Annotated in this window: 117 protein-coding genes and 2 pseudogenes (2 of these 119 running past the window's edge); 102 read left to right on the plus strand and 17 right to left on the minus strand. The window is 48.9% G+C overall.

From position 1 onward, the window contains the following. The 3 genes from Q9R36_RS13095 to Q9R36_RS13105 all read left to right on the plus strand — a co-directional run. Nucleotides 1-294 carry the end of a sigma-70 family RNA polymerase sigma factor gene (locus Q9R36_RS13095; protein ID WP_311225293.1) on the plus strand. It extends 387 nt beyond the left edge of the window, so 294 of the gene's 681 nt are visible here — the last part of the coding sequence; the start codon falls outside the window, past its left edge; its stop codon occupies nucleotides 292-294. Nucleotides 295-317: 23 nt separating this feature from the next. After that, complete coding sequence (gene clpP / locus Q9R36_RS13100; RefSeq protein ID WP_224901920.1) at nucleotides 318-899, plus strand: ATP-dependent Clp endopeptidase proteolytic subunit ClpP; 582 nt, start codon at nucleotides 318-320, stop codon at nucleotides 897-899. A gap of 278 nt (nucleotides 900-1177) precedes the next feature. Continuing rightward, nucleotides 1178-1759, plus strand: coding sequence for a hypothetical protein (locus Q9R36_RS13105; RefSeq protein ID WP_311225294.1), 582 nt, complete (start codon nucleotides 1178-1180; stop codon nucleotides 1757-1759). A gap of 56 nt (nucleotides 1760-1815) precedes the next feature. Here Q9R36_RS13105 and Q9R36_RS13110 read toward each other — a convergent pair whose 3' ends face one another. Further along, on the minus strand, nucleotides 1816-3333 hold the full coding sequence (locus Q9R36_RS13110) for a BCCT family transporter (RefSeq protein WP_101548842.1): 1518 nt from the start codon (nucleotides 3331-3333) through the stop codon (nucleotides 1816-1818). A 214-nt stretch (nucleotides 3334-3547) separates the two neighbouring features. Between Q9R36_RS13110 and Q9R36_RS13115 the strand changes: the two genes are divergently transcribed. From Q9R36_RS13115 to Q9R36_RS13130, 4 genes are all read left to right on the plus strand, one after another. Further along, the gene (locus tag Q9R36_RS13115) at nucleotides 3548-4210 is read left to right on the plus strand and encodes a DNA alkylation repair protein (RefSeq protein ID WP_224948782.1); all 663 of its coding nucleotides are present in this window, start codon (nucleotides 3548-3550) and stop codon (nucleotides 4208-4210) included. Nucleotides 4211-4270: 60 nt separating this feature from the next. Next, nucleotides 4271-5137 (plus strand): Cof-type HAD-IIB family hydrolase, encoded by an 867-nt coding sequence (locus Q9R36_RS13120; RefSeq protein WP_022544525.1) that lies wholly within the window; start codon nucleotides 4271-4273, stop codon nucleotides 5135-5137. A 69-nt stretch (nucleotides 5138-5206) separates the two neighbouring features. Then, complete coding sequence (locus Q9R36_RS13125) at nucleotides 5207-6292, plus strand: PQQ-dependent sugar dehydrogenase (RefSeq protein ID WP_311225295.1); 1086 nt, start codon at nucleotides 5207-5209, stop codon at nucleotides 6290-6292. A 144-nt stretch (nucleotides 6293-6436) separates the two neighbouring features. Beyond that, a complete protein-coding gene (locus Q9R36_RS13130; RefSeq protein WP_022544524.1) occupies nucleotides 6437-6880 on the plus strand; it encodes an SRPBCC family protein in 444 nt (147 codons plus the stop codon). 25 nt (nucleotides 6881-6905) lie between these two features. Here the strand turns inward: Q9R36_RS13130 and bshB2 are convergent, their stop codons facing one another. The 3 genes from bshB2 to pdxK form a co-directional block, all read right to left on the minus strand. Continuing rightward, nucleotides 6906-7574 carry a bacillithiol biosynthesis deacetylase BshB2 gene (gene bshB2 / locus Q9R36_RS13135; RefSeq protein WP_009794356.1) on the minus strand — a complete coding sequence of 223 codons (669 nt, stop codon included), beginning with the start codon at nucleotides 7572-7574 and terminating at the stop codon, nucleotides 6906-6908. Nucleotides 7575-7595: 21 nt separating this feature from the next. Then, nucleotides 7596-7943, minus strand: coding sequence for a YojF family protein (locus Q9R36_RS13140; protein ID WP_022544523.1), 348 nt, complete (start codon nucleotides 7941-7943; stop codon nucleotides 7596-7598). 128 nt (nucleotides 7944-8071) lie between these two features. Next, entirely contained in the window at nucleotides 8072-8908 is an 837-nt protein-coding gene (gene pdxK / locus Q9R36_RS13145; RefSeq protein ID WP_311225296.1) for a pyridoxine/pyridoxal/pyridoxamine kinase, read from the minus strand. Nucleotides 8909-9048: 140 nt separating this feature from the next. Here pdxK and Q9R36_RS13150 point away from each other — a divergent pair, with 140 nt between their 5' ends. From Q9R36_RS13150 to Q9R36_RS13190, 9 genes are all read left to right on the plus strand, one after another. After that, nucleotides 9049-9726 carry a response regulator transcription factor gene (locus tag Q9R36_RS13150; protein WP_009794353.1) on the plus strand — a complete coding sequence of 226 codons (678 nt, stop codon included), beginning with the start codon at nucleotides 9049-9051 and terminating at the stop codon, nucleotides 9724-9726. Further along, the gene (locus tag Q9R36_RS13155) at nucleotides 9723-11102 is read left to right on the plus strand and encodes a HAMP domain-containing sensor histidine kinase (RefSeq protein WP_311225297.1); all 1380 of its coding nucleotides are present in this window, start codon (nucleotides 9723-9725) and stop codon (nucleotides 11100-11102) included. Before Q9R36_RS13150 ends, Q9R36_RS13155 begins: the two co-directional genes overlap by 4 nt. A 572-nt stretch (nucleotides 11103-11674) precedes the next feature. Further along, nucleotides 11675-12586 carry an ABC transporter ATP-binding protein gene (locus Q9R36_RS13160; RefSeq protein WP_009794351.1) on the plus strand — a complete coding sequence of 304 codons (912 nt, stop codon included), beginning with the start codon at nucleotides 11675-11677 and terminating at the stop codon, nucleotides 12584-12586. Further along, nucleotides 12586-13293: an ABC transporter permease gene (locus Q9R36_RS13165; protein WP_224948800.1), complete on the plus strand. Its 708-nt coding sequence runs from the start codon at nucleotides 12586-12588 to the stop codon at nucleotides 13291-13293. Before Q9R36_RS13160 ends, Q9R36_RS13165 begins: the two co-directional genes overlap by 1 nt. Nucleotide 13294: 1 nt before the next feature. Next, entirely contained in the window at nucleotides 13295-14029 is a 735-nt protein-coding gene (locus Q9R36_RS13170) for an ABC transporter permease (protein WP_311225298.1), read from the plus strand. 360 nt (nucleotides 14030-14389) lie between these two features. Next, on the plus strand, nucleotides 14390-14986 hold the full coding sequence (gene mobA, locus Q9R36_RS13175) for a molybdenum cofactor guanylyltransferase (RefSeq protein WP_224948801.1): 597 nt from the start codon (nucleotides 14390-14392) through the stop codon (nucleotides 14984-14986). A 71-nt stretch (nucleotides 14987-15057) separates the two neighbouring features. Beyond that, complete coding sequence (locus Q9R36_RS13180; protein ID WP_009794347.1) at nucleotides 15058-15522, plus strand: molybdenum cofactor biosynthesis protein MoaE; 465 nt, start codon at nucleotides 15058-15060, stop codon at nucleotides 15520-15522. Next, complete coding sequence (gene moaD, locus Q9R36_RS13185) at nucleotides 15515-15745, plus strand: molybdopterin converting factor subunit 1 (RefSeq protein ID WP_009794346.1); 231 nt, start codon at nucleotides 15515-15517, stop codon at nucleotides 15743-15745. The genes Q9R36_RS13180 and moaD overlap by 8 nt, the downstream gene beginning before the upstream one ends. A gap of 13 nt (nucleotides 15746-15758) precedes the next feature. Next, complete coding sequence (locus Q9R36_RS13190; protein ID WP_009794345.1) at nucleotides 15759-16778, plus strand: ThiF family adenylyltransferase; 1020 nt, start codon at nucleotides 15759-15761, stop codon at nucleotides 16776-16778. Between the two features lie 100 nt (nucleotides 16779-16878). Here Q9R36_RS13190 and Q9R36_RS13195 read toward each other — a convergent pair whose 3' ends face one another. Continuing rightward, nucleotides 16879-17202: a YflT domain-containing protein gene (locus Q9R36_RS13195; RefSeq protein WP_009794344.1), complete on the minus strand. Its 324-nt coding sequence runs from the start codon at nucleotides 17200-17202 to the stop codon at nucleotides 16879-16881. Nucleotides 17203-17380: 178 nt separating this feature from the next. Between Q9R36_RS13195 and Q9R36_RS13200 the strand changes: the two genes are divergently transcribed. From Q9R36_RS13200 to Q9R36_RS13215, 4 genes are all read left to right on the plus strand, one after another. Next, nucleotides 17381-18157 carry a DUF4230 domain-containing protein gene (locus Q9R36_RS13200; RefSeq protein WP_311225299.1) on the plus strand — a complete coding sequence of 259 codons (777 nt, stop codon included), beginning with the start codon at nucleotides 17381-17383 and terminating at the stop codon, nucleotides 18155-18157. Then, nucleotides 18141-18815 (plus strand): uracil-DNA glycosylase, encoded by a 675-nt coding sequence (locus tag Q9R36_RS13205; RefSeq protein WP_396137115.1) that lies wholly within the window; start codon nucleotides 18141-18143, stop codon nucleotides 18813-18815. The genes Q9R36_RS13200 and Q9R36_RS13205 overlap by 17 nt, the downstream gene beginning before the upstream one ends. 476 nt (nucleotides 18816-19291) lie before the next feature. Continuing rightward, entirely contained in the window at nucleotides 19292-19573 is a 282-nt protein-coding gene (locus Q9R36_RS13210; RefSeq protein ID WP_094769431.1) for a YwdI family protein, read from the plus strand. A gap of 23 nt (nucleotides 19574-19596) precedes the next feature. Beyond that, on the plus strand, nucleotides 19597-19968 hold the full coding sequence (locus Q9R36_RS13215) for a DUF423 domain-containing protein (protein ID WP_009794339.1): 372 nt from the start codon (nucleotides 19597-19599) through the stop codon (nucleotides 19966-19968). 35 nt (nucleotides 19969-20003) lie between these two features. Here Q9R36_RS13215 and gerQ read toward each other — a convergent pair whose 3' ends face one another. The 3 genes from gerQ to hemQ all read right to left on the minus strand — a co-directional run bounded on the left by gerQ (nucleotide 20004) and on the right by hemQ (nucleotide 22141). Then, nucleotides 20004-20504: a spore coat protein GerQ gene (gerQ, locus tag Q9R36_RS13220; protein ID WP_009794338.1), complete on the minus strand. Its 501-nt coding sequence runs from the start codon at nucleotides 20502-20504 to the stop codon at nucleotides 20004-20006. A gap of 22 nt (nucleotides 20505-20526) precedes the next feature. Beyond that, nucleotides 20527-20949, minus strand: coding sequence for a cell wall hydrolase (locus Q9R36_RS13225; protein WP_009794337.1), 423 nt, complete (start codon nucleotides 20947-20949; stop codon nucleotides 20527-20529). A 448-nt stretch (nucleotides 20950-21397) separates the two neighbouring features. After that, nucleotides 21398-22141: a hydrogen peroxide-dependent heme synthase gene (hemQ, locus tag Q9R36_RS13230; protein WP_396137116.1), complete on the minus strand. Its 744-nt coding sequence runs from the start codon at nucleotides 22139-22141 to the stop codon at nucleotides 21398-21400. Nucleotides 22142-22594: 453 nt separating this feature from the next. Between hemQ and pta the strand changes: the two genes are divergently transcribed. Then, nucleotides 22595-23572, plus strand: a complete 978-nt coding sequence (gene pta / locus Q9R36_RS13235; RefSeq protein WP_009791662.1) for a phosphate acetyltransferase — start codon at nucleotides 22595-22597, stop codon at nucleotides 23570-23572. A gap of 399 nt (nucleotides 23573-23971) precedes the next feature. Then, entirely contained in the window at nucleotides 23972-24826 is an 855-nt protein-coding gene (gene lipL, locus Q9R36_RS13240; protein ID WP_022544518.1) for an octanoyl-[GcvH]:protein N-octanoyltransferase, read from the plus strand. A 105-nt stretch (nucleotides 24827-24931) separates the two neighbouring features. Here lipL and Q9R36_RS13245 read toward each other — a convergent pair whose 3' ends face one another. Beyond that, nucleotides 24932-25711 (minus strand): RsfA family transcriptional regulator, encoded by a 780-nt coding sequence (locus tag Q9R36_RS13245; RefSeq protein WP_094769433.1) that lies wholly within the window; start codon nucleotides 25709-25711, stop codon nucleotides 24932-24934. Nucleotides 25712-26027: 316 nt separating this feature from the next. On the opposite strand from Q9R36_RS13245, the gene Q9R36_RS13250 reads away from it, so the two are divergent. The 3 genes from Q9R36_RS13250 (at nucleotide 26028) to Q9R36_RS13260 (ending at nucleotide 28409) form a co-directional block, all read left to right on the plus strand. Continuing rightward, the gene (locus tag Q9R36_RS13250; protein ID WP_022544517.1) at nucleotides 26028-26252 is read left to right on the plus strand and encodes a YuzB family protein; all 225 of its coding nucleotides are present in this window, start codon (nucleotides 26028-26030) and stop codon (nucleotides 26250-26252) included. Between the two features lie 302 nt (nucleotides 26253-26554). Continuing rightward, nucleotides 26555-27853, plus strand: a complete 1299-nt coding sequence (locus Q9R36_RS13255) for an HD domain-containing protein (protein ID WP_009791657.1) — start codon at nucleotides 26555-26557, stop codon at nucleotides 27851-27853. 49 nt (nucleotides 27854-27902) lie between these two features. Further along, nucleotides 27903-28409: a YwgA family protein gene (locus Q9R36_RS13260; protein WP_311225300.1), complete on the plus strand. Its 507-nt coding sequence runs from the start codon at nucleotides 27903-27905 to the stop codon at nucleotides 28407-28409. Between the two features lie 47 nt (nucleotides 28410-28456). On the opposite strand, the pseudogene Q9R36_RS13265 reads toward Q9R36_RS13260, so the two are convergent. Beyond that, nucleotides 28457-28681 (minus strand): annotated as a pseudogene (locus Q9R36_RS13265) (2-hydroxymuconate tautomerase); the annotation flags it as partial. A 169-nt stretch (nucleotides 28682-28850) separates the two neighbouring features. On the opposite strand from Q9R36_RS13265, the gene Q9R36_RS13270 reads away from it, so the two are divergent. Together Q9R36_RS13270 and Q9R36_RS13275 are read left to right on the plus strand one after the other, a co-directional pair. Beyond that, nucleotides 28851-29513, plus strand: a complete 663-nt coding sequence (locus Q9R36_RS13270; protein WP_094769435.1) for a site-2 protease family protein — start codon at nucleotides 28851-28853, stop codon at nucleotides 29511-29513. A gap of 73 nt (nucleotides 29514-29586) precedes the next feature. Next, nucleotides 29587-30099 (plus strand): YwhD family protein, encoded by a 513-nt coding sequence (locus Q9R36_RS13275; RefSeq protein ID WP_022544515.1) that lies wholly within the window; start codon nucleotides 29587-29589, stop codon nucleotides 30097-30099. A 163-nt stretch (nucleotides 30100-30262) separates the two neighbouring features. Here the strand turns inward: Q9R36_RS13275 and Q9R36_RS13280 are convergent, their stop codons facing one another. Further along, nucleotides 30263-32335: a transglycosylase domain-containing protein gene (locus Q9R36_RS13280; RefSeq protein ID WP_311225403.1), complete on the minus strand. Its 2073-nt coding sequence runs from the start codon at nucleotides 32333-32335 to the stop codon at nucleotides 30263-30265. A gap of 264 nt (nucleotides 32336-32599) precedes the next feature. Between Q9R36_RS13280 and speE the strand changes: the two genes are divergently transcribed. From speE to Q9R36_RS13305, 5 genes are all read left to right on the plus strand, one after another. Continuing rightward, nucleotides 32600-33427 (plus strand): polyamine aminopropyltransferase, encoded by an 828-nt coding sequence (speE, locus tag Q9R36_RS13285; RefSeq protein WP_311225301.1) that lies wholly within the window; start codon nucleotides 32600-32602, stop codon nucleotides 33425-33427. Between the two features lie 42 nt (nucleotides 33428-33469). Beyond that, complete coding sequence (gene speB, locus Q9R36_RS13290; protein ID WP_094769437.1) at nucleotides 33470-34345, plus strand: agmatinase; 876 nt, start codon at nucleotides 33470-33472, stop codon at nucleotides 34343-34345. 418 nt (nucleotides 34346-34763) lie between these two features. After that, entirely contained in the window at nucleotides 34764-35216 is a 453-nt protein-coding gene (locus tag Q9R36_RS13295) for a YwiB family protein (protein ID WP_311225302.1), read from the plus strand. Then, nucleotides 35213-36883 (plus strand): arginine--tRNA ligase, encoded by a 1671-nt coding sequence (gene argS, locus Q9R36_RS13300; protein ID WP_129613019.1) that lies wholly within the window; start codon nucleotides 35213-35215, stop codon nucleotides 36881-36883. The genes Q9R36_RS13295 and argS overlap by 4 nt, the downstream gene beginning before the upstream one ends. Nucleotides 36884-37011: 128 nt before the next feature. Next, entirely contained in the window at nucleotides 37012-37191 is a 180-nt protein-coding gene (locus tag Q9R36_RS13305; RefSeq protein WP_129613044.1) for a XapX domain-containing protein, read from the plus strand. A 1149-nt stretch (nucleotides 37192-38340) separates the two neighbouring features. Here Q9R36_RS13305 and uvsE read toward each other — a convergent pair. Both uvsE and cls read right to left on the minus strand, forming a co-directional pair. Then, a complete protein-coding gene (gene uvsE / locus Q9R36_RS13310) occupies nucleotides 38341-39297 on the minus strand; it encodes a UV DNA damage repair endonuclease UvsE (protein ID WP_311225303.1) in 957 nt (318 codons plus the stop codon). A 64-nt stretch (nucleotides 39298-39361) separates the two neighbouring features. Beyond that, entirely contained in the window at nucleotides 39362-40501 is a 1140-nt protein-coding gene (gene cls, locus Q9R36_RS13315) for a cardiolipin synthase (RefSeq protein ID WP_009792579.1), read from the minus strand. Between the two features lie 275 nt (nucleotides 40502-40776). On the opposite strand from cls, the gene Q9R36_RS13320 reads away from it, so the two are divergent. The 10 genes from Q9R36_RS13320 (at nucleotide 40777) to Q9R36_RS13365 (ending at nucleotide 54826) form a co-directional block, all read left to right on the plus strand. After that, on the plus strand, nucleotides 40777-42888 hold the full coding sequence (locus tag Q9R36_RS13320) for a (Fe-S)-binding protein (RefSeq protein ID WP_009792581.1): 2112 nt from the start codon (nucleotides 40777-40779) through the stop codon (nucleotides 42886-42888). Nucleotides 42889-43241: 353 nt separating this feature from the next. Then, entirely contained in the window at nucleotides 43242-44429 is a 1188-nt protein-coding gene (locus tag Q9R36_RS13325; RefSeq protein ID WP_311225304.1) for an acetyl-CoA C-acetyltransferase, read from the plus strand. 37 nt (nucleotides 44430-44466) lie between these two features. Continuing rightward, nucleotides 44467-45318 carry a 3-hydroxybutyryl-CoA dehydrogenase gene (locus tag Q9R36_RS13330; RefSeq protein ID WP_311225305.1) on the plus strand — a complete coding sequence of 284 codons (852 nt, stop codon included), beginning with the start codon at nucleotides 44467-44469 and terminating at the stop codon, nucleotides 45316-45318. 38 nt (nucleotides 45319-45356) lie between these two features. Then, on the plus strand, nucleotides 45357-46487 hold the full coding sequence (locus Q9R36_RS13335; RefSeq protein WP_224948817.1) for an acyl-CoA dehydrogenase: 1131 nt from the start codon (nucleotides 45357-45359) through the stop codon (nucleotides 46485-46487). Between the two features lie 42 nt (nucleotides 46488-46529). Continuing rightward, the gene (locus Q9R36_RS13340; protein ID WP_094769199.1) at nucleotides 46530-47669 is read left to right on the plus strand and encodes an acyl-CoA dehydrogenase; all 1140 of its coding nucleotides are present in this window, start codon (nucleotides 46530-46532) and stop codon (nucleotides 47667-47669) included. A gap of 122 nt (nucleotides 47670-47791) precedes the next feature. Next, nucleotides 47792-48469 carry a TetR/AcrR family transcriptional regulator gene (locus Q9R36_RS13345; protein WP_311225306.1) on the plus strand — a complete coding sequence of 226 codons (678 nt, stop codon included), beginning with the start codon at nucleotides 47792-47794 and terminating at the stop codon, nucleotides 48467-48469. Next, entirely contained in the window at nucleotides 48466-51732 is a 3267-nt protein-coding gene (icmF, locus tag Q9R36_RS13350) for a fused isobutyryl-CoA mutase/GTPase IcmF (protein ID WP_311225307.1), read from the plus strand. Before Q9R36_RS13345 ends, icmF begins: the two co-directional genes overlap by 4 nt. Nucleotides 51733-51901: 169 nt before the next feature. Next, nucleotides 51902-52081: a hypothetical protein gene (locus Q9R36_RS13355; protein WP_311225308.1), complete on the plus strand. Its 180-nt coding sequence runs from the start codon at nucleotides 51902-51904 to the stop codon at nucleotides 52079-52081. A gap of 349 nt (nucleotides 52082-52430) precedes the next feature. Beyond that, nucleotides 52431-52997: a DNA-directed RNA polymerase subunit delta gene (rpoE, locus tag Q9R36_RS13360; protein WP_009792590.1), complete on the plus strand. Its 567-nt coding sequence runs from the start codon at nucleotides 52431-52433 to the stop codon at nucleotides 52995-52997. Nucleotides 52998-53218: 221 nt separating this feature from the next. Beyond that, nucleotides 53219-54826 carry a CTP synthase gene (locus Q9R36_RS13365; RefSeq protein ID WP_094769141.1) on the plus strand — a complete coding sequence of 536 codons (1608 nt, stop codon included), beginning with the start codon at nucleotides 53219-53221 and terminating at the stop codon, nucleotides 54824-54826. A gap of 264 nt (nucleotides 54827-55090) precedes the next feature. On the opposite strand, the gene Q9R36_RS13370 is transcribed toward Q9R36_RS13365, so the two are convergent. After that, a complete protein-coding gene (locus Q9R36_RS13370; RefSeq protein ID WP_094769142.1) occupies nucleotides 55091-55621 on the minus strand; it encodes a DUF2529 domain-containing protein in 531 nt (176 codons plus the stop codon). 442 nt (nucleotides 55622-56063) lie between these two features. Between Q9R36_RS13370 and Q9R36_RS13375 the strand changes: the two genes are divergently transcribed. The 20 genes and pseudogenes from Q9R36_RS13375 (at nucleotide 56064) to Q9R36_RS13465 (ending at nucleotide 74105) form a co-directional block, all read left to right on the plus strand. Further along, nucleotides 56064-56438 carry a response regulator gene (locus tag Q9R36_RS13375; protein WP_009792595.1) on the plus strand — a complete coding sequence of 125 codons (375 nt, stop codon included), beginning with the start codon at nucleotides 56064-56066 and terminating at the stop codon, nucleotides 56436-56438. 300 nt (nucleotides 56439-56738) lie between these two features. Continuing rightward, nucleotides 56739-57596, plus strand: a complete 858-nt coding sequence (locus Q9R36_RS13380; RefSeq protein ID WP_101548883.1) for a class II fructose-bisphosphate aldolase — start codon at nucleotides 56739-56741, stop codon at nucleotides 57594-57596. A gap of 110 nt (nucleotides 57597-57706) precedes the next feature. Beyond that, the gene (fsa, locus tag Q9R36_RS13385) at nucleotides 57707-58354 is read left to right on the plus strand and encodes a fructose-6-phosphate aldolase (RefSeq protein ID WP_009792597.1); all 648 of its coding nucleotides are present in this window, start codon (nucleotides 57707-57709) and stop codon (nucleotides 58352-58354) included. A gap of 319 nt (nucleotides 58355-58673) precedes the next feature. Then, nucleotides 58674-59960 (plus strand): UDP-N-acetylglucosamine 1-carboxyvinyltransferase, encoded by a 1287-nt coding sequence (locus Q9R36_RS13390; RefSeq protein ID WP_009792598.1) that lies wholly within the window; start codon nucleotides 58674-58676, stop codon nucleotides 59958-59960. Between the two features lie 37 nt (nucleotides 59961-59997). Then, complete coding sequence (gene glpX, locus Q9R36_RS13395) at nucleotides 59998-60960, plus strand: class II fructose-bisphosphatase (protein WP_009792599.1); 963 nt, start codon at nucleotides 59998-60000, stop codon at nucleotides 60958-60960. A 430-nt stretch (nucleotides 60961-61390) separates the two neighbouring features. Continuing rightward, nucleotides 61391-62665, plus strand: coding sequence for a transcription termination factor Rho (rho, locus tag Q9R36_RS13400; RefSeq protein ID WP_009792602.1), 1275 nt, complete (start codon nucleotides 61391-61393; stop codon nucleotides 62663-62665). A 156-nt stretch (nucleotides 62666-62821) separates the two neighbouring features. Continuing rightward, on the plus strand, nucleotides 62822-63034 hold the full coding sequence (rpmE, locus tag Q9R36_RS13405; protein ID WP_009792603.1) for a 50S ribosomal protein L31: 213 nt from the start codon (nucleotides 62822-62824) through the stop codon (nucleotides 63032-63034). 163 nt (nucleotides 63035-63197) lie between these two features. Next, entirely contained in the window at nucleotides 63198-63818 is a 621-nt protein-coding gene (locus Q9R36_RS13410; protein WP_094769143.1) for a thymidine kinase, read from the plus strand. A 139-nt stretch (nucleotides 63819-63957) separates the two neighbouring features. Further along, the gene (locus Q9R36_RS13415) at nucleotides 63958-64419 is read left to right on the plus strand and encodes a hypothetical protein (protein WP_142385234.1); all 462 of its coding nucleotides are present in this window, start codon (nucleotides 63958-63960) and stop codon (nucleotides 64417-64419) included. Nucleotides 64420-64771: 352 nt separating this feature from the next. Then, a complete protein-coding gene (gene prfA, locus Q9R36_RS13420; protein WP_009792606.1) occupies nucleotides 64772-65845 on the plus strand; it encodes a peptide chain release factor 1 in 1074 nt (357 codons plus the stop codon). Beyond that, on the plus strand, nucleotides 65838-66737 hold the full coding sequence (gene prmC / locus Q9R36_RS13425) for a peptide chain release factor N(5)-glutamine methyltransferase (protein WP_276519729.1): 900 nt from the start codon (nucleotides 65838-65840) through the stop codon (nucleotides 66735-66737). The genes prfA and prmC overlap by 8 nt, the downstream gene beginning before the upstream one ends. 331 nt (nucleotides 66738-67068) lie before the next feature. Then, nucleotides 67069-67767 carry a stage II sporulation protein R gene (spoIIR, locus tag Q9R36_RS13430; protein ID WP_311225309.1) on the plus strand — a complete coding sequence of 233 codons (699 nt, stop codon included), beginning with the start codon at nucleotides 67069-67071 and terminating at the stop codon, nucleotides 67765-67767. A gap of 186 nt (nucleotides 67768-67953) precedes the next feature. Further along, on the plus strand, nucleotides 67954-68340 hold the full coding sequence (gene gsiB / locus Q9R36_RS13435; protein ID WP_022544504.1) for a glucose starvation-inducible protein GsiB: 387 nt from the start codon (nucleotides 67954-67956) through the stop codon (nucleotides 68338-68340). Nucleotides 68341-68497: 157 nt separating this feature from the next. Then, nucleotides 68498-68938, plus strand: coding sequence for a GNAT family N-acetyltransferase (locus tag Q9R36_RS13440; RefSeq protein ID WP_311225310.1), 441 nt, complete (start codon nucleotides 68498-68500; stop codon nucleotides 68936-68938). A 176-nt stretch (nucleotides 68939-69114) separates the two neighbouring features. Beyond that, on the plus strand, nucleotides 69115-70155 hold the full coding sequence (locus tag Q9R36_RS13445) for an L-threonylcarbamoyladenylate synthase (protein WP_094769145.1): 1041 nt from the start codon (nucleotides 69115-69117) through the stop codon (nucleotides 70153-70155). 405 nt (nucleotides 70156-70560) lie between these two features. After that, the gene (locus Q9R36_RS13450) at nucleotides 70561-71118 is read left to right on the plus strand and encodes a manganese efflux pump MntP (protein WP_022544503.1); all 558 of its coding nucleotides are present in this window, start codon (nucleotides 70561-70563) and stop codon (nucleotides 71116-71118) included. A gap of 490 nt (nucleotides 71119-71608) precedes the next feature. Further along, complete coding sequence (locus Q9R36_RS13455; RefSeq protein WP_094769147.1) at nucleotides 71609-72046, plus strand: low molecular weight protein arginine phosphatase; 438 nt, start codon at nucleotides 71609-71611, stop codon at nucleotides 72044-72046. A 196-nt stretch (nucleotides 72047-72242) separates the two neighbouring features. After that, nucleotides 72243-72416 (plus strand): annotated as a pseudogene (locus Q9R36_RS26210) (HAMP domain-containing protein); the annotation flags it as partial. A gap of 12 nt (nucleotides 72417-72428) precedes the next feature. Further along, nucleotides 72429-73355, plus strand: coding sequence for a methyl-accepting chemotaxis protein (locus Q9R36_RS13460; RefSeq protein WP_411236147.1), 927 nt, complete (start codon nucleotides 72429-72431; stop codon nucleotides 73353-73355). Between the two features lie 117 nt (nucleotides 73356-73472). Beyond that, a complete protein-coding gene (locus tag Q9R36_RS13465) occupies nucleotides 73473-74105 on the plus strand; it encodes an NUDIX hydrolase (protein ID WP_094769149.1) in 633 nt (210 codons plus the stop codon). 27 nt (nucleotides 74106-74132) lie between these two features. Here Q9R36_RS13465 and Q9R36_RS13470 read toward each other — a convergent pair whose 3' ends face one another. Continuing rightward, nucleotides 74133-74648, minus strand: coding sequence for a C40 family peptidase (locus Q9R36_RS13470; RefSeq protein WP_311225311.1), 516 nt, complete (start codon nucleotides 74646-74648; stop codon nucleotides 74133-74135). Nucleotides 74649-74857: 209 nt separating this feature from the next. Between Q9R36_RS13470 and rpiB the strand changes: the two genes are divergently transcribed. From rpiB to nuoK, 27 genes are all read left to right on the plus strand, one after another. Continuing rightward, nucleotides 74858-75298 carry a ribose 5-phosphate isomerase B gene (gene rpiB / locus Q9R36_RS13475; RefSeq protein ID WP_094769150.1) on the plus strand — a complete coding sequence of 147 codons (441 nt, stop codon included), beginning with the start codon at nucleotides 74858-74860 and terminating at the stop codon, nucleotides 75296-75298. Nucleotides 75299-75318: 20 nt separating this feature from the next. Next, the gene (locus tag Q9R36_RS13480; RefSeq protein ID WP_009792620.1) at nucleotides 75319-75882 is read left to right on the plus strand and encodes a TIGR01440 family protein; all 564 of its coding nucleotides are present in this window, start codon (nucleotides 75319-75321) and stop codon (nucleotides 75880-75882) included. Nucleotides 75883-76515: 633 nt separating this feature from the next. Continuing rightward, a complete protein-coding gene (locus Q9R36_RS13485) occupies nucleotides 76516-77061 on the plus strand; it encodes a sigma-70 family RNA polymerase sigma factor (RefSeq protein WP_035402039.1) in 546 nt (181 codons plus the stop codon). Continuing rightward, complete coding sequence (locus Q9R36_RS13490) at nucleotides 77042-78040, plus strand: anti-sigma factor (RefSeq protein WP_311225312.1); 999 nt, start codon at nucleotides 77042-77044, stop codon at nucleotides 78038-78040. Before Q9R36_RS13485 ends, Q9R36_RS13490 begins: the two co-directional genes overlap by 20 nt. A gap of 131 nt (nucleotides 78041-78171) precedes the next feature. Then, the gene (locus tag Q9R36_RS13495; protein WP_101548897.1) at nucleotides 78172-79413 is read left to right on the plus strand and encodes a serine hydroxymethyltransferase; all 1242 of its coding nucleotides are present in this window, start codon (nucleotides 78172-78174) and stop codon (nucleotides 79411-79413) included. Between the two features lie 163 nt (nucleotides 79414-79576). Further along, on the plus strand, nucleotides 79577-80206 hold the full coding sequence (gene upp / locus Q9R36_RS13500) for a uracil phosphoribosyltransferase (RefSeq protein ID WP_009792624.1): 630 nt from the start codon (nucleotides 79577-79579) through the stop codon (nucleotides 80204-80206). Nucleotides 80207-80221: 15 nt separating this feature from the next. Further along, the gene (gene wecB / locus Q9R36_RS13505) at nucleotides 80222-81370 is read left to right on the plus strand and encodes a non-hydrolyzing UDP-N-acetylglucosamine 2-epimerase (protein ID WP_022544502.1); all 1149 of its coding nucleotides are present in this window, start codon (nucleotides 80222-80224) and stop codon (nucleotides 81368-81370) included. A 515-nt stretch (nucleotides 81371-81885) separates the two neighbouring features. Then, nucleotides 81886-82500, plus strand: a complete 615-nt coding sequence (locus Q9R36_RS13510) for a nuclease-related domain-containing protein (RefSeq protein ID WP_311225313.1) — start codon at nucleotides 81886-81888, stop codon at nucleotides 82498-82500. A gap of 427 nt (nucleotides 82501-82927) precedes the next feature. Then, entirely contained in the window at nucleotides 82928-85168 is a 2241-nt protein-coding gene (locus Q9R36_RS13515; RefSeq protein ID WP_311225314.1) for a S8 family serine peptidase, read from the plus strand. 327 nt (nucleotides 85169-85495) lie between these two features. Beyond that, complete coding sequence (locus Q9R36_RS13520) at nucleotides 85496-85717, plus strand: AtpZ/AtpI family protein (protein ID WP_022544500.1); 222 nt, start codon at nucleotides 85496-85498, stop codon at nucleotides 85715-85717. Nucleotides 85718-85723: 6 nt separating this feature from the next. Continuing rightward, complete coding sequence (locus Q9R36_RS13525) at nucleotides 85724-86098, plus strand: ATP synthase subunit I (RefSeq protein ID WP_094769156.1); 375 nt, start codon at nucleotides 85724-85726, stop codon at nucleotides 86096-86098. A 21-nt stretch (nucleotides 86099-86119) separates the two neighbouring features. Beyond that, nucleotides 86120-86830 carry a F0F1 ATP synthase subunit A gene (gene atpB / locus Q9R36_RS13530; protein WP_009792630.1) on the plus strand — a complete coding sequence of 237 codons (711 nt, stop codon included), beginning with the start codon at nucleotides 86120-86122 and terminating at the stop codon, nucleotides 86828-86830. Between the two features lie 76 nt (nucleotides 86831-86906). After that, the gene (gene atpE / locus Q9R36_RS13535; RefSeq protein WP_009792631.1) at nucleotides 86907-87119 is read left to right on the plus strand and encodes a F0F1 ATP synthase subunit C; all 213 of its coding nucleotides are present in this window, start codon (nucleotides 86907-86909) and stop codon (nucleotides 87117-87119) included. 217 nt (nucleotides 87120-87336) lie between these two features. Then, a complete protein-coding gene (gene atpF, locus Q9R36_RS13540) occupies nucleotides 87337-87870 on the plus strand; it encodes a F0F1 ATP synthase subunit B (RefSeq protein WP_311225315.1) in 534 nt (177 codons plus the stop codon). Further along, nucleotides 87867-88403, plus strand: a complete 537-nt coding sequence (locus tag Q9R36_RS13545) for a F0F1 ATP synthase subunit delta (protein WP_009792633.1) — start codon at nucleotides 87867-87869, stop codon at nucleotides 88401-88403. Before atpF ends, Q9R36_RS13545 begins: the two co-directional genes overlap by 4 nt. A 24-nt stretch (nucleotides 88404-88427) precedes the next feature. Continuing rightward, nucleotides 88428-89936: a F0F1 ATP synthase subunit alpha gene (gene atpA / locus Q9R36_RS13550; RefSeq protein ID WP_129612991.1), complete on the plus strand. Its 1509-nt coding sequence runs from the start codon at nucleotides 88428-88430 to the stop codon at nucleotides 89934-89936. Nucleotides 89937-90091: 155 nt separating this feature from the next. Further along, on the plus strand, nucleotides 90092-90952 hold the full coding sequence (locus tag Q9R36_RS13555; RefSeq protein ID WP_009792636.1) for a F0F1 ATP synthase subunit gamma: 861 nt from the start codon (nucleotides 90092-90094) through the stop codon (nucleotides 90950-90952). Nucleotides 90953-91125: 173 nt separating this feature from the next. Continuing rightward, nucleotides 91126-92547: a F0F1 ATP synthase subunit beta gene (atpD, locus tag Q9R36_RS13560; protein ID WP_129613042.1), complete on the plus strand. Its 1422-nt coding sequence runs from the start codon at nucleotides 91126-91128 to the stop codon at nucleotides 92545-92547. Between the two features lie 22 nt (nucleotides 92548-92569). Continuing rightward, a complete protein-coding gene (locus tag Q9R36_RS13565; protein ID WP_009792638.1) occupies nucleotides 92570-92977 on the plus strand; it encodes a F0F1 ATP synthase subunit epsilon in 408 nt (135 codons plus the stop codon). 1054 nt (nucleotides 92978-94031) lie between these two features. After that, nucleotides 94032-94406, plus strand: a complete 375-nt coding sequence (locus tag Q9R36_RS13570) for an NADH-quinone oxidoreductase subunit A (RefSeq protein ID WP_022544499.1) — start codon at nucleotides 94032-94034, stop codon at nucleotides 94404-94406. After that, nucleotides 94397-94909 (plus strand): NuoB/complex I 20 kDa subunit family protein, encoded by a 513-nt coding sequence (locus tag Q9R36_RS13575; protein WP_022544498.1) that lies wholly within the window; start codon nucleotides 94397-94399, stop codon nucleotides 94907-94909. The genes Q9R36_RS13570 and Q9R36_RS13575 overlap by 10 nt, the downstream gene beginning before the upstream one ends. Before the next feature lie 4 nt (nucleotides 94910-94913). Further along, nucleotides 94914-96446, plus strand: a complete 1533-nt coding sequence (locus tag Q9R36_RS13580) for an NADH-quinone oxidoreductase subunit C (protein WP_311225316.1) — start codon at nucleotides 94914-94916, stop codon at nucleotides 96444-96446. A gap of 3 nt (nucleotides 96447-96449) precedes the next feature. Further along, a complete protein-coding gene (locus tag Q9R36_RS13585; RefSeq protein ID WP_129612988.1) occupies nucleotides 96450-97550 on the plus strand; it encodes an NADH-quinone oxidoreductase subunit D in 1101 nt (366 codons plus the stop codon). Next, the gene (gene nuoH / locus Q9R36_RS13590; protein ID WP_311225317.1) at nucleotides 97550-98557 is read left to right on the plus strand and encodes an NADH-quinone oxidoreductase subunit NuoH; all 1008 of its coding nucleotides are present in this window, start codon (nucleotides 97550-97552) and stop codon (nucleotides 98555-98557) included. Before Q9R36_RS13585 ends, nuoH begins: the two co-directional genes overlap by 1 nt. Nucleotides 98558-98624: 67 nt before the next feature. After that, nucleotides 98625-99044, plus strand: coding sequence for an NADH-quinone oxidoreductase subunit NuoI (gene nuoI, locus Q9R36_RS13595; RefSeq protein WP_009792644.1), 420 nt, complete (start codon nucleotides 98625-98627; stop codon nucleotides 99042-99044). After that, nucleotides 99041-99565: an NADH-quinone oxidoreductase subunit J gene (locus tag Q9R36_RS13600; protein WP_129612986.1), complete on the plus strand. Its 525-nt coding sequence runs from the start codon at nucleotides 99041-99043 to the stop codon at nucleotides 99563-99565. The genes nuoI and Q9R36_RS13600 overlap by 4 nt, the downstream gene beginning before the upstream one ends. Further along, the gene (gene nuoK / locus Q9R36_RS13605) at nucleotides 99562-99876 is read left to right on the plus strand and encodes an NADH-quinone oxidoreductase subunit NuoK (RefSeq protein ID WP_009792646.1); all 315 of its coding nucleotides are present in this window, start codon (nucleotides 99562-99564) and stop codon (nucleotides 99874-99876) included. The genes Q9R36_RS13600 and nuoK overlap by 4 nt, the downstream gene beginning before the upstream one ends. Here the strand turns inward: nuoK and Q9R36_RS13610 are convergent. Further along, nucleotides 99873-100046, minus strand: coding sequence for a hypothetical protein (locus tag Q9R36_RS13610; protein WP_311225318.1), 174 nt, complete (start codon nucleotides 100044-100046; stop codon nucleotides 99873-99875). The genes nuoK and Q9R36_RS13610 overlap by 4 nt on opposite strands. Here Q9R36_RS13610 and nuoL point away from each other — a divergent pair. The 7 genes from nuoL (at nucleotide 100027) to spoIID (ending at nucleotide 109011) form a co-directional block, all read left to right on the plus strand. Next, on the plus strand, nucleotides 100027-101892 hold the full coding sequence (gene nuoL / locus Q9R36_RS13615) for an NADH-quinone oxidoreductase subunit L (RefSeq protein WP_253619158.1): 1866 nt from the start codon (nucleotides 100027-100029) through the stop codon (nucleotides 101890-101892). The genes Q9R36_RS13610 and nuoL overlap by 20 nt on opposite strands. Beyond that, nucleotides 101889-103403, plus strand: coding sequence for a complex I subunit 4 family protein (locus tag Q9R36_RS13620; RefSeq protein WP_311225319.1), 1515 nt, complete (start codon nucleotides 101889-101891; stop codon nucleotides 103401-103403). The genes nuoL and Q9R36_RS13620 overlap by 4 nt, the downstream gene beginning before the upstream one ends. A 6-nt stretch (nucleotides 103404-103409) precedes the next feature. Next, nucleotides 103410-104924 (plus strand): NADH-quinone oxidoreductase subunit NuoN, encoded by a 1515-nt coding sequence (gene nuoN, locus Q9R36_RS13625; protein ID WP_311225320.1) that lies wholly within the window; start codon nucleotides 103410-103412, stop codon nucleotides 104922-104924. A 204-nt stretch (nucleotides 104925-105128) separates the two neighbouring features. Then, a complete protein-coding gene (locus Q9R36_RS13630; protein WP_009792651.1) occupies nucleotides 105129-105365 on the plus strand; it encodes a DUF1146 family protein in 237 nt (78 codons plus the stop codon). A 256-nt stretch (nucleotides 105366-105621) separates the two neighbouring features. After that, nucleotides 105622-106371, plus strand: a complete 750-nt coding sequence (locus Q9R36_RS13635; RefSeq protein ID WP_009792653.1) for a YwmB family TATA-box binding protein — start codon at nucleotides 105622-105624, stop codon at nucleotides 106369-106371. A gap of 33 nt (nucleotides 106372-106404) precedes the next feature. Next, nucleotides 106405-107712 carry a UDP-N-acetylglucosamine 1-carboxyvinyltransferase gene (gene murA, locus Q9R36_RS13640; RefSeq protein WP_009792654.1) on the plus strand — a complete coding sequence of 436 codons (1308 nt, stop codon included), beginning with the start codon at nucleotides 106405-106407 and terminating at the stop codon, nucleotides 107710-107712. 270 nt (nucleotides 107713-107982) lie between these two features. Next, nucleotides 107983-109011 carry a stage II sporulation protein D gene (spoIID, locus tag Q9R36_RS13645; protein ID WP_311225321.1) on the plus strand — a complete coding sequence of 343 codons (1029 nt, stop codon included), beginning with the start codon at nucleotides 107983-107985 and terminating at the stop codon, nucleotides 109009-109011. Between the two features lie 22 nt (nucleotides 109012-109033). Here spoIID and Q9R36_RS13650 read toward each other — a convergent pair whose 3' ends face one another. Beyond that, nucleotides 109034-109453 (minus strand): VanZ family protein, encoded by a 420-nt coding sequence (locus tag Q9R36_RS13650; protein ID WP_311225322.1) that lies wholly within the window; start codon nucleotides 109451-109453, stop codon nucleotides 109034-109036. A gap of 140 nt (nucleotides 109454-109593) precedes the next feature. Between Q9R36_RS13650 and spoIIQ the strand changes: the two genes are divergently transcribed. The 6 genes from spoIIQ to Q9R36_RS13680 all read left to right on the plus strand — a co-directional run. After that, nucleotides 109594-110559, plus strand: a complete 966-nt coding sequence (gene spoIIQ / locus Q9R36_RS13655; protein ID WP_009792658.1) for a stage II sporulation protein SpoIIQ — start codon at nucleotides 109594-109596, stop codon at nucleotides 110557-110559. A gap of 472 nt (nucleotides 110560-111031) precedes the next feature. Next, nucleotides 111032-112600 carry a gamma-glutamyltransferase gene (ggt, locus tag Q9R36_RS13660; RefSeq protein ID WP_311225404.1) on the plus strand — a complete coding sequence of 523 codons (1569 nt, stop codon included), beginning with the start codon at nucleotides 111032-111034 and terminating at the stop codon, nucleotides 112598-112600. A gap of 12 nt (nucleotides 112601-112612) precedes the next feature. After that, nucleotides 112613-113215 carry a pyroglutamyl-peptidase I gene (gene pcp, locus Q9R36_RS13665; RefSeq protein ID WP_306010202.1) on the plus strand — a complete coding sequence of 201 codons (603 nt, stop codon included), beginning with the start codon at nucleotides 112613-112615 and terminating at the stop codon, nucleotides 113213-113215. 142 nt (nucleotides 113216-113357) lie between these two features. Further along, nucleotides 113358-113540, plus strand: a complete 183-nt coding sequence (locus tag Q9R36_RS13670; RefSeq protein ID WP_129612978.1) for a hypothetical protein — start codon at nucleotides 113358-113360, stop codon at nucleotides 113538-113540. A gap of 124 nt (nucleotides 113541-113664) precedes the next feature. Then, nucleotides 113665-113967, plus strand: coding sequence for a DUF4212 domain-containing protein (locus Q9R36_RS13675; RefSeq protein ID WP_101549662.1), 303 nt, complete (start codon nucleotides 113665-113667; stop codon nucleotides 113965-113967). 40 nt (nucleotides 113968-114007) lie between these two features. Further along, nucleotides 114008-115343, plus strand: the 5' portion of a protein-coding gene (locus Q9R36_RS13680) for a sodium:solute symporter family protein (protein ID WP_009792663.1). The gene runs 335 nt beyond the window's last position; the window shows 1336 of its 1671 coding nt (coding positions 1-1336); the start codon lies at nucleotides 114008-114010; its stop codon lies off the right edge, out of view.

A 115343-nucleotide genomic window follows, 5' to 3' on the forward strand; every position in this document is an offset into this window, starting at 1 on the left:
AAGGAAATCGCCGGACTGTTGCAGACAACCGAATTTGCCGTAAAGTCGGCCTTAAGCCGGGCGCGCAGACAGCTGCAGACAGATGCTGACACAGGCAGTCCTGACACGGGGAGTGAAGAAGCTGCTGCTGTTGCCAGGCTGCTGGCCAGGTCCCTCCAGGAAGAAGATCCAGGCTGTCTTCTAAGGGCGCTCCCCATGCTGCCGTCCCTGAAAAGCCTTTCTGTCCACGCTGAGCCAAATCCCTGTCAGCATAGGCAGACTCCTCCGCAATGCACACTCTCTATCGCGGCGTAGACCGCAGAAAGGGAGGAATGGATATGACGGCAATACCTTATGTAATCGAACAGTCGAGCAGGGGCGAGCGCTCCTATGATATCTATTCGCGGCTTCTGAAGGACAGGATCATCATGATCGGAGAAGAGATCAATGATCATGTGGCAAACAGCGTAATTGCCCAGCTGCTGTTTCTTGCTGCTGACGCACCTGACAAGGATATATCCCTATACATCAACAGTCCGGGCGGCTCCACTACAGCCGGCTTTGCGATCTATGACACTATGCAATACATCAAGCCTGATGTCAGGACAATCTGCACGGGGATGGCGGCCTCCTTCGGTGCCATGCTCCTGCTCGCCGGCACGAAAGGTAAGCGCTGCAGCCTGCCGAACAGCGAAATCATGATCCATCAGCCGCTCGGCGGGGCCAGGGGGCAGGCGACTGAAATTGAAATATCCGCGAAACGCATTTTGAAGCTCCGGGAGCATATCAACAAAATCATTTCCGAAAAAACCGGCCAGCCTGTTGAAAAAGTAGCCAGGGATACAGACCGCGACTATTTCATGAGTGCCGAGGAAGCAAAGGAATACGGGATTATTGATCATATCATTTTTCATAGCTGATAGCGGTAAGGCAGCCTTTTTAGGAGGGCTGCCTTTTTTGGGGAAATGAATCTTAAATCATGTTGGGAAATTCACATTAAGTTCTGGAAACGAATGAAAATATGGTAATATTTAGGGTGGTAAAGGGGGCGGATCATGACTAAGAAATCTTTGAAATGGGGGATTGGAGCGATAGCGCTATTGGCTATATTGCTATCTTTCGATAAATGGAAACTGTATAAAGAAGAAAAGCCTCCATTCCTGAAATAGTGTCAGAAGGCAAGGAAGCTCAAGCAGTTTTGTTTGATTATTCATGGAACGGGACGGACACTTCCAAAGTATTGAATAAAGCTAATCTATCAGACTCCCTGGAAAGCATTGAGGCATTGCCGGTCGGCCCATTTGCAGATCTTGCTGTCTCTTTTCCGGAGAAACCTGATCTAATATCCATTTCCGCCTGGGAGCCGCGGCTTGAAGAAGAAATCTATAAACAGGTTGGATCTGTCTTTCATTTTACAAACCGTCCCGGAACTGTGACTCTTGTGATTAAGGCTGAGTGGAATAAAGGCAAGGCAACGTATTTAACCAGAGTCAAAACCGAAAAGATTGTCTCTTACCAGGAACTTCTGGCCCCTGATAAAGAGGTTCAAACCGTCATTGGATTTGCTGTCAGCAATTCATCATCTCTTAAATTTGCCAATAAAAAACCAGGCGATCGATTTGCCTCTGGATACATATCTGGAGAATTGGATTATTTACAAAAAGCTTATCCCGAACTGGAACTGAACGAGCTTCCCTCCTATTTTGTTTTTAAGCAGGAGAAGATTGTTTATCGTACAACTGACATGCAGGAGCTGAAATCTTATATATCAAAGCACTAGGGGAAAATAATTTTGATACCAAAAAAACTCCCGCTTAAATACGGGAGTTTCGCTGTTTATTTTTTGGTCCTTGGCGCAGGCGGTTCCTTGCTCAATGATTTGAGGAGCGAAATGCACATAAAGACAAGGATGACAGTAAATGGCAGGGCTGCGACAAGCGAGGCAGTCTGCAGTCCCTCAAGCCCGCTGCTGAGCAGGAGGACGGCCGCAATCGCACCGATCAGGATGCCCCAGACGATGCGCACACCGAGGGGAGGCATCAGTGACCCCTTGGAGGTCATGCTGCCGAGAATATAGGTTGCCGAATCTGCTGAGGTAATAAGAAACGTGAAAATCAGCAGAATCGATAATAATGAGACAATAAAGGTAAACGGCAATTCACCATATGTTGTAAACAGAGCACTGGTAACATCCGCATTGACTGCTTCAGCTATGCTTGTTCCCTGGAACAGGTCAAAATGCAGGGCGGTCCCGCCAAACACGGCTGTCCATAAAAGGGCGATGAGCGGCGGTATGATCAGCACGCCGACGACAAATTCCCTGATGGTCCTCCCCCTTGATACCCGTGCAATGAACGCGCCGACAAACGGGGACCAGGCGATCGCCCATGCCCAATAGAAAATCGTCCAGTCACGCACCCATGTACCGCCTTTATAAGGTGTAAGGCGCAGGCTCCAGTTAATGAAATTGGTAATATAATCGCCGATGCCCTGTGTGAACGTATTCAGGATGAAAACAGTCGGTCCGGCAATGAATACAAAGAGCATGATGATCAGAGCAAGGGAAAGGTTAAGATTGCTCAAATACTTGATTCCTTTATCCAATCCTGTAGTAGAAGACAAGAGGAAAAGGGCTGTCAATACAACGATAATGATAATCTGCACCCAAGCACTGTTAGTGATCCCGAAGGCAGCATTCAATCCGCCGTTAATCTGCAGGATCCCAAGCCCGAGTGATGTGGCTACACCCAGGACAGTGGCAATGACAGCCAGGATATCAATGAATTTCCGGAGGCCTGTCCGCTCCTTTTTTGTACTGATGATCGGCTTGAGCGTAGTGGAAACAAGTCCGTCCTGCTTTTTGCGGAACTGGAAATAGCCGACTGCGAGTCCGACAATCGTGAAGACGGACCATTGGCTGACGCCCCAATGGAAGAAAGAGTAGCCCATGGCAGTTCTTGCTGCTTCAGGCGTGAGTCCTTCCATATCAGCGATGGGAGGCGAAAAATAATGGCTCATCGGCTCGGCGATTCCCCAGAAGACAAGGCCGATGCCAAATCCGGCGCTGAAGAGCATGCCGATCCATGTGAAAAAGGAATATTCGGGTCTTTCATCATTCCCGCCAAGCCGGATGCGGCCATATTTGCTGATGGCCAGGAATAGGCAGAAAAATACAAAGAGGAGTACCGATAGCAGGTAGAACCAGCCAAAGGCGTATGTAGTGAAATCGAAGGCTTTCTGTGCGGCCCCTGAAAAAATGTCAGGCAGGAAGACGCCTGTGAGGACAAGCAGAAGGATCACTGAAGCAGAGACCCAAAATACACTGTTTAATGACTTATCTTGCTGTTCATTCATAGAATACCCCCTGTTTTTTCTCTATATTTAACCTTAACATGTATAAAAGACTGGAGAAAACGCCATCAATAGCTGAAAATGGCAATATCCAAGAATATATGGCGGGAAAGCCGGGATTTTGCCGCCTTGAGAGTGCCTCATGTAGATATATACCCTAATAAGCAAGTTAGCAACCTATTTAGCAAAAAATCTGAATATATAGGAGCTGGATGAGATGTATCTCAAACCTTTGGAAGAAAAATTCACCCTGCACAGGAATGCTGAGCAGGCAGAGCCGATGAGAAAATATATGAAAGGCAACTTCCCGTTCCTGGGAATAAGGACGCCGGAGCGCAGGAAGCTTACGAAGGGGTTTTTTGCAGAAACTCAGATCTTGAAGGAGCCTTTTCAGCATGAGTTTGTGTCAGAGCTATGGAAGAAGGAAGAAAGGGAATATCAATATGCAGCCTGTGACTATATCCTCAGCTCCTTGAAGAAGCTTGTAAAAGACGACATGCTATTTATGGAGAGATTGATTACAGAAAAGTCCTGGTGGGATACTGTTGATACATTGGCTGCCCACCCTGTCGGCCGAATTGCCTCCGATCATCCTGAAACCATTGAGGATACAGTGAAGGATTGGGCCTATGGCAGCCATCTATGGCTGAGAAGGACAAGCATCATCTTTCAGCTCCGGTACAAGCAAAATACAAGTGAAGGCATCCTGTATGAATTCATCAGCCAGAATGCCGGCAGCAAGGAATTTTTTATCCAAAAGGCAATCGGATGGGCCTTGAGGGAGTACAGCAAGACAAACCCTGAGTCAGTCAGAAGCTTTATCAGCAGTTCTTCGCTCGCACCCTTGAGCATCCGTGAGGGTAGCAAATATTTAAAGTAAGAGGGAAAAACTGATAGAATGCTACATAGATTGAAAAAACAATTAGTAGGTGAAGAAATCATGGTGAAATGCATCGCGATTGATATGGACGGGACACTGCTGACCGCAACCCAGCAGATTACAGAAGAAAACAGAAAAGCGATCCAGAAGGCGCAGGCTGAAGGGGTGGAGGTTGTCATCGCCACAGGACGATCCTATTTTGAAGCGAACTTCGTCCTGGAAGAAGCCGGGATACACACCCCGATGATCTGCGTCAATGGGGCCGAAGTGAGGTCCATCGATAAAGAAGTAATAGCCAGCAATCCGCTTGACAAGTCGACGGCAAGGACAGCCGGCATGGCGCTCCTGCAAAATGGCGTTTATTTTGAAGTGTACACAAACAAAGGCACTTACACGATTGATGCCGATAAAGGCGTCTCTATCATCGTCGACATCTTCATGAGCGGAAACCCTGAAGCTGATGTGGATGAAGTCATGAAGGCGGCAGAGGAAAGGTTCACAAAAGGGCTTGTCCAAAAGGTGGACAGCTACGATATCCTTTTTGATGATACAGAGCATCAAATTTATAAGCTCCTTGCCTTCTCATTCGACGCTGAAAGGCTGGCAGCGGCAAAGGAAGCCCTTGTGCCGCTTGAGGACGAAGGGCTCGTCATCAGCTCTTCCGGTGAGGAAAACCTGGAGCTGACTAGCAAACAAGCGCAAAAGGGCGTTGCGCTTGAAGCCTTCCTTGAAAAAAGCGGGACAGGCATCCAGGATGCAATGGCAATAGGCGATAACTATAACGATCTTTCTATGTTCAAACGGGTGGGCAGGTCTGTCGCCATGGGCAATGCAGACGAAATCATCAAGGCACAGTGCGACTTTGTGACGCTGACTAATGAAGAAAGCGGAGTGGCAAAAGCAATCCTGGATGCCCTTAAGGCATAGGGAAATGACGGCACGAACCGGCCTGTTTTTTGGGCGTTTTGAAACCTTTAACTGAAAGGCGGAGATACTGTGAAAAAATCAGCCCTATTCATGCTGCTCGGTTTGCTGGCAACGGCGGGCTGTTCGGCAGAAGACAAATCGAATGAGACAGAGCCGAGGCCGCAGGAAAGCGAGGAGGCGGCTTCAGCCGTGCCGGAGGCAGAAGAGTTCGCGGCCGATCTGAAGACCCCGTGGTCGATTGACCAGGCAGGAAGCACTTTTTATATGACTGAAAGGACAGGGAGCATTGTAAAAGCAGAAGAAGGCAGCCGGCAGAGGCAGGAGGTCCGCCTGAAAAAGAAACTCTCACAGGCTTCAGAGGCCGGCCTGCTCGGCTTTGTCCTTTCCCCGGATTTTGAAAGCTCTGGAGAAGCCTTTGCGTATTATACGTATGAAGAAGGATCCGTACAGCAGAACCGGATCGTCGTCCTGAAGCAGACGGAGGATGCCTGGGAGGAAACAAGGCTGCTGCTGGATGGGATACCGAGCGGGCAATACCATCATGGGGGCCGCCTGAAAATCGGCCCTGACGGCAAGCTTTATGCTACCGCAGGCGACGCGGCAGCCGATCCGGAAATCGCCCAGGATCTGGATTCCCTCGGCGGAAAAATCCTCCGGATGAATCTGGATGGAACGGTTCCCGACGATAATCCATTTGCCGGATCTTATGTATACAGCTATGGCCACCGCAATCCGCAGGGCCTTGCCTGGGCTGAAGACGGCACCCTTTATGCCTCTGAGCACGGACCATCCGCCAATGATGAGATCAACCGGATCGTGGCCGGGAAAAACTACGGCTGGCCGGTCATCCAGGGCAAGCAAGAGAAGGAAGGCATGGAAACGCCGCTCTTCACCTCAGGGGAAGACAATACCTGGGCTCCATCCGGCATTGCCATCAAGGACGGCAAGCTATATGCGGCTGCGCTGAGGGGTACTGCAGTACTTGAATTCAACCTGGAGTCAGGAGAGCAAAAGGAACTCATCACCGGTGCCGGAAGGATCAGGGATGTGCTGCTCTCCGGTAATGTCCTGTATTTCGCCAGCAATAATACAGATGGCCGCGGCAACCCGGGGCCAAACGATGATAAGCTGTATAAAATCCGGCTTTCAGAATAGAAAAGAGGCAGGCTCAGAGAGCCATGCCTCTTTTTGACATAATGAGCGTTCGAGCCATATCTCTTAAATTAATACCTGACTCATATCCCTCAAAAAGGTATAATGTTCTCTGTACCAGCAAATCTTTTAAACGGGGTGCAGAATATGGCTGATTTTAAATCAACTGTCATTATAAGAAGACCAGTAGCAGAAGTTTTCCAGTACGCCACCAACCCGGACAACGCGCCTGAAATTATGCCGAATGTCGTCAAGATGGAAAAGGCAACGGACGGTCCGATCGGGCCATCCACGAAATTCATTGAAACAAGGATGATCAGGGGCAAGAAGGTCAAGGCTGAAATTGAATATACACAATTTGAACAGGACAGGTCCTATACAGCAAAAAGCAATTCCAATGGGCTGGTTGTCACGTATGATTATACATTCACGGAAATTGATGAAGGCACGCAGGTGGAGCTCGAAGCCAATATCCACACATCCGGCTTCATCATGTCCCTGACAAAGCCAATGCTCGTAAAGATTATAAAAAAAGAAGATGGCAGGCAGCTGTCCTATCTGAAGCAGATGCTGCAGGGGGATGAAGAGTAAAAAAAAGAGCCCGGGGGCTCTTTTTTTATTGGAACTTATAAGTCCAGAACCGTTCATTCTGGATCCAGGCTGTAGCCTGCGGGTCCTTATTTTTCAGCTTTTCCTCCGTTTGGGCAGCCATCAGCTGTGTCTGGGAAAGATGCGCTTTAATGGCAGCAAGCTTCTGGTCGACAACGGCGCTGACATCATTGAGAATATCCGCTTCGCCAAGTTCATCGACGCAGTTATTGGAAAATGCGACACAATGCAGCTTCGGCCGGTCCTGCTCAGGCAGGCGCTCAAGTGCCCTTACAACAGCTGCCCCTGTTGCATCATGGTCCGGGTGAACCGAATATCCCGGATAAAAGGAAATGACCAGTGACGGATTCACTTCTTCCACAATGGAAAAAAGGTGGTCGGTGAGCAATTTTTCATCCTCAAATTCAATGGTTTTGTCGCGATAGCCGAGCATCCGCAAATCCTGGATCCCCAGGACGCGGGCAGCCTCCTTCAATTCTTTGCGGCGAATCAGCGGCAGACTCTCCCTCGTTGCAAAAGGAGGGTTACCCAGATTGCGCCCCATCTGGCCAAGCGTCAGGCATGCATATGTAACAGGGGTCCCGCTGTTAACATGGGAAGCAATCGTGCCTGACACGCCAAACGCTTCATCATCCGGGTGCGGGAAAATGACGAGTACATGTCTTTCCTTATCCATTAGCTATTTCTCCTTTCACTTTTATTCAAACGGAGTCTCGCTGATCTGCAGCGCTACAGCAAGCTTTCCGCTGTTATCATGGCCAGCCATCAGCAGGCGGCCGATTTCATCCACTTCAAAGTGGGTGATGCCCTCCGCATACACCCAGCCGAATTCCATTTTCAAACCGACTCTGAACGGGCCGTCTCCGGTAATCTTTCCGAGCTCATATTTGAGGGATGCGTTTCGGATATAGGCTCCGGCAGAGAAAAAAGACTCATCAAAATGGGATGCGTATGCCCCATTTGTGGTTTCGAGGTGAACAAAAACGTTCTTTCCGGCAAGCCGGCTAATCTCTTTTTGCACATCTTCTTTTACGACAGGCTTCATAAATATATGCCTCCTTTCAGCACAATGCTGCTGTTCCTTGAATGAGATTATTTTACTAAAAAAGGAATGGAAAAGCGAAATCGGCGCTTCCACATTCCTTTTAAGCAGCGGCAGTGTTTCCTCCGCTATCAGATTTTCCGGCCCTCGGCTTTTTCGATTGAGCCATTGCTGCGATATGCACCATGCATCGTAGGACCCACATACACGTTCAGGCGGAACCCATGGCGGATTGCTTCCGTAATGAAGGATTTCGCGGTCTCGACAGCTTCTGTCACGCTATGGCCCTTCGCAAGCCCTGCAGTTACTGCAGAAGAATAGGTGCAGCCTGCCCCATGCGTATAAACAGTATCAATCAGCTCGTTTTCAAACAAAAGGAAATCTTTTCCGTCATATAGGAGGTCAGCCGCTTTTTCATGCTTCAGCTTGCTGCCGCCTTTGATCAATACATACTTCGCACCCATGTCATGAATTTTCGCAGCCGCTTCCTTCATATCATCGATGGTGCGGATCGGCCCGGTCTGTGCCAGCTGCCATGCTTCAAACAGGTTCGGCGTTACCACTGTTGCCCGCGGAAGAAGAAGCTCCCTCATCGCGTCAGTGGTCTCCGGGTTCAATACTTCATCTTCGCCCTTGCAGACCATTACAGGGTCAATGACCGTGTTGTTCAATTTATTTTCATCCATCACCATTGCCGCCAGCTCAATGATTTCCACCGTTCCGAGCATGCCGGTCTTCATGGCATCGATGCCGACAGACAGGATGGTTTCAAGCTGCGCCTTCAGCGTTTCGATTGGCAGCGGATGTACATGATGATGCCATTGGTCTTTCGGATCCATCGTTACAATCGTTGTCAGTGCAGTCATCCCGTACACACCGAGTTCCTGGAATGTTTTCAGGTCCGCCTGGATGCCCGCTCCTCCGCTCGTATCCGATCCAGCAATCGTAAGTACTTTCTTCATAGTCATGTCATGCGCCTCCCATTATTGTTCTAATTATGATTATAACAATATTATATCTCAGTACAATTGGAACGAATTGCAGGGACCCCTTTTCTTTTCGCCAAAATTTACCTATGATAAAAACAGAAATAGAAGATTGAGCGGTGATGAAGATGAAGAACATCCTATATATCGAAGATGATAAAGAAATCGGCAAATGGACGAAAGATTATCTCCTTGAAAAAGGCTACTCGGTCGACTGGCTGCAGTCAGGGGAGGGAGCAGCCCAGGCAGCTGCCAGAGCGGACCTGGTCATCCTTGATGTAATGCTGCCAGGTCTGGACGGTTTTACGGTCGGCCAGCGCCTGAAGAAGGATGCTCCGGGGATTCCTATCCTGATGCTTTCGGCCCGGACGGCTGTCGATGATAAGCTGCAGGGCCTGCAGTTTGCCGATGATTACCTGACAAAGCCATTTCATCCGGAAGAGCTGGCGGCAAGGGTCGATGTGCTGCTCCGGAGGTATGGAAAGCCGGAACAGAGCCGGCTCCTGCTTCGCCATCTCGAAGTCAGCCTTGGGGAGAATCGCATCACCGATACAAGGAGCGGCGAAGAGATCATCCTGACAGGCAAGCAGCATCAGATTTTCATGTACATGCTCCGCCATCCGAACCAGATTCTCACAAAAGAGCAGATTTTTGAGGCAGTCTGGGGGGAGCCCTATATGGACGGAGATAAAACCTTGATGGTCCACATCCGCTACCTGCGCGAAAAAATTGAAGAAAACCCAGGCTCGCCTGCCATCCTGGAAACCATCCGGGGCATCGGCTACAGGGTGAAGCAATGAAGCCAAAATCACTGCAGGGCAGATACCTGCTCATCATCCTGCTGGCGCTGGTGCTCATGCCAATCACCTTTCCGCTCGTTTCAGTTTTATTCCATATCCCATTTTCCATGCAGGAGCATGACCCGAATGTCTATGAAGACAGCAAAGGCATGGAATCAATGTGGAAGGAAGAAGGAAAGAAGCTCGGCGGCAGGACGGATGAGGAAATCAATGAGAGGCTCCGGGAGCTTAAGCAGAAGTACAATAAGGCAAGCATCTTTTGGGTCGACGGACAGGGGAGCACAAAGCTGAAGCTTCCAGAGCAAATAAAGATCCCTGCCCAGTGGGACCCGCTGTACACCATAGATTTCATGAAGACGAACAGGGGCCTTGAAGCTGATCCCTATACTGTCGTTTCATTCATCGGGTCCGGGAAATCCGAAGGGTTCATGGTCATCCAGGTGCCCCGGGGAGAAATGGACACAGAATGGGAGCAAGTAAGCAGAAGCTATGACTATTATTATCTGATTGCCACCTTTGGGGTGCTGGGATTGTTCCTTTTTGTGTCCTGGATTTTCTTTTACAGAATCCGCCAGAGACTGCTCCGTCTCCAGGAGGCAATGGACAAGCCTGCTGAAGGCGGGATCCCCCTGCCGATCGCCATTGATAAGAAGGATGAAATCGGCCAGCTGGAAGGGGCTTTTAACCGGATGATCGACCAGCTTGAAACAGGCAGGCAGCGGGAGCGGGAAGAAGAAGAGCTGAGGCGCCAGCTGATCGCCAATCTCTCCCATGACCTCAGAACCCCGCTGACAACAATCAGGGGCCATGCCTATTCTTTGAAAAAAGAAATCACTTCCGAAAAAGGCCGGGAATCTCTCGAACTCATTGACAATAAAGTCAACTATCTTGGCCAGCTGATCGAAAACCTGCTTTCCTATACACTATTAACCTCAGGCAAGTATCCATACAATCCGGAAAAAACGGATATCGTCCGGCTCGTAAAAACCTCGGCAGCCGCCTGGTATCCTGTTTTTGAAAATGAAGGCTTCGAGCTTGATATTGAGCTGCCGGACAAGAGCATCTACTGGGATATAGACGGGCAATGGATGAACCGCATCCTCGATAATCTGTTTCAGAATATCCTCCGGCACGCCGCCCAGGGCAGATATGTCGGCGTCCTGCTTGATGCAGAAAAGGAAATTCTGGCCGTAAAAGATAAAGGGCCGGGAATGACAGGAGAGTCGGCTGGAAAAGGCGCCGGCATCGGTCTCTCCATTGCAGCTCTTATGCTGAAGGAGATGGATCTTGATCTTCAGATTAACAGCAGCAGCGGCGGGACGGAGATGGTGATTGGAGGGAAGGGGGATTTGGGAAAAGGGTATAAGGATGGATAGATATTGAGCGAGGGTTCGGATTGCATATATCCGGGCCTTTTTGTCGCTGTAATGAGTTATATCTTCGAATGGGGGCTGTTGATTTCCGTTCCAGGCACTTCGCTTTCCGCGGGGCGGCGCTGAGCCTCCTCACGCTCCGCGCTGCGGGGTCTCAGCTTTGCCGCTGCAATCCCGCAGGAGTCTACGTGCCTTGCACTCCAATCAACAGGGTTTATAAAATTTGGTTTGTCGTTGATTCGCTCCAGCATTTCCAATGCTATTAGTTGGTAAATAATGTATAAGGTAGAATAACCAAAAAAGTAGGTAGAATCTTTTAATTTTTTGGTAGAATAATTGAAAATTTATGTAGAAAAACGCCGAATTTAGGTAGAATCAGCCGGAATTTATGATGTGAGCACCATCGGGTTCTTAGACAGCTAGAATTTTTCAACCCAAAATACCTCAATTCTGCCCAGAACCAGCCGAAAAACAGGCAGGCATGCTAATTTCCCCCCTTTTTTTAAACCAAATTTAAACTTCCCCCCACCCCCAGCTTAACCTTCGCGGGATAAGATGGTTCCGAGGTGAAGAAAATGAGCGAATTAATCTTGGAAACGAATGGTTTAACGAAAAAGTTCGGAAAACGGAGTGCGGTCGAAAATGTGGATCTGCGGCTGGCGAAAGGAGAAATATACGGATTCCTAGGCCCTAACGGTGCGGGCAAGACAACGACGATCCGGATGCTGCTCGGGCTGGCCAGGCCGACGGGCGGTTCCATCCATATCTTTGGCAGGGATCTGAAAAAAGAGAAGTTGCAGATCCTTCGCAAGGTTGGCTCTCTTGTTGAATATCCATCCTATTACGGACATCTGACCGCCATCGAAAATCTTGAGGCTCTCCGCAGGATTCTCGAGGTGCCAAAATCACGGATCGATGAAGTGCTGGCCATTGTCCGCCTGTCAAAGGAAGCGAAACGGCCGGTAAAAGGCTTTTCCCTTGGAATGAAGCAGCGGCTTGGAATTGCCGCCGCCCTGCTCGCGAACCCTGAGCTGCTGATCCTTGACGAGCCGACGAACGGACTGGACCCATCCGGCATTCTTGAAATCCGCGAGCTGATCAAAAGCATGCCGGCACAGCATGGAATGACCATCCTCGTCTCCAGCCATCTATTATCAGAGATCGATCAAATGGCAACACAGGTGGGCATCATCTCCAAAGGGTCGATGATTTTCCAGGATTCGATCCATGTTCTCAGGCAGAAGGCAAACAGCCAGATTGCGATTACAGTCAATGAAACAGAGAAAGCCTGGAGAGCGCTGCTGTCAAACGGCATCCAGGCAGAAAAAAAGCGGGAGCACCTGCTGCTTGACGGGACAGACACCCAGGTGGCCGCGGCTGTGGAAACACTGGTCCGCCATGATGTTTCTGTATACCGTGTCCAGGAGCAGAGAAAAACGCTCGAGGACATCTTCCTGGAGCTGACAGGAGAAGGGGGAAGCCTGTGATGATGAACATGCTTTCCGCCGACTTTCTGAAAATCAAAAGAAAGATGATCCTGTTCCTCGTTTTTCTCGGCCCCTTTGGCGTTGTCGCTCTTGAAGCGGTCAATTTCGGGCTCCGCTATGAGTATTTGACAGGAGTTTATGCAAAAGATTTATGGAAAGGCTTGATCGGTGAAGCCAGCTTCCTCAGCATCCCTGCGATCATGCTCGGGCTTGCGCTGGTCACCAGCATGATTGCCAATATTGAGCATCAGACAAATGCCTGGAAGCAGCTCCTGGCCCTTCCTGTTTCTAAAGGAAAGGTGTTTACCTCCAAGTTTCTATTGGCAGCCATCTTATTGTTTATTTCCTGTGTACTGCTATTCGTTGGGCTGATCATTCTGGGACTGATCCTCGGATTTGGCACAGACTTTCCCTTCCTTCATCTGGCGGAATCAGTGTTCTTTCCTTATTTGGCTGGGATGCCTTTCATTGCACTGCAGTTATGGATTTCCATCACCATGAAAAATCAGGCCATTCCGCTGACGGCCGGCATTCTGGCGACGGTGCTGACCCTGTTTTCCGTGAAGTTCCCGGACTGGGTCCCGCTGAAATGGCTGTTTCTTGAGAGCTGGGGCGGTCCTTTTTATTCGGCACTGGCCGGCGTCCTGCTCGGCATCGGCATCTACTTGACCGGGCTGATTGATTTTTCCAGAAAGGAAGTGAAATAGCATGATCAATCTATTAAGCTCTGAATGGCTGAAGCTTAGAAAATCTTCTGTCTGGCTGCTTATATTTATAAGCCCCCTTCTGGCATCTCTGGCTGGCTTTGCCGAAGCTGATGTGCCTGGGATGGAAGGGGAGCTTCAATGGCTCTACACCCTCAGCAGCATGGCGTTCGTCCATGCGCTGCTGTTCCTGCCGCTCTTGACCGGTGTATTTTCTGCATTTGTCTGCCGCTATGAGCATCTGGGCGGAGGCTGGAAGCAGCTGCTGTCACTGCCGGTTTCCCGGAGAAATGTATATATCGTGAAATTCAGTCTTGTTATGGGGCTGATTGCTGTCTCCCAGCTGCTCTTTTTAGGCGGCCTGCTGCTGGTGGCACAGCTGAAAGGATTCGATGCACCGATTCCGTGGAAAATCATCCTGGAAAGCATAGCCGGCGGATGGGTTGCCTGCCTTCCGGTCGCGGCCCTGCAAATGTTTGTTTCAGCCGCATGGTCCAGCTTTGCCGCTCCGCTGGCCATCAATGTGGTCTTTACACTCCCAAACATTCTGGTAGCCAACTCAGAAACCTACGGCCCGTTCTATCCCTGGGCACAGCCATTTCTGACCATGATTCCGCGGATGGGAGAAGAATTCGGGGCACTGAATGCCTCCATGGAAACCCTCCTGATTGTCATCCTCGGCGGCTTCGTACTGTTTTTCCTATCAGGAATGACGTACTTTCAGCGCAAGGAGATTTAGTATCCAGTTTGTGTGGAAAAATGGGGGCGGATATTTGTAGATTAAAACTATTTAGTCTTAACAATTTGCTGCTGTTTTCCGTTCCAGGCACTTCGCTTTCCGAGGGGCGACGCTGAGCCTCCTCCCGCTCCGCGGTGCGGGGTCTCAGCATTGCCGCTATCTCCCGCAGGAGTCTACGTGCCTTGCACTCCAAACAGCAGGTTCTAAAACTTTTTAAGCACCCTTATAATTCCGCAGTTTTTTTTCCTCTGTCACCACTAATCTCTTTTTACACCCCTCCATGGATGTTTTTCCCACTACCTATTAATCCACCATCAAGAAAGCTACAATAGATACATATACCAAAAAGGAGGCTGCTGCATGAAAGCAACAGGAATCATTCTTGCGGGCGGGCGTTCAAGCCGGATGGGCCAGAATAAGGCGCTTATGACCTTAGAGGGAATTACGGTCATTGAACGGGTGCGTGATGAGCTGAAAAAGGCAGTCCAGGATATCATCATTGTCACCAACTCCCCGGAAGACTACGATTTTCTCGGCTGCCCTATGGCTGGTGACATCTATCAGGACGGAGGGCCGCTTGCCGGACTCCATGCAGGACTGAAAAATTCGCAAACAGACTATAATCTTGCCGCAGCCTGTGATATGCCCTTTCTTTCAGCCGGGCTCGGCAGCATCCTTTTAAACGAGCTGGGCGAATGCCAGGCCGCTGTTCCGAAAATCTCCGGGCAGCTTCATCCCTTGTTCGGTGCCTATCACAAGGGGTTATACCGGAGGGCAGAGGAAATGCTTGAAGCAGGCGACCGCAAAATGAGGAATCTGCTCACAGAGGACAGCCGGATTTTATCAGAGAAAGAGCTTTTGGAAAAAGGCTGGGGTGGTGAGGAGGCCTGTTTTTTCAATATGAACCATCCTTCTGAATACGAGCAGGCTAAGCGTATGCTCGGCAGGGAATCTTAAAATTGGGAATGGGAAGCCAATCCTGCTATTCTATATAGATAAAAACTTCGAGAATCCTAAGAGGTGAGAAAATGGATTTTGAACTATCAAAAGAACCGATTGATGTTCAGGCTGTCACTGATAAAGTCATCCAGCGCAATGCTGGGGCGGTCACCGTGTTTATCGGGACGGTCAGGGAGCTGACGGGCGGCAAGAAAACCCTGTATCTCGTCTATGAAGCATATGAATCAATGGCAGTGAAGAAGCTTGAGCAGATCGGCCATGAAATAGAAGAAAAATGGGAAGGCGCGAAGGCAGCCATCACCCACCGGACAGGCAGGCTGGATATTACCGATATAGCCGTCGTCATTGCTGTATCTACCCCGCACAGGGCGGATGCCTATGAAGCGAACCGCTATGCCATCGAAAGAATCAAGGAGATAGTCCCTATCTGGAAAAAGGAACACTGGGAGGACGGGGAAGAATGGATCGGCAACCAGCTTGAAACCGTTTCTTATCCGGCTGGCCGTCCGCAAAAGGAGGATCTGGATGAATAAAATCAAACTGTTTGCCCACTTGCGTGAAAGTGCAGGCAAGGAAGAAATCGAGCTTGACGCCGCGGGCAAGACGATCAATGAACTGAAAGCCATTTTAACTGAAGCCTATCACCTTAATCTGGAAACCGTAATGACAGCAGTGAACGAAGAGTTCGCCCTGGATCACGAGCTGATCAAAGAGGGAGACGTCATCGCTTTCATCCCGCCGGTCAGCGGCGGCTGAGGAGGGGAATAGGTTGGACGAAAGATATTCGCGCCAGACGCTTTTTCCCGGAATCGGCACGGCGGGACAGGAGAAGATCGCCCGGAAGCATGTCCTGATCATCGGGGCCGGGGCGCTGGGCTCCGGCTGTGCAGAGCTCCTGATCCGTGCGGGGGTCGGGAGTATGACGATCATTGACAGAGATTATGTGGAAGAAAGCAATCTTCAGAGGCAGCAGCTTTATGCAGAGAAGGATGCCAGGGAAAAACTGCCGAAAGCAAAGGCGGCAGAAAGGCGGCTGAAGGAAATAAATTCTTCCGTCAACTTAAGCTGCATTGTCGGGGATGCAGATCCTTCACTTCTGGCTGAGCTTGCGCCTGGAACTGATCTGATGATTGATGCCACTGACAATTTTGAAACAAGGATGGTCATCAATGATCTGTCCCAGAAACTTGGAATACCATGGATTTACGGAGCCTGTGTCGGCAGCTTTGGAATGAGCTTTACCGTGATCCCGGGCAAGACCCCATGCCTGAATTGCCTTCTGAAAGCTGTTCCGCTGCAGGGGCTTACCTGTGATACAGGCGGCATCATCGGACCGGCCGTCCAGATGACCGTAGCCCATCAGGGGGCAGAGGCGCTGAAAATCCTGGCAGAAGACTGGGACGCTGTCAGGACTTCGTTTGTCAGCTTCGATCTTTGGCACAGCCAGTATACAAATATGGGGACTGCCAAAGCCAAGGATCCGGGCTGCCCTTCATGCGGGGCTGAAAGGACCTATCCTTACCTGGAGCAGGATAACCGGACCAGGACAGCCGTACTCTGCGGCCGGGATACGGTCCAGATCCGCCCGCCCGGTAAGCGGGACCTGGATCTCGAAGGGCTGGCAGGGCAGCTTGGCCGGCTCGGCTATGAAGTAAAGGGCAATCCCTATCTTCTGTCTGCCGAGCTGGGTGCCGAAAGGGCCGTCTTTTTCAGTGACGGCCGGGCCCTCATCCATGGCACGAAGGATGAGTCCCATGCAAAAGCCATCTACCAGCGTCTGCTGGGTTAAATACAGGAACCCCTCTGCCTGGCTGCAGAGGGGTTCTGTTTTTTTTCAGTAAGAAAGCCGCCCAGGGGGGTGTCCCGGAACGGCTGGAGAACCTTCTTACTTATTCGTTTGAACCTACAATGACAAGCTTGCCTTCATCAAGCACCTTTTCGTATTGCTCAGCTTCCACCTTTGAAAGGCCGAGAGCTTCGAACTTGTTGCGGAGCTCGTCGCCGCGCTTATTGAACATATTGCCGACAGAATCAAATAAGCCCTGTTCCTTCAAGCCGACGCTCCCAGTGTTCGTAGCATCAGTTAAATCTTCGGAACGGTTTTCGTCATGCGCAAAAATAAAGATATTGTCCTTTTCATAGCCTTCTGCTGTTAAAGTTTTAATAGTATCCGTTGCTTGTACGCCGTTTTCACAAACCTCAATTTTATACATGAATAATTCCTCCTCTAATTTTTTTGGACAATGTGCCTGTCCGCTTATTCTTTTATTTATCCTTTTTTTCCATACTTAAACTTCAATCTTTGTGTACAATGTTTCAGCAAAATTTTACAAAAAAGGCAGTTCTCATTTTATAATGTAAACGAACGGGTATAGAAAAGGAGCGGAGATATTGAAAAAAGAACAGGAAGTATTAGAACAGATGGAGGCGCTTATGAAGGAACTGAAAACTTCCCGCAAGCAGGCTGCAAGTGCCGCCGCTCTTGAAGGCAGCGGGGGTGCGTTCACGTTTTCACGGTTTTTGCGCTACGGATTCAGGAAGTGGAGCTGGAAAATCGGGCTGCTTTTATTGTCGCTTATTATGATCGGAATTTTGCTTACAGCAGGAATCTTTTATTTTTATACAGGGTCATCAGCTCAAGAAGAGAAAGGGAGTTTTATAGAACAGGTGCGGGGCCTGTCCACGCTGGCATCATCACAGGCGCTCGTGAAGGCCGTGATTGAAAAAGAAGACAATGAACTGTTTGGCAGGCAGATAGAAACGGATCTGCCGGGGACAAAGCGCAAGCTTCTGTTTATTGTCCCGGGAACGGTAACGGCAGGGGTCGATCTTGAGCAGGTTGGAGAAAAGGATATCAAGGTGTCGGAAGAGGATAAGAGGATTGAAGTTTCCCTTCCGAAGGCAAGCATCCTCCAGGAGCCGTCGCTCGATCTGGAGCATGTCCAGACATTTTCGGCTTCCGGGATTTTTCGGGGTGATGTGAACTGGGATGAGGCATACAGCCTTGCAGCAGAGGCAAAGGAACTGGTAGAAGCGGAAGCGATTGACCAGGGGATTCTTGAACTTGCTGAGAAGAACGCAGAAAAAACGATCAGCGAATTTTTTGGCAGGCTGGGCTATGAGGCCTCTGTCAGCTATAAGGGGGATTCTGATGCAGCTATTAAATAACCGCTGGGGCGAGCTTCTGGAAGAGGAGTTCGAAAAAGCGTATTTTCATGAACTGGAAAGATTCCTGGAAGAAGAATATGCGAGCGAGACGGTCTATCCGGCCAGGGAAGATATCTTCAACAGCCTGAAGTATACCGATTATGAGGATGTAAAAGTGGTCATCCTGGGGCAGGATCCGTACCATGGACCGGGACAGGCCCATGGTTTGAGCTTCTCGGTCAAGCCGCAGACCAGGATTCCCCCCTCCTTAAGGAATATTTTCAAGGAGCTTCATGAAGACCTTGGCTGCAAAATCCCTGATAACGGGTATCTGGTCAGCTGGGCGGAGCAGGGTGTCCTGCTGCTGAATACCGTTTTGACCGTGCGGGAGGGGGAAGCCCATTCCCATAAAAATAAGGGGTGGGAGACTTTTACCAATAGCGTTATTGCCCTGCTGAATGAAAGGGAAAAGCCGGTCGTATTCCTGCTTTGGGGAAAGCCCGCCCAGGAAAAGGCCAAGCTGATTGATAATCCGAGCCATATTATCCTAAAATCAGTCCACCCCAGCCCACTATCAGCAAGAAGAGGATTCTTTGGCAGCCATCACTTTTCAAAAACCAATCAGATTTTGAAGGATAATGGGGAAGAGGAGATAGACTGGCAGATACCAGATCTCTAATTCCGGCATGTTTCACGTGGAACGGAAATTGCATATGAAGAATGCCGTCGAAAGCTGACGGCATTTTTTAATAGACAAGTATAAAATAAGGCGGGCAAGACGCTTCCGCCTTTCTCTATTCAAAGAACTGTCAGAGTTTTAGGATGTATAATGGGTACAAGTCATGTAAAATAGAAACCGATAGCCAAATGAGTTAGAAATAAGGCTCAGCAAAGGATGACAGGATTGGACAGCAATCAGCCAAATTGCTTTAAATGCAAGCATTTCTACGTGACATGGGACCGGCAGTTTCCGAAAGGGTGCAGGGCGTTTCAATTTAAGGGAAGGCAGCTTCCGTCCAAAGCGGTTGAAAGGGCTTCAGGCCATCCTTGCCTTAAATTTGAGGGAAAGTCCAAGTAATTTCGGCTGCCTGAATAGCATGGGTGCCTGCTGCCGAAAATGGAGCTGTAGAGATTTAGGAAAAAGAGGTGAACAGTATGCAGATACCTGTTGGAAATCTGCTTGCCAAGATTGAAAAGGAGCTGCAGGGGGCCAAATCAAGCTCTTCTGAGGAAATGATCCGGGAGCGGGTGTATTCTATAAAGGCTTTATGCGAGCTGCTTCTGGAAGGTGAGAAGACAAGTTCAGAGCCGGTGCGGCCGGCTGCATCTTATATTCCTCAGCCTGTACAGGAAAGTGTGCCGCTGGCTTCAATCCAGCAGCCCAGGAAGATGAATATGGAAAATGAAGCAAATGGAGATTCAATTTTCGACTTTTAAGAAGTCGATGAAGAGGTGAAATCATGAAGATTTTTATCATAATCGGTGCAATCAATGCGTTCCTTGCTGTTGCTCTTGGTGCTTTTGGCGCCCACGGCCTGGAAGGAAAAGTTGAACCTAAGTATCTTGAAACCTGGAAAACAGGTGTAACCTATCAAATGTTCCATGCCACCGGACTTCTGATCATCGGTGTTCTGCTGGGACGACTGCCGGCAACGGCCTTACTGTCATGGTCCGGCTGGCTGATGCTGATTGGAATCATCCTCTTCTCCGGAAGCCTGTACGTTCTGACGCTGACAAAGATCAGTGTCCTCGGCGCCATCACGCCGCTCGGCGGAGTCGCCTTCCTTGCTGCATGGGTTCTCCTGATCATTGCCGCAGTTAAATATCTGTAAAAAAACGAGCCTGGCTGCATAAGCCAGGCTTTTCATTATCTTGGCGGAAAGGCTGCCAGCCCTGGAGCCGCTCCATATGGATAGTCATACTCAATCTCTTCATCAAATGTAATATAATCCAGATAAATCATCGGGATCAAATAGCGTGTGCCTGACTGCGGATCGCTCAAGATCAGGTGATCCCTTCCTGCCGCTTCAATGATTCCCTTGAAAATCTTCGCATTCCATTCCCTGTTGTTCTCAAAGGTGGCGTAAACGGTTGCCAGCTTCCCTTTGTTCAGACGGAGGATGTTTTCAATGTAGGATTGCTCAATAGGCAGCATCCCGGGAACCTGTGAAACGGGTGAACCTGAAGGCGGAGATGTGGTGAGCATGGAACCGGACGGCATCTGCGGATAGGCCTGCTGGGCGCCGTATCCCTGTGCCTGTGTGCCGGCCCCATAGTAAGGCTGCTGCTGTTGCGGCTGCTGCTGCTGATAAGGCGGATAGGTGCGGTAATCAACATATTGCTGCTGCGGTACAGATTGCTGTTTCAAAATAAATCCCTCCTAAATGTCATTAATAAACAGTGGGACAGTCTGCCCGGGCCGGCTGGAAGAAGCAATGTGCTTTGTATCTTCCGGCATTCGGCTGATTATACCATTGGGCAGGGCAGTCCCCGGTGGGGCGGAAAAACCAGAGCGAATTGCTGGCAGGATGATGGCGCTGCCCCTTGATGACTTTCCTGGCCAGGTCGAGCTCATTCTGACGGGGCCGCTGATAAAAGTAGCCCTTGATGGTGGCTTCAAATCCGCCTGGCCGCTGATAAACCATTTTCCGGATGGAAGGAATCTCTTTGAAATCCAGGCAATCGGCCCTGACCCGGTTCACCCCGACATTGCCGACCATCAGCATGCCCAGATTTCCTTCTCCTTCAGCCTCCGCACGCATCAGCCTTGCGAGAAGCTTCACATCCTCTTCGGTATAAGGAATAACGGCCATAACTTCACCTCTCTCAGCAGCTATTCAAAGGCTGTAAGTGAAAGTATCCGTATAAAACCAAACTCACTATTTCATAAATATGTGGGAAATGCTGTATTATGCCTGATGGGGGAAAGAAAAGCGGAGGCGACTGTTCAGAATAAAGGAACGCAGGCTAAAGACGCCACGTCCTGTGGCAACGCCTGCATGACCCGCATCCTGCGGGCCCAGCATAAGGCGCTTTGGAATTGAAGGCGTTCTTTGCCTTCGGTTCCAAAGTAACTTATGACTCGAGCACCTAGGAGCCGGAGCTGGACAAAAAGAAAAGCGGATGGCGCTTGCTCTATAAGCAGGAATCTATTTATTGGTAACTGTATAGATAGAAAAATTGGAAGCCCAATTGCAGTAAATGTGACGGTTTTTTTTCAATAAAAAAAGCCCCGGCAAAAGCCGAGGCCTGATTCATATATTAAACATTCAGGAAGGTGCCTACCTGGTCTTCCAGGAGCAGGTTTCCGACAAAGAAGGAGCCGAATTCGCCGTAGCGGGCGCTCACTTCATCAAAGCGCATTTCGTAGACAAGCTTCTTGAATTGAAGCACATCGTCTGCGAAGAGGGTTACTCCCCACTCGTAATCGTCAAAGCCGACAGAGCCGGTGATGACCTGCTTTACTTTGCCTGCATACTGGCGGCCGATCATGCCGTGGCTGCGCATCATATTGCGGCGGTCTTCCATAGGGAGCATATACCAGTTATCTTCACCCTGGCGGCGCTTGTCCATCGGGTAGAAGCAAACATATTTTGCTTTAGGAAGCTCCGGGTAAAGGCGTGCCAGGACATGAGGATTTTGATAAGGATCCTCTCCGGCCGGCAGATAGTTGCTGAGCTCCACAACGGAAACATAAGAATGTGCCGGAATGGTATATTCCGCAAGCTTTGATTTATTGAACTCATTCTCGATCTCATTCAGCTCTTCCATTGTAGGGCGCAGGATCATCATCATGAAATCTGCTTTTTGTCCAACAATCGTATATAAAGCATGGCTGCCATTCTTTTCGCTCTGCACGGAATTCCATTTATCCACAAGGCCCATAAACTCCTGGATTGCTGCATCGCGCTCTTCTTTCGGAGTCATTTTCCATGTCGTCCAGTCCATTGTGCGGAAATCATGGAGGCAATACCAGCCATCAAGCGTTTGTGCTGCTTCAGTCATTCTGATCACTCCTATATATGTACTCGAATTCTCATCAATACTATATCATAGTTTCACCATAACACGTCTGCCTGAAACTTGAAAATTATATGTCACTTACCAGCTTTCAAAAATTATTCTCAATCAGGTTTCCGGCCGGGAAAACAAGGGGATTCTAAAGAATAGCAGATTAGGCAACCAGAACGGGCGCGAAATCGGATATTTTCCGGCAAAAAGGACCATATTAACATCGTCCGGAGAGAATCGATTCCCAGATATAAATATAAGAATGTTAAGAAAACAAAAACTTTTCAGGTGTAACCGCTGCCACTTCTCCTTGTTCTTGAATTTTCACAGTGGAGGAGTATCCTAAGGGAGTGAGAATAGCGGACGCAGGCTCACTTCTATGGATAAAGGCAGTCTCAGCGCCGCTTAAGCCGAGTGATTTGTTACATATAAAAGGAGGATTTTCATATGAGTGATCTTTTTGAAGGATTAAGGAATAAGGTTTCCGGCAATAATCTGCGAATCGTATTTCCTGAAGGAACAGATGAAAGGATTCTGACTGCAGCAGGCCGTCTGGCAGCTGACAAAATTCTTACCCCTATTCTGATCGGGGATATTGCACAAATCGAGGATAAAGCAAAATCATTGGATGTATCCCTTGATTCTGTCGAAATCTATGACCCGAAAAACTTTGCCATGATGGACGAACTTGTTGCTGCATTTGTTGAGCGCCGCAAAGGAAAAGCGACAGAAGAAGATGCCCGCCGCATTCTTCTTGATGAAAACTATTTCGGCACCATGCTTGTTTATGCCAATAAAGCAGACGGCCTTGTCAGCGGAGCAGCTCACTCTACTGCAGATACAGTCCGACCGGCTCTTCAGATCATTAAGACAAAAGAAGGCGTCAAAAAGACTTCCGGTGTCTTCATCATGGTCCGCGAAGATGAAAAGTATGTATTTGCCGATTGTGCAATCAATATCGCACCAGACAGCGCAGATCTAGCGGAAATCGCCATCGAAAGCGCCAAGACAGCAAGAATGTTCGACATCGACCCGCGCGTTGCCATGCTGAGCTTCTCTACCAAAGGCTCTGCAAAATCGCCTGAAACGGAAAAAGTATCCCAGGCAGTTGAAGAAGCCAAGCTTCGTGAGCCATTGCTCATCGTGGATGGCGAATTCCAGTTCGACGCAGCCTTCGTTCCATCTGTTGCTGAAAAGAAAGCTCCGGATTCACCGCTGCAGGGAGATGCTAATGTATTTGTATTCCCAAGCCTGGAAGCAGGGAATATCGGCTACAAAATCGCCCAGCGCCTTGGTAACTTTGAAGCGGTCGGACCGATCCTTCAAGGCCTGAACCGTCCGGTAAATGACCTGTCCCGCGGATGTGACCAGGAAGACGTGTATAAGCTTGCTTTGATCACAGCAGCTCAGGCATTGAATCAGTAATAGAAGGGAGCCGGCACTCTGGTGTGCCGGTTCTTTTTTGCGGTGCTGCGTGTTGTGGCGCGGCGCGGTGGGGCTGTCAGCTGCCAGTTGGTAGAAAAAACACTCAATTCGGTAGATTACAGTGTGAAGTCGGTAGAATATAGCGTCAAGTTGGTAGATTCCCGGGGGGACCCGGTAGAATATGCCCCGAATTGGACAGAAAGCAGCTCCCGCGCTGTTTGCCCCCCAAAGATAGGCTTTTTTCAGGCAGAGAGATCAGTTTTAAAGCAGAAAAAAGCAGTCAAAAAGCTGAACTCAATAACCAACTGCGCACCCGATCAGCGGCTCCGCCCCTTTTCTTCTTCCCGCCGCCCGTATGCTATAATAATCCCATATTGTTTATTTAAAGGAGTACTGAAGATGAACGAAGCAAGTGAGCTGCTGCAGCAGCCGGAGTGGCGGATAATAGACCAGTCGAGTGCGGGACTGCATTTGAATGCGATGCATTCGTTCGGGATGGATGATACGCTCTGTGCTTCTGTCGGATCGGGAAAAACCCCTGCAACGGCAAGAGCATGGGTTCATGACCGGACGATCGTGCTCGGCATCCAGGATTCACGGCTTCCATACCTGGAAGACGGGGTGGACTGGCTGCAAGAGCAGGGTTACCGGGCGATTGTCCGCAACTCGGGCGGCCTGGCAGTTGTGCTGGATGAGGGTGTACTCAATCTGTCGCTCATTTTTCCGGAATCAGAAAAAGGGATTGATATCAACCGCGGCTATGATGCTATGTGGCTTTTAATAAAAGAAATGTTCAGCGACTTTCCATATGAAATAGAAGCAAGGGAAATTGTCGGTTCTTATTGCCCCGGCAGCTATGATCTGAGCATCGGCGGCAGGAAGTTCGCCGGCATTTCCCAGCGCAGACTGCGCAAGGGTGTGGCAGTCCAGATCTATTTATGCGTAAACGGCAGCGGCAGCGGGCGGGCTGCATTGGTAAGGGAGTTTTACACCAGGGCGAAAAAGGATGCGGTAACGAAGTTCCTGTACCCTGACATTACACCGCCGGTCATGGCATCGCTCAGCGAGCTGCTCCAGTCCGAGCTGACGGTCGCAGATGTGATGATGAGGTTCCTGAACGTGCTGAAAAGCAGATCAGGCAGGCTGTATGCCGGAGGACTGAATGAAGAAGAAGCCGGCCTTTATGAAAGCTATTATGAGCGGGTCGCCGAGCGGAATGAAAAAGTATTCGGCACCCTTCAGGATCCCGCCTGACCATCCAGGAATAGAAAAACCGCCCTTTAATCCGGGCGGTTTTCTGTTTAAGGGGGCAGGCTGCTGCCATTTCTTCTCTCCGAGTCTATAAAACAGCGGGGTCCTTTATTCTGCTACCTTTTCCAGGTTCCCGTTGCGGTCCATCTTGAATTTGGTGGCCGGGCGTTCTTCCTCGTCAAATAGTACCAGCTTTCTTGCCCTGTTCATAATTTTCATGAGCGTCTCGTAATCTTCCTGGATCGTGACGGTATTCTGTTCCAGCATGCCGATTTTTCCGGATAATTCCTCATTCTGGCTCCTCAGCATGGCGATTTCGCGCCTCAATCTTTCATTCTCGCTTTTTAACAGATCAGCGCTGAGGGTGGAGCCGTTCAGGCTTTGCAAATAGCTGATAACCGAATCCAGATTCAGCTGGGCCCGCGGCTGCGGCGCCGATTGATAAGCAGGATAAGAGAATACTGGTTCTGGAGCTTCGATTGTTTCTTCTTCAGCATCTCCATCGGCATCTATATCTATTTCTGTATAAGTCTCCGTATAGACTTCTGTTTCTTCCGGCATTGGCAGTGTATCAGCAGTGAGCAATTCAACTTCTTCAACAGCTGGGACCGGAGGATTGTACAGCAGCTTTTTCTTGCCGCCCTGTTCTTTCCCGAGCAGCCTGTTGCGCTGTTTGCGCTGTTTCTTGGCGAGCTGCAGCGCCTTTTCGTAGCGGTGCCTAACAACAGCGTTCCAGCGGAATCCGCAGGCGGCAGAAGTGCGGTTCAGCTTATCTCCGACTTCCTCGAAAGCGTTCAGCTGGGTGCTTCCTTCCCTGACATGCCTTAATACCGTCTCAGCAAGCAATAAATCATTTTCTTCTGACCATGCATCCTGTCTTACTTTCATTTTTTCTTCAACTCCCTGGGCAAAATTGGTTTATATAACCTTCTAGCACTAGCATGGCCACATCTTTCTTTCTTTATACAGAGGGAATAAAAGGATAGTAGTTTTTTTTTCTGATATATTCAGGGACTGGGGAGAAGGGAGAATGTGCTGGAAAAAATGCCTGCAGCCTGCCAGCGGTGCTAAAGATTGCAGCTTGCAATACAAGTTCAGAAAATGTAAAATACCCTTTAGTGCCTCCGGGCAGATTAATTGAGATAGCAACTAAAATTTTCTATAGATAATTTAAAAATGATAGACCGAGAAAGGGATGTACGAAATGGCAAACGAATTCCGTGTTTGCGACGACTGCCAGGCAGTTAATCTGAAAACACTGATCCCCATGCTGAAGGATATCGACCCTGAGGCAAAAGTGGACGTAGGCTGCCAATCCTATTGCGGGCCGGGCAGGAAGAAGACTTTTGCATTTGTCAACAACCGTCCTCTGGCAGCATTGTCAGAAGAAGAGCTAAGAGAGAAAATCGAAAAAAAGCTGAAAAAATAAATCGCCTTTGACACCTGTCTTAAGGTGATTTTTTATTCGCCAAATGCTGTGCGGCTCCGGCAGATGGGGCAATTTCTTTTCTTCCCGGTACGTTTAGCCTGCTGCCTGTTTGTGGAAAAAGAACATCATCTGAACACAGGGAAAATTTTATTTTTCCGAAAGCCTTGCTGTGTCTGGATTTTGTCGAAGAAAAGGGAATTACAGCAGATTTTGTAATGATTTAGCGGTGAAAACTGGCTATAATAGATACAAAGGAAAAAAACGGGAATAGGCCGGGCTGGTGCACAGGAAGAGGGGAAAAGATGCCATATTCAACGGAAAAATTAAGCGAAGAAAAAGTATTCAAGGACCCTGTCCATCGTTATATCCATGTTCGTGACAGAATGATCTGGGATTTGATCGGGACGAGGGAATTTCAGCGCCTGCGGCGGATCAAGCAGCTGGGGACGACTTATCTGACCTTCCACGGGGCAGAGCACAGCCGCTTCAATCATTCACTCGGAGTCTACGAGATTGTCAGGCGCATCATCGATGATGTATTTGCCGGCCGGGAAGAGTGGGATGACAATGAACGCCTTGTATCCCTCTGTGCGGCGCTCCTGCACGATTTGGGGCATGGCCCTTTTTCCCATTCATTCGAAAAGGTATTCGACCTGGATCATGAGCATTACACACAGGCAATCATTCTTGGCAATACCGAAGTAAATCTTGTCCTTTCAAGAGCCGGGAAGGATTTTCCGAAGGATGTAGCCGACGTGATTGCGAAGACTTACCGGAATAAGCAGGTCGTCAGCCTGATTTCCAGCCAGATCGATGCCGACAGGATGGACTATCTGCAGCGCGATGCGTATTTCACCGGTGTCAGCTATGGCCATTTTGATATGGAAAGGATTCTCCGGGTCATGCGCCCGAGGGAGGACCAGGTTGTCATCAAGCAGAGCGGGATGCATGCGGTCGAGGATTATATCATGAGCCGCTACCAGATGTACTGGCAGGTCTATTTCCACCCGGTAACAAGAAGTGCGGAAGTCATATTGACGAAAATCCTGCACAGGGCCAAACAGCTCCATGAAAATTATTATGCATTCAAGTACCTTCCCCTCCATTTCTATACACTGTTTGAAGGCGAAGTGACGCTGGAAGACTATCTGAAGCTTGATGAAGCCGTGATACTCTATTATTTCCAGATGTGGCAGGAAGAAGAAGATCCAATTCTGAGGGATTTGTGCAAAAGGTATATGGACCGCAATCTCTTTAAATATGTGGAATTTGACCCGGCGAAGGAATACAAGAAGCTGGCCGAGCTGTCTGTGCTGTTCAGCAAGGCAGGGCTTGATCCTGAGTATTATCTGGTTGTCGATTCCTCCTCAGATCTTCCGTATGACTTTTACAGGCCGGGAGAGGAAGAGGAGCGTCTTCCGATCCACCTGCAGATGAAAAACGGGGACCTGCGGGAACTGTCGCGCGAATCGGAAATTGTTGATGCGATATCCGGAAAAAGGCGGACGGACCACAAATTATATTATCCTGCTGATTTGATTATGGATGAGGGCAGCAAGAAGACTATTAAGAAAAAAATCCGTGAAATGCTGGAGATCTAATCGACATACATAGAAGCGGTAATTACTTTGGAGTAGGAGATGAGGGGTTTTGTTAAAAGATCATGCCAATTTGGTGCACGCTTTGGCGGCTTCCGGGGAAGTCATCGGCCGGAAAAAGCTTCAGAAGATGATTTTTATTGCAAAGAAGATTTCTTTTCCTTTTCAGGAGCGGTTCCAGTTCCACTTTTACGGACCTTATTCAGAGGAGCTGACACTGAGGGTGGAGGAGCTTTGCAATATGGGCTTCCTGAATGAAGTGAAAGAGAAGAAGGGCGGCTATTTTCAATACCGGTACACACTGACGGACAACGGCCGGGAATTTCTATCCGTCAACCAGGTTAATATGCCTTGCCTGCCGGACTGTCTGGAGGATATGAACAGCCAGAATGCAAGATTCCTGGAGCTTGTCTCAACGGTTTTATATTTTGATAATCTTCCCCGCGAAGAGGTGCAGGAGAAGGTGTTCACTTTAAAGAGCAAGCAGAAGTACACAGAAGAAGAGGTAGAAGAGGCCTATCAATATATTGAAAAGCTGAAAGAAAAAGCTAAGCACTAGGGGTGTGCTTAGCTTTTTCTTTAGTTTGCGGGCCTTACAAGGGTATTTTAGTCTTCGTCGCTTAAGCGTTTGCCTGCTACGGCATAGTGGTTCTTGCTCATTTCTTCAATAAATACGACGACTTTGTCTTTAGAAGCACCGGTCGTTTCGCTGACCGCATCGGTCACTTTTTCAACAAGAGCTTTTTTCTGGTCTTCTGTACGTCCTTCAAGCATTTTGACTGTTACATATGGCATAATAACTTCCTCCTTTTTATACTTTTTACTATAGCAGAAGGCTTGAGGGAAGTGCCAGTTCGGGGCGCGGGCTGATGCCGGGCTTTTCCCGGAAGCGGAGTTTTCCCTTCGCCCGGCATTTCATGTATACTGAAAAATAGATAAGTATGCAGGCGTGTGCCTGCTGCCTAAGGACTTTATTCATTCACATAAAGGGGTATTGCCGTTGGAACAATTCTTAGCCTTTTCTTTAAGGGAGATTCCCTATGTAGCATTGACTTTGATGATCGCTTTTACGGTCCATGAATTTGCCCATGCGTTTGTTGCTTATAAATTCGGCGACCCGACGGCACAAAAGCAGGGGCGGCTGACGCTCAATCCGATCCACCATCTGGACCCCCTTGGGACCATCCTGATTTTTATAGCGGGATTCGGCTGGGCACGGCCTGTGCCGGTGAACCGTTTCCATTTCAAAAATCCAAGGCTTGCGGGGATATCGGTTTCGCTTGCCGGACCGCTCAGCAATCTGTTGATGGCGGGCCTGGGCCTTGGCATCTGGTACGGACTGGCCGCGGCCGGAGCAGCAGCGGGCCTGCCTGATTTTGTGCCCGAGTTCCTGGATTTGTTCATTTACTTGAATCTCATGCTGTTTGTGTTTAACCTGCTGCCTTTTCCGCCTCTTGACGGATACCGGATCATTGAGGATCTCGCCCCGGCGGGGATCAGGCCTAAGCTCACCCAGTTTGAGGCATATGGTTCGATTATATTCCTGATTCTTGTCATCACACCGCTTGATCAGTATACGATCCAGCCGATCTTCGGCACTGTGCTGCCGGTCCTGATCAACGGGATGCATGACTTCTTCTCGGGACTGTTCCTGCGCGGCTGACAAATTCGGAAATCAGGCCAAAATTAACGATCAAATTATGATAACTGACCTTTTTAAAAGGAGGATAAATCAAATGGAAGAAAAGAAGAAAAAAAATATTGGCTTCAACATCATTAAGAGCGACCCGACAGACGGGCATGGCGGCTTTGGGGGAGGCTCCCTCAGCCTTGATAATGTGTCACCGGTCTTTGTGGATGTGGAAGCGGGAGATGCCCATGTTGATATCGGTGCCATGCATGCAAGAAGCACTGTAGAAAAAGGAATCAAGTTCCTGACCAACCAGGAGGACGTTCCGAACGGAAAGCCTTACTGGCTCGTATGGGTGACGATCGACCGCAAGCAGGAAGGCCCTTATTATGCCGGTGTCACTGCCTGCTTTATGACGGTGGACCGGGAAATCCGCCGCGGCTATAAACTGCTGCCTGAGCATGTCAACAGGCTTGATAAAAGCATCAAACGCCATATCATCGTCGACCATATGGATGACAAGTCTAAAGGAATCCTTGCAGACTTCCTGAAGAATCACGATATGGGCATGTGGGAAAGGGCAGAAGACCAGCTGAAAAAAGATTTGGCTTCCAGTTAAAAATTTTGACGAAATTGTGACAGATTTTCGAACTTAAATTCCAACCTACTTGCCGAGCGGCGATAAAAAAAGTAAACTTATTTACAGTGTTGATGCACTGTATAGAACTAGGACACGAAAAACCCCGGGCGGAAACCCGGGGTTTTTCCTTTTATTGACTATGCTAAGATCCCCACTGAAACAGCTTTTTATACCAGGTTTTCTTCTCCTTGGGCTTTTTCACAGGCTGTTCCGGCTCTTCTTCCATATGCTCCAGATGATCGGTGCAATATTCGGTCGGCTCGGTCCCGGCGGTGAAATAGGTCAGGCGCTGAACCGGGCAATGGTCGGTGGCGATTTTTCCGTTCTCCGGATTGATATACACGCCGACCGTTCCTTTTGGACCTTTGAACCGTTTGACGGGCAAATCTTTATGGGCATCCTCCATAAACTGTATCCAAATATTCTTTGCATAAGCTTTATCGGCCGTCAATGTGATGGGCTTGCCCTGGTCATATCCGGTCCAGACGGCGGAAACGAGCTGGGGCGTGAACCCGGCCATCCAGCTGTCTGTGTCGGTGGACCCTGATTTGCCGGCATATGGCCTTGTCATCTTGCTGATGATGGTGCTGCCCGTAACGCTGGAATAGCCGTCAAGCTTATGGTCAAACATGCCGGTCATCATTTGCGTCATAACATATGCATCCTCCGGCTTCAGCACCGGCAGAGGCTCTTTCTTTTCTTCATAAATCACTTCGCCTTTATGATTTTCAACCTTTGTCACCAGGACAGGGGAAACCTTTTTTCCTCCATTGGCAAAAAGGCTGTACGCATTGGCCAGTTCAATGACCCTAATACCCGATGTCCCAAGCGCCAGGGAAGGAACCTCAGCCATTTTGGAAGTGATGCCGAATTTTTTCGCTGTTTCTGCAAGCGTATTTTCGCCTAAAAAGAGATGGGTCTTTACAGCATACACATTGTCCGACAAAGCGAGTGCCTGTGCCATGGTGATATCACCATCCGCATATTGATTGTTGAAATTATGCGGTGTGTATTCCTGCCTGCCGTCATCAAAACGGAAGGTGGTCTGCTCGCTCCTCATCATGGTTGCCGGGGTGAATCCCTGTTCGAGGGCAGCATAGTAAAGAAGCGGCTTAATCGTCGAGCCAGGCTGGCGGACTGCCTGAACCGCCCGGTTGAACGGGCTCTCGCTATAATCTCTTCCGCCGACCATTGCCTTTACATGTCCGTTCTTCGGGTTGACTGACACAAGCCCGACCTGGATTTCCGAATCTTTGCTAATATTGCCGGTTACCGCTTTCTCAGCAGCAGCCTGGATTTTTGTATCAAGTGTTGTGTATACCTTCAGGCCGCCAAGTTCTATTGTGCGGTCATCAAGCTGAAGCTGATTCTTCAGCGCATTTTTGACCGCATCCTGAAAATACGGCGCCTTTTCGATTGCTTTATGCGGAAATTCGCCCACAAGCTTGAGCGCTGACCCAAAAGCTCTATCAGCTTCCTCCGCGGTGATTTTCCCCTGCATGGCCATTGTATCCAGAATGATGCGCTGGCGGTCCCTGGCCCTTTCGAAAGAAGCGAGAGGGGAATAGACGCCAGGGCCCTTCGGTATCCCGGCAAGCATGGAAGCCTCGGCAAGGTTAAGCTCCTCAGCATCTTTCCCAAAATAGTACTGGCTTGCTGCCTGTACGCCATAAGCGCCATAGCCATAATAAATCGTATTGATATAGCCTTCCAGGATCTCATCTTTTGAATAGTTCATCTCAAGCCTGATTGTGTAGAAGGCCTCCATCATTTTCCGTTTCCATGTCTTCTCGTGTGCGAGGAACAAGTTCCGGGCATACTGCTGGCTGATGGTGCTGGCTCCCTGGACCTTTGCCATCGCTTTTAGATCCGCAATCGCAGCCCCGGCAATCCGTTTATAATCAAAGCCATGGTGGGAATGAAAATTCTGGTCCTCGACTGAAACCGTTGCATCAATCAGATGAGGGGAAATATGGTCAAGCGCCACCCAATACCGCTTCTGGCCATTGCTGCTTTCCCCGATCACTTCACCGTCCTCAGAGTAATACAAGGTCGACTGCGGTACGGCCAGCGGAGGAGGGCCAAGGATCTTGGCATATATCAGGACGGCGCCGATGGCAAGCCCGGCAGCAATCATTCCTATTAAACTGATGACAGCGGCTGCCCGCACATATTTCTTCGCTCTCTTGTACCGCTGATCGGCCATGACTTCCATCATAATTCACCCCTTTTTATAAACGGTGTGCGCAATGGTTTCCGGCACCCGAATTTGGTCTTTATTCCTAGTATTGAAATAAGAGAAGGAATTTATTCGCGAGTTTCATTTTTTTCTTGCAATTTTGCTAGATTCATCTATACTTTTTCTCATGTTTGTAATTAAACAGTTAGGGAAGCATAAAGATAACCGCACAACTTTTAAAAAGTTTTGAGAGCGTTTTATGCGCACTATACAAATTTTTAAAATGGAAGGATGTTCAGAATGGGACTTTGGTTTACAGAGAAACAGACAGAGAACTTTGGCATCACAATAAAAGTGAAGCAGACTTTACATACAGAGCAAACTGATTTTCAAAAGCTTGATATGGTAGAGACAGAAGAATGGGGCAACATGCTCCTCTTGGATGATATGGTCATGACATCCATCAAGGATGAGTTCGTTTACCATGAAATGGTGGCCCATGTGCCGTTATTCACGCATCCGAACCCTGAGAACGTTCTTGTAGTGGGCGGCGGCGACGGCGGCGTTATCCGCGAAGTGCTGAAGCACCCAAGCGTTAAGAAAGCAACACTGGTTGAAATCGATGGGAAGGTAATCGAGTACAGCAAGAAGTATCTTCCTGAAATCGCAGGCATGCTTGACGATGAAAGAGTAGAAGTGAAGGTTGACGACGGCTTCATGCATATCGCCAACAGCGAAAATGAATATGACGTCATCATGGTAGATTCCACTGAGCCGGTCGGGCCAGCTGTGAACCTGTTCACGAAAGGCTTCTATGCCGGCATCTCCAAGGCGCTGAAGGAAGACGGCATCTTTGTTGCGCAGTCTGACAACCCTTGGTTCAAGGCAGACCTGATCCGCACCGTCCAGAAGGATGTAAAAGAAATCTTCCCGATCACAAGCTTATATGTGGCCAACATCCCGACATACCCAAGCGGACTGTGGGCATTCACAATCGGAAGCAAGAAGCACAATCCGCTTGAAGTAAGCGAAGAGCGCTTCCACGAAATCGATACAAAGTACTACACAAAAGAACTGCACAAAGCAGCGTTTGTGCTGCCTAAGTTTGTGCAGGATCTTGTAAAATAAAGATTGGTGCCAGGCACCAGCATGTAAAGCGAGGGAGTCATTTTGGTTAGATTTGATGAAGCTTATTCAGGAAATGTATTCATCGGAAGCCATCCGAATTTTATGGAAAGCCAGGCGGTCCTTTACGGAATGCCGATGGACTGGACAGTCAGCTACCGCCCGGGCTCACGCTTCGGCCCGACCCGCATCAGGGAAGTTTCAATCGGACTTGAAGAATACAGCGCGTATCTTGACCGCGAGCTTGCGGAGGTTAAATATTACGATGCCGGCGATATTCCGCTTCCTTTCGGGAATCCGCAGAAAAGCCTTGATCTGATCGAGGAGTTTGTCGATAAGCTATTGGCTGCCGGCAAGTTCCCGCTTGGCATGGGCGGGGAGCACCTTGTCTCATTGCCGGTTTTCAAGGCGATGTATAAGAAATACCCGGATCTTGCCATCATCCATATGGACGCCCATACAGATCTGCGCGAGAACTATGAAGGGGAGCCATTATCCCACTCAACACCGATCCGCAAGGCCGCAGACCTGATCGGCCCTCAGAATATCTTCTCCTTCGGCATCCGCTCAGGAATGAAGGAAGAATTCGAATGGGCAAAAAAAGTCGGAATGCATATCTCAAAATTCGATGTGCACCAGCCGCTCAAGGAAATCCTTCCTAAGCTGGCAGGCCGCCCGGTATACGTAACCATCGACATCGACGTCCTTGACCCGGCTCACGCGCCAGGCACAGGCACCGTCGACGCCGGCGGAATCACATCCAAGGAGCTCCTGGCGTCCATCCACGAAATCGCCCGCTCACAAGTAAAAGTTGTCGGAGCCGACCTCGTGGAAGTAGCACCAATCTACGACCCGTCAGAACAAACAGCTAACACAGCCAGCAAGTTGATTCGTGAGATGATATTGGGCTGGGTGAAATAGAAACGCGGAGGCTAATGCCTTTGAACAAAAGAGGTACAGGATTCTGTATCTCTTTTGTTTTGTAATGGAACTACATTCATAAAATCCTATTAGACGGGCGGGTTTGCATTAATAAATAGGCCTGTTGATTTCCGTTCCAGGCACTTCGCTTTCCGCGGGGCGACGCTGAGCCTCCTCACCGCTGCGCGTCTGCGGGGTCTCAGCATTGCCGCTGCAATCCCGCAGGAGTCTTCGTGCCTTCCACTGCAATCAACAGGGCTTACTTAACTTTTTGCAGCGTTATAACCAACCTGGAAAAAAATTCAATCAACAGCCCCCATAATTAAACCAATCCCTGTCACTGCCCAACTTCATTTGCACTTCCACCCCAAAAAAATTATAATTAAAAAGTTATACTAAAGAGTTAAACGAAAAGGAAGTGTGCCCGTTGCTCAATAGCCCAGCGGAACAGACACCTGTTAAAATAAAAGTAAAAACGGATATTCGCAGCGGAGGCAGCAAAGAAACTTTTGAACTGACTGCGTTTGGCCGATACTATAAAAAAAACGGCTCCCGCTTTCTTCAATATGATGAAGAAAATGAAGCGGGGACAGTTAAAACGATTGTAAAAATGGCAGAGGGAGAAGCCCTGATCCTCCGTTCAGGAGCCGTGAAAATGAGGCTGCCCTTCCGGATGAACAAAAAGATGAGGGGAAGCTATGAAATGCCCTTCGGCACCATGGAAATGCTGACTCTGACCAAAGGGCTCTCACAGTCCTTTGACGACGGCAGCGGAACAGGGGCCTTTGACCTTCTATATGAAATGAAAATGCAGGGATCACAGGCAGGTACATATCATTTGGCGATTACGTTTGAGGAGGAAGAAAAATGAATATAGTCGAACAAGTGCAAAGCAATCTGAAAGAGGAAATCAAGCAGGCGGTCATTAAAGCAGGCCTTGCTGCAGAAGAGCAGATCCCGGATGTAATCCTGGAAACGCCTAAAGAGAAGGCGCATGGCGATTATTCTACCAATATGGCGATGCAGCTTGCACGTGTAGCCAAAAAGGCGCCGCGCATGATTGCCGAGCAGCTGATCGAGAATTTTGACAGCAGCAAAGCATCCATTGAAAAAATTGAAATCGCAGGGCCGGGCTTCATCAATTTTTACATGAACAACAGCTACCTGACGAACTTGATCCCGACCGTCCTTAACGCCGGAGATCAGTACGGAGAAACGAATACAGGCAATGGCCAAAAGGTGCAGATTGAGTTTGTTTCTGCCAACCCGACAGGCGACCTTCACCTGGGACATGCCCGCGGTGCAGCAGTCGGCGACTCCCTGAGCAGCATCCTGGCCAAAGCAGGCTATGATGTATCCCGCGAATATTATATCAATGATGCCGGAAACCAGATCAATAATCTGGCATTGTCAGTTGAGGCCCGTTATTTCCAGGCGCTTGGCATGGAAAAAGAAATGCCTGCTGACGGCTATCATGGGGCAGACATTATCGGCATCGGCCAAAGGCTTGCCGATGAATTTGGCGACAAATATGTGAATGCCGATGAAAAGGAACGCTTCGATGCATTCCGCGAATACGGCCTTAAATACGAAATGGAAAAGCTGAAAAAGGATTTGGAAGATTTCCGCGTACCTTTTGATGTCTGGTACTCTGAAACTTCCCTTTACCAGAACGGCAAGATTGACGATGCTTTGAAAGCACTCAAAGAGAACGGACATGTATATGAAGAAGAAGGCGCAACCTGGTTCCGCTCAACCGAATTCGGCGATGATAAAGACCGCGTGCTTATCAAGAATGACGGATCTTACACGTATCTGACGCCTGATATCGCCTACCATAAAGACAAGCTTGAGCGCGGCTTCGAAAAGCTTATCAATGTCTGGGGCGCCGATCACCACGGCTATATCCCGCGTATGAAGGCTGCCATCCAGGCGCTTGGCTATGGCAAGGATGCCCTTGAAGTCGAAATCATCCAGCTCGTACACCTGTACAAGAACGGTGAAAAGATGAAGATGAGTAAACGGACAGGAAAAGCTGTTACCATGCGTGACCTTGTGGACGAGGTTGGACTCGATGCAGTCCGCTATTTCTTCGCAATGAGAAGTGCTGACACTCATATGGATTTTGACCTTGATCTGGCTGTGTCCCAATCCAATGATAATCCTGTTTATTATGCGCAGTACGCACATGCGCGCATCTCGAGCATCCTCCGCCAGGGTGAAGAGCAGGGGATGGCATTAAGTGCCGATGCTGATTTCTCCCTCATTTCTGCTGAGAAGGAAATCGACCTGCTGAAGAAGCTTGGTGAATTCCCACAGGCAGTTGCAGAGGCTGCAGAAAAGCGTATGCCGCACCGCATCACAAACTATATTTTCGAGCTCGCATCTGCCTTCCACAGCTTCTACAATGCCGAAAAAGTGCTTGATAGCGACAATCCGGAAAAAACAAAAGCCCGTCTTGGCCTGATCAAGGCTGTACAAACAGCATTAAGAAACGCACTTAAATTAATTGGTGTATCCGCACCTGAAAAAATGTAAGACTCATGCCCCGCTTCCTGGAAGTGGGGTTTTTTTCTGTTTTAGTGGCGGTAGAATGATGGAGCGTTTATTGCACATAATAAAGGATATTTATGGAACAACACGAGCCTACTTTTAGGAGGAATATGATGAAAATTGTTCTGCTGTCACTTATAACAGGCTTTGCGGTCGGCTTTATTTTTGCCCTGTTCAAACTGCCGATACCCGCCCCGCCAGCACTGGCTGGAGTAGTGGGAATCATCGGCATCTATTTGGGATTTAAGGCGTTTGAACAAGTGGGCCCTTGGTTTGAAAGCTTTTTAAAATAAAGAATTGGGATGCAGGGGGAGAGTGCGGAATCCTGTAAGCGAGGAGAGGCAGGGGGCGATGACCCGCCGGAAAAGAGTGAGCATGTGGCCACTGTAGTACATAAAATTTGTGTAAACGAGGGAGTCATGTATCCCATAAGCAGTCTGAGGTACATGACCCGGCAAAAAAAGCCCGACTCATGTATCCCAAAAGCAGCCTGGGGTACATGACTTGGCTAAAAGAGCCCGACTCATGTACCCCAAAAGCAGTCTGAGATACATGACCCGGCGAAAAAAGCGCAACTCGTGTATCCCAAAAGCAGTCTGAGATACATGACCCGGCAAAAAAAGCGCAACTCATGTATCCCAAAAGCAGCCTGGGGTACATGACTTGGCTAAAAGAGCCCGACTCATGTACCCCATAACCAGTCTGAGGTACATGACCGGACGAAAAGAGCCCGATTCATGTACCCCAAAAGCAGTCTGAGATACATGACCGGCGAAAAAATCGCAACTCATGTACCCCAAAAGCAGTCTGAGATACATGACCCGGCGAAAAAATCGCAACTCATGTATCCCAAAAGCAGCCTGAGGTACATGACTTGGCTAAAAGGGCCCGACTCATGTATCCCAAAAGCAGTCTGAGGTACATGACCGGACGAAAAGAGCCCGACTCATGTACCCCAAAAGCAGTCTGAGATACATGACCCGGCAAAAAAAAATCGCAACTCATGTATCCCAAAAGCAGACTGGGGTACATGACTTGGCTAAAAGAGCCCGACTCATGTACCCCAAAAGCAGTCTGAGATACATGACCGAGCGAAAAAATCGCAACTCATGTACCCCAAAAGCAGTCTGAGATACATGACCCGGCGAAAAAATCGCAACTCATGTATCCCAAAAGCAGCCTGAGGTACATGACTTGGCGAAAAGAGCCCGACTCATGTATCCCAAAAGCAGTCTGAGATACATGACCGGACGAAAAGAGCCCGACTCATGTACCCCAAAAGCAGTCTGAGATACATGACCCGGCAAAAAAAGCGCAAGTCATGTATCCCAAAAGCAGCCTGGGGTACATGACTTGGCGAAAAGAGCCCGACTCATGTATCCCAAAAGCAGCCACAGGTACATAACCCGGCCGAAAAACCCCACTTCGTGGATCCTAAAAAACTATTTCCACTCAACCGCCCCGCCGCTGATCCGCTTCACGCCGCGGATCCGGCTGATATCCTCAACAAGCTTCAATAAAGCTTTGTCCTTCGTCTTTGCTTCTATCATAAAATCCACATCCTCGCCGATCGCATGAAGGTGATCCAGCAGAGGCTTCAGGAATTCGGCGTCCACATAGTCAGCATGCGACCTGAAGGCTTTTTCCGATTTAGGGGAAGACACATGGATCTTCGGCTTCATGCCGAAATGATCCCAGGTCCGGAAAATATCCGGGAGCATATCCTCAAGCGGCCTTTCGCTCAAGTTCGCCATATGATGGTGATAATCGAAGATCAGCGGTATCTGCTCCCGCTGGCAGGCGGCGAGCGTTTCTTCGGCGTTATAGGTTTTATCGTCATTTTCAAGGGTCATAACCGCTTTTATATGTGCAGGAAGGGTCTTCAAGTTCTGATAAAAACGTTCAATGGATGTCTCTTTATCGCCATAGGCTCCGCCGATATGGATATTGATCAGCGCCTGGTTTTCTAGTCCCATTGCCTCGAGCATGCGGTAATGGTATTCCATATCAATTACCGCATTTGCTGTGACTTCGCTGCGGGGAGAGGTAAAAAGGGTGAACTGGTTCGGATGGAAGCTGACCCGCAGGCCATTGTCCTTTACCAGTCTGCCGAGCTCCTGCCATTCATCGCGGAAGGGGGCGACAAAATCCCACATGACCTCCGGATGGGTGGCAAGGGGGGCGATAGAGCTAGAGAACCGGTACAATTCTATATCGTGGGCGAGGTTATAATAAAGCATCCTTCTCGTGCTCCGCAGATTCTCTGCAGTTGCAGCCAGCAGCTTCTGCATGCCTTCTTCCTTTGTCATCTGCTTGTATCTCGTAAATGTCAGTGTTCTCGCAGGGGATGCCTCCCATAGGCTTACCGCCTGGGACACATAGCCGAATCGTATTTTCATAATTACTCCTTTAAAAAAAATGGCCTGGGCCCGGCACCACTGGAGGGAGGAGAGGCGTTAGCCCTCAGAGAAAGTACGAAACAGATTTCGCCACTCCTTCCCGCAGCCACCGGATTGCATTAAAGCCCGAAATATTTTTGAGCATAAGCAGTTTTGAGTCCTTCATATCCTGCTCAAGGACTTTCTCAGCTTTCTGGATGAATGCTTTGTCATATATATAACAGTTGAGTTCATGGTTTAAATACAAGCTTCTTTTATCAAAATTGGCCGTCCCGATATCGCATACTGTATCATCCGAAAGAAGGATCTTCGCATGGTAGAAGCCGTTCATGTATTGGTAGATCCGTGCCCCTTCCTTCAGCAGCACCCTGAGATAAGGATAGGAAGCTTCCTTTACAAGGGGATGGTCTGTTTTTGAAGGGACGATAATGCTCAGCCTTACGCCTCTGTCCAATGCCCGCCGCAGCTCCTGGAAAAGAGCGGGGCTCGGAATGAAGTACGGAGTGCCGATAATGATCTTCCTCCTGGAATTCCGGATAATGGCGAGGAAGGTTTCTTCCAGATAGCCGGCCTCTGATGGGATATGCTGGTGCCGGAGGCCTTCCTGTGGAAGCCTGGGAAAATAGGCCGCATCCCTGAGCAGGTCTGTTCCGGATGCATCCCGCCAATCACAAAGAAATTCGCTTTGAAGATCATTGACGCCTTCTCCTGTCATCCTAAGGTGATAATCCCGCCATGGACACAGCTTCGAATCCAGGTTGACGTATTCCTTGCCAATGTTATACCCGCCCAAATAGCCGATACTCCCATCTATGACGGTTATTTTCCGGTGGTTCCTCGATTGGGAGGAATAGAACAGGTAGGGGAGCTTCGGTACATGACAGAAAGCAAAACGGACCCCGGCTTCCTTCAGGCCGGTGATCAGCTTCCTTTTTACACGCAGGCTGCCTACCCAATCAAGCAGCAGCCGGACCTCGACGCCTTCCTCGGCCTTTTTCTTCAGAAGGGAAAGGAACTCGCCTGAGATTTTATCATTTTTTACAATATAAAATAAAATATGGATATGCTTTTTAGCATGTTTGATATCAAGGAACAGCTTCTCGAATAAGTCCGGGCCAGCGGTGATCAAATCGATCCTGCTCTGCCTGACCGGATAGTTTTTTCTCTGGACCTTTGACAGCTGCTTCCGCCGGCCGAGCGCCATATCGCATGACACCCAAAGCAGCAGCGCCAATCCTATGGCAAGTATGATAATGGCAGTTTTCAAGTCGCATGTCCCCCTCGGATCTTTTCCTGATAGCATCCCCTTTGAAGGCGGTTTCTATGAAATAGGAGAGCAGACTGGGAAAAGTGGGAAAATGCAGAAAAAGTTATTGACTGAATGCTCATTCATTATATAATGGTACTAAGAATCTTTTCAGAAAATTTGGTTGGTTGTAAATTTTCTGGTGGAAAAAGGACGAAAGGAGATTATCAGCCATGAATGGATTACTATGGATCAACTTAATTGCGTTCCTGCTTGTAACCGCTTACGCAGTCAGCCTGTTTGTCTATGTGGTTAAAACCAGAATTGAATATATTAAGCTCGGCAAGAAAGCGGAGTTTGATAAAAACGTCAAAGAACGCCTGGGGAAAATATGGGTGAATGTCTTTGGCCAGAAAAAACTCCTGAAGGACAAGAAGAGCGGGGCCATCCACGTTATGTTCTTCTATGGATTCATCCTTGTCCAATTCGGGGCGATCGATTTTATCATCAAAGGAATTAAGCCTGGGGCGCATCTGCCGCTTGGGCCGCTGTATCCCGGGTTCACTTTCTTCCAGGAAATTGTGACGCTGATGATTCTTGTCGCCGTTCTCTGGGCTTTCCACCGCCGCTATGTAGAGAAGCTTGTCCGTCTGAAGCGCAACTTCAAGGCAGGGCTTGTTCTCATCTTCATCGGCGGACTGATGCTGTCCGTTCTCCTTGGAAACGGTATGAGCATGATCTGGCACGGCCATGAGGGGACATGGACAGAGCCGGTTGCTTCACTGATAGCCGGGGCATTTTCAGGGATCGGGGAGACAGCCAGCATCGTCATCTTCTATATTTCCTGGTGGATCCACCTGCTGTTCCTCCTCGCTTTCCTGGTCTATGTACCGCAGTCCAAGCACGCTCATTTGATTGCCGGGCCTGCAAATGTGTATTTTGACCGGACCGAGAATGCCGGGAAGCTGAAGAAAATCGACTTTGAAGATGAGTCACAGGAATCATTCGGAGTCGGCAAAATCGAGGATTTCAACCAGCTGCAGATGATCGACTTCTACGCATGTGTGGAATGCGGCCGCTGTACGAATATGTGCCCTGCGACAGGTACAGGCAAGATGCTGTCGCCAATGGATTTGATCCTGAAGCTGCGCGACCATCTGACAAACCATGGGGCCGCCGTAACATCAAGGCAGCCATGGGTTCCGACCTTTGCTTTCTCTAATACGAAAGGCAACCAGCTTGCACTGGCAGCTGCAGGGAAAGGTGCCGAAGAAGCGGCAGCCGGCCTTGCATACAGCCCAAGCCTGATCGGCGATGTCATTACAGAAGAAGAAATCTGGGCCTGTACGACTTGCCGGAACTGTGAAGACCAATGTCCGGTCATGAATGAGCATGTGGACAAAATCATCGACCTGCGCCGTTATCTTGTTCTCACAGAAGGAAAAATGGATGCGGATGCACAGCGTGCGATGACCAATATTGAACGCCAGGGCAATCCATGGGGCTTGAACCGGAAAGAGCGCGAGGACTGGCGCGAGGCAAGGGAAGATGTATCCGTCCCGACTGTGAAGGAAATGAAGAAATCCGGCGAAGAATTCGAATATCTCTTCTGGGTCGGCAGTATGGGTTCATATGATAACCGGAGCCAGAAAATCGCTTTATCATTTGCAAGGCTCCTTAATGAAGCCGGTGTGAAATTTGCGATCCTTGGCAATAAGGAGAAAAACTCCGGAGATACGCCAAGGCGCCTCGGCAATGAATTCCTGTTCCAGGAGCTTGCCACAAAGAACATTGAGGAATTCGAGAAAAATGAAGTCAAAAAAATTGTAACGATCGACCCTCATGCCTATAACATTTTCAAAAACGAGTATCCGGATTTCGGGCTTGAGGCAGAGGTATATCACCATACAGAGCTGCTTGCCGAGCTGGTGAAAGAGGGCAGGCTGAAGCCGCAATTTGATGTGAATGAAACGATCACCTTCCATGATTCATGTTACCTCGGCCGCTATAACGAGGTGTATGATCCGCCGCGCGAAATCCTTAAGTCCATTCCTGGCGTGAAGCTGGTGGAGATGGAAAGAAACCGGGAGACAGGCATGTGCTGCGGAGCCGGCGGCGGACTTATGTGGATGGAAGAAGAAACAGGACACCGCGTTAACGTTGCCCGCACAGAGCAGGCACTGGCTGTCAATCCTTCAGTCATTTCTTCCGGCTGCCCGTACTGCCTGACCATGCTGTCAGATGGCACGAAGGCTAAAGAAGCGGAAGAAACAGTCCAAACCTATGATGTGGCAGAGCTGCTTGAAAAAGCCGTGATCGGCGAGCCGCAGACTCTTGTATCCTGAGCTGAAACTTGAGAAAGGCCTGGCGCACCGGGCCTTTCTTAGAAAAATAATGCCGTGATTATTAAGAATCTTCAGGAAAATATTTTTATTTTCGCTGCGGATGGAGTAAGATGGAAATATAAATAAAGCGCTTACAAAGATGGAGAACCTTTTCGAATGGTCTCCTTTTTGTCCTTATTCTGTTTAAAACATTGGAAGACAGGCTGATGTTCAGCAGGCTTTGGCATCATTTCGAGCGAGCGTTCAGTCAAAACAAAACACCAAATTCACCTGGCAATCAAAAATTGCCCACAAATTAAAATCAAATTTGCCCAGCAAATTAAAGACCAATTTGCCTTGAGGAGAGGATACAGATGGGAAGAACAGTCATTATTAGCGGAGCACGGACACCTTTTGGAAAAATGGGAGGGGCATTAAGCAGCCTGACTGCCTCTGATTTGGGAGCTGCAGCCGTCAAGGAAGCATTGAAGCGTGCCGATGTCCGTCCTGAAGAGGTTGGGGAGCTGATTCTCGGATCGGTCCTTCAGGGAGGCCAGGGCCAGATACCTTCCCGGCAGGCAGGCAATAAAGCCGGTCTTCCATGGGAAGTTAAAACAGAAACGATCAACAAAGTCTGCGCCTCAGGAATGAGGAGTGTGACGCTTGGCGACCAGATCATCAGGGCCGGTGATGAAGAAGTGATTGTGGCCGGCGGGATGGAATCGATGAGCAATGCGCCATATCTTTTGCCTAAAGCCAGATGGGGCCTGCGGATGGGCGATTCGACTGTGAAGGACCTGATGATTCATGACGGCCTCAGCTGCAGTTTTACAGGCGTCCATATGGGGACTTACGGAAATTCAACGGCAAAGGAAATGGAAATATCGCGGGAGGAACAGGACCATTGGGCATACAGAAGCCACCAGCGGGCTGTCGAAGCGATCGAAAGCGGCAGGCTGGCTGAAGAAATTGTGGCAGTAGAGGTGCCGCAGCGCAAAGGCGATCCGCTTGTCGTAAAGCAGGATGAAGCACCGCGCAAGGATACTTCCATTGAAAAGCTGGCAAAGCTTGCCCCTGTATTCAATGGGGATGGAACGATCACTGCCGGTAACGCACCGGGAGTGAATGACGGCGCAGCCGCACTTGTACTGATGAGCGAGGAGCGGGCTGAACGGGAAGGCAAGGAAGTTCAGGCTTATATACTGGCCCACACGGCAATCGCTGTTGAGGCAAAGGATTTTCCGAAAACACCAGGACTTGTCATCAACGAGCTTTTGAAAAAAACAGGCAAGTCCCTCGATGATATTGACCTGTTTGAAATAAACGAAGCATTCGCGGCAGTTGCCCTGACGAGCGGAAAGATTGCCAATCTGGATGAAAATAAAGTGAATGTGAACGGCGGGGCCGTTGCCATCGGACATCCGATCGGGGCAAGCGGCGCGAGGATTATCCTGACGCTGATCTATGAGCTGAAGCGCAGGGGCGGAGGAACCGGCATCGCGGCAATCTGCAGCGGCGGCGGCCAGGGAGATGCCATCATGATTGAAGTTCCGGCGAAATAATAGATTAGAAGACTGGAAGAGAAATGGAGGAGTAACCGTGGAAGTGAAAAAAGTAATGGTCATCGGTGCAGGGCAGATGGGCTCTGGAATCGCACAGGTATGTGCACAGGCAGGATATGAAGTGCTGCTGAATGATTTGAAGGCTGAATATATTGAGCGGGGGCTTGGTGTGATCAAGAAGAACCTGTCCCGTCAGGTATCCAAGGAGCGCATGACAGAGGCCGAGATGGAAGAGGTGCTCCGCCGCCTGCAGCCTTCTGACAATCTGGAAGACGCAGGCAGGGTGGACCTGGTAATCGAGGCTGCCGTAGAAAATATTGAAATTAAAGCCGATATCTTCAAACGGCTTGATGGGATTGCCCCGGATCATGCAATCCTGGCAAGCAATACATCTTCCCTGCCAATTACGGAAATTGCTGCCGCGACAAAGCGTCCGGAAAAGGTAATCGGGATGCATTTCATGAATCCGGTCCCGGTTATGAAACTTGTTGAAATCATCCGCGGGCTTGCTACAGCCGATGAGGTATACACAGCGATCGAGGAAATGACTCATAAGCTCGGCAAGGTGCCGGTCGAGGTAAATGATTTTCCGGGATTTGTCTCAAACCGCATCCTGATGCCGATGATCAATGAGGCCATCTATACCCTCTATGAAGGTGTTGCAGAAAAGGAAGCAATCGATGAAGTCATGAAGCTTGGCATGAACCATCCGATGGGGCCGCTCACATTGGCGGATTTCATTGGTCTAGATACGTGCCTTTACATTATGGAAACGCTTCATGAAGGGTTTGGCGATGATAAGTACCGCCCATGCCCGCTGCTCCGGAAATATGTGAAGGCCGGCTGGCTCGGGAAGAAGTCCGGCCGCGGCTTTTATCAGTACAGCTGAACTGGAAAGCCCAGAATGGACACCAGGAGGGATTAGCCATGAATTTACGGTTTACAGAAGAACAGGAAATGATGAGGAAAATGGTCCGTGACTTCGCCCAGAGCGAAATTGCGCCATTCATTGAAAAAATGGAGCAAGGGGAGTTTCCCCGTGACATATTGAAAAAGATGGGCGGACTCGGGCTGATGGGAATTCCCGTGCCCGAAAAATATGGCGGGGCAGAAATGGACTTTACCTCCTACATCATTGCCATCAATGAGCTGTCAAAGGTATCCGCAACCGTCGGGGTCATCCTGTCTGTCCATACATCGGTCGGCACCAACCCGATCCTGTATTTCGGGACGGAGGAGCAGAAGCAGAAGTATGTACCGAAACTTGCTGCGGGAGAATATCTCGGCGCATTCTGCCTGACAGAGGCCGGGGCAGGCTCTGATGCAGGCAGTTTGAAAACAAAGGCGGTCCGAAACGGGGATGAATACATCCTCAACGGCTCGAAGGTATTCATTACAAACGGCGGCGAAGCGGATGTGTATATCGTCTTCGCATCCACAAGCCCTGAGCTTGGGACAAAGGGCGTTTCTGCCTTCATTGTTGGAAAAGGGACATCCGGCCTTGTGATCGGCAAGGACGAGGAGAAGATGGGGCTTCACGGTTCCCGGACTGTTCAGCTCAACTTTGAGGATATGAGGGTTCCGGCAGAAAATCTCCTTGGTGCTGAAGGGGAAGGCTTCAAAATTGCCATGGCCAATCTGGACGCGGGGCGCATCGGCATTGCAGCCCAGGCCCTTGGCATCGCGGAGGCGGCATTGGAAGCAGCGGTTGCCTACTCGAAGGAACGAAGCCAATTCGGGAAGCCGATCAGCCATCAGCAGGGCATCGGCTTCAAGCTGGCTGATATGGCCGTAAATGTAGAAGCCTCAAGACTGCTGGTCTACCAGGCAGCGATGATGCGCCAGAATGGCGAGCGCTGCGGGATGCAGGCCAGCATGGCAAAGCTTTTTGCCTCGAAAACAGCAGTGGAAACGAGCATAGAAGCTGTCCAGGTGTTCGGCGGCTATGGATATACAGAAGATTACCCTGTCGAGCGGTATTTCCGCGACAGTAAAATAACCGAAATCTATGAAGGCACAAGCGAGATTCAGAGAATTGTCATCAGCAAAAACCTGTAAGTAAGAGGCAGGCCAATATTGAAATGGACGGGGGAAAATACGATGAATTTCCGACTGACGGAAGAACATGAAATGATCAGGAAAATGGTCCGCGATTTTGCAAAGAATGAAGTGGCGCCGAGCGCGGCAGAGCGCGATGAGGAAGAGCGCTTTGACCGTGAAATCTTCGATAAGATGGCCGAGCTCGGGCTGACAGGAATCCCTTGGCCTGAAGAGTACGGCGGAATTGGAAGCGACTATCTGGCATACTGCATTGCAGTCGAGGAGCTTTCAAGGGTTTGTGCATCCACAGGGGTGACTTTGTCTGCCCATACATCGCTTGCAGGCTGGCCAATCTATAAGTTCGGAAGTGAAGAACAGAAGCAGAAATACTTGAAGCCGATGGCGCAGGGTGAAAAGATCGGTGCATACGGCCTGACAGAGCCGGGCAGCGGCTCGGATGCAGGCGGCATGAGGACGACGGCCCGCCTTGACGGTGACCATTATGTGCTGAACGGTTCAAAGATTTTTATCACAAACGGCGGAATCGCCGACATCTATGTCGTATTTGCCCTGACAGATCCGGAGAGCAGGCAGAAAGGCACCACAGCCTTCATCATTGAAAGTGATTTTCCTGGATTCTCTGTCGGCAAAAAGGAAAAGAAACTGGGCATCAGATCTTCGCCGACAACCGAAATCATCTTTGAAGACTGCCGTGTGCCAAAGGAAAATATGCTCGGCAAAGAAGGAGAAGGCTTTAAAATCGCCATGATGACTCTTGATGGCGGAAGGAACGGCATTGCAGCCCAGGCAGTCGGCATTGCCCAGGGGGCATTGGACGCTGCTGTCGATTATGCGAAAGAGCGGGAGCAGTTCGGCAAGCCGATCGCCCTTCAGCAGGGAATCGGCTTCAAGCTGGCCGATATGGCGACAAGTGTAGAGGCAGCAAGGCTCCTGACTTATCAGGCTGCATGGCTTGAGTCGGAAGGTCTGCCGTACGGCAAGGAATCGGCCATGTCCAAACTGTTTGCAGGCGATGCGGCAATGAAAGTGACAACTGAGGCCGTACAGGTCTTCGGCGGCTATGGCTACACCAAGGACTATCCGGTCGAACGATATATGCGTGACGCCAAGATTACGCAGATCTATGAAGGCACTCAGGAAATCCAGCGCCTTGTCATTTCCAGGATGATAACCAAATAGAACATAAGAGGATAGGGCTCTTTCCTAATTTAAAATAAACAACCTCCGCGAAAACAGCCACCAGTAGGGAAAGGTCCACTTTTGCCTCATAAAGAGCGGCCAGAGGAGGGCAGTGCAAATTTATGAAAAAACGGGAAGTCCATGCTTCTGTAAAAGATGAAAAGCTGGTGAAAAAGCGGCGGGACGAAATGATCAAGGGAGCGGTGAATCTTTTTAAGCAAAAAGGCTTTCACCGCACCACGACAAGGGAGATTGCAAAGGCCTCCGGATTCAGCATCGGAACGCTCTATGAGTACATCCGCACAAAGGAGGATGTGCTGTACCTTGTCTGTGACAGCATCTATGATTCGGTCCGCGACAGGCTGCAGGAGGCCCTTGATGCCAACAGGGGGACGCTCGATAGCCTGAAGCTCGGGATCGCCTACTATTTCCGGGTTGTGGATGATATGCAGGATGAAGTCCTGGTCATGTACCAGGAAGCAAAATCCCTGTCAAAGGATGCCCTTCCATATGTGCTGAGAAAAGAAATTGAAATGGTCTCCATGTTTGAAGATGTCATTCAGCGCTGTGTGGACAACGGGGAGCTCCATTTGACGGAAAAAGAGGTTAAGATGATCGCCCACAATATTTTCGTGCAGGGCCAGATGTGGGGATTCCGCCGCTGGGCGCTGCAGAGGGCGTACAGTCTTGATGAATATATTGAACTGCAGACAGAGCTTCTGATTCAAGGGATAAAGCATGATCAGGCAAAAGTGCCTGCCGGCAGTAAAATCCAGGAACAGGGGGAGTCAGACGAATGAGTACAGCAGAAATTTACAGGCCGAAGCATCACTTGCGATTCGTTACCGCTTCAAGCCTTTTTGACGGGCATGATGCTTCCATCAATATTATGAGAAGGATCATCCAGGCGAGCGGGGCAGAGGTCATCCATCTTGGCCATAACAGGTCAGTGGAAGAGGTCGTGAATGCGGCGATCCAGGAGGATGTCCAGGGAATCGCGATTTCCTCCTATCAGGGAGGCCATGTTGAATATTTTAAATACATGTACGATTTGCTGAAGGAAAGGGGAGCTTCTCATATCCGCATCTACGGCGGAGGTGGAGGCGTCATCATCCCGCGCGAAATAAAAGAGCTTCATGAATACGGGATTGCCCGTATCTTCTCGCCGGAAGACGGCCGCCAGAAGGGTCTGCAGGGCATGATCAATGAAATGCTCGCTGAGTGCGACTATCCGACCGTTTCAGTGGAGAGTGCAGCAGAGCTTGAAAAGCTTGAAGCAGGCGAAGTGAACAGCATCGCCAGGCTGATCACGCTTGCCGAGCATGGCGTCGGGCTTGAAAAAGAAGCGGCAGCTGCGGCAGAATCGCTCATGGAAAGAATCAAGACACTGGAAAAAACGGCACCGGTTATCGGAATCACCGGGACTGGCGGAGCAGGAAAGAGCTCATTGACGGATGAGCTGATCCGCCGCTTCATCAATGAAATCCCTGAAAAGAAAGTAGCCATCCTTTCTGTCGATCCGACAAAGCAGAAAACAGGCGGAGCGCTGCTTGGCGACCGGATCCGCATGAATAGCATCTTTTCGCCGCGCGTCTATATGCGGAGCCTTGCGACACGGAAGTCCAAGAGCGAACTGTCGCTGGCCATCAAGGATGCCATCTCTGTCGTAAAGGCTGCCGGCTTTGACCTGGTTGTCGTCGAAACGAGCGGGATTGGGCAGGGTGATGCTGAAATCGCGGAAATCTGCGATCTGTCCATGTATGTGATGACAAGTGAATTCGGGGCGCCTTCCCAGCTTGAAAAAATTGATATGCTCGATTACGCTGACCTGATCGTCATCAATAAATTCGAGCGCAAGGGCTCAGAGGATGCCCGCCGCCAGGTGCAGAAGCAATATCAGCGCAACCATATGCTGTTTGAGAAAGAGCTGGAAGAGATGCCGGTCTACGGCACGATCGCCAGCCAGTTCAATGATCCGGGCACCAATGCTTTATTTGCCGCGCTGGTCGAAAAAATGAATGAAAAAGCGGGCCTCGGCTGGAGCACTTCTTTTTCCAAAAATGAAGTGGTCGAAAAGCAGAATGTCATCATTCCGAATGAACAGCGCTATTATTTGCGCGAAGTATCTGAAACGGTCCGCAATTACCATAAAAAAGCGGAAGACCAGGCAGCCCTTGCCAGGAAGCTGTTCCAGCTTGAAGGAGCAATCCAGGCCGTAAAAGAGTCAGGCGGAAGCGAAGAGACTCTGGTTTCCTTAGAGGACCTGGCTGCGGAAACAAAAGAAAAGCTGACAGCCGAATCAAAAAAGATCCTGGAAGGCTGGGAAAACCTCAAGGAGAAATACTCCGGGGAGCAGTTCACAACAAGGATCCGCGATAAAGAAATCATTACCATCCTGAAGACAAAGAGCCTTTCAGGCCTGCAGATCCCTAAGGTCGCGCTCCCGAAATACAGGGACTACGGCGAAATCATCCGCTGGATCTACAGAGAGAATGTGCCGGGTGCCTTCCCGTATACCGCAGGCGTCTTCCCGTTCAAGCGGGAGGGAGAGGATCCGAAGCGCCAGTTCGCCGGGGAAGGGACACCGGAACGGACGAACCGCCGCTTCCATTACCTATCAAAGGACGATGCGGCAAAGCGCCTGAGCACAGCGTTTGATTCCGTCACCTTATACGGCGAGGATCCGGACTACCGCCCGGATATTTACGGCAAGGTTGGGGAGAGCGGTGTCAGCATCTGTACGCTTGATGATATGAAAAAATTATATGCCGGCTTTGACCTTTGTCATCCGTCCACATCTGTTTCAATGACCATTAACGGACCGGCACCGATCATTCTGGCCATGTTCATGAACACGGCGGTCGAGCAGCAGGTGGAAAAGAAAGAAGGAGAGCTTGGCAGAAAGCTTAACGAAGCGGAGCATGAAGAAGTAAGGGCGGCGACTCTGCAGACGGTGCGCGGTACCGTCCAGGCGGATATCCTGAAGGAAGACCAGGGACAGAATACTTGCATCTTCTCAACAGAATTTGCCCTCAGGATGATGGGTGATATCCAGCAGTATTTTATTGATAAAAAGGTCCGCAATTATTATTCTGTCTCCATTTCCGGCTACCATATCGCCGAGGCAGGGGCAAACCCGCTGTCACAGCTGGCCTTTACGCTGGCGAACGGCTTCACTTATGTTGAGTACTATTTGAGCAGAGGCATGAAAATCGATGATTTTGCACCGAATCTTTCCTTCTTTTTCTCAAATGGGCTCGATCCGGAATACACCGTCATCGGCAGGGTGGCCCGCCGCATCTGGGCAACTGTAATGAGGGATAAATACGGAGCCAATGAGCGGAGCCAGAAGCTGAAGTACCATATCCAGACTTCAGGGCGCTCACTCCATGCCCAGGAAATTGATTTCAATGACATCCGGACAACACTGCAGGCATTAATGGCTCTCCATGATAACTGCAACTCCCTGCACACGAATGCCTATGATGAAGCAATCACCACGCCTACGGAGGAATCTGTCCGCCGGGCGATGGCCATCCAGATGATCATTACAAAAGAGCATGGCCTTACAAAGAATGAAAATCCTCTTCAGGGGGCCTTCATCATCGATGAACTGACAGACCTGGTGGAAGAAGCGGTCCTGCAGGAGTTCGAACGGATCAACGACAGGGGCGGCGTGCTCGGTGCCATGGAAATGCAGTACCAGCGGGGCAAGATCCAGGATGAATCTATGTATTATGAAATGAAGAAGCATACCGGTGAGCTCCCGATCATCGGCGTGAACACATATCTGAATCCAAATCCTCCGTCAGAAGAGCAGATGGACAGCATGGAAATCGCAAGGGCGACGAAGGAAGAAAAAGAAACACAAATCAGGAATCTCAGGAGCTTCCAGGAACGGAACAAGGATCATGCAGGTGAAGCCCTGTCCCGCCTGAAAGAAGCAGCGGTGACAGACGGCAATATCTTTGCCGAGCTTATGGAAACCGTCAAGTATGCAAGCCTCGGGCAGATCACGAGGGCGCTGTATGAGGTGGGCGGACAATACCGCCGCAATATGTAGCAAGGATAGAGCCAGGGGCCAAAGACAGCCCATGGCTCTGTCTTGTATTCGGAAAAAGGATATATTTTTCTGGAAAACATCATAATGTGTTTAGGATAAAAGGCTTTTCTCCGCTATAATGAAAGGGAATGCAGTCCTAAGTGATATTGATATGCAGGATGTGAACGGATTGAGACAGATATTTTCAATAGGCGCTTTTGCTGCTGCGATAGCGGCCTTCTACTTCTTATACCAGAGGCAGCTTGGTGCGGTCGCTTTCTTTTTGCTGTCCATCTACTTTCTGTACCAGGCCATGGGCCAGCTCTCCGGAAGAAAAGGCAGGGGGCCGGGGAAGAGGAAAAAGACCTGAAAGGGTCCCCGGATAGAAGCTCTTCCCGTGCAAAAGAAGAAAGCCATCCGGGAGACCTTCAGCAGCAAGCCTTCCAAAAGTTTGTCTCACAGCAAAAATGCAAGGAAACTGGAGATAGAACTAGCATAAACACCAGCAATTTGTTTATAATGAAGAATATGTATTTTACATAAGCTGTCTATCCAGCTTGCAAAAGGCATTCTTATGCCTTTTATTCATCTAGGGATGCTTTTGGAGAGGCTGAATCCTATGCCTTTTTAAAAGCAATGCATATCCGGGAAGCCCCGGTGTTTTTACAGTATTTTGCGCTCCGATAGCGAGTGTTATATAGGGAAAGGAAGTGCGTATAGTGAGTCTAGACCAATTCACAAAAGAAGAGCTGCAGGAAATGTCCTTTATCGATATTGCCTACGAACTGCTTAAAGGCACAAAGCAGCAGGTTTCTTTTACCGACATTATGAACGAATATAAAACGCGTCTTGAAGTATCAGATGAGGAAATCCGCTCAAGGATCGCCCAGTTCTATACTGACCTGAACCTTGACGGCCGCTTCATTGCAATGGGAGAAAACCGCTGGGGCCTCCGCAGCTGGTACCCTGTTGATACAATGGAAGAAGATACAATGACAGCAGCGAAGCCGAAGAAGAAAAAGGCCAAGAAAGCGGCGAAGGCTGAAGACATCGATCTTGATCTGGACGAGTATGATGAGCTCGACGAGGAAGACATCGAATACGATGACCTTGATGACGATGATGATCTGGACGAGGATGACGACGATCTACTCGAAGACGATCTTGATGAGGACTCAGACGACGACTTCGAAGATGATGATGAACTTCTTGAAGATGATATCGAAGAAGACGAAGACCTTGATGAAGAAGACGAGGACCTCGACGAAGACGAAGAAGATCTATAATCGCTTGACTTTTCCAAGCCAGGCTTGTAGAATCATTTTTGGGCTCCTTAAAAAAGGACCATATGAATGTATATGCAATAGCGCTCCCTTACTGTTTGGTAGGGAGCGCTTTTTATTTTTAGCTGTTCTTGGCTACAACCAGGAACAGCAAATTTTTTTTAGGAAAAGCCTTACCTAAAGGATGCAGAAAATGCACAAACTGAATATGAGGGGGAAATAACATGACAAAGTATATTTTTGTAACAGGCGGCGTTGTGTCGTCATTGGGAAAAGGGATCACCGCTGCGTCTTTGGGCCGCTTGCTGAAAAACAGAGGCTTGAATGTCACCATTCAGAAGTTTGACCCCTATATCAACGTTGACCCGGGAACCATGAGCCCATACCAGCACGGTGAAGTTTTCGTTACAGGCGATGGCGCCGAAACGGATTTGGATCTTGGCCACTATGAGCGCTTTATCGATATCAATCTGACTAAGTTCAATAATGTGACAACTGGAAAAATCTATTCCACTGTCCTGAAAAAAGAGCGCCGCGGCGACTATCTGGGCGGAACAGTCCAGGTTATCCCGCATATTACCAATGAAATCAAAGAAAGAGTTATGCGTGCAGGTCATGAGACCAATGCCGATGTCGTCATCACAGAAATCGGCGGTACAGTAGGGGATATCGAATCCCTGCCATTCCTTGAGGCGATCCGCCAGATCAAGAGTGATATCGGCCGCGACAACGTTATGTACATCCACTGTACCTTGATTCCTTACATCAAAGCTGCAGGCGAAATGAAGACAAAGCCGACACAGCACAGCGTAAAAGAACTGCGAAGCCTAGGGATCCAGCCAAATGTCATTGTCGTTCGTACTGAGATGCCGGTTTCCCAGGATATGAAGGATAAAATCGGTCTGTTCTGTGACCTTGATCCGAAGGCTGTTATCGAGTGCCGTGATGCCGATACATTATACGCAGTCCCACTTGCCCTGCAGGAGCAGAATTTTGACCAGATCGTCTGTGATCACTTGAAGCTGGATTGCGGACAGGCAGATATGGCTGAATGGACAGAGCTTCTGAACAAGGTCCGCAATCTGTCCAAGACAACGAAGATCGCCCTTGTCGGAAAGTATGTAGAGCTGCAGGATGCCTATATTTCTGTTGTGGAAGCATTGAAACATGCCGGCTATTCCTATGATTCTGATATTGAAATCAAATGGGTCAATTCAGAAGAAGTAACAGAAGGAAACGTGGAGGAGCTTCTTCAGGATGCTGACGGAATCCTTGTTCCGGGCGGATTCGGCGACCGCGGCATTGATGGAAAGATCCTTGCCATTCAGTATGCACGCGAGCAGAAGCGCCCATTCCTTGGCATCTGCCTTGGCATGCAGCTTGCTTCCATTGAATTTGCCCGCAATGTCCTTTCATTGGAAGGAGCGCATTCAGCGGAAATTGATCCTTCTACACCGCATCCGATCATTGACCTGCTGCCTGAGCAGAAGGACATTGAAGATCTCGGAGGGACGCTCCGCCTTGGCCTGCAGGCGTGCAAGCTGAATGAAGAAACAAATGCATATGCTGCTTACCAGGATGAGGTTGTCTATGAGCGCCACCGCCACCGCTATGAGTTCAACAACCATTACCGCCAGGCAATGGAGGAGAAAGGCTTTGTCTTCTCTGGTACAAGCCCGGACGGCCGTCTTGTTGAGATCATTGAAGTGAAGGATCACCCTTGGTTTGTCGCTTCCCAGTTCCACCCTGAATTCATCTCAAGGCCAAACCGCCCGCAGCCGCTGTTCCGCGACTTCGTCGGTGCATCCTTGAAGCATCAGGAAAATAACTAAGTATACTAAAGCCCCCTCTGGATTTGAGGGGGCTTAGTTTTTTAACAGGGTGAATAACTGCAAGATGCCCAAAGAGCGTAAGAAACCCTGTTGATTGCAGTGGAAGGCACGAAGACTCCTGCGGGAAAGTAGCGGCAATGCTGAGACCCCGCAGCGCGTAAGCGTGAGGAGGCTCAGCGTCGCCCCGCGGAAAGCGAAGTGCCTGGAACGGAAATCAACAGCCCCATTAGAGGCAGAAAACTGTACTTGGAGTCATCTGTTCTGCTATTCATACTCACTCAATATCTCATCAATCGTGAACTTCAGACCATGGTATACAAAGAGTGCAGCGATGGCAGAGGGGTAGCCGAAGCGGTTCCCTTCTTCATCGGGAAGCAGTCCCTTTGTTAATTTCAGGTCGATATGGACATCCGCAAGCTCAGCAAGGGATGGGCCTTCTCCTTCCACAGCAGTGGAAATGGCGGCAAACGGAATCATTTTTTCAGAAAGTGCTTTTGCCAGGGCGACTGCCTGTTCATCATTAGAGTGGCGGGAGATGATCAGAAAGCGGTCTGTATCAGCGATATCATTTTCTGAATGAGCATCAGTCCAATGGGCAGCGGATGCGAGCGGTTCTGCTCCTTCGGTTGCCTCCAGGACAGCAGCCTTCATTTCGCGGGTGGCATAAATCTGGATCCTGCCTTCGCCTGCAGGGGCCTGGGCCAGCAGCCGGGCTGCGTCCTCAATGCTGAATTCTTCTTTTTCCATCAGCTTTTTGAAGATTCCCGTCAGCTGGGTTGAAAACATTTTTAGCAATGTGAACTTCCTCCTAATTGGTGCAATAATCAATCTGCAGGTCATAAACTCCGCAGGATCATGAACACTATTTGTGGTCTTATTATAGTGAAATGAAAGCTAAAGGTAAAATATTCGGCAGAATCGAACAAAAAGAAGCAGGAATTCAGACGGGAAAGGGAGAATGTTGAGAAGTGGATATATTTTCTATGACCAATGGTCACTTTTAAAAAAGCAGGAGTTTGATTTCACTGGCGCTGGAATCCCGCATAACAGCAGTCTGCATAGCTTCCGTGCGGGAAGCGGCAAGTGTCAGCAGTGAGCTTCTTATCTTATCGGGAAAGCGGGAATTCTTATGTGCTGTCAAAAATATAGAAGGGTTATCTAAGCCCGGCAGGACATAAGAATTCCGCTTTCTGTCTATCAGCATCAGATGTAACTATTTTAGGGAAGAGGTGGCTGTATGAAAGGGAAAATATTAATAGTAGACGATCAGTTCGGCATCCGCATTCTATTGAATGAAGTGCTGCAAAAGGAAGGCTATGACACCTATCAGGCTGCAAATGGCGTCCAGGCCCTCGAAATCGTTACAAAACATTCTCCGGATCTTGTCCTGCTCGATATGAAAATTCCCGGCATGGACGGCATTGAAATCCTGAAGAGAATGAAAGTCATCGACCAGGATATCCGTGTGATCATCATGACTGCCTATGGTGAGCTCGACATGATCCAGGAGGCAAAGGACCTGGGGGCTTTGACCCATTTTGCCAAGCCATTTGATATTGATGACATCAGGGCTGCTGTCAAAAAGTATGTCCCTATCACGAATTCATTTTAGGAGAGTCCGGATAAATTCTAATGTTAAATGCCAGCTGGTTAAAAAAATATGCTGGTCCGGTCCAAAAAAATGAATATTTAAAATGATAGCGTTTGCTTTAAAATATTCTGTCCTGCAGCGAAAAATAGCGCTGGATTAATGGAATTTCTGATTCTCTTTTGGTATGATACAAATGAATTCCAAAGGATTGCGTCCGTTTTGCCTATTGCAAGATAGGGTACATATTCATGGGCATGCTGGGAAAAACTTTATGTGAATCCCTGCAAAGAACGATGCAATCATTAATAAGGAGGAAGAAATATGCCTTTAGTTTCCATGACTGATATGCTGAACAAAGCTAAATCAGAAGGCTATGCTGTAGGTCAATTTAATTTAAATAACCTTGAGTTCACTCAAGCGATCCTTCAGGCTGCAGAAGAAGAGAAATCACCTGTTATCCTTGGTGTTTCCGAAGGTGCAGCTCGTTATATGGGCGGCTTCAAGACAACTGTGAAAATGGTAGAAGGGCTTCTTGAGGACTATAAGATCACTGTTCCTGTTGCCATCCACCTTGACCACGGTTCAAGCTTCGATAAATGTAAAGAAGCAATCGATGCAGGCTTCACGTCTGTCATGATCGATGCTTCACACGGTCCTTTCGAGGAAAACGTGGAAATCACTTCTAAAGTGGTAGAATATGCACACTCAAAAGGTGTTTCTGTTGAAGCCGAGCTTGGAACTGTCGGCGGGCAGGAAGACGATGTAGTAGCTGACGGCGTCATCTATGCTGATGCTAAAGAATGTGACGAGCTTGTCAAGCGCACTGGCATTGACTGCCTTGCTCCTGCACTTGGCTCTGTTCACGGTCCTTACAAAGGCGAGCCAAACCTTGGCTTTGCTGAAATGGAAGAGATCGGAAAGCTTACAGGCATGCCTTTAGTCCTTCATGGCGGTACAGGCATTCCTACTAAAGACATCCAGAAAGCTGTTTCCCTTGGAACAGCGAAAATCAACGTAAACACTGAGAACCAGATTGCTTCCGCGAAGCGCGTGCGCGAAGTATTGGCGGCTGACACAGAAGTGTACGATCCGCGCAAATACTTAGGACCTGCACGTGAAGCGATTAAAGAAACAGTAATCGGCAAAATGCGCGAATTCGGTTCTTCTAACAAAGCTTAATACAGATCCAGTATGTTAAAATAGACTTGAAACCGCCTTTCTGAAAGGCGGTTTCAATTCATTTATGTCGATTTTAAAAAATAAGTCGAATAATCTTAGGGGGAAGCGAAATGAAATTTTTTATTGATACGGCAAACCTGGAAGAGATTAAAGAGGCCCATGCTCTGGGAATACTGGCAGGAGTAACGACCAATCCTTCTTTAGTGGCAAAAGAAAAAAATATTTCATTCCATGACAGGCTGAAGGAAATTGCCGAGCTTGTACCCGGCTCTGTCAGCGCAGAGGTCATCGCACTTGATGCAGAAGGCATGATCAAAGAAGGGAAGGAACTGGCGGCAATCGCCCCTAATATCACCATCAAGGTCCCAATGACACCGGATGGACTGAAGGCTGTCCATGCTTTTTCAAAAGAAGGGATCAAAACGAATGTAACCCTCATCTTCAGCGCCAATCAGGCTTTGCTTGCAGCAAGGGCCGGTGCTTCCTATGTTTCTCCATTCCTTGGCAGGCTTGATGATATTGGCCATAATGGTCTGGACCTTGTAACTTCCATCAGGGAAATCTTTGATATCCACGGAATCGAGACAGAAATCATTGCAGCTTCAGTCCGCCATCCGCAGCATGTCACGGATTCAGCCCTGAGAGGAGCCCATATTGCCACCGTCCCGCTTAAGGTCATCAATCAAATGTTCAATCACCCTCTGACTGACAAAGGGATTGAAGCATTTTTGGCTGATTGGGACAAGCGTTCTGAATAACCCCGAAGAGAGCACTGCTGCGCCGGGAATTATCTGAATAGGCGGAAATGTAAGTGCATACTTCAAAAATTTAACTTTTTTCAATTCTCATACATGAAGTTTAAATTTTCGTGTAAACTAGATGGTGAGGATAATGTCGGAATTCGTCTTTTGCTCATGGAAAATTATCCCTATACGGTAGCTTTTGATATAATGGACAAGCTATCCCATACTGAGAATGAAAAGTCCAACGGTGCTATACTTTCGCCTGCAGCGGCAGGCTGGCAATCAATGTTCAGAGATTTGCAAAGGCACTTAAGGGCAGGAAAGGAAGTCAAAAATGGAAAAGCTTATGATTGCGGGCGGCTACCCTTTAAAAGGAACTGTTAGAATCAGCGGAGCCAAGAACAGTGCGGTAGCATTGATCCCTGCTACGATTCTCGCAGATTCCCCCGTAACAATTGAAGGTTTGCCGGATATTTCTGACGTTCAAATACTGAAAGGGCTTTTGGAGGAAATTGGCGGAAGTGTCGATTTTGCTGATAACGATATGACCGTTGATCCTTCTTCGATGATTTCCATGCCCTTGCCCAATGGAAAAGTTAAAAAGCTGCGTGCCTCTTATTATTTGATGGGGGCGATGCTCGGACGCTTTAAAAAAGCGGTGATCGGCCTGCCTGGCGGATGCCATCTGGGACCGCGTCCGATCGACCAGCATATTAAAGGCTTTGAAGCGCTCGGTGCCAGCGTGACAAATGAGCAGGGTGCCATTTATCTCCGCGCAGACGAGCTGAAAGGTGCAAGAATTTACCTGGATGTCGTCAGTGTCGGTGCCACGATCAATATTATGCTGGCTGCGGTCAGGGCCAAAGGGAAGACGATTATTGAAAATGCGGCGAAAGAGCCTGAAATCATCGATGTGGCAACGCTCCTCACCAATATGGGTGCGAAAATCAAGGGAGCGGGTACAGATGTCATCAGAATTGAAGGGGTGGACCAGCTGCACGGCTGCCGCCACACCATCATTCCGGACCGGATTGAAGCAGGGACATATCTGATCCTCGGTGCTGCTGCGGGTGAAGGGATCCTGATCGATAATGTCATTCCCCAGCATTTGGAATCACTGATTGCCAAGCTGCGTGAAATGGGCGTGAACATAGAGGCGGGAGATGACCAGATTTTTGTCAGCCCAGCTGAAAAAATGAAGGCCGTTGATATTAAAACGCTTGTGTATCCGGGATTCCCGACCGATCTCCAGCAGCCTTTCACGTCTTTGCTGACAGGGGCCGAAGGGACAAGCATGGTGACGGACACCATCTACGGTGCCCGCTTCAAGCATATTGATGAGCTGAGGAGAATGAATGCCAGCATTAAAGTCGAAGGCCGTTCAGCGATCATCAATGGCCCGATCCGTCTGCAGGGGGCCAAGGTGAAGGCGAGCGATCTCAGAGCGGGAGCCGCCCTCGTCATTGCCGGGCTGAAAGCCGAAGGTATAACGGAAGTGACAGGACTTGAGCATATAGACCGCGGCTACAGCCATCTTGTTGAAAAGCTCAATGGGCTGGGTGCGACCATCTGGCGCGAGAATCTGACCAAGGAAGAAATGGAGCAGATGAAAAACGCCTGAAGACAGATAGAGAAAACAACCCGGGGAGGAAAACAGAATGGAAAGAAGTTTATCGATGGAGCTTATCCGTGTTACAGAAGCAGCAGCACTTGCTTCAGCCCGCTGGATGGGAAGAGGCGTAAAGGATGAAGCTGATGATGCTGCTACCTCTGCCATGAGGGATGTGTTCGACACGGTGCCAATGAAGGGTACTGTTGTAATCGGGGAAGGGGAAATGGATGAGGCGCCAATGCTTTATATCGGAGAAAAGCTTGGGACAGGCTATGGCCCCCGCGTCGATGTAGCGGTAGATCCGCTCGAAGGCACCAATATCGTAGCCTCCGGAGGCTGGAACGCGCTTGCTGTCCTGGCTGTCGCTGATCATGGCAATCTTCTTCATGCACCTGATATGTATATGGATAAGATTGCAGTCGGTCCCGAAGCGGTCGGTGAAATTGATATCAATGCTTCTGTTATCGATAACTTGAGGGCTGTCGCCAGGGCCAAGAACAAAGATATTGAAGATGTCGTGGCAACCGTGCTGAACCGGGAGCGTCATCAGCATATCATCAGCCAGCTGCGTGAAGCAGGGGCAAGGATCAAGCTGATCAATGATGGCGATGTTGCAGGTGCCATCAATACCGCTTTTGACCATACAGGTGTAGATATTCTGTTCGGATCCGGAGGTGCGCCGGAAGGGGTGCTCGCTGCAGTTGCGCTGAAATGCCTGGGCGGCGAAATCCAGGGCAAGCTGGTTCCGCACAGCGATGCTGAAGTTGAAAGATGCCAAAGCATGGGCCTTGACCTTGGAAAGATTCTTCGCATGGAAGACCTTGTCAAAGGTGATGATGCCATCTTTGCAGCAACAGGCGTCACAGACGGCGAGCTGCTGAGAGGGGTCCAGTTCAAGGGCTCTTACGGTTCTACGCATTCACTTGTCATGCGCGCCAAATCAGGCACGGTCCGCTTCATCGACGGGCGTCACAGCCTGAAGAAGAAGCCGCATCTTGTCATGAAATAAAGATTTTTTTTGCATGCCGGTGCAAACCCTTTCACTGAAGGGAATCGGAATCGGCCTGCAGAAAAAATGATATAAGAGAGGGGACCTGGCTTGCCGGCTGAAGCCGGTCCCTTTATATATTCCCCCGAAACAAGGCAATCTATGAAAGAACGAAAAAATTATATTGATTAACTTTCAGGTATAAGGGTAAAATAGAGATTGTTTTTGAAATCTGTTATGATGGTTATGCAGTGCAGATATGGTCTGTTTAAGCCTGAGTGCCAGGAACATACCAAAGATACTATCCTTTTTAACAAGCTGAATCATCCTTCCAATGCTTCGATGAACCTCAAACGCTTTCTTTCCTTTTTCCTTTCATATTCTTAATACAGTACGATATTGTCATTTTATATGGGGAAAATGATTTAAAATTCAAAAGAGTGGTGTCAATATGGGATTAAATATATCCAGTTTAGAAAATATGAAGTTAAAAGAGCTCTATGAACTTGCCCGGGAATATAAAGTTTCCTACTACAGCAAGCTGACAAAGAAAGAGCTGATTTTTGCCATCCTGAAAGCCCGCGCTGAGCAGGAAGGCTACTTTTTCATGGAAGGCGTGCTGGAGATCATCCAGTCTGAGGGCTTTGGCTTCCTAAGGCCGATCAATTACTCGCCAAGCTCAGAGGATATCTACATTTCCGCTTCGCAAATCAGGAGATTTGATTTAAGGAACGGAGATAAAGTATCCGGAAAAGTCCGCCCGCCGAAGGAGAATGAGCGCTACTTCGGCCTCCTGCAGGTTGAAGCTGTCAATGGCGACGATCCGGAATCTGCCAAGGAGCGTGTCCACTTCCCGGCTTTGACGCCTTTATATCCTGATAGGCAGATGAAGCTGGAAACAACGCCGAAGCATGTGTCCACAAGGATCATGGACGTACTTGCACCGGTTGGATTCGGCCAGCGCGGACTGATTGTCGCTCCGCCGAAAGCGGGTAAAACGATGCTGATAAAGGAAATCGCCAACAGCATCACGACGAATCATCCTGAGGCAGAGCTGATTGTTCTCCTCATTGATGAGCGCCCGGAAGAAGTGACTGATATTGAACGTTCTGTTGCCGGTGATGTAGTCAGCTCGACATTTGATGAAGTGCCCGAAAACCATATTAAAGTGGCCGAGCTTGTCCTTGACCGGGCAATGCGCCTCGTGGAGCATAAACGGGATGTCATCATCCTCATGGACAGCATCACAAGGCTTGCTCGTGCTTATAACCTGGTCATCCCGCCAAGCGGACGTACGCTGTCCGGGGGGATTGACCCTGCAGCATTCCACCGTCCGAAGCGTTTCTTCGGGGCGGCGAGGAATATTGAAGAAGGCGGAAGCCTGACCATCCTAGCAACAGCCCTTGTTGATACCGGCTCACGGATGGATGATGTCATTTACGAAGAGTTCAAGGGAACAGGAAACATGGAGCTTCACCTTGACCGCCAGCTTGCAGAGCGCCGTATTTTCCCGGCCATCGATATCCGCCGTTCAGGTACACGGAAAGAAGAGCTGCTTATTCCGAAAGAGCATCTGGACAAGCTGTGGGCGATCAGGAAGTCGATGTCGGATGCGCCTGATTTTGCTGAGAAGTTCCTCCGCAAGCTGAAGCAGACGAAATCCAATGAGGAGTTCTTTGCCAATCTCGGCGAAGAAATGAAGAACGGCAGGCGTTCCCAATCCTGATCTGTTCACAATCTGAAAGTCAGTAAATCCCATCTTGCAAAAACATGATGTCCTTGTTATAATAACAACAGTGTGTTTTTGAATTATACGGTGTGTCCAAGCATCGTACTATATAACTCTGTTTCGCAAGACTCAGGGCAAAAGGAGATGAAAGAAATGAAAGCAGGAATTCATCCTAATTACAAGAAAATCACGGTTACATGTGCTTGCGGCAATCAGTTTGAAACTGGTTCTGTAAAAGATGAGGTTCGTGTTGAGACTTGCTCTGAATGCCACCCATTCTATACTGGCCGTCAGAAATTCGCTGAAGCAGGCGGACGTGTGGATCGTTTCAACAAAAAATACGGTCTTAAAGGTCAACAGCAATAATGATAAGAAACAGGCAAGTTTTTACTTCTTGCCTGTTTTTTATTGCCGATAGAAGAATATGATGATTAGATAGGTTTATACTTTTAACAAAAAGTGTAAGTTGTAAAAGGGGAATTGGCGCTTTGGCGCCGTGTTTTCTTTAGCAAGGAAGGAGAGGCCACTCATGTATGTAATGAAGCACCACGGCTGGGTTGAGGTTATCTGCGGCAGCATGTTTTCGGGAAAATCGGAAGAGCTCATCCGCCGTGTCAGAAGAGCGCAATTTGCAAAGCAGAAGATAGCTGTGTTCAAGCCGCAGATCGATAACCGCTACAGCGAGGAAGCAGTTGTCTCCCACAATGGAACATCAGTCATTGCCAAACCCATCAGCCATTCAACGGACATCTTCAAGCATATTGATGAAGATATGGAGATTATCGCCATTGATGAAGTGCAATTTTTCGATGATGAAGTTGTGAAGGTGATTCAGCATTTAGCTGATAGCGGATACCGGGTGATCGCTGCCGGGCTCGACCAGGATTTCCGCGGTGAGCCGTTTGGCCAGATGCCGGCTTTGATGGCAATTGCAGAACTTGTGACAAAGCTTCAGGCAGTATGTGCAGTGTGCGGTTCGCCTGCCAGCAGGACCCAGCGCCTCATTAACGGAAAGCCGGCTTCATACGATGATCCGGTCATTCTTGTCGGAGCATCAGAGGCTTATGAGCCGCGCTGCCGCCACCACCACGAAGTTCCGAAATCGCCGAATGTCCTCAACAGTTCGGAAACGACCCGTACGTTATCCTAATAGATGAAAGCTCAGGCTCTGCTTAGTGAAAGCAGGGTTTTTTGCTGTCCGAGTGGCCGGATTCCTCCAGCAAACTGCCTGAATTTGGGTTGTGGATTCACCTCCGGGAAAGGAAAACCTATTAATGGAGGTGTTTGAAATGATGAAATCCATTTTCGCAGCTGCAGCAGTCCTTTTGGCCGCTCTATTGGGAGGATGTGCACAGGATGATAATGTGGCGGGGATCCATGAGCAGAACGAAGACCAGAATGGGACAAACTTGATCACTGACGGCGGGGGCCAGGTAAAAAGGGGCCTTGATCAAGTGTCTGACGAGGACCGCGACAGGACGATGAGCGATCAGAACCCGAACTTCCTCAATATCGATGGAGGGCGGGTCAACGATCAATCTGATGTTGACAAAGCGCGCCAGGTCGTCAATCAATACACAGAATATGAGCCGGATGAAGTCTGGATCAACGGCGGCCGCATGTGGGTCACGGCCCACACAGACAAAAGCCTGTCAGCCGAAGAAAAACGCAAGGCCCAGGCCGAACTGCACAAAACACTCACCAAAGCCCTTCCACGGTATAACATTGAAGTGCGGTTGAGTGAGCGGTAGGAGAAGGTGAAAAAATGGTGACAGGCACCTGTACCACTTCTTTGAAATGGTGACAGGCACCTGTACCACCTTTCTGTGCGAAGACCTTGATTTGGGTAGGTTTGTATTGAATTGGGTGCCTGTCACCTATACCACTTCTTTTTTGAAAGGTGCCTGTCACCTATACCACTGCCTATGCACTTCCAGCCCTGGTTTTCCGGGGCTTTTTAGGTTTTGACCTGGGATGCGCTGTATACTATAATTAGAATGTTATGGGCATGATGGTTTAATGGACTTATTTTATGAATTTATGAGCTTTTTTAGGTGTGAAAGCCGATTTATATAGAATAGAATCAAAATGAGGTGAAGGACTGTGTACGATCGTCTTCAAGCTGTAGAAGATCGCTACGAAAGGCTGAATGAGCTTTTGAGCGATCCTGAGATTGTTAATGATACAAAGAAGCTGCGCGAATATTCCAAGGAGCAGTCAGGCATCCAGGAAACGGTGGAGGCATACCGCGAGTATAAAGAAGTCCGCGGGCAATACCAGGATGCAAAAGCGATGCTCGAAGAGAAGCTCGATGCAGAAATGCGCGAGATGGTGAAGGAAGAGATAGGAGAGCTCGAAGACAGAGTGGAAGCTCTGGAAGCGCGCCTGAAGATCCTTTTGATCCCGAAAGACCCTAACGATGATAAAAACGTTATTATGGAAATCCGCGGAGCGGCAGGCGGCGACGAGGCTGCTCTGTTTGCCGGTGATCTTTACCGCATGTACAGCCGCTTTGCCGAGGTGCAGGGCTGGAAAACAGATGTGATCGAGGCCAGCTCAACAGGTGTCGGCGGCTACAAAGAAATCATTTTTATCATCAACGGAAACGGTGCCTTCAGCAAGCTGAAGTTCGAGAATGGGGCCCACCGTGTTCAGCGTGTGCCTGAAACTGAATCTGGCGGCCGCATCCATACTTCGACAGCAACGGTTGCGGTTCTGCCGGAAGCGGAAGAAGTTGAAATCGAGATCCACGATAAAGATATCCGCGTCGATACATTTGCTTCAAGCGGACCAGGCGGCCAGAGCGTTAACACGACGATGTCAGCCGTGCGCCTGACCCACTTGCCTACAGGGACGGTTGTTTCCTGCCAGGACGAAAAATCACAGATCAAGAACAAAGAAAAGGCAATGAAGGTTCTTCGTGCCCGTGTGTATGATAAATTCCAGCAGGAAGCACAGGCGGAATACGACCAGCAGCGGAAATCCGCAGTGGGCACCGGTGACCGTTCTGAACGGATCCGCACCTACAACTTCCCGCAAAACCGTGTAACAGATCACCGCATCGGCCTGACCATCCAGAAGCTTGACCAGATTCTTCAAGGCAAGCTGGACGAAGTGATTGATGCCTTGATCATGGAAGAGCAGTCAGCCAAGCTGAAGGAAGCTTCAGATGCCTGATCAGCCTATGAAAGTCTATGAAGCCCTGAAGTGGGCTTCTTCTTTTTTAGAAACGGCAGGGAGAGATTCCAACGCGGGTGAAATCCTCCTGGGCCACTTTCTGAATATGAGCCGTTCCCGCCTGCTTGCGGAGATGAGGGAAGAGCTGGATCCGAGGATACAAGGGGCCTTCAAAGAAGCAGTCCAGCTGCACGCGGACGGCAGGCCGGTCCAATATATCATTGGAAAAGAAGAATTTTATGGGCGGACATTCCTTGTGAATGGAAATGTTCTCATCCCCCGTCCGGAAACAGAAGAGCTGGTGCTGGAAGCCCTGAAGAGGAAGGAAAAGCTTTTCGGCAGAGAGGCTGCCTCTGCGGCTGCTGATATTGGAACCGGAAGCGGAGCGATTGCGGTAACCCTGAAATTGGAATCGCCTGACCTCCAGGTAACTGCCACAGATGTGTACGGGCCTTCCCTTGACACGGCAAAGGAAAATGCAGACAAGAACGGTGCTGAAATCGAGTTTATTTTAGGAGACCTGCTGCAGCCTTTCATAGAGGAAAGCCGGAAATTCGATATTATCATATCCAATCCTCCCTATATCCCGCTCAGCGATATGGAAGGGATGTCTGAAGTCGTCACCGAAAACGAGCCCCACCGCGCCCTATTCGCCGGCCAGGATGGACTCGACCTCTACCGACGCTTCATGGAAGAACTGCCGCTCGTCCTAAAAGAAAAATCACTCGTCGGCTTCGAGGTCGGCGCCGGCCAAAGCAAAGCCGTATCAGAACTGCTGCGGACCGCATTCCCAGATGCCAACATAGACATAGTCTACGACATCAATGGGAAGGACCGGATGGTTTTTGCTGAGATTGGCTGGCAGTTTGATGGGGTGAAGAAAGATTGCTAAGTTTTTATAAAAGAGCAAGCCATTGTTCTTCGTTTGAAAACGAATGAAACACAAACCTGCCATCTAAATATTAAAGCCTGTTGATTTCCGTGAGGGCACGAAGACTCCTGCTGGATTGCAGCGGCAAAGCTGAGACCCCGCAGACGCGCAGCGGTGAGGAGGCTCAGCGCCGCCCCGCGGAAAGCGAAGTGCCTGGAACGGAAATCAACAGACCCCATTTATAAGCAATCTAAATGACAGATCTCAAACACGGGATTTTTTTTTTATATTTTGCTAGTTTAAGAATCCCCCTTCCTGTCCACAATGGATTAGTGAAGGGACGGTGTCGGAAATGACAGCAAAATCATTAGCGAAATTATATATCATTATCTTATCCTTAGGAACAATGCTAAGCCTATACATACCAAAAACAGAGGTAGCAGCGGAAGACCCGCTCGTCATACCGCAGGAAGCCATCCGCCTACGCATCCTCGCAAACAGTGACAGCGAAGGAGACCAGGCGCTGAAACGGCTGGTGAGGGACGCAGTCAATAAGGAAATCACTGAATGGGTCAGCGAACTGACTTCAATAGAAGAAGCCCGTTCATTAATCAAGTCGCGCCTGCCGGAAATCCAGGAGATAGCAGAGAACGTGGTAGAAGAAGAAAATTCAGATCAGACAGTTAAAGCCAATTTCGGCAAAGTGGATTTTCCTACTAAGCTCTATGGCCAGTTTCTATATCCTGCCGGCGAATACGAAGCAATTTTAATTACACTTGGTGAAGGCGATGGAGCGAACTGGTGGTGTGTTCTTTTTCCTCCTCTATGCTTCCTTGATTTCTCGAATGGAGTAGCTGTAAGTGATGGATTCGAAGAGGAAAATCAGGAAAAAGGAGAAGTTGGTAAAAAAGAACTAGATGGGAATGTGCTGGAAGATAGTAAGTCTAAAGAACCATCTAGCGAAAAAGAGCCGGTCTTTGTTAAAGAAGAGGAAGAAAAGGCGGAAGTTAAGTTTTTTATCAAAGAATTATGGGATAAAATCTTCGGATAGTATGCTGCTCTTTTCATAGAGCGGCTTTTCTTTTTGTAGGAAAAACGGCACAAGAGAAGCTGATGCCATTGTTACAAGTGCATGACAAGCCTTTTACAGATGCTGGGAGCATGTTTGATTCTGGGAGAAGCGGATATTAAAGGAGTGTAAGCCAAAACAACAATTACTGAAAAGGAGATGGAAGACATGGCAAACAACAATAACAACGATAAAATGTCCCGCGAGGAAAGAGGCCGCAAAGGCGGAGAAGCAACCAGCAATAACCATGACAAAGAATTCTATCAAGAGATCGGTAAAAAAGGCGGAGAAGCAACATCTGAAAATCATGACAAAGAATTCTATCAGGAAATCGGCCAAAAAGGCGGAGAAGCTACTGCTGAAAGCCATGACAAGGAATTCTATCAGGAAATCGGTAAAAAGGGCGGAGAAGCTACTTCTGAGAACCATGACAAGGAATTCTACCAGGAGATCGGCCAAAAAGGCGGAGAAGCTACTTCTGAAAACCATGATAAAGACTTCTACCGCGAAATTGGTGAAAAAGGCGGAAATTCAAGAAACAACAACAACGACTAAGTTTATAGTGTAAAGGAAGTTTAAATTGAAAGATTCCAGATAGCACGGCAGCCCGTTAACTGATGGCTGCCGTGTTTTTTTATTCTTTTTATGTTCTACTTTTTCCCGCGCCCCATAGATATATTACTAGATTACAAAATCTTAGTGGGGTGAGCGTATGGAGACAATGATCCGCTGTGCACAAAATGGAGACGAAAATAAACTGGCCGCGTTTTTGGAAAAAGCCAATCTGGGGACAGAAGGCATTTCTGATTCTATCAATTATTTCTTGCTTATGGAAGATGAAGAGGAAAATATTAAAGCGACATTAGGCATTGAGCCTCTAGGAAGTGTGGGCCTCCTCCGCTCACTGGTACTTTCGGAAAGAGCATCTGAAAAAGATCTGCTGCTGCTTGTGGAGCAGATTCTGCAGCTTGCGAGGGAAAGGGAACTCGAGTCACTATATATGGCGACAAATAAAAAAGGAGCAGCAGAGTTCTTCAAACTGCTTGGCTTTCAGGATGAAAAAAGCGAGCTTCCGGAAGAACTGTACAGTTCCGCCCATGTCCAGCATATTCTAACTGTGGATAACTTTTCATTCCTGAAGCTTTCATTATAAATTGTGGATATATCCACAAAGTTATCCACTATTATCGAAAAGTTATACACAAATTGTGGACAAAACTTGAGTTATCCTCCATCTTCTTTTATACTTTCAAAAGTGATTGTGGTTTAAAAGCTGAAACAAAGGGTATACCACACAGAATTTGAACAGTATTGAAGGTGGGCATAACAATGAAGACAGAAATTTGGTCAGTGGATAAAAATGTGGATAGTTTAAATGATTATCCACAGATTAAACAGGCAGCTGCTCTTTTAGCCCAAAATGAGACGGTTGCCTTTCCGACTGAGACTGTTTACGGACTTGGTGGAAATGCAAGAAATGACGAAGCAGTCAAGAAGATATTTGAAGCGAAGGGCAGACCTTCTGACAACCCCCTCATTATTCATATTGCGGACAGGGAGCAGCTTGAGGGGATTGTGGAAAGTGTCCCGGCTAGTGCAGATAAGCTGATGGAAGCCTTTTGGCCAGGTCCGCTGACAATTATATTCAATAAAAAAGACGGGCAGCTCTCAGAGACAGCAACGGCAGGGCTGAATACGGTCGGAATCAGGATGCCGGATCACCCGGTGGCTCTCGCCATTCTCCGTGAAAGCGGCGTTCCGGTAGCCGCTCCAAGCGCGAACAGGTCCGGGCGGCCCAGCCCGACTACTGCCGGACATGTGGAGGAAGATTTGAACGGGAGGATTGCAGGAATTGTGGATGGCGGTCCTACCGGAGTAGGTGTTGAATCCACTGTCCTGGATTGTACGGGAGGGATTCCGGTCATCCTGAGACCTGGCGGAGTGACGAAAGAGCAGCTCGAGCAGGTAGTGGGAGAGGTAGCGGCCGATCCTGCGCTTGCCGATGAGAAGGAGGCGCCGCGCTCCCCAGGCATGAAGTATCGGCATTATGCACCTGATGCTCCCTTATATATAGTAGAAGGAACAAGGGAACGGATTCAGGAATTGGTGAACGAACAGCATGCGGAAGGCCTGAAAGCCGGTGTGCTTACAACGGCCGAAAATGAAAAATTTTACGACAGCGATTTTACATTTATATGCGGCAGGAGAGCGAATCTGGAAACAGTGGCAGCCTCACTTTACGAAGCATTACGGAGCTTCAACAGCTCTGGAGTGGATGTGATCTTCAGCGAATCCTTCCCCGCAGAAGGTGTCGGTGAAGCCATTATGAACCGGCTTCTCAAAGCAGCAGGCCATCGAATCATTAAATAATTTTAGTGCCAGGCACCGTCTGTGGACATTTCAATGTGATTTGTCCGCGGGAGGTGCCTGGCATTTTTTAGGCCCGCAGGAAGCGGGTCATGAGGACGTTGCCATACGACGTGGCGTACTTAGTCCGCGTTCCTCGATAGAACAGTCGCCTCCGCTTTTCTATTGTCCAGCTCCGGCTCCTAGGTGCTCGAGTCATAAGCCAAGCAGGCCAGAAGGTTACAGAACAACCTTCCGTCCTGCTCGTCTTATGCATGAGGCGCGCAGGATGCGGGTCATGCGGACGTTGCCACAGGACGTGGCGTACTTAGTCCGCGTTCCTCGATAGAACAGTCGCCTCTACTTTTCTAATTCTATTTCCCCTTGGACGTGCATATGCTGAATTAGCAAGTCCAAGGAGGAGAATGGATGACTTCGTTTTTTGGGGAACTTATTACGTTGATGTTAATGGCGTTTGCCCTCGGGATGGATGCTTTTTCGGTCGGGCTTGGCATGGGCATGTTCGAGCTGCGCCTGAGGCAAATTTTTAAAATAGGAATAACGATCGGTCTTTTCCATGTCTTCATGCCGCTGTTAGGAATGATTGCCGGCAGGTTCCTATCGGAGCAGTTCGGCTCTATTGCGGCCTATATCGGGGGAGGGCTGCTGCTGCTGCTCGGTGCCCAGATGATTTGGTCAAGCATCAAGGATGATGATTCAAGCTTGATTACACCCGTTGGTTTCGGCCTGCTCATTTTTGCGTTGAGTGTCAGCCTGGACAGCTTTTCGGTCGGTCTCTCTCTTGGAATTTATGGAGCGAAAACAGCGCTTGTCCTGGTATGTTTCGGTGCAGCCGCGGCGATTCTGACATGGGCAGGGCTATTGGCCGGACGCAAGGTTCAGGGATGGCTTGGATCCTACAGCGAAGCACTCGGCGGAGCCATCCTCCTCGCTTTCGGCATAAAGCTGTTATGGCCATTTTTTTAATGCGGGAGGCTATTCATTGCAGAAAACAAAGGCATCCTGGCGGGTGTCTTTTTATGTTGCGTTCCTTTTGCTGGGCAAGCCCCCTCCGCATTTCGTATTGTCCAGCTGCGACGGCTAGGGCCTCGAGTCATAAGCCACGCTAGAATTAAAGGCAAAGAACGCCTTTTATTCTAGCGCGTCTTATGCTTGTCGGCCCTGGGCAAGCCGTCTCCGCATTTCGGTTTGTCCGGCTCCAGGGGCTAGAGCCTCGAGTCATAAGTCACTTAGGAATTAAAGGCAAAGAACGCCTTTTATTCCTAAGCGCCTTATGCTGGGCCCGCAGGATGCGGGTCATGCGGACGTTGCCACAGGACGTGGCGTTTTTAGTCCGCGATCCTTAATCTGAGCAAGCCCCTTCCGCACTTCGTGTGAACTTTCTATAAATTTTTCCATGCTTGTCTATTGAAAGTGTGACATTTGGCTTATAATGGAGGGAAAGGGGGCTGCATCGATGAGACGCGTATTGTTTGTTTGTACTGGTAACACTTGCCGGAGCCCGATGGCAGAGGCTATTTTGAAGAGCAGGGAGCTTCCGGGGATTGAGGTGAAGTCTGCTGGTGTGTTTGCTGCCAATGGGGGACAGGCCTCCGCATATGCGAAGCAGGTTCTTGAGGAGCAGGGAATTGCCCATGTACATACCTCGAGCGCACTGACGGCAGAGCTGGTTGAATGGGCAGATGTCATTTTGACGATGACGTCCGGGCATAAATGGAATGTGGTCAGCATGTTTGAGGGAGCAGAGGGCAAAACCTTTACACTGACAGAGTTTGCAGGGGAACAAGGCGGTGAGATCCTTGATCCATTCGGCGGAAGCCTTGAAATATACAGAGAAACCTTTAATGAACTGAAAAAGCATATTGAACAGATTATTAACAAATTAGAGAAGTAACGACCAGGGGGCAATTATGGAGAAGAAGCGCTATAAGTTCGGGTTGAGAAAAAAGCTTGTGCTGTTAACGACCATACTGGCATTCATTACCTACACCACGAGTGCGGTGTTCATTTATGGTCTTTATCCAATTGTGAAGGAGTATCTGCCGTTCGGGGAAGCGGCTTTTAACATTATCACGCTTTCTCTTGGGGCCATGTGGTCCGGTGTATTGACATTCGTTGCGGCCGGCTTTATCACGAAACCGCTGCAAAAGCTGGAGAAGACAGCTCTGAAAGCGGCAGAAGGCGATATCAGGGAAGACGCGGAGCTTTCCAAATCAGATGATGAAATCCGTTCCCTCGGAGCGGCGTTCAACCATATGCTTTCAAATCTCCGGGAAATGGTCGCGAAAATCGATGAAAATTTTCAGCATACCAATGATAAAGTAATCAGCATTTCACAGGAAGCATCAGCTGCCGCCGAGCAGGCTGCAAGCATCTCCAGGACAATCGGCGAGATTTCCCTGGGTGCCGACAGCTCAGCTGTGTCGATTCAGGCGACTGCCGAGTCGGTCGAGGATGCAACAAGGATTGCTGAAGAAGTACAGCAGCAGGCGAAAACGTCCCAGCAGGTTTCCGGTGAGCTAGTCGATGATCTGAATGAATCGAAGAAAGTCATCCACTCTCTTGTAACTGGAATTACCAAGCTGGCGGAAGATAATCAGGAATCATTGCAGACCGTCAAGCGCCTCGAAGATAATGCTGCGAAGGTAGAGCAGATCATCCAGCTCGTGGGAGATATTGCAGCTCAGACCAACCTGCTGGCGCTGAATGCTTCGATTGAGGCTGCGCGTGCAGGTGAGCACGGCAAAGGCTTTGCCGTCGTGGCAGAGGAAGTCCGGAAGTTGGCTGATGAAAGCGCCAAAGCGGTCCAGGGCATTTCCGAATTGATTAAAAACATCCAGAATGAAGTCCAAAATGTTGTTAGGCAAATTACGGACCAGGTCGAAACGGCATCTGCCGAGGGGAAAAAAGGAGTCAAAACCAATCAGGTCATCGGTGAAATGACGAATACCGTCAACCAGATGGCTTCGTCTGTCACAACGATTTCGAGCCTGGTGGAGCAGCAGATGGATGGCATCCGCCATTCTGCCACCCAGTCGCAGGAAGTGGCAGCCATCGCGGAGGAAACATCCGCCGGAGCCCAGGAGGTCGCCTCTGCAACTGAAAATCAATCAATGGTCATTTCCAATGTGGAGAAGCTTGCTTTTGAATTGAAGGATGAGGCGGAAAAGCTGAAGGAAACGATCACCAAGTTCAGGGTTTAAACAACAAGAAAGAATCTCTGCGGCACAAGCGGGGATTCTTCTTTATTTCACAGCAGGCATTTTGCTGATGGATAAATAGGGGAATAGATATAAATATAAATGGAGGTGGATGGGTGAATGAATATAGAGGATATTATCGCAGGATTGGGCAGCAGGACACCGGCCATCCTGGGAAGCAATAAATTCATAAACTATTCAGTTCTCGTACCGCTAATTGAAAAAGAAGACGGTGTCCATGTCCTTTTTGAGGTCCGGTCCATGGAAATGCGCAGGCAGCCGGGGGAGATTTGTTTTCCGGGGGGCAGGGTCGACAGATCGGATCCGGACGTAAAGCATACAGCAATCAGGGAAACAACCGAAGAGCTGGGAATCCCCATGGATGAAATTAGAGGGACAGTTCCCCTTGACTATATGGTATCCCCGTTTGGCATGATCATCTACCCTTTTGCAGGAATGCTGAAGCCTTCCCGGCCTTTCCAGGTGAACCCGAAAGAGGTGGGCGAAGTATTCACTGTACCGCTTTCTTATCTGCTGAAGGCAAAGCCTGAAATTTATAAAATGAATTTCAGGCTGGAACCGGAAAACGGTTTTCCTTTCGATCGGATTGCCGGCGGCGAAAACTATAATTGGCAGACAAGGTCAATGGAAGAATGCTTCTACTATTTTGAGGATAAGGTCATTTGGGGTTTGACCGCCCGGATCCTGCAGCATTTTATAGAGATTGTCAATGAACTGCCGGAACAGAAATAGGCCCTTCCCGATGGAAAGGCCGCCGGGTTACATAACCCGTTTGGCACCCAGGTATTTCTTCGCCCAATAAGAGTCTGTCAGCTTTACAACGGTGACGCCTTTTTTGACGGTAACAGCGAAGAATTGATTGTGACCGGCATAGATGCCCACGAAGGAAGCCTTTTTGCTGCTGCCGCCGGCTGTGTTAAAAAAGACAAGGTCACCCGGCTTCAGGTCTTTCCTCTGAATGGTTTTCCCTGTTTGCTGCATTGCGGCAGAAGTCCTCGGAAGCTTAACGCCTGCTTTGCCGTACACATGCTGAACAAAACCGGAGGCGTCAAATCCTTTTTCTGATGTGCCGCCGTATTTGTATTTGATTTTTGCATGGGTAAGCGCATCTGCATATTCAATGACGACATTTAGTTTTTGTTCAACATTCAGTTTTGGCTGGAGCTTCCCGAAAGTATCGGTGAAAACGTCTGCTGATGCACCTGCTGAATGGAAGGACAATCCTGCCATCAGCACAGAAGCGGCAGCAAGGCCTTTGAATAGATTCTTTTTCATTTGAATTCCTTCTTTCTTTGGTTTGTCTTCATTGGTAATTGTAAATGGCAGCGGGAAAAAAATCGTTAAGCATTGTTTACAGTTTCAGTGAATAGGCGTTACCTTTCTGTAATTTTTTTAGCAGCAGAAACAGTCCGGCCAGCTTTCTATTTCAGCTTACTTGTGTCAAAATAAAGGAAGAAATCGTGTTTATTTAGGAGGTTCTTGTAATGAAGGTTGCAATTGCTTCAGATCATGGCGGAGTGAATATCCGCGAAGAAATGAAACATTTGATGGAAGAAATGGGCATTGAATATGAAGATTTCGGCTGCGAGTGCGGCGTCTCCGTTGATTATCCGGACTATGCGCTTCCTGTAGCGGAGAAGGTGGCATCAGGCGAATTTGATAAAGGGATCCTGATCTGCGGGACAGGGATTGGAATGAGCATTTCCGCCAACAAGGTGAAGGGCATCCGCTGTGCACTGGTCCATGATGTATTCAGTGCCAAAGCGACCCGCCAGCATAATGACAGCAATATCCTTGCCATGGGCGAGCGTGTGATCGGACCAGGACTTGCCCGGGAAATAGCGAAAACCTGGCTAGAAACCGAGTTTGAAGGCGGACGCCATGCGAACCGGATCGGAAAAATCAAAACCTACGAAGATCTATAAGCAACTGGAAGGGTGATACCATGTTCGAAGAGATTCAGACTGAATTGAGAGAAATCCTGGATGAGTTCGGCGGACAGGTGGCGCTTAACGAAAACAGCGTGCTTGTGGTCGGCTGCAGCACAAGTGAAGTAATCGGCAAAAGGATCGGCACATCCGGCACAGATGAAGCCGCGGCCATCCTCTTTGAAGAGCTAAAGAATTTTGCCGAACGGACAGGGGCCAGACTCGCCTTCCAGTGCTGCGAGCATCTGAACAGGGCGCTCGTTGTGGAAAGGCAGACTGCGGATCAGAAGAATCTTGAAGAAGTATCAGTCGTACCGGTGCGCCAGGCCGGAGGTGCCATGGCCTCATATGCATACAGGCAATTCAAGGACCCGGCCGTCGTCGAATTCATCAAGGCCGACGCCGGCATCGACATCGGCGACACCCTCATCGGCATGCACCTGAAGCATGTAGCAGTTCCAATCAGAACCAAACAAAAAAGCATCGGCAGCGCCCACGTCACCCTCGCCTCCACAAGACCAAAACTCATCGGCGGAAGGCGCGCCGTGTATGAGAGGCTGCCGGAGAATGAATCGTGTTAAGGATATCATTTTGATTTGTAAAAAGAATGCTTGGAACCACTGACTTGCCAAAAAATTTTAAGGCACCTGTTGATTGGAGCGTAAGGCACGTAGACTCCTGCGGGAAATAGCGGCAGAGCTGAGACCCCGCAGCGCGCAAGCGTGAGGAGGCTCAGCGCCGCCCCGCGGAAAGCGAAGTGCCTGCAGCGGAAATCAACAGCCTCATTAACAAGTAGAAATCCTATGTATCAGCAGCCATTCAAGCAAGTCTATAAGTGGAAAAGACCAGCCTGATACCGGAAACTTGCCATAAAATTTTTAAAACCCTGTTGATTGCAGTGGAAGGCACGAAGACTCCTCATAAAATGCTGCGCATTTTCTTCGTGCGATGAAGTTTCGAAGGAGCGGATTCAACGTCCTGCGGGAAATAGCGGAAAAGTTGAACCCCACAGCGCGCAGCGCGAGGAGGCTCAACTCCGCCCCGCGGAAAGCGAAGTGCCTGGAACGGAAATCAACAGCCCCATAAATAAATATAAATCTATGTATTTAGCAGCCATTCCAAGGCTGTTTTTTATTTTTCCTAAAAAACCTGTAACAAATAGCAACCCCCTGCGTTATCATTATAGCCATTCAAAGAAAGGAGGGAAAAAACAGTTGGACGCCCGCAGAAAAGAAAAACTCGATGACCTATACTCACACTATGCAAAACCACTTTACTACTACCTGCTCAAGCTTTCCGGCTCAGACCATCTGGCCGAAGAACTTGTCCAGGAAACTTTCGTGCGTGCAACTGTTTCACTCTCCTTTTACCAGCAGGAGGATGTGCGGGCCTGGCTGTTCAAGGTGGCCCGGAATGCCTACTTGGACGAATGGCGAAAACGGCAGCGGCGCAAATGGGTGCCGTTTGCAGACTATCTTTTTTCAAAAGAAGAGATGCTCAGCCCATACGGCTTGCCGGAAGAAGAAGCCCTGGCTGCCGAGCTGGAGCAGGACGCCGCTGACATGCTGAGGCTGCTGCCGGAAAAATACCGGACGGTCCTCTATTTAAGAGAATATGAGCATTTCAGCTATAAGGAAATACAGGAAGCGCTTGACCTGACAGAAAGCCAGGTGAAGGTTGATCTTCATCGTGCCAGGAAAAAGCTCGCTGTAATCGCAGAAAAGAAAGGATGGAAAAAGGATGGCAGACTGGAGCCCTGATAAAGAAAAGAAAATCCTGACGAAATACCGTTTTGCCCTGACTTTCCGGGTAGTCAAAGTCCTGATTGCTATATTATTTTTCTTCTGGATATATATGCTGGCCGTCACAATCAGCTATGACAGCCTGCACCTGGATCGGAAACATATTTTTTACACCCAGCTGGCGATGGATTGGACCCAGCCGAATATCCATAAAGACTTTGGCGGATTCGCACAGTCGGAAATCACACCATTTTTTACGCAGAAGATTTCTTACCCTGTAACAAGGCGGGTCGGCAAAGAAGAACAGCCAGCAGGTGAAATGCAGATCAGGAAAGGGCTATTGAACAGCTATTCGATGCGCACGCTTTCCTATTATCAGCCGGATCAGGAAGGAGGTTTCCGTTTCTACTTTCCTGAAAATCCGAAGACGGGAGAGAAGCTTGATGCCGAGGACGATAATGGCGTTTGGGAGGCATTGGATAAGGTTCATGAGGGAACGGTGGCAGAGGCAGCTTTTTCGACAGACCGGTTTATGGAGCCGGAGGAGCTCTTCGCTCTCCTTGCGCCGTATGACTTGGATGTCCTGTGGATGCCTTTGTATACAGGGGAATTAAAGACTTTTAAAGGAAACACAGGCAGCGGCGGCAATTCCATTTCTCCGATCCCTGCCTTCGGTTTGACGGGCGGAAGGGAAATCAGCGATGACCGCATGTCAGAAAGTGAATACGAGTTTACACAGGAAATGCTCGGCAAAAATAAGGAGCTGATGCTCGCACAGATGGAGAAGCTCCTAAAAGATGAGCGGAAAAGCTATTATGAGAGATTCCTCGGACTAGGCTATCTTGAAGAAAGGCATGCTTATCTGAAAGAAAATGGCTTTCAGGTATACGGAGCTGTTGTAACGGGGCCAGTCAAGGAGCTGCTGAAGCTGAGAGAGGTAAAAGAGCTGCGCGGCGCCCAGCTTGGCGAGATGGATTACTGGAACTGGACGGAATAATCAAAGAGCCCCGCCTGTTTTTGGCGGGGTGTTGAAGTTGGGTTCCTTTTTAAAACCAAAACATGATAGAATGTAAGAGGATTTTACAAAAAAAGCATACATATGTAGTTTTTCAAAAAGGGAGGATTACAATGAAGCATTTAGCACAGCAGGATGAGCAGGTTTTTCAATCGATTCAGGATGAATTGAAGCGCCAGAGAACGAAGATCGAATTAATAGCTTCCGAGAATTTTGTCAGTGAAGCGGTGATGGAAGCGCAAGGGTCTGTATTGACCAATAAATACGCCGAAGGCTATCCGGGCAGACGCTATTATGGCGGCTGCGAGCATGTCGATGTGACGGAAAATCTGGCGCGCGACCGTGCGAAGCAGATTTTCGGGGCAGAGCATGCCAATGTCCAGCCTCACTCAGGCGCGCAGGCGAATATGGCTGTTTATTTCACGATCCTTGAAACAGGGGATACTGTCCTAGGCATGAACCTGTCCCATGGCGGACACCTCACCCACGGCAGCCCTGTCAACTTTTCAGGCATCCAGTACAACTTTGTTGAATACGGGGTGGATAAAGAAACGCACCGAATCAATTATGATGATGTCCTTGAAAAAGCGCGCGAGCATAAGCCGAAGCTGATTGTAGCCGGTGCAAGTGCCTATCCGCGTGAAATCGACTTCAAGCGTTTCCGGGAAATCGCCGATGAAGTCGGTGCTTACCTGATGGTCGACATGGCCCATATTGCCGGCCTGGTCGCAGCGGGACTCCACCAAAATCCTGTGCCATATGCTGACTTTGTAACAACCACTACACATAAAACATTGCGCGGACCGCGCGGCGGCATGATCCTTTGCCGTGAAGAATTCGCGAAGAAGATCGATAAGTCTATCTTCCCTGGCATCCAGGGCGGCCCATTGATGCACGTGATTGCAGCCAAGGCTGTCGCATTCGGCGAAGCACTGCAGGACAGCTTCAAGGATTATGCGCAAAGTATCATTAATAACGCTAAAGCACTGGGAGAAGGACTGAAAGAGGAAGGCATCGACCTCGTTTCCGGCGGTACGGACAATCACCTTCTTCTGATCGATCTCCGCTCCCTTGGCCTGACAGGCAAAGTGGCTGAAAAGGTGCTTGATGAAATTGGCATCACTGTTAATAAAAATACGATTCCATTCGATCCGGAAAGCCCGTTTGTTACCAGCGGCATCCGCATCGGAACAGCTGCAGTTACTTCCCGCGGCTTCGGCGAGAAAGAGATGAAGGAAATCGCATCCCTGATTGCCTTCACCCTCAAGAACCATGAAGACGAAGCAAAGCTTGCAGAAGCAAGCAGCCGTGTTGAGGAACTCACAGGCAGATTCATCCTTTATAAAGAGCTTTAAAATGGAGGGCCTTCCTTTGCGGGGGGCTCTTTTTGCGGAGAGCAGCGAAGACTCATTACGAATTATTAACAATTTCTGCTCTCAGTTGCCCTTGCATTTATTTTTCTGTAAAATTAGACGAAGTGTAAACGAAACATAGCGAAGAATAAAGGAGAGATTTTCAATGGCAAAAGTATACGTCTTTGATCACCCGCTCATTCAGCACAAGCTTACATACATCAGAGAAAAAAACACTGGCACGAAAGAGTTCCGCGAACTGGTTGATGAGGTCGCAACACTTATGGCCTTTGAAATCACACGCGACATGCCTTTGGAAGAAATAGAAATTGAAACTCCTGTCAGCGTAACAAAATCAAATGTCCTTTCCGGCAAAAAGCTTGGAATCGTGCCAATCCTGCGTGCGGGAATCGGCATGGTGGACGGCATCTTAAAGCTGATCCCTGCTGCCAAGGTAGGGCATATCGGCCTTTACCGCGATCCGGAAACACTTCAGCCGGTTGAATACTATGCCAAGCTGCCAAGCGATGTAGAGGAAAGGGACTTCATCGTAGTCGATCCAATGCTTGCGACAGGCGGATCTGCCATTGAAGCGATGCATTCCCTGAAAAAACGCGGCGCAAAAAACATTAAATTCATGTGCCTGGTTGCTGCCCCTGAAGGTGTGGAAGCAGTGAAAGAAGCACATCCAGACGTAGACATCTACATTGCTGCACTTGACGAAAAGCTGAACGAAAAAGGCTATGTTGTACCAGGCCTTGGCGACGCTGGCGACCGTTTGTTTGGAACTAAATAAGAAGAGGTGTCTTACATGAATCGTCCTATTAAAGTCATGACTATTTTCGGGACAAGGCCGGAAGCCATCAAGATGGCTCCGCTCGTCCTTGAACTTCAGAAGCACCCGGAACACTTTGAATCGATCGTTACGGTTACGGCGCAGCACCGCCAAATGCTTGACCAGGTGCTGGGTATCTTCAGCATCACGCCTGATTATGACCTGAATATCATGAAAGACCGCCAGACGCTGGTCGATGTAACGACCAGAGGGCTTGAAGGCCTTGATAAGGTCATGAAGGAAGCGAAGCCTGATATCGTCCTTGTACACGGTGATACAACTACGACTTTCATCGCAAGCCTTGCTGCTTTCTACAACCAGATCACGGTTGGCCACGTGGAAGCAGGTCTGCGTACATGGAATAAGTACTCTCCGTTCCCGGAAGAAATGAACCGCCAGCTGACAGGCGTCATGGCAGATATCCACTTCTCGCCTACAGCCATGTCTGCAGAAAACCTTCTCCGGGAAAACAAGAAAAATGAAAGCATCTTTGTGACAGGCAACACAGCCATCGATGCGCTGAAAACGACCGTCAAGGATGCCTACTCGCATGAAGTGCTTGAAAAGCTTGGCCATGACAGACTTGTCCTCCTGACGGCCCACCGCCGTGAAAACCTTGGTCAGCCGATGAGGAATATGTTCAAGGCAATCAAGCGGATCGTGGAAGAGCAGCAGGATATCCAAGTGGTATATCCTGTCCACTTGAACCCGGCTGTAAGGGAAGTGGCGGACGAAATCCTTGGAAACGACCCACGCATCCACCTGATCGAACCGCTGGATGTCATCGACTTCCATAACTTCGCCTCCAGGGCAGAGTTGATCCTTACCGATTCAGGCGGAGTCCAGGAAGAAGCTCCGTCACTCGGTGTTCCTGTGCTTGTCCTGCGTGATACAACAGAAAGGCCAGAAGGAATCGATGCCGGCACTCTCAAGCTTGCCGGTGTTGAAGAACAGCCGATCTATGAAATGGCAACAGAACTTCTCACAAACCGGGCAGCCTACGAAAAAATGGCCAAAGCCACCAACCCGTACGGAGACGGAAACGCCTCTGCCCGGATCGGAGAAGCCATCCGTTACTATTTCAAACAGACAGAAGAAAGACCGGAAGATTATAATCCGAATTAATGGGACCGGCCGCGGATAGCGGCTGGTTTTTTTAGTTGTTTTGTTAGCGGTAAATGTAATGCGGAAAAATTAAACCGGAAAGTGGGTGGAATCACCGCAAATCTGGGGCGAATAAATGGAATAGTAGTGCGAATAAATAAGAAAGTAGGGCGAATCACTTAAAATGGCATGTGGTTTTTGGCGATAAATGCAAGATGGAAAAATTAAACCGGAAAGTGGGTGGAATCACCGCAGAGCTGGGGCGATTAAATAAGAAAGTAGGGCGAATCACTTAAAATGGCATGTGGTTTTTGGCGATAAATGCAAGATGGAAATATTAAACCGGAAAGTGGGTGGAATCACCGCAGATCTGGGGCGAATAAATGGAATAGTAGGGCGAATCACTTAAAAAATGGGAATAATCATTAACGGTGTTCGGAGATTCAGAGAAGATTTTACCACCTGGAGGAGGATTTATGCCTCAGAAACACGAATACATTCTCAAAACTATACGATCCCAAGAGGTGAATGCCCATATGATTGCCAAAAAAAGAGTCGTTCCTTTAAAAATCAGGCAGCTTGAGGCATTGTTGAGAAGATTGCCGCCCAATCATCCGAAAATCCCCCTGATTGAACAGGACCTCATCAAGCGCCGCACCGGATACCGCGGAGAAAAGAATGTAGACTACCACCTCTCCTTCCTGCCGGATGAATATCTCATATTTCATGGCCTCCGTTTAGTGCATCAGCATCCTTTCCAGATAGATACCCTCATACTTGCTCCCTCATTTATCACAGCAGCTGAAATCAAGAACATTTCCGGCACGCTATTTTTTGAAAAGCACTCCCAGCAAGTAATCAGACAGTCCAGCAAAGGGGAGGACGGATTTTCCAATCCACTGCTTCAAGTCCAGCGGCATAAAGTTCAGCTGCAAGGTTGGATGGAGAAGATGAAGCTCCCAGAACTGCCGATCGAGCTGCTGGTCATCATCAGTTCCAATTCCACGATCATCAAAACCAACCCAGGTAATGAACACATTTACAAAACCTTGATCCATGCAGAACAGCTGCCTGGCAAGCTGGAAAAACTAGAACTTTCCTCTCCCTCACTAATTCTTAGCAGCAAAGAGCTGAACAAAGTGAAAAGATAACTGCTGAAAAACCACGATCCACTTTTTACATCTATCCTGGAATCATATAAAATTTCGCCTGAAGAAACCATCCGCTGAATCCAATGTCCAAGGTGCGAGCAGTATTCAATGTCCCGAATGTATGGCGGATGGATTTGCAAACCGTGCTCCGGCGAGTCGAAAAATGCCCACATCCGCGCTATTCTCGACTATTTTCTATTGCTGGAAAACTCCATTACCAGCCAGCAATGCAGGAATTTCCTATTATATGATTCCAAAAAGAATATTTATAAATTTCTGTCTTCACTTAACCTCCAATCCTCCGGCACCACCAAAAACCGCCTATACCATTCCCCCTCGGAAGAAAACTGGGAGGACCTCGAAAACCTCCTGAATACTCCCGCCCTTCAAGACAAACCCTAAGGAAAAATGCCGAAAGGAGCCTCCCATGAAAAAAATCTTCCTCATCATCAGTCTGTTTGCGCTTATGCTCAGTCCTCATGTGAATGCAAGGACATTACAAATCCCTCCGCTTCCGGCTGAACCGGAGGATGCAGAGCGTGTGGCAATTGTCCTGATGAAAGAAGGGCAAACCGAACAGGATCGGAATATCCTTCTCCGGCAGTACCCGGATTTAATTCTTAGGCAAAGTTTCCAGGAGGCATTGAACGGTTTTTCAGTAAAGGGTCCGGTCAAATCGCTGGACCGGCTTGCCAAAGAAGAGGAAGTCCTAACCATATCCCAGGCGGTCTCTTATCAGGCAGAAAGTGAGGATGGCATCAGCCTGATTGGGAGTCATACAGTCAGGGGGCTTTTTGATGAAAAGGGGGAGCGGCTGTCGGGGAAGGGTGTTACAATCGGTGTGATTGATACGGGAATTGATTATAATCATCCGGACCTGCGGAGGAATTACGCCGGAGGGCGTGACCTGGTGGACCAGGATGATGATCCGATGGAAACGGTGAGGACGGCAGGAGAGGATACTTTTCACGGCACCCATGTAGCAGGAGTGATTGCAGCCAATGGCAAAATGAGGGGAGTGGCGCCAGATGCAAAGATCATTGCCTACCGTGCGCTCGGTCCAGGCGGTGCGGGTACAACAGAGCAGGTGATTGCAGCCATTGAACAGGCCATCAAGGATAAGGTCGACATCCTGAATCTATCGCTCGGCAATAGTGTCAATGGCCCGGACCTGCCCATTAGCCTGGCCCTCAATAAGGCAGTCGATAAGGGCATTACCGCTGTCACTTCGTCTGGAAACTCAGGACCGAATACCTGGACAGTCGGCTCGCCGGGTACTGCTTCGAAAGCGATATCCGTCGGCGCCTCTACGCCAATGCTGCAGATTCCCTATCTTGATTTCGGCAGCGGAAAGAAAGTCAAACTGAATCCCCTTCAAGGCTCTTCTCTCTGGAATTTAGACCGCTCCTATGAGCTGGCGTTAGGCGGGCTTGGAAATCCTGAAGAGCTTAAGAGGATAAAAGGGAAGATTGCCCTCATTCAGAGGGGTGGCCTTACTTTTTCACAAAAAGCCAAAAATGCAAGGCAGGCAGGCGCGATCGCAGTCATTATCTACAATAATACAGACGGAAGCTTTGCAGGCAATCTTGAGGAGGATGCCGGCCTTCCGGTTGTGTCGCTCTCTAAGCAGGATGGGGACCAGCTGAAGAAGCGCCTGCAGGAAGAAACGGTGCTGGCCCGGACATATATAATAGAAGAAAAGGATATTCTTGCCGATTTCAGCTCACGCGGACCTGTGACCGATACTTGGGAAATCAAGCCGGATGTACTTGCCCCGGGTGTGGCTATCAGCAGTACGGTTCCCGGGGGTTATTTGCCATTGCAGGGAACGAGTATGGCTTCCCCCCATGTTGCAGGTGCCTGTGCACTGATTAAGCAGGCCCATCCTGATTGGAGTCCGGAAGAAATCAAAGCATCGCTCATGAATACGGCTCTGCCTCTTTATAATGAAGAAGGCATGCTGTACAGGACCTATGAACAGGGGGCAGGCCGAATCCAGGTCGAAGATGCGGTGAAGGCTCCTGCCTTAGTGACGCCGGCTTCACTTCAGTTTGGCAAGTTCAAGATAGCCGGGCGTGAGAATGAGCATGTCCGGTATCTGACTGTTAAAAATACAGGCAGCCGAACAGAATCGTATTCATTCACAGTACCTGCTAACATAAGCGGGATTGAATGGGAGATGCCGCTCGCCTTTCGCCTTGAACCCGGCGGGAAAAAGAAGGTCGCTATCAAGATGAGAATAGACCCGGAAGAATTCAAACAGAAAATTCATGATGGGCGGCTTGTCCTGAACGCTGGAGGCAGGAAAGTCGGCATCCCGTATTTGTATGTCCTCGAAGAGCCGGATTACCCGCGTGTCATGGGGTTCGATTTTGGCAGGGGAGACAATGGAGGGAGCTATCGCTATGAAGTCTACCTTCCCGGGGGAGCGGAAGAATTCGGTATTGCGCTGTTTGATCCTGATACACTCCGGTTCGTCCAGTTCCTTGACTGGAAGAGGGGAGCAGGCAAAGGCCAGATCCGCAAGGAATTAGCAAACGATGATCTGCCTCCGGACGGCGTCTACATTGCTCAGGTCTTTGCAAGGAAAGCCGGCAGGCAGGATATGATTGAGGCCTATCTGGAGGTAAGAAAAGAAGAGGAAGAGGGTGCGATTGGAGCGAGATAATACCTCGCTCCAATTGCAAGTTATTATTCGAAAAAAAATTCGAAAATAGTGTGAACAAAGACTTTTCCGTTACTGGAGTTTGTGAACTTTTTCACTCCGAATGCATTGACATTGACAGATGCCTATTGTATGCTTACAAAGGGTATAAAATGATAGGGTTTTCACAGATTTCATGCGGAAGAAAATAACCGCAATCTGCATGATATCAACAATGAAAACACTTACCTCAATTCAAACACCATTCTCTTTTCACTAGCAGGAAACCCTGCATTCTAAAGACATAAATACGTCAAAGGAATACATTTCCAGTGTGGAGGATGCGTTATCATGCGTCGAAAAGACCGCCACCCGTTTCAAGCCATGGCTTTAATGTCCGCCATCCTTTCCCAATTAGTAGGCTCCGTCCTGATCGGCATCTTCCTTGGAAGATGGCTTGATGATGTGATTGGAACCGAGCCGTTATTCCTGATAGTCGGATTGCTTATAGGATTGGCCGCAGGGACTTATGCCATGCTTCACCTGGTCAGACGTTTCTTTACAGGAGACTAACAGCCTATGCCAGACCTCAAAACAATGTTTATACGGCAGCGCAAATACATATTCCTACTGCTGTCAGTCTATGTTCTCGGCTGGGGGTTCACCTCTTATCAATCTATTTTTATGGGGCTGATAGTGGGGACAAGCCTGAGCCTGTTCAATTTATGGCTGATGGTAAGGAAGACGGACCAGCTTGGGGAAGCGGCAGCGAATGGCCAAAGGATGCGGTCTCTCGGGATGCTGTCGAGGATGGCGACGGCAGTGCTTGCCGTCATGATCAGCATGAAGTACCCGGATGAGGTGCACCTGATCAGCGTAGTTCTGGGATTAATGACATCATATATTGTCATTATGATAGATTATTTTCTTCAACTTTTTGTTTTACGTAAATAGCCGGGAAGAGAGGTGAATACTGTGCATCATGAAGCACCTATAGTTGAATTTCTTGGTTTGAACTTCAACTTGGCAAACATGTTGATGATTACAGTTGCCAGTGCCATTGTTTTCATCATCGCTGTTCTTTCCACTCGTACGCTCGCCATGAAACCAACCGGAATGCAGAACTTTTTCGAATGGGTCATGGATTTTGTAAAAAACATCATCAACAGTACGATGGACTGGAAAGATGGCGGAAGATTCCATATCCTTGGAATCACCATTATTATGTATGTTTTTGTTTCAAATATGCTTGGGCTTCCGTTCTCCGTGGTCATCAATGACCAATTATGGTGGAAATCGCCTACAGCAGACCCTGCCGTAACGCTGACTTTGGCAGTTATGGTGGTTGGATTGTCGCACTATTACGGTGTAAAGCTTCGGGGAGTAGGGGAATACGGAAAAGAATTTTTCCGTCCATTCTGGTTCATGTTCCCGATCAAGATCATCGAGGAGTTTGCCAACACGCTTACACTCGGCCTTCGTCTTTATGGTAACATCTATGCGGGTGAAATCCTGCTGACACTGATTGCCGGAAGCCTGGCAACAGGGTGGGTCGGACATCTGGCCGCGATTGTACCAATGCTTGCATGGCAAGGGTTCTCAATATTTGTCGGCGCGATCCAGGCATTTATTTTCTGTATGTTAACAATGGTTTATCTCTCCCATAAAGTGAGCTCTGACCATTAATATATACCTGTTCATTCTATGAACAAAACATTCAAACACTATATTATTTTATACAATCCTAAGGAGGAAATTTATAATGGGTCTTTTAGCAGCAGCAATTGCAATTGGTTTGGCAGCACTAGGTGCCGGTATTGGTAACGGTCTTATCGTATCACGTACAGTTGAGGGGATTGCCCGTCAGCCGGAAGCTCGCGGAATGCTTCAAACAACTATGTTCATCGGGGTAGCGTTAGTTGAGGCCGTGCCGATCATCGCAGTTGTTATCGCGTTCATGGTTATTGGTCAATAATTATAAGCAGTACACATAATGGCGAAGATCATGGATGTGACCCTTCGCCATTCCTTTATGCCCAGGTGCGGATGCGCCTTAATCTTGGAGGTCCGCTTAGCCTGTGCAGGCGGATGCAAACTGGCTTTTTGAATCTGAAAGAACCGAATTCATATGATGAAATTCGTTAACTTGTTGATAGGGAAAGTGGAAGACTCTTGAAGGGAGTGAATCGAGGGTGTTAGCAAGCAATTTAGTATTAGGCGCTGCAGAAGGCGCAGCACATACAGCATTCAACGGCGGGGATATCTTATTCCAGCTGGCTATGTTTATCATTTTGTTGGCATTGCTCAAGAAATTTGCATGGGGTCCTTTAATGGGCATCATGAAACAGCGTGAAGAGCATATTGCCAATGAAATCGGCGCGGCTGAACAAAGCCGTGTTGAAGCAAATAAGCTTCTGGAAGAGCAGAGAAGCCTTCTGAAGGAAGCACGCACAGACGCTCAGAACCTGATCGAAGGTGCGAAGAAGCAAGGCGACGTGCAGCGCGAGGAAATCATCGCCGCAGCCCGTGCTGAAGCCGAGCGCGTGAAAGAATCAGCGAAGCTTGAAATTGAGCAGCAGAAAGAAAAAGCAGTTGCCGCAATCCGCGAGCAGGTTGCTTCACTGTCTGTCCTTATTGCTTCCAAGGTTATTGAGAAGGAACTGAGTGCAGCAGACCAGGAAAAGCTGATCAATGAATACATTCAAGAGGCAGGAGAAAACCGATGAGCGGCTCTACAGTAGCGAAGCGCTATGCGTTGGCTCTGTTCCAGCTTGCGAATGAACATCAGCTTCTTGGCCAAATGGAAGAAGACCTTCGCATCGTCAAAGATGTCGTAAACAATAATAAGGGCCTGGATGCAGTCCTGAAATCCCCGAAACTCGAGAATGATGAGAAGAAAGGGATCATCAAAACTGCCTTCGCGTCTGTTAATCCTTTAGTACTTAATACACTTATGCTATTGATTGACCGCCACCGTGAAGATCAGTTCTCTGATCTTGCGGAGGAGTTCATCAGCCTTGCGAATGACGCAAGGGGCATTGCGGAAGCAAAGGTCTACTCAGTCCGTCCGCTGACAGAGGCTGAGAGCAGCGAGCTATCTGCTGCATTTGCATCAAGGGTCGGAAAAACGTCCCTCCGCATCGAGAATATCGTGGACCCGGGCCTGCTCGGCGGCATCAAGCTCCGCATCGGAAACAGGATTTTCGACGGCAGCATGCGCGGCAAGCTGGAACGCCTGGAACGTCAATTATTAAGCTAAGATTTATAGATAGGGGTGAAACTCATGAGCATCAAAGCTGAAGAAATCAGTGCGCTGATAAAAAAGCAGATCGAAAACTATCAGTCGGAAATTCAAGTGAGTGATGTAGGTACAGTTATCCAGATCGGTGACGGTATCGCCCGTGCTCATGGCCTCGACAATGTCATGGCTGGAGAACTTGTTGAATTTTCAAACGGCGTTATGGGTATGGCACAAAACCTTGAAGAAAATAACGTCGGTATTATCATCCTTGGCCCATATACTGAAATCCGTGAGGGAGATGAGGTCCGCCGTACGGGCCGCATCATGGAGGTTCCTGTCGGGCCTGAGCTGATCGGGCGCGTAGTCAACCCGCTTGGACAGCCTGTTGATGGCATGGGGCCAATCAACACAACAAAAACACGTCCGATCGAAAGCCCTGCACCAGGCGTTATGGACCGTAAATCTGTTCATGAGCCGCTGCAGACTGGTATCAAAGCGATCGACGCCCTTGTGCCAATCGGACGCGGACAGCGTGAGCTTATCATCGGTGACCGCCAGACTGGTAAAACTTCTGTAGCCATCGATACAATCCTGAACCAGAAGGATCAGGATATGGTATGTATCTATGTAGCTATCGGACAAAAAGAATCTACTGTACGTAATGCGGTAGAAACGCTCCGCAAGACAGGTGCATTAGAGTACACAATCGTTGTAACAGCTTCTGCATCACAGCCTGCTCCATTATTGTTCCTTGCTCCTTATGCAGGTGTAACATTTGGTGAAGAATTCATGTACAACGGCAAGCACGTTCTTGTTGTGTACGATGACCTTACAAAACAAGCAGCTGCTTACCGTGAGCTTTCACTATTATTGCGCCGTCCTCCAGGACGTGAAGCATATCCAGGGGATGTATTCTACCTGCACAGCCGCCTGCTTGAGCGTGCTGCAAAGCTGAGCGATGCGAAGGGAGCAGGTTCCATCACTGCACTTCCTTTCATTGAAACACAGGCAGGGGATGTATCAGCATACATTCCAACAAACGTAATCTCCATCACGGATGGACAAATCTTCCTTCAGTCTGACCTGTTCTTCTCAGGCGTACGCCCTGCGATCAACGCTGGTCTTTCTGTATCACGCGTCGGCGGATCTGCACAGATCAAAGCCATGAAAAAGGTATCCGGTACACTGCGTCTGGACCTTGCATCATACCGTGAGCTTGAAGCATTTGCCCAGTTCGGATCTGACCTTGATAAAGCAACACAAGCGAAGCTTAACCGCGGTGCCCGTACAGTTGAGGTACTGAAGCAGGATCTTAACAAGCCGCTTAAGGTTGAAAAGCAGGTAGCTATCCTGTATGCATTGACTCGCGGCTTCCTAGACGATATCCCTGTCCAGGACATCCGCCGTTTCGAAGCTGAATTCCTTACATGGCTTGACCATAACAAGAAAGATTTGTTAGACCATATCGCTACAACGAAAGAGCTTCCTGCTGACGATGATATGGCTTCTGCGATCAACAGCTTCAAAAAGACTTTCGCAGTAACCGAGTAATAGCGCAAGTCCCAAGCAGAAAAAGCCTGATTCAGGCTTTTTCCCTTGAGGATGGATATCGCTGTTAAAGGTCTGACAATAGAAGGGCTGGCGGGGCTGCCCCAAAACGGGCAGGCTCTCAGCCTGACATTCTTTGAAAAGGGTGGTGAGAACCTGTGGCATCATTGCGCGATATAAAAAATAGGATCACTTCTACAAAGAAGACGAGCCAAATCACAAAGGCCATGCAAATGGTATCTGCGGCGAAAATGAACCGTGCAGAAATGAATGCTAAGTCATTCGTTCCCTACATGGAAAAAATTCAGGAAGTTACTGCCAGCATCGCACTGGGAAGCACCGATGTATCGCATCCGATGCTGACATCCCGTCCCGTTAAAAAGACAGGATACCTAGTCATCACTTCCGACCGCGGATTGGCCGGGGCATACAACAGCAATATTTTGCGGACTGTATACCAGACCATCCAAAAACGCCATAAATCAAGTGATGAGTATGCAATCATCGCCATCGGCCGCATTGGGCGCGATTTCTTCAGGAAGCGCGGCATGAACGTCATCCTGGATATCGTGGCAGTTGCGGACCAGCCTGCTTTTGCGGAGATCAAAGATATTGCCAGCAAAACAGTCGGCATGTTTTCAGACGAAACATTTGATGAACTATATATCTACTACAGCCACTATGTCAGTGCAATTCAGCAGGATGTAACAGAGAAGAAGCTTCTTCCGCTGACGGATATCTCTTCTTCCGGCGGCAAGCTTACATCCTATGAATTCGAGCCTTCTGCAGAAGATATTCTGGAAGTCCTTCTTCCTCAATATGCAGAAAGCCTGATCTATGGCGCGCTGCTGGACAGCAAGGCCAGTGAGCACGCGGCCCGTATGACAGCGATGCAGAGTGCGACGGATAATGCGAAAGAGCTTATCAATTCGCTTAGCCTAAGCTACAACCGTGCGCGTCAGGCGGCCATTACCCAGGAAATTACCGAAATCGTCGGCGGCGCAGCAGCGCTGGAATAATAAATGCCAGTCCTGGACGCTGATAGAAGCTGCTGCTTAGGTGCCTTCACTGCTGATGGCGCCAAAGCATCTGCATCTTACAGCACAGGCCAGGCAAAGCAAGATAGAGATGCCCGACTGATATCATGCCAGGCGCAATCCTCTATTGAATTGAAATATTAGGAGGGAAAATGATGAACAAAGGACGCGTTCTTCAAATCATGGGTCCGGTTGTTGACGTAAAGTTTGACAGCGGCGAGCTTCCGCAAATCTACAATGCATTAACAATCTCAGTCCCTGCGCGTAACGAATCTGAAGTTGCAATCAGCTTAACCCTTGAAGTTGCCCTTCACTTAGGTGATGATACAGTTCGTACTATTGCCATGGCTTCTACTGACGGTTTAACCCGTGGTGCTGAAGTTATTGATACTGGTGCACCTATCTCTGTACCAGTTGGGGATATCACTCTTGGACGTGTATTCAACGTTCTTGGTGAAACAATCGACCTTGATCCGGCACTTGAAGCCGGCATCCGTCGCGACTCCATCCACAGGGAAGCACCTAAATTCGAGCAGCTTTCAACTGAGGTTGAAATCCTTGAAACTGGAATTAAAGTAGTAGACCTTCTTGCACCTTATATCAAAGGTGGTAAAATCGGTCTATTCGGTGGTGCCGGTGTAGGTAAAACCGTTCTAATCCAGGAATTGATCAACAACATCGCCCAAGAGCACGGCGGTATCTCCGTATTCGCCGGTGTCGGCGAGCGTACACGTGAAGGTAATGACCTTTACCACGAGATGACCGACTCAGGCGTAATCAAGAAGACGGCGATGGTATTCGGCCAGATGAACGAGCCGCCTGGAGCACGTATGCGTGTTGCCCTGACAGGTTTGACAATGGCTGAATTCTTCCGTGATGACCAAGGACAGGACGTTCTTTTCTTCATGGATAACATCTTCCGTTTCACACAGGCAGGTTCTGAGGTTTCCGCCCTGTTAGGCCGTATGCCTTCAGCGGTAGGTTACCAGCCTACTCTGGCAACAGAAATGGGACGCCTTCAGGAACGTATCACATCTACTAACGTAGGTTCTGTTACTTCCATCCAGGCAATCTATGTACCAGCCGATGACTATACGGATCCGGCTCCTGCAACAACTTTCGCTCACTTGGATGCAACGACTAACCTTGAGCGTAAGCTTTCTGAGATGGGTATCTACCCTGCGGTGGATCCTCTTGCTTCAACTTCCCGTGCCCTGTCACCGGAAATCGTCGGAGAAGAGCACTACTCAGTAGCGCGCCAGGTTCAATCAACGCTTCAGCGTTACAGAGAACTTCAGGATATCATCGCGATCCTCGGTATGGATGAGCTTTCTGACGAAGACAAGCTTGTTGTACACCGTGCACGCCGTATCCAGTTCTATCTATCACAGAACTTCCACGTTGCCGAGCAGTTCACTGGCCAGAAAGGTTCTTACGTTCCGGTTAAAGAAACTGTTAAAGGCTTCAAAGAAATTCTTGAAGGCAAATACGACCATCTTCCAGAAGATGCTTTCCGCCTTGTCGGAACGATCGAAGACGTGCTTGAAAATGCGAAAAGCATGGGCGTAGAGGTCTAATTTCGGACCAGGAGGGTAAAAAATGAAGACGATCAAAGTCAGTGTTGTTACTCCCGATGGCCCGGTGTACGAATCAGATGTGGACATGGTCAGCACCAAAGCTCAAAGCGGCGAGCTTGGCATCCTGCCTGGACATATTCCAATGGTCGCACCGCTGCAAATTGGAGCCGTCCGCCTGAAGAATGGCGGAAATACTGAACTCTTGGCAGTCAATGGCGGCTTCATCGAAGTCCGTCCGGATCAAGTAACGATCCTAGCGCAATCCGCTGAGCAATCAGAAGGAATTGACATCGAGCGTGCCAAAAGCGCCAAACAGCGCGCCGAACAGCGCCTCGCCGATCAAAAGCGTGACAACATCGACGCCAAACGGGCCGAACTAGCCCTCCAAAGGGCAGTCAACCGTATTTCAGTTGCTGAAAGAAGAATATAATTAAAAACCTCCGGTAAATGCCGGGGGTTTTTTGTTGGTTGCTTTTAATGATAACAAGGAGTAAATTGCATTTTTGGGTATCGGATGAAGAAGTCTTATTCTTTGCGGCAGGATAGTGAAAGAATGGTTTTAAAAAAAAAGGAAGTCTTATCCTTACTTGAGTAAGCGACACCAAGCTTAAAAATAAGCGGAGATTTTCCGGTTATGCAGCTGAACATGGCTCGGTCGGGTGTAAATAAGCGGAGAAATTCCAGTTAATAAGACTGAAGTTGCCCATTAACCTGTTTTTTGAGTCGATAGCCGGAATTTCTCCCTTTATTTTAGCTATTTTTAGAGAATTTTTTAAAATAGAGGGATTTTCTCCGTTTATTTTTTCGTCAAGAATCCATAAAGATCATAAAAAACCCTGTTGATTGCAGTGAAAGGCACGAAGACTCCTGTGGGAGATAGCGGCAGAGCTGAGACCCCGCAACGCGCAAGCGTGAGGAGGCTCAGCGCCGCCCCACGGAAAGCGAAGTGCCTGCAACGGAAATCAGCAGCCCCATACCAATAGAAAACCAAGGACATAAATTGTTTATACCCTTATCTTAAGTGCCTGCCGGAGTTTTGTAAGTAAATAGTTGTAGCTCCTCAGTGATCTTTTCATAAATCCATTAAAATTAAAAAACCCTGTTGATTGCAGTGGAAGGCACGAAGACTCCTGTGGGAGATAGCGGCAGAGCTGAGACCCCGCAACGCGCAAGCGTGAGGAGGCTCAGCGCCGCCCCACGGAAAGCGAAGTGCCTGCAACGGAAATCAACAGCCCCATTACCAACATAAACCCACTCTTCTTAAGAATTAACCCACAACCATTTTTATTATTTTACTAACCATCAGTCCCTATATCACAAAAACTTAGGTCATAACTCCAACGATTCTGCGTAAAATGTACAAGGGCCTTAATATTTCCAAATAATACATAAGCTTTATCGACAGTAAAAACCAACGATGCTATAATGATAACGATTACATTTCTAAAAGTTTTGAAAATTCATATGTTTCGGGAGGAAAAGACATGGATTTGCTGAACTTATACCAAAATAACTATCTGATTGTCTTCGTATTTCTATGTCTAGGTGTCTTGCTTCCAGTGGTCGCATTATTCATGGGAAAGCTCCTTCGCCCCAGCAAGCCGTCAGAAGCAAAGTACACCACATATGAAAGCGGAATTGAACCATTCCATGATTCAAGGGTGCAGTTCAATGTCCGCTATTATATTTTTGCCCTCATGTTTGTCATCTTCGATGTTGAAACCGTATTTTTATACCCCTGGGCCGTCGCCTATGAAAAACTCGGAATATTTGCCCTGATTGAAATGCTCATTTTTACCATCATGCTGGTCATCGGACTAATTTATGCATGGAAGAAGAAGGTGCTCAAATGGACTTGAAGCTTGAAAATATCACACCGGAAGAAATGCAGGAACTGCAGCGAAACGTATTTATGGCCACTCTTGAACAAATCAAAGCCTGGGCCAGAAGCAACTCTTTATGGCCAATGACCTTCGGGCTTGCCTGCTGTGCAATCGAAATGATGGGGGTGGGTTCCTCCCACTATGACCTTGACCGGTTCGGATCATTTTTCCGTACCTCCCCGCGCCAATCGGACGTCATGATTGTTTCCGGTACTGTAACAAAGAAGATGGCTCCGATCGTCCGCCGCCTGTATGATCAAATGCCCGAGCCTAAATGGGTCATTGCCATGGGTTCGTGTGCAACGGCAGGAGGACCTTATGTAAAATCCTATTCGGTTGTAAAAGGCGTCGACCAGATCGTCCCGGTGGATGTATACATACCAGGCTGTCCGCCAAATCCGGCAGCCCTGATTTACGGAATCAACAAGCTTAAGGAAAAAATCCGATATGAAGCAAAGACCGGGAAGCGGGTGATCTAGGCTTATGGGCGATGGAAAGGATAAAGAGCAGCTGAAGAAAGAGGCAGCAGAAAAGGCCAAAGCAATCGCCAAAAAGCGGCTTGAAGAAAAGCGGGCAGCTGAACAGGCTGAACTAAAAGAAGCTTCAAATCAAGAGGAAGACCTGGCGAAGAAAAAAGCCGCCGCAGCAGCCGAGGCAAAAGCCGCAGCTTTAGCGAAAAGAAAAGCCAAGGAACAGGAAGCCGATACAGAGACCCCAACTCCAGAAGAACCTCAAGATGATGACCTGGCGAAGAAAAAGGCAGCCGCAGCAGCCAAAGCGAAGGCCGCAGCCCTTGCAAAAAAGAAAGCCAAGGAACAGGAAGCCGATACAGAGACCCCAACTCCAGAAGAACCTCAAGAAGATGACCTGGCAAAGAATAAGGCAGCCGCAGCAGCCAAAGCGAAGGCCGCAGCCCTTGCTAAAAAGAAAGCCAAGGAACAGGAAGCTCAGACAGAGGCCTCTGCTCCAGATGAGCCGGAAGATGATCTTGCCAAAAAGAAAGCCGCCGCAGCAGCCAAAGCAAAGGCCGCAGCCCTTGCAAAAATGAAAGCAAAAGAACTGGCAGCCAAGGCAGAGGGCATCCCTGCAGAGTTAGCAGAAGATGACCTAGCGAAAAAGAAAGCCGCCGCAGCAGCCAAAGCAAAGGCCGCAGCCCTCGCCAAAATGAAAGCAAAGGAACAGGAATCAGGAGGGGAAGCAGCAGGGGACGAGGATCTTGCCAAGAAAAAAGCCGCAGCCGCTGCAAAAGCCAAGGCAGCCGCCGCGGCAAAGGCAAAAGCGGCTGCTATGGCAAAGCAAGCCGGGGAGTCAGGCGGAGATGACGAAAAGGCTAAAGCTATTGCAGCCGCCAAGGCGAAAGCGGCAGCAGCAGCAAAAGCGAAAGCTGCAGCTGCCGCAAAAGCATCAGGAGCCGGCGGTGATGATGAAAAAGCAAAAGCAATTGCAGCAGCAAAGGCAAAAGCCGCAGCCGCCGCCAAAGCAAGGGCGGCAGCAGGCACAAAGCCGGCCGCAGAGCCTGAAGCAGAACAGCAGCCTTCTGCAAATCAGCCTTTCCTTGATCTGTACACAAAGGTAATTGAAGAACATCTCGGTGGGGATGTATTGGAAGAATCCTATATTAATAGGCTTTCAAAAGATGTTCCAACTCTTGTCGCAAGGCAGGATACATATTTCAGGATTGCAGAGTTCCTGCGCTATAACGAGCAGCTGGGCTTTGACTATCTGTCCGAGCTGCATGGTACTGACTTTGAAACCCATATGGAGGTCTATGTGCATTTGTATTCTTATAAAAACCGCCAGACGGTGGCATTGAAGACAAAGATAGACCGTTCAGACCCTGTCATAGAATCGCTGGCGCCTTTATGGGCAGGGGCCAATTGGCCGGAATGCGAGGCATATGATCTGCTCGGCATCAGCTTCAAGGGCCATCCAGGCTTGTACCGGATCATGCTCGGGGAAGACTGGATCGGCCATCCGCTCCGAAAAGATTATGAACCCTACGATGTGGAGGTGTAGCCGATGCTGCGAACAGAGGAAATGCTCCTGAATGTCGGGCCGCAGCACCCCAGTACACACGGTGTTTTCCGGCTCGTCCTCAAAATAGACGGCGAGATCATTAAAGAAGCAAAGCCTGTCATCGGCTACCTCCACAGAGGTACAGAAAAGCTGGCTGAAAATCTTCAGTATACACAAATCATCCCTTATACAGACAGGATGGATTATCTGGCTGCCATGACGAACAATTATGTGATCGTCCATGCAGTGGAAACGATGATGAACATCGAAATCCCGGAGCGGGCCGAATACCTCCGCGTCATCTCGATGGAGCTCGGCAGGATTGCAAGCCATCTGGTATGGTGGGGAACCTATCTGCTCGATATCGGGGCGGTAAGCCCCTTCCTGTACGCTTTCCGCGAACGGGAAATGATCATCAATATGCTGAACGAGCTGTGCGGTGCCAGGCTGACCTTTAACTATATGCGTGTCGGGGGCGTCAAATGGGATGCTCCGGAAGGCTGGATCGAGAAGGTCAAAGAATTTGTCCCTTATATGAGAGAGCAGCTGAAAGGCTATCACGATCTTGTCACAGGAAATGAAATTTTCATGAACCGTGTAAAAGGAGTGGGCACCTACACGAAAGAGGAGGCCCTCAGCTACTCGCTGAGCGGCGCCAATCTAAGGTGTACAGGCGTTAAATGGGATCTTCGGAAAGATGAGCCTTACTCTATCTATGACCGCTTCCAATTTGATGTGCCTGTCCGGGAAGGCGGGGATGCCTGGGCCAGGTATCATTGCCGGCTTGAGGAAATAGAAGAGTCTCTTAAAATACTGGAGCAGGCTGCAGAGCAATTCCCACAGGATGGAGACTTCATGGCAAAGGTTCCGAAAATCATCAAAGCGCCGAAGGGTGAAGCCTTCGTAAGGATTGAATCTCCACGCGGCGAGATCGGCTGCTATATTGCCAGCAACGGGAAAAAGGAGCCGTACCGCCTGAAATTCAGGAGGCCTTCCTTCTATAATCTGCAAATCCTTCCGAAGCTTCTGGAGGGGGAGAACATAGCCAATCTGATTGCTATTTTAGGAGCGATTGATATTGTACTAGGGGAGGTGGACGGCTGATGGTCAATGAACTGCTCCGTTCAGAACCCGGCCTTCTGAACTTTGGCATCTTTTTCGCGCTCGCGGCTGTTCTTCTGCTCGTCGTGCTCGGCTTTGTCACCTATGCCATCCTGGCAGAACGGAAAGTAATGGGCTTTATGCAGCTGAGGCAGGGGCCCAACCAGGTCGGCGGGCGGTGGGGCCTGCTGCAGACAGTGGCTGACGTACTGAAGCTGCTGATAAAAGAGGACACCATCCCGAAGCTGGCCGACCGGCCGCTGTTCATCCTGGCACCGGTCATTGCCTTCACGCCGGCCTTTATGGTCCTGGCGGTCATCCCGTTCACGGATAAATTCCAGTTCGCCGACATCGGTGTCGGGCTGCTCTATTATATTGCCATTTCCGGTTTGACAACCATAGGGATTGTGGCCGGGGGATGGGCATCCAATAATAAATACGCGCTCCTCGGCGGCATGAGGGCGGCCGCACAGATGATTTCCTATGAAATCCCCCTCGTCATGTCTGTGCTCGGAATCGTACTCCTGACGGGGAGCCTTAATCTCAATGAAATAGTCGAGGCTCAGCGGGACGGCTGGTTCATCATATGGCAGCCAGTCGCGTTCATCATCTTCATCATCGCCTCAGTAGCAGAGCTGAACCGGGCTCCATTTGACCTCCCGGAGGCGGAATCAGAGCTGGTCGCAGGATTCCATGTGGAATATTCAGGGTTTCGATGGGCATTCTTCATGCTGGCGGAATATGTGTATTTTTTCGCAATGGCTTCCCTGACCACTGTCCTGTTTCTCGGAGGGTGGCTCCCGCTGCCGTTCCTTGGCTTCATTCCCGGTGCAGTCTGGTTTGCCCTTAAATTCAGCCTGGTCATCTTCCTGCTCATCTGGTTCAGGGTCACCTTCCCGCGCATCCGTGCAGACCAGCTGATGGAGTTCGGCTGGAAGGTACTGCTGCCGGCTGCCCTGGCAAATATATTCCTGACCGCGATCATTAAAGAGCTGATCAGATTCTTCTAAACCTGTAGCCCGGTGCAGAGCCGGGAATGCAGCTTATATTACAGACTGATAGAAAGGGTGAAAAAGCATGCTGGGACTGGCAAAGGGACTCAAATATACCCTTAGTAATCTGGCAAGAAAAAAAGTCACCTATAATTATCCGAAAGAGCCGCTGCCGCTCCCGGACCGGTTCAGGGGCATCCAGAAATTCTATCCGGAAAAATGCATCGTCTGCAATCAGTGTGCCAATATCTGCCCGACAGATTGCATCCAGCTGACAGGCAAGAAACATCCTGACCCTGCGAAAAAAGGGAAAATCATTGACACATATGACATCAATTTCGAGATCTGCATCTTATGCGACCTATGTACAGAGGTATGCCCAACCGAGGCAATCATCATGACCAATAACTTTGAGCTGGCAGAATACAGCCGTGATGAGCTGTTCAAAAACCTTGAATGGCTTGATGAGAATGATGAAAACATACGGCAGGTGAATAAAGCATGACATTTTCAGGAGAGCTGCTTGCCTTTTTAGGGCTGGCCATCGCTGCAGTGACAGGGGGCATTCTGCTGATCAACCTTGAAAAAGTGGTCCATATGGTGGTCGCGCTTGTCTTTACTTTTATCAGCATAGCCGGCATTTATATCCTCTTGTCTGCTGAATTCATTGCTGTTGTCCAGGTGCTGATTTACTCGGGTGCCATCACGATCATCATGCTGTTTGGCATTATGCTTACCCGCCATAACGACCAGAGTGAGCAGAAAGCCGGCCGCCTGCGCAGGATTCTATTATTTCTGGCTATCCTGGCCTTTGCCTTCAGTGTGTATATCGGCATCTATAACCTTGAGTTCCCGGAGCAGGAGGCGCTGCTTCATGAAAACAATACAGAGCAAATCGGGATCAGCTTATTCTCCGAATTTGTCATTCCTTTTGAATTGACATCAGTGGTGCTCCTGGTCGCATTGGTCGGGGCCATTGTCCTGGCAAGGAAGGATGATGGGGAAACGGAGGGTGATGAAGGATGACAGGTGTACCTGTTTCAGCCTATCTTGCACTGGCACTCATCTTATTTTGCATCGGATTATACGGGGCTCTTACGAAACGGAATACCGTCATCGTCCTCATTTCCATCGAGCTGATGCTGAATGCGGTCAATATCAATCTTGTCGCGTTCAGCAAATATGGGATGGTCCCGTCGATCACCGGACAGGTATTCGCCTTATTTGCTATCGCTGTTGCCGCAGCGGAAGCGGCGGTCGGCCTCGCCATCCTCATTTCTCTTTACCGGAGCCGCAGGACTGTCAACATTGATGAGATGGATACGATGAAACATTAGCTCTTTGGAAAAACAGCGGATGTCCGCTGGATCGGAACAAGCAGATAGAAAGAGGCTGTGCCCGGCAGAAAAGAACGGAAAAACGCTGCCTGCTGCAGGCCTCCATCCAGCACGCCGGCTTCCGGTGTGCAAAAGGGGATCGTGATATTGATGGAAAGTGCATGGATCATACCGCTATTCCCGCTGTTATCATTTGTCATACTCCTGCTTTTCGGCAGGAGGCTCAAGGAAGCGAGCGCCTACATCGGGATGATCTTAAGCCTTGCCTCCTTTGTGTTATCCCTGTTCGTCCTGATTGACAGATTTGCCTCCCCGAGTTTCAAGGCGGAAGGAATCTGGCTCAAGATCGGCGGACTGCAGATCACAGCGGGGTATGAAGTCAATCAATTGAACGCATTAATGCTGATCATTGTGTCTCTGGTAAGTTTTCTTGTACATATGTATTCAAAAGGGTATATGCACGGGGACGGGAGGTTCCATATCTTTTACGCGTACCTTGGGCTTTTCACCTTTGCCATGCTTGGCCTGGTCCTCTCGCCCAACCTCCTGCAGACCTATATTTTCTGGGAGCTTGTTGGTCTCGGCTCCTTTCTGCTGATCGGCTTCTATTTTTACAAAAATGAAGCAAAGCAGGCTGCCAAGAAAGCCTTCATCATGACAAGGATCGGCGATGTCGGCCTCCTGATCGGACTTATATTGCTTTTCTGGCAGACAGGAAGCTTTGAGTACGACGAGATTTTTGCTGCTGTTGCGGAAGGTGCCATCTCTGAAGGGATGATCACGCTGACAGCGATCCTTATCTTTATCGGAGCAGTAGGAAAATCAGGACAATTCCCGCTCCATACATGGCTTCCCGATGCGATGGAGGGGCCGACCCCGGTTTCTGCACTCATCCACGCTGCAACAATGGTGGCAGCGGGTGTGTATCTGGTTGCTGCGCTTTTCCCTCTATTTGCAGCCAGTGAAACAGCATTATTCACCGTCGCAGCCATTGGGGGAGGGACGGCGGTATTTGCCGCCCTCATCGGTCTTGTCCAGACGGATATTAAAAGGGTGCTCGCTTATTCGACAGTCAGCCAGCTCGGCTATATGATGCTTGCCCTCGGCTCGGCCGGCTACACGGCCGGGGTGTTCCACCTGATGACACATGCCTTTTTCAAAGCGCTTCTTTTCCTTGCGGCAGGGAGCGTCATCCATGCAGTCCATACACAGGATATCGAGAGAATGGGCGGCTTATGGAAAAAAATGAAGCTGACTGGTCCGCTATTTTTGATCGGGACGCTTTCCATCAGCGGGGTTCCGCTTTTTTCAGGCTTCTTCAGCAAAGATGAGATACTGGCGTCTGCCTGGGTGCACGGAAATACGGTCCTGTTCTGGCTCGCACTGCTTGCCGCCTTTTTTACCGCTTTCTATATGTTCAGGCTGTTCTTCATGGTTTTTGCCGGAGAACCGCGTACAAAAACAGATAGTGTTCATGAATCACCGGGTATGATGACCTTCCCGATGTTAGTGCTGGGAGTACTGGCTATTATTGCAGGCTATGTGAATACCCCTTGGTTCGGTACCTTCCTGGGCGACTGGCTGGCAGAGGGCAATGATTTGTTAGGGCATGGCCATATTGAGGCGCCTGTCTGGATCATGATTGCAGCGACTGCGGTTTCACTTGCCGGCATCCTTCTTGCCTGGCTGATGTACGGCAGGAGGACGGTATCGCGCACCTGGCTCAGCAGCTATATGCCTTCTGCCCACAGCATCCTGCTGAACAAATTTTATGTGGACGAATTTTACCGGCTCAGCATTGTACAGGGAATGAAGGTGTTCAGTCTTTTCCTTCATTATATTGAAGCTTTCATTGTAGAAGGAGCCGTAAAGGGAATCGGTTCTGCGGTGCAGAGCCTTGGAAAAGCAGGCTCCAGGCTCCAGGATGGACAGGTACAGACATATGGGGCGGCCGCCTTTATTGGCCTTGCCATCCTGACAGCTGTATTTGCTTTGACAGGGGGGTTCTTTAAATGACATTTCCTTATTATCTATCTGTGCTGGTATTCTCCCCGTTAGCAGGGCTGCTTGTGCTCCTATTTGTGCCAAAAGCCAAAGAAAGGGCGATAAAGTGGATAGGCTTGGCCGCAGCATTGCCGGCTGCCATACTCGCCCTCGCTGCCTATTTTATATACCATTCAGGAGCAGGGCTCGAAGAGATGGATGAAAGGGCAGACTGGATCCAGTTTGGCCATCCTGATCTCGTTGGCGATTATTTTAAAATCAGCTATGAACTCGGGGCCGATGGTTTCTCAATGATCATGATCCTGCTCACCAGCTTCCTTGCTTTGCTTGCTGCGGCTGCATCGTTCCGGATCACTAAAGAATGGAAAGGTTATTTTATGCTTTTCCTTCTGCTGGAAACGGGGATGCTTGGCGTTTTCGCCGCAGAAAATCTGTTCTTATTCTTCCTGTTTTTTGAGATAACGCTCATCCCGATGTTCTTTCTGATCGGAAAGTGGGGATTGTTTGAAAAAGAAAAAGCTGCCTTCAGCTTTCTGATCTACAATGGCCTAGGCTCAGCCATCCTGCTGATTGTGTTCATTGTTTTATTTGCCAGAACCGGAACGGCCAATATGGAAGAGCTTCAAATCATCATGCAGGGAGGAGCACAGGCCATTTCGCCTTTCTCTGAGGAGCTGAAGCTGGGGCTGTTCATTGCCCTCCTGATTGCATTTGGCGTCAAGCTGCCGATTTTTCCGCTTCACAGCTGGATGGTCCGTGTCCATGCTGAGGCGCCGGCCTCGGTTGTGATGCTGCATGCCGGCATCCTCTTGAAAATCGGGGCATTCGGCCTCATCCGCTTTGGCCTCGGATTTTTTCCGGAGCAATTCCAGCAGCTCGGCCTGCTGATTAGCATACTGGGTGCAGTCAATCTCCTGTATGGGGCATTCCTTGCTTTCATCCAGGATGATTTCAGGAAAGTGCTTGCCTATTCTTCCATTTCCCATATGGGGATCGTCTTAATCGGATTAGGCGCATTAAATGAAGCGGGCGTACAGGGGGCCATTTTTCAAGTAGTGTCTCACGGACTTATTTCTGCGCTTTTGTTCTATCTTGTCGGTGCTTTATATGAGCGGGTCGGGACCTCTTCCATCAAGAAGCTTGGCGGGCTTTCCCGGCAGATGCCGCTTGCGGCCGGCTTCCTGCTCGCCGGGGCGATGGCTTCGCTCGGCATGCCCGGCATGTCCGGATTTATCAGTGAATTCATGGCCTTTCTCGGCCTCTTTGAAAACCGGCCAGCGGTAGCTGCTGTTGCCGCACTGGGCGTCATTCTGACAGCTGTCTATCTTCTGAGGGCGGTCCTTGGAGTGACGTTCGGAGAAGCGAGGTCCGACTATGGGAATGTTACGGACCTAAAAGCGTTGGAAATGATGCCGGCGGTGCTCCTGGTTGGAGCCATTGTCCTGATCGGCGTGTATCCGCTCGCCATCAGCGCGCCGCTCCAGCCGGTGCTGGAAACGATTTTGCCAGGAATGGGAGGGTGATGAAGGATGGACCTGGAAACATTGCTTTCATATAATTGGCTCTTGATGACACCGGAATTCATCATCCTTGGCAGCACAGCCATCTTAACCCTGATCGATCTGTTCATGCCCTCTAAGAAAAGCAGGCAGATCCTTGGCTGGCTTGCCTTAGCCGGCATTCTTGGTGCACTGGCTTCCCTTCTTGCTCTGCTGGGAAGCGGGACGGAATCAATCCTTTCTGACACCTTCCGCCTCGATTCGTTTGCCAAGGCATTCAAGCTGCTGCTCCTGATCGGCTCCGCTTTTGTAATGCTGCTCGCTCTCGGATATAGAGGGAAAGAGGGACTGGAGGAATACAGGGGAGAGTTTTACTATCTCTTTCTGACGGCGCTTCTTGGTGCGATGATGATGTCTTCAAGCGGTGACCTGATCACCCTTTTCACAGGGCTTGAGCTGCTGTCGATTTCTTCCTATATTCTGGCCGGCATGCAGAAAAGGAATCTGCAGTCCAATGAATCAGCCATGAAGTATGTCATCAATGGCGGGATTTCCACTGCAATCACTCTGTTTGGGATGAGCTATTTGTACGGAATTGCCGGCACGACTAATCTGAAGAAAATCGGATTGGCACTCTCATCCATCACGGAATCACAGTATCTGTACCTTGTTGGCCTGGCCTTTTTCATGATTTTGACTGGGCTCGCTTTCAAGATAGCGTCTGTGCCTTTTCATATGTGGGCACCGGACGTGTATCAGGGATCACCGCTTCCGGTCACTGCTTTCCTGAGTGTGGTTTCAAAAACAGCAGGATTTGTACTGATCGCACGTGTGGTGCTCGTCATAGCCTTATCAGCACCGTCTGAAGGGCCGGGCTCGCTGCCGCTCATCATCAAGGTCCAGGATTATATGGCCTTCCTGGCAGGGGCCACGATGATCGTTGGAAATGTGATTGCCCTGAGGCAGCGGAATATCAAGCGGCTGTTTGCCTACTCAAGCATTGCCCATGCAGGCTATATATTTGTTGCGATCTCGGCTGCATCGGTATTTATGTTCGACTCGCTGTGGTTCTATCTGGGTGCGTATCTGCTGATGAGCCTCGGGGCTTTTGCGGTCATCCAGGCTGTTTCTGAAAAAGCAGGATCAGAAGACATCAGCATTTTTTCCGGTCTTTATAAAAGGTCGCCTTTGCTTGCTGCTGCGATGGGGATATTCATCCTCTCTTTAGCAGGCATCCCGGGGACCGCAGGTTTTATCGGGAAGCTCAATATCATCACAGGCGCCCTTATGACAGAGCCGGCTCACTATGTGCTCGTGTCGATCATGGTTGCCGCAACGGTTGTCTCTTACTATTATTATTTTGGAATCCTTACGCAGATGTTCTTCCGGCCAGCAGCTGATCAGAAGAAACCGGCCCAGCCTGCTTCTGTATCCATTGTCATCGGCGTCTGCGCCTGTGCGGTCATTGTGTTTGGGATCCTGCCGAACTTGGCCATTGATTTTCTGCAAAGCAACTTCAATCAATTTGCTGATTTTCTTCAATGAGAAGAAAAGGAGGCTGGTGAAAAGCGCCAGCCTCCTTTTTATTTTTTCTATAAAAGTGTGAAACCTTTGCAGGGGAGCTTACGTCAAATGAAAGGAGGCATCCGCTTCGCCTGCATTTCGGGAAGCAATGTGCGCCAGCCGATTTATTTGCATGGCAATTGGTGCTACAATCTAAGTACTGAAAAGTTCTAGGGGGATTGCCAAATGATTTCAGGCTTCGGCCAGCAGGCATTACTAAGCATCATCTCACACTTGTTTTTCATCGCGATTGCCTGGTGGGCACTGCAGTCAGTCAACTATGAAAAGTTTCTGAGAGCCCACCATGTGTTCCAGGCAAGAGTGCTGTTCGTCATGCTTTCCATCGTCATTGGATCGATTGTCAGCAATTTTTTTCTCGACTATCTGCTATGGTCTCAGCAGCTGCCGCTCATTCTTCAATAAAAAGCAGGTTTTGGCAGCAGAAAAATGTGAAATATAGGTCTTCATGCATGTTCCATTCCAGCAGGAATCTTAGTAAAATCTTTTTTGTATGTCAGCAGCTTTCTTGCTGCAAATACATATGCGCACTTTTGTGAAAAAAGTCACGTATAATCATAATGTGAGCTTTCCGGCTTCTGTATTTGTCAAAAAGTGACGACTTTTCCCTGGTATGCTCTCCCCCAGCTTGGCAACAATGGTAATAAGGGGAGTGAGATACATGTTGAAAAAGTACACACTTTATTTTGCAATTATCGCTATTATTGGTTTTGTCACTATAAACCTTGGGAATAAGACGACTGTAGCTATCGGAAAGCATGACCTATTGACTATGGCCGCGGTTCTTCAAAACAAAGATATTTTGATTCAAGACTGGACGATCCATGCAAGAAAAAATATGGAAAATGTCGAAAATCTTCGGGACGCCGAAACGCTTGCCGGGAAAATGAAGGCAGATTATCCGGAATGGGAGTGGACATCAAGCTCCAGCAAGGATAAGGCCGAGTATTCAGCGGTTTTCCAGGCAGACGGAAATAAAAAAGAGAGCATAAAAATCCTATCGACCCTCACAAATGGCAAGGCTCATACGTATTTAATTTATGAGGCCACAGGCCATGGCTGGGGGAAGGGAACGGAGACCTTCCTAAAAGAGGAACTTTCCGATAAGCTCTCCGACATATTTCGTGGAAATGCCACAATTTTCTCTTGTATTAAAGGCGAGTTCGGTGATAAGATGAAAAAGACTTTGCCTGATAATGTAAATGAATTGATGAAAGCTTTTGATGCAAAGGAAATTGAGTCATTAAAAGAAAGTTCTTTTATATCAGCATCGGCGTATTCTCCAATGTTTGCCGGGTCGATTGAAAGCAACAATGATGAGATGAATTTACAAATTGGATTAAGAACTCAAGGATTGGGCGGAAAGACTACCCTTGTAGTTGGAACACCAATCATTACGATTGAATATTAATATAGAGAAATTGGACGCGGAGGGGAATACACTTTGGAAAAAATCATCGTCCGCGGCGGAAAAAGGCTAAGCGGTACTGTTAAAGTAGAAGGAGCAAAAAATGCTGTCTTGCCTGTTATCGCCGCTACACTGTTAGCAAGTGATGGAAAAAGCGTAATTCGTGATGTGCCGACTCTCTCCGATGTATATACCATCAATGAAGTGTTACGCTATTTAAACGCCGAAGTGGAGTTTAAAAATAACGAAGTCATCGTGGATGCATCAAGAGAGCTTAAGGTTGAGGCACCGTTTGAATATGTTCGCAAAATGCGCGCATCTGTACTCGTAATGGGATCATTGCTCGCGCGCAATGGCCGTGCCCGTGTCGCACTGCCAGGAGGCTGTGCCATCGGATCACGTCCGATCGATCAGCACCTGAAAGGCTTTGAAGCCATGGGTGCTAAGGTAAAAGTAGGAAATGGCTTCATTGAAGCGGAAGTAGAAGACCGCCTGCAGGGAGCAAAAATATATCTGGACTTCCCGAGTGTCGGGGCAACTGAAAATATCATGATGGCTGCAACCCTTGCAAAGGGCACAACCATCATCGAGAACGTTGCAAAAGAGCCTGAGATTGTCGACCTCGCTAACTTCCTCAATAAAATGGGGGCAAAAGTAAAAGGCGCAGGCACAGGAACGATCAAAATCGAAGGCGTAGACATGCTTTTCGGAGCAGTCCATAACATCATCCCTGACCGCATCGAGGCAGGAACCTTCATGGTAGCAGCTGCTATCACAGGCGGAGACGTGCTGGTACAGAATGCAGTTCCGGAACACATGACATCCCTGATTGCCAAAATGGAGGAAATGGGTGTCACTTTCATCGAGGAAGGCGAAGGAGTCCGTGTCATCGGCCCTGATAAGCTGAAGGCTGTTGATATCAAGACCATGCCTCACCCTGGCTTCCCGACTGACATGCAGTCCCAGATGATGGCCCTCTTGCTTCGTGCAAAAGGAACCAGCATGATCACTGAAACGGTATTCGAAAACCGCTTCATGCATGTAGAGGAATTCCGCAGGATGAATGCAGAAGTAAAGATTGAAGGCCGTTCCGTTGTCATGAATGGACCATCCAATCTGCAGGGAGCAGAAGTTGCAGCAACCGATCTTCGCGCAGCAGCAGCCCTGATCCTGACTGGCCTGGTCGCTGACGGCGTTACCCGTGTAACAGAGCTTAAGCACCTTGACCGCGGCTATGTCGGCTTCCACAACAAACTGGCAGCACTTGGCGCTGACATCGAACGCATCACAGAAGTGGAAGAAACAATTACTGAAGAAACTTACGTATCCGATATGAATGCTTAATAGCATTCCGGATGATGTTCAATAAAACCGTAGAACCTTGTTGTCTGATATCCGACGATAAGGTTCTGCGGTTTTTTGATTTTATGCGGAAAAGCTGTTTTTACGACTGTTTATGCTGAATGTAACCTATTCTTAATATCATCCTGGTCTCAATGCAAAACCCTTCTCCCATCTGATGATTCTTGTCATAAAAGCTTGTCCCGAACCATATGAATGAATGGAGATGGCCATTTGGTTATTTGACAATCATTCGATATGGAGGCATAATTCATGATTAAATTTAAACCGATCCTACTACTATCCGCCCTACTGCTCGTAACAACCCTGATGATTCCGACATTGCTCGTCCTCCCATTTAAGGATGCGAAAGTCAGCGGCAAGCTGGGCGAAGAGCTTCAGCAGCAGGAAGAGCCGCCGGCAGCGGCGAAGCCTGCCGGACCGGCAATCGACGTGTCTGTATACCGCACAATGGCCAAAAAAGTAGAAACGCTTCCTCTTGAGGAATATGTAGTCGGGGTAGTCGCCTCAGAAATGCCTGCCGACTTTGAAAAAGAAGCACTGAAGGCACAGGCACTGACAGCCAGGACCTATATTGTCAGGCAAATGATGGGCAAGGTGACAGACGGGCTGCCGGATGGAGCCATCGTAACCGATACGGAGAACCATCAGGTCTATAAGAATGAAGCTGAGCTGAAAAAGCTCTGGAAGGAAAATTACAGCTGGAAGATTAAAAATATCAGAGAGGCCGTGAATGAAACGAGCGGACAGATCCTGACATATGAAGGCAAACCGATTGAAGCCCAATTCTTCTCCACGGCAAACGGGTATACCGAAAGCTCGGAAGAAGTGTGGTCCAATGCCATGCCATATTTAAAAAGTGTGGAAAGCCCATGGGATGTGGGTACGCCTAAGTACCAGGCGCAAAAAGAGATTACAGTGGCAGAATTTGAAGCAAAGCTTGGCGTAAAGCTGCCTGCTGACAATACGATCGGGACCGTTATTGAAAGAACGGCCGGTAAGAGGGTCGGCAAGGTGGATATTAACGGCAAGATTCTGGAAGGCACGACGATACGCACAGATCTCGGGCTGAGGTCCACCGACTTCACATGGGAGCGCAAGGGCAATAATATTGTCATCACCACAAAAGGATTCGGCCATGGTGTCGGGATGAGCCAATACGGGGCAAACGGGATGGCAGCGGAAGGGAAAACCTTCAAGGATATCGTCACATACTATTATAAAGGTGTCGAAATTGCCTCGGCTGATCAGGCATTGACGAAAATAACCGCACAAAAATAGGAATGGGGCCATGAGCCCATTCCTATTTTTTTATATTCTCTATTTTCTTTAAAAAGCTGGCAATCAAGTTGAAGCGTCCGCCGAACCTGGCCTGATAGACAAAATAATAAGCCACAGCCACGCCAATCCAGTCCTTGGCTACATCGATCAGCGAAGAAGAGCGTGCCGGTATGAAGGATTGATGGATTTCGTCTGTCACGCCGTACAGGGCAGCAATGACGGCGAGGATGATATTTAGCTTTTTAGTAAAACGGCCACCGGTCAAAAAGGCCAGCACCAAAAGAATATAAAGGATGGCAAACTCTATCAGATGCATGGATTCCTTCAGGAAGCTGTCGACCTTTGAATCAGGCAGGGCAACGACAGCATCAGCCGGCATGCTTGATAAAAACCAGATCAGACCCATATATAAGAGGGGCAAAATTCGTATGATCAACTTCATTATTTTTCTCCTTAGAATTATTTTGATCTTTCATGCATAAAGCGGAAAGCTTTGTCGAAAAATAAGCATTAAAAAAATTTTTTTCCGGTATGTATATAAAACCCTCATTCTGTTCAGAATGATTGCTGAGGTGATGATAAATGAGAGAGGAAGAAAAGCAACGATCTTCTCAAGATTCAGGTTTCAAGCGCTTTATGAAAAAAAGGTGGGCATTCCCGGCTATCTATCTGGCGAGCGCAGCAATCATTCTAACCGCGGTTCTTTGGTATCAAAACTCGAACAATGCGTCTGATGAGTATGATTACAGCGATACTGATGTTGCCGAGAAGAAATACGATGAGCCATCAGTAGAAGTAACCCGCTCAATGGAAAACTTCGTAATGCCGGTAGCCAACCAGGATTCAGTCGAAATCCAAAAGCAGTTCTATGATTACACAGGCAAGAAAGAAGAACAGGAAGCAGCATTGGTTTTCTACAATAACACGTACCATCCAAACACTGGAATTGATATCGCCCAAAAAGATGGCGAATCCTTCGAAGTGAAAGCAGCCCTAAGCGGAACTGTTACAAGAGTGGATGAAGATGCGCTGTTAGGAAATGTCATCGAAATCGAGCATGACAAAGGTATTGTAACACAATATCAATCTGTTACAGATGTAAGTGTAAAGCAAGGCGACCAGGTTGAACAAGGACAAGCTCTTGCAAAAGCCGGCCAAAGCCTATTTAACGAAGAAGCAGGCGTCCATGTACACTTTGAAATCCGCAAAGACAATGTGCCTGTCAACCCGCTTGACTACTTCAATAAGCCATTAAGCGCGCTACAGGAAGCTGCCCCGACCGATAACACAGGTGCAGCCGACGACAGCGGTGCCGCTGAAGAAAATGACAGCGATGCAGCAGCTGAAGGTGAAGAAGCAGACGATGCCGCAACTGGAACAGAAGAATCAGCAGATGAGAAAAAAGCTGCTGAAGACGATAAAGCAGCAGAAGATAAAGAAGACGAAAATGCAGGCGATAAAGAAGACCAGGACAAAAACAATTCCGGAGATCAGGAAGAAGAGTCCACAGATTCATCTGACGCCAGCCTGAACAACGAAAACGCGTAATAAGAATGGAAAAGCCCGCCGTGATGATGGCGGGTTTTTTCGTAGTGGATGAGGGGTTGGTTTTTAGACGGGGCTGGCTGCTCGGTCGATGGGGCTGGCTGCTCTCTGAGGCTAGTTGCTAATAAAATGGGAAAGTTGCTAATATATCCGGAAAGTTGCTAATAAAAAGGAAAAGTTGCTAATATACGGAAAAAGTTGCTAATAAACTCAAAAAGTTGCTAATAAACGGAATCCCCGGCCCCTCCAATGGTCAATCACACTCAAAATCCCCCCTCTTCATCTAAACACTGTACTCCCCAACCAAAACTATACCCAGAATACTCACTCATTCATAATTTTTCGACATCTCCCCCTTTTCTCTGGTATAATATTTCGCAAGGCGAAGGTTTTGCCTAGCTGGTGCCTGGCACCGTCAATAGAGGGGGAAAAGAATTTGTCTTCAAATCTTACATATCCATATCAGTCACAGCGGATGGCTTCAATTGCGCGGAACGGGATGGTTGCGACCTCCCAGCCCCTTGCTGCCCAGGCTGGGCTCGACATAATGAAAAAAGGCGGTAATGCCATTGATGCGGCAATCGCAACGGCTGCCTGCCTGACGGTCGTGGAGCCGACCTCAAACGGGATCGGCGGTGATGCTTTTGCGCTTGTATGGACAAATGATTCGCTGTACGGCTTGAACGGAAGCGGACCGTCCCCGCAGAGCATCAGTATTGATAAGGTGAAGGAAAAGGGTCATGAAACCATGCCATCACATGGCTGGGTCCCTGTCACCGTTCCTGGTGCTCCTTCTGCATGGGCAGAGCTGTCCAAGCGGTTTGGCCGCCTTCCATTGAAAGAGGTGCTCCAACCGGCCATCGACTATGCACGTTATGGCTACCCTGTATCCCCGATTCTCGGGAAATATTGGACAGGTGCACATAAAATTTATAAAAAGCGCTTTACCGGCCCTGAATATGAAGAATGGTTCAAGGTTTTCGCGCCGAATGGCAAAGCTCCGGAAATCGGTGAAATGTGGAAGTCTGAAGATCACGCAAGAACGCTCGAAGCGATTGCAGAAACGAACGCTGAAAGCTTCTACCGCGGCGAACTCGCCGATAAGATTGCCAAGGCATCCGAAGAGGGCGGAGGCTTCCTTTCCAAAGAGGATCTGGAAGGCTATAAAGCTGAATGGGTGGACCCGATTTCCGTTAACTACCGCGGCTACGATATTTGGGAAATCCCGCCGAATGGCCAAGGGCTGGTAGCACTGATGGCCCTGAATATTTTAAAAGGCTATGAATTTACCCATCGTGAAGACGCTGAACAGCTCCATCTGCAGCTGGAAGCGATGAAGCAGGCGTTTACAGACGGCAAAACTTATATTACCGATCCTGCCTTCATGAAAACGAAGGTGGAGGATATGCTTTCTGAAAGCTATGCAGAAGCCTCCCGCAGGAAAATTACAGGCGAAGCGCGCCTCCCAGAGCCGGGCTCCCTGCCAAAAGGCGGCACAGTTTATCTGTCAACGGCGGATGGTGAAGGCAATATGGTTTCGTTTATCCAGAGCAATTATATGGGCTTTGGATCAGGTGTGGTGGTGCCAGGCACCGGAATCGGCCTGCAGAACCGGGGGCATGATTTCTCCCTTGATCCGGGCCACGAAAATGCTCTTGCACCAGGCAAGAAGACCTATCATACGATCATCCCTGGTTTTATTACAAAAGGCAGGGACGCAGTGGGGCCGTTCGGTGTAATGGGCGGATACATGCAGCCGCAGGGCCATGTGCAGGTTGCCATGAACATGATCGACTTCAAGCTGAATCCGCAGGCCGCTCTTGATGCACCGCGCTGGCAGTGGATTGAAGGCAATAAAATAGAGGTTGAATATACAATGCCAAACCATCTTGTGAAGCAGCTTGCCGCCAAAGGGCACGAAATCAAGGTGGCCCACGATTCAGGCGGCTTCGGACGCGGGCAGGTCATCACCCGCAACCCGGAAACAGGCGTACTGACAGGCGGAACAGAGCCGCGCACAGATGGAACGATTGCCAGCTGGTAAAGGAGGAGCATAATGAAGAAACTGCTTTTAACAGGCTTTGAGCCTTTTTTGGAATTTCCGATCAACCCGACAGAAAAGGTCGTTGAAGCCCTGAACGGAACAAAGATCGGAGACTATGAAATTAAGGGAGTCCTTCTCCCTGTCGACTTTAAAGAATCACCGGTTAAAATACTGGAAGCCTACCATGAGCACCAGCCGGATGCTGTTATCTCGCTCGGACTTGCGGGAGGCAGGAACAGCATCACCCCAGAGCGGATCGCCATCAACTGCCGCGACGGCGAACCTGACAACAGCGGAGCAAGATTGGAAGATTCGCCGATTGATGAAGAAGGGCCGGACGGCTATTTCTCCACTCTTCCAATCAGGAAGATGGTCAACAGATTAAAAGAGAACGGTCTGCCGGCTGAAATCTCCAATACAGCAGGAACATACTTATGCAATAATGTCATGTACACCATCCTGCATGAAATAAAGAAGAGCGGAAGGGAGATCCCGGCTGGATTCATTCACATTCCGGCCTCCCACCAGCTCGCTGCCAAAAGCAAACGCAGCCTGCCAAGCTGGTCTGACAGCGATTTGCAGGATGCAGTGAAAAAGATGATAGAGGCTTTGTAGGGGACAGATTCTTGTCCCTTTTTTATTTTGAAAGAAATTGTCTCCCAATTTATCTTGACCCCAAGAGAGTTTCAAGTGATAATATAGTTAAAATTTTCATAAAATTTAGTCTTTTAATTTCGCCAGCATTGGAGGGATCTACTTGCCGACTCTTATGATTGTGCTGCTCTTGACAGCATTCTGCCTCTTTCTGGCATTGCGCCAAAAGAAAACTATCTTCCTTGCGATTCCTTTTCTAGGGATATTCGTTTACTTCCTCGTACAAATCATCCTGGTCCCTGCGCCTTTTCTCGATACCATCAAGTTTATTTTCAGCCTCAGCTGATCCGGACCTGCCTTCTTTAAGGCGGGCCGATTAGAATATAACTTTTTAATAAGGAGGGAATCGAGCCAATAAATGAGTACGCTTCCAAATGAGGGGAAATCCATTAATTGCGAGGTGCAAAGGTTTGAAAAAAATTGATAAGGCAACTGCAGACAGTTATTTTCGCGAAAAAACGAGAAACATGATCATCTATTTTGCTATCTGGTTCATCGTCTCCTACGGTGTCGTGCTATTTGCAGAGCCGCTCAGTGAAATAACGATCAATGGCTTCCCGTTCCATTATTTCATGGGTGCACAGGGAGCTGTCATCACGTTTATCATTCTATTATTTGTGAATGCGAAACTTAGTGATTCAATTGACCGCAAATATGGGATTGATGAGGATAAAAACGAACAGATCAGCTCAGGGAAGGTGCTGGACCACTAAAATGCTTTTGTGTAGATAGAAACCTTTTAAGGGGGATTACATGGATACACAGTTTTTGGTCTCATTATCAATTATTCTGGCTACATTTGCTTTATATATTGGCATTGCGGTCTATAATAAGGCGCGTGCCACCTCAGATTTCTATGTGGCAGGGCGCGGTGTCCCGCCGATTTTCAATGGAATGGCCATCGGTGCCGACTGGATGAGTGCAGCTTCCTTTATCGGGATGGCCGGGACGATCATGCTTCTCGGCTACGACGGCCTAGCCTATATTATGGGCTGGACGGGCGGCTATCTGCTCCTGACGTTCCTGTTGGCGCCTCAGCTGCGAAAGTACGGGCGCTATACCGTTCCGGAATTCATCGGCGACCGCTATAACAGCCATACAGCAAGGGTCATAGCCGCAATTTGTACAATCGTCATCTCATTTACCTATTCAATCGGCCAGCTGTCAGGCTCGGGCGTAGTAATCGGCCGTTTGTTTGAGATCGATGCCAAGCTCGGTACTATGATCGGCGTTGTACTGATCGCCTTTTATGCCGCTTTCGGCGGGATGAAGGGAATCACCTGGACACAGGTGGCCCAGTATATCATTCTAATTATTGCCTATCTCATCCCGGTCATCTTCATGTCCCTGCAGCTTACCAATAATCCGCTTCCTTGGATTTCTTATGGAGAGCTTGTCGGCAAGATGGGTGAGCTTGATAGGGAGCTTGGGATCTCTGAATACTTCGCTCCATTTACGAACGGGACTAAATGGCAGTTCCTTGCCCTCATGTTTACCTTGATGGCGGGTACAGCAGGACTCCCGCACGTTATTGTCCGCTTCTACACGGTATCTACAATGAAGGCGGCCCGCTGGTCAGGGGCCTGGGCTTTGCTCTTCATCGGATTGCTTTATCTTTCTGCACCGGCTTATGCTGCTTTCTCCCGTTTCATCCTGATGACAAAGGTTGCCGGCAGCAGCATCAGCGAGCTCCCGGCCTGGACCAAAACATGGGTCGACACAGGAAAGCTGCAGCTTGCCGATGGCAATGGGGACGGCATTCTGCAGTGGAGTGAACTGATCATCTCTAATGATATCGTCGTCATGGCGACACCGGAGATTGCCAATCTTGGTGTATTCGTCATCGGCCTTGTTGCCGCCGGTGCTATGGCAGCCGCCCTGTCAACAGCAGGCGGGCTGATGATCGCCATTTCATCTTCATTTGCACACGATATTTTCTATCGGGTCTGGAAGCCTAATTCTACTGAAAAAACCAGGCTCAGTGTTGCCCGCTGGTCCATTGTGGTCGCCACGCTTCTGGCAGGCCTGATCGCCTTGAATCCTCCGGGAGCCATTACCCAGATTGTCGCCTGGGCATTCGCTCTGGCTA

The organism is Bacillus sp. AG4(2022), assembly GCF_031844465.1.
GTDB classification, from domain to species: Bacteria; Bacillota; Bacilli; order Bacillales; family Cytobacillaceae; genus Bacillus_AB; species Bacillus_AB infantis.

Coding starts and splice junctions, on each gene's coding strand:
- Q9R36_RS13465 (WP_094769149.1), top strand. CDS start 73,473: ATGAATATAGAGGATATTATCGCAGGATTGGGCAGCAGGACACCGGCC.
- Q9R36_RS13110 (WP_101548842.1), bottom strand. CDS start 3,333: ATGAATGAACAGCAAGATAAGTCATTAAACAGTGTATTTTGGGTCTCT.
- Q9R36_RS13340 (WP_094769199.1), top strand. CDS start 46,530: ATGAATTTCCGACTGACGGAAGAACATGAAATGATCAGGAAAATGGTC.
- Q9R36_RS13320 (WP_009792581.1), top strand. CDS start 40,777: ATGAATGGATTACTATGGATCAACTTAATTGCGTTCCTGCTTGTAACC.
- Q9R36_RS13280 (WP_311225403.1), bottom strand. CDS start 32,335: ATGGAAGTCATGGCCGATCAGCGGTACAAGAGAGCGAAGAAATATGTG.
- nuoL (WP_253619158.1), top strand. CDS start 100,027: ATGGAAAGTGCATGGATCATACCGCTATTCCCGCTGTTATCATTTGTC.
- hemQ (WP_396137116.1), bottom strand. CDS start 22,141: ATGACTGAAGCAGCACAAACGCTTGATGGCTGGTATTGCCTCCATGAT.
- nuoN (WP_311225320.1), top strand. CDS start 103,410: ATGGACCTGGAAACATTGCTTTCATATAATTGGCTCTTGATGACACCG.
- bshB2 (WP_009794356.1), bottom strand. CDS start 7,574: ATGGATAAGGAAAGACATGTACTCGTCATTTTCCCGCACCCGGATGAT.
- Q9R36_RS13210 (WP_094769431.1), top strand. CDS start 19,292: ATGCAGATACCTGTTGGAAATCTGCTTGCCAAGATTGAAAAGGAGCTG.
- Q9R36_RS13150 (WP_009794353.1), top strand. CDS start 9,049: ATGAAGATGAAGAACATCCTATATATCGAAGATGATAAAGAAATCGGC.
- nuoI (WP_009792644.1), top strand. CDS start 98,625: ATGCTGGGACTGGCAAAGGGACTCAAATATACCCTTAGTAATCTGGCA.
- atpE (WP_009792631.1), top strand. CDS start 86,907: ATGGGTCTTTTAGCAGCAGCAATTGCAATTGGTTTGGCAGCACTAGGT.
- ggt (WP_311225404.1), top strand. CDS start 111,032: ATGGCTTCAATTGCGCGGAACGGGATGGTTGCGACCTCCCAGCCCCTT.
- mobA (WP_224948801.1), top strand. CDS start 14,390: ATGAAAGCAACAGGAATCATTCTTGCGGGCGGGCGTTCAAGCCGGATG.
- atpD (WP_129613042.1), top strand. CDS start 91,126: ATGAACAAAGGACGCGTTCTTCAAATCATGGGTCCGGTTGTTGACGTA.
- Q9R36_RS13440 (WP_311225310.1), top strand. CDS start 68,498: ATGGAGACAATGATCCGCTGTGCACAAAATGGAGACGAAAATAAACTG.
- pcp (WP_306010202.1), top strand. CDS start 112,613: ATGAAGAAACTGCTTTTAACAGGCTTTGAGCCTTTTTTGGAATTTCCG.
- Q9R36_RS13490 (WP_311225312.1), top strand. CDS start 77,042: ATGGCAGACTGGAGCCCTGATAAAGAAAAGAAAATCCTGACGAAATAC.
- spoIID (WP_311225321.1), top strand. CDS start 107,983: ATGATTAAATTTAAACCGATCCTACTACTATCCGCCCTACTGCTCGTA.
- Q9R36_RS13575 (WP_022544498.1), top strand. CDS start 94,397: ATGGACTTGAAGCTTGAAAATATCACACCGGAAGAAATGCAGGAACTG.
- spoIIQ (WP_009792658.1), top strand. CDS start 109,594: ATGAGAGAGGAAGAAAAGCAACGATCTTCTCAAGATTCAGGTTTCAAG.
- moaD (WP_009794346.1), top strand. CDS start 15,515: ATGAATAAAATCAAACTGTTTGCCCACTTGCGTGAAAGTGCAGGCAAG.
- Q9R36_RS13585 (WP_129612988.1), top strand. CDS start 96,450: ATGCTGCGAACAGAGGAAATGCTCCTGAATGTCGGGCCGCAGCACCCC.
- Q9R36_RS13365 (WP_094769141.1), top strand. CDS start 53,219: ATGACAAAGTATATTTTTGTAACAGGCGGCGTTGTGTCGTCATTGGGA.
- Q9R36_RS13445 (WP_094769145.1), top strand. CDS start 69,115: ATGAAGACAGAAATTTGGTCAGTGGATAAAAATGTGGATAGTTTAAAT.
- Q9R36_RS13155 (WP_311225297.1), top strand. CDS start 9,723: ATGAAGCCAAAATCACTGCAGGGCAGATACCTGCTCATCATCCTGCTG.
- Q9R36_RS13195 (WP_009794344.1), bottom strand. CDS start 17,202: ATGTATAAAATTGAGGTTTGTGAAAACGGCGTACAAGCAACGGATACT.
- Q9R36_RS13515 (WP_311225314.1), top strand. CDS start 82,928: ATGAAAAAAATCTTCCTCATCATCAGTCTGTTTGCGCTTATGCTCAGT.
- Q9R36_RS13180 (WP_009794347.1), top strand. CDS start 15,058: ATGGATTTTGAACTATCAAAAGAACCGATTGATGTTCAGGCTGTCACT.
- Q9R36_RS13345 (WP_311225306.1), top strand. CDS start 47,792: ATGAAAAAACGGGAAGTCCATGCTTCTGTAAAAGATGAAAAGCTGGTG.
- rho (WP_009792602.1), top strand. CDS start 61,391: ATGGGATTAAATATATCCAGTTTAGAAAATATGAAGTTAAAAGAGCTC.
- Q9R36_RS13455 (WP_094769147.1), top strand. CDS start 71,609: ATGAGACGCGTATTGTTTGTTTGTACTGGTAACACTTGCCGGAGCCCG.
- fsa (WP_009792597.1), top strand. CDS start 57,707: ATGAAATTTTTTATTGATACGGCAAACCTGGAAGAGATTAAAGAGGCC.
- Q9R36_RS13115 (WP_224948782.1), top strand. CDS start 3,548: ATGTATCTCAAACCTTTGGAAGAAAAATTCACCCTGCACAGGAATGCT.
- atpA (WP_129612991.1), top strand. CDS start 88,428: ATGAGCATCAAAGCTGAAGAAATCAGTGCGCTGATAAAAAAGCAGATC.
- lipL (WP_022544518.1), top strand. CDS start 23,972: ATGAACGAAGCAAGTGAGCTGCTGCAGCAGCCGGAGTGGCGGATAATA.
- pdxK (WP_311225296.1), bottom strand. CDS start 8,908: ATGACTATGAAGAAAGTACTTACGATTGCTGGATCGGATACGAGCGGA.
- spoIIR (WP_311225309.1), top strand. CDS start 67,069: ATGACAGCAAAATCATTAGCGAAATTATATATCATTATCTTATCCTTA.
- Q9R36_RS13525 (WP_094769156.1), top strand. CDS start 85,724: ATGCCAGACCTCAAAACAATGTTTATACGGCAGCGCAAATACATATTC.
- Q9R36_RS13480 (WP_009792620.1), top strand. CDS start 75,319: ATGTTCGAAGAGATTCAGACTGAATTGAGAGAAATCCTGGATGAGTTC.
- Q9R36_RS13250 (WP_022544517.1), top strand. CDS start 26,028: ATGGCAAACGAATTCCGTGTTTGCGACGACTGCCAGGCAGTTAATCTG.
- Q9R36_RS13215 (WP_009794339.1), top strand. CDS start 19,597: ATGAAGATTTTTATCATAATCGGTGCAATCAATGCGTTCCTTGCTGTT.
- Q9R36_RS13140 (WP_022544523.1), bottom strand. CDS start 7,943: ATGAAGCCTGTCGTAAAAGAAGATGTGCAAAAAGAGATTAGCCGGCTT.
- Q9R36_RS13450 (WP_022544503.1), top strand. CDS start 70,561: ATGACTTCGTTTTTTGGGGAACTTATTACGTTGATGTTAATGGCGTTT.
- Q9R36_RS13635 (WP_009792653.1), top strand. CDS start 105,622: ATGTTGAAAAAGTACACACTTTATTTTGCAATTATCGCTATTATTGGT.
- rpmE (WP_009792603.1), top strand. CDS start 62,822: ATGAAAGCAGGAATTCATCCTAATTACAAGAAAATCACGGTTACATGT.
- Q9R36_RS13120 (WP_022544525.1), top strand. CDS start 4,271: ATGGTGAAATGCATCGCGATTGATATGGACGGGACACTGCTGACCGCA.
- Q9R36_RS13170 (WP_311225298.1), top strand. CDS start 13,295: ATGATCAATCTATTAAGCTCTGAATGGCTGAAGCTTAGAAAATCTTCT.
- Q9R36_RS13620 (WP_311225319.1), top strand. CDS start 101,889: ATGACATTTCCTTATTATCTATCTGTGCTGGTATTCTCCCCGTTAGCA.
- Q9R36_RS13225 (WP_009794337.1), bottom strand. CDS start 20,949: ATGGCCGTTATTCCTTATACCGAAGAGGATGTGAAGCTTCTCGCAAGG.
- Q9R36_RS13275 (WP_022544515.1), top strand. CDS start 29,587: ATGGAAGAAAAGAAGAAAAAAAATATTGGCTTCAACATCATTAAGAGC.
- glpX (WP_009792599.1), top strand. CDS start 59,998: ATGGAAAGAAGTTTATCGATGGAGCTTATCCGTGTTACAGAAGCAGCA.
- Q9R36_RS13570 (WP_022544499.1), top strand. CDS start 94,032: ATGGATTTGCTGAACTTATACCAAAATAACTATCTGATTGTCTTCGTA.
- argS (WP_129613019.1), top strand. CDS start 35,213: ATGAATATAGTCGAACAAGTGCAAAGCAATCTGAAAGAGGAAATCAAG.
- wecB (WP_022544502.1), top strand. CDS start 80,222: ATGAATCGTCCTATTAAAGTCATGACTATTTTCGGGACAAGGCCGGAA.
- pta (WP_009791662.1), top strand. CDS start 22,595: ATGAGTGATCTTTTTGAAGGATTAAGGAATAAGGTTTCCGGCAATAAT.
- Q9R36_RS13245 (WP_094769433.1), bottom strand. CDS start 25,711: ATGAAAGTAAGACAGGATGCATGGTCAGAAGAAAATGATTTATTGCTT.
- cls (WP_009792579.1), bottom strand. CDS start 40,501: ATGGCGCTCGGCCGGCGGAAGCAGCTGTCAAAGGTCCAGAGAAAAAAC.
- Q9R36_RS13565 (WP_009792638.1), top strand. CDS start 92,570: ATGAAGACGATCAAAGTCAGTGTTGTTACTCCCGATGGCCCGGTGTAC.
- clpP (WP_224901920.1), top strand. CDS start 318: ATGACGGCAATACCTTATGTAATCGAACAGTCGAGCAGGGGCGAGCGC.
- Q9R36_RS13380 (WP_101548883.1), top strand. CDS start 56,739: ATGCCTTTAGTTTCCATGACTGATATGCTGAACAAAGCTAAATCAGAA.
- Q9R36_RS13630 (WP_009792651.1), top strand. CDS start 105,129: ATGATTTCAGGCTTCGGCCAGCAGGCATTACTAAGCATCATCTCACAC.
- Q9R36_RS13460 (WP_411236147.1), top strand. CDS start 72,429: ATGGTCGCGAAAATCGATGAAAATTTTCAGCATACCAATGATAAAGTA.
- Q9R36_RS13160 (WP_009794351.1), top strand. CDS start 11,675: ATGAGCGAATTAATCTTGGAAACGAATGGTTTAACGAAAAAGTTCGGA.
- Q9R36_RS13165 (WP_224948800.1), top strand. CDS start 12,586: ATGATGAACATGCTTTCCGCCGACTTTCTGAAAATCAAAAGAAAGATG.
- Q9R36_RS13415 (WP_142385234.1), top strand. CDS start 63,958: ATGATGAAATCCATTTTCGCAGCTGCAGCAGTCCTTTTGGCCGCTCTA.
- prmC (WP_276519729.1), top strand. CDS start 65,838: ATGCCTGATCAGCCTATGAAAGTCTATGAAGCCCTGAAGTGGGCTTCT.
- Q9R36_RS13650 (WP_311225322.1), bottom strand. CDS start 109,453: ATGAAGTTGATCATACGAATTTTGCCCCTCTTATATATGGGTCTGATC.
- Q9R36_RS13545 (WP_009792633.1), top strand. CDS start 87,867: ATGAGCGGCTCTACAGTAGCGAAGCGCTATGCGTTGGCTCTGTTCCAG.
- nuoH (WP_311225317.1), top strand. CDS start 97,550: ATGGTCAATGAACTGCTCCGTTCAGAACCCGGCCTTCTGAACTTTGGC.
- Q9R36_RS13325 (WP_311225304.1), top strand. CDS start 43,242: ATGGGAAGAACAGTCATTATTAGCGGAGCACGGACACCTTTTGGAAAA.
- Q9R36_RS13305 (WP_129613044.1), top strand. CDS start 37,012: ATGAAAATTGTTCTGCTGTCACTTATAACAGGCTTTGCGGTCGGCTTT.
- nuoK (WP_009792646.1), top strand. CDS start 99,562: ATGACAGGTGTACCTGTTTCAGCCTATCTTGCACTGGCACTCATCTTA.
- Q9R36_RS13610 (WP_311225318.1), bottom strand. CDS start 100,046: ATGATCCATGCACTTTCCATCAATATCACGATCCCCTTTTGCACACCG.
- Q9R36_RS13510 (WP_311225313.1), top strand. CDS start 81,886: ATGATTGCCAAAAAAAGAGTCGTTCCTTTAAAAATCAGGCAGCTTGAG.
- gsiB (WP_022544504.1), top strand. CDS start 67,954: ATGGCAAACAACAATAACAACGATAAAATGTCCCGCGAGGAAAGAGGC.
- speE (WP_311225301.1), top strand. CDS start 32,600: ATGGGACTTTGGTTTACAGAGAAACAGACAGAGAACTTTGGCATCACA.
- Q9R36_RS13335 (WP_224948817.1), top strand. CDS start 45,357: ATGAATTTACGGTTTACAGAAGAACAGGAAATGATGAGGAAAATGGTC.
- uvsE (WP_311225303.1), bottom strand. CDS start 39,297: ATGAAAATACGATTCGGCTATGTGTCCCAGGCGGTAAGCCTATGGGAG.
- Q9R36_RS13375 (WP_009792595.1), top strand. CDS start 56,064: ATGAAAGGGAAAATATTAATAGTAGACGATCAGTTCGGCATCCGCATT.
- Q9R36_RS13600 (WP_129612986.1), top strand. CDS start 99,041: ATGACATTTTCAGGAGAGCTGCTTGCCTTTTTAGGGCTGGCCATCGCT.
- Q9R36_RS13520 (WP_022544500.1), top strand. CDS start 85,496: ATGCGTCGAAAAGACCGCCACCCGTTTCAAGCCATGGCTTTAATGTCC.
- Q9R36_RS13255 (WP_009791657.1), top strand. CDS start 26,555: ATGCCATATTCAACGGAAAAATTAAGCGAAGAAAAAGTATTCAAGGAC.
- rpiB (WP_094769150.1), top strand. CDS start 74,858: ATGAAGGTTGCAATTGCTTCAGATCATGGCGGAGTGAATATCCGCGAA.
- Q9R36_RS13130 (WP_022544524.1), top strand. CDS start 6,437: ATGGCTGATTTTAAATCAACTGTCATTATAAGAAGACCAGTAGCAGAA.
- Q9R36_RS13390 (WP_009792598.1), top strand. CDS start 58,674: ATGGAAAAGCTTATGATTGCGGGCGGCTACCCTTTAAAAGGAACTGTT.
- Q9R36_RS13495 (WP_101548897.1), top strand. CDS start 78,172: ATGAAGCATTTAGCACAGCAGGATGAGCAGGTTTTTCAATCGATTCAG.
- Q9R36_RS13470 (WP_311225311.1), bottom strand. CDS start 74,648: ATGAAAAAGAATCTATTCAAAGGCCTTGCTGCCGCTTCTGTGCTGATG.
- icmF (WP_311225307.1), top strand. CDS start 48,466: ATGAGTACAGCAGAAATTTACAGGCCGAAGCATCACTTGCGATTCGTT.
- Q9R36_RS13410 (WP_094769143.1), top strand. CDS start 63,198: ATGTATGTAATGAAGCACCACGGCTGGGTTGAGGTTATCTGCGGCAGC.
- Q9R36_RS13580 (WP_311225316.1), top strand. CDS start 94,914: ATGGGCGATGGAAAGGATAAAGAGCAGCTGAAGAAAGAGGCAGCAGAA.
- Q9R36_RS13205 (WP_396137115.1), top strand. CDS start 18,141: ATGCAGCTATTAAATAACCGCTGGGGCGAGCTTCTGGAAGAGGAGTTC.
- upp (WP_009792624.1), top strand. CDS start 79,577: ATGGCAAAAGTATACGTCTTTGATCACCCGCTCATTCAGCACAAGCTT.